100 protein-coding genes, 1 other RNA gene and 7 pseudogenes (2 of these 108 only partly in view) are annotated in these 112594 nt (G+C 72.6%); 60 read left to right on the top strand and 48 right to left on the bottom strand.

Going from position 1 to position 112594, the window contains the following annotated elements; all coding sequences use genetic code 11:
- Positions 1-219, top strand: partial view of a hypothetical protein gene (locus tag ACSU53_RS22760; protein WP_437030471.1) — the 3' end only. The gene continues 1152 nt to the left of window position 1, outside the view; the window shows 219 of its 1371 coding nt (coding positions 1153-1371); its start codon lies beyond the left edge, outside the window; it ends in the stop codon at positions 217-219.
- A 208-nt stretch (positions 220-427) separates the two neighbouring features.
- Here ACSU53_RS22760 and ACSU53_RS22755 read toward each other — a convergent pair whose 3' ends face one another.
- Entirely contained in the window at positions 428-742 is a 315-nt protein-coding gene (locus ACSU53_RS22755; protein ID WP_432058912.1) for a hypothetical protein, read from the bottom strand.
- 238 nt (positions 743-980) lie between these two features.
- On the opposite strand from ACSU53_RS22755, the gene ACSU53_RS22750 reads away from it, so the two are divergent.
- The 6 genes from ACSU53_RS22750 to ACSU53_RS22725 all read left to right on the top strand — a co-directional run bounded on the left by ACSU53_RS22750 (position 981) and on the right by ACSU53_RS22725 (position 6648).
- Positions 981-1340, top strand: a complete 360-nt coding sequence (locus ACSU53_RS22750) for an arsenate reductase family protein (RefSeq protein WP_437030469.1) — start codon at positions 981-983, stop codon at positions 1338-1340.
- A 130-nt stretch (positions 1341-1470) separates the two neighbouring features.
- Positions 1471-2145 carry a hypothetical protein gene (locus ACSU53_RS22745; protein WP_437030467.1) on the top strand — a complete coding sequence of 225 codons (675 nt, stop codon included), beginning with the start codon at positions 1471-1473 and terminating at the stop codon, positions 2143-2145.
- Between the two features lie 397 nt (positions 2146-2542).
- Entirely contained in the window at positions 2543-3571 is a 1029-nt protein-coding gene (gene glnII / locus ACSU53_RS22740; protein WP_437030466.1) for a glutamine synthetase, read from the top strand.
- Positions 3572-3728: 157 nt separating this feature from the next.
- A complete protein-coding gene (locus ACSU53_RS22735; RefSeq protein WP_275413330.1) occupies positions 3729-3851 on the top strand; it encodes a hypothetical protein in 123 nt (40 codons plus the stop codon).
- A 134-nt stretch (positions 3852-3985) separates the two neighbouring features.
- The gene (locus ACSU53_RS22730; RefSeq protein WP_437030463.1) at positions 3986-4624 is read left to right on the top strand and encodes a winged helix-turn-helix domain-containing protein; all 639 of its coding nucleotides are present in this window, start codon (positions 3986-3988) and stop codon (positions 4622-4624) included.
- A gap of 533 nt (positions 4625-5157) precedes the next feature.
- Complete coding sequence (locus ACSU53_RS22725; RefSeq protein WP_437030461.1) at positions 5158-6648, top strand: DUF1996 domain-containing protein; 1491 nt, start codon at positions 5158-5160, stop codon at positions 6646-6648.
- Between the two features lie 142 nt (positions 6649-6790).
- Here ACSU53_RS22725 and ACSU53_RS22720 read toward each other — a convergent pair whose 3' ends face one another.
- Positions 6791-7261: a hypothetical protein gene (locus tag ACSU53_RS22720; RefSeq protein ID WP_437030459.1), complete on the bottom strand. Its 471-nt coding sequence runs from the start codon at positions 7259-7261 to the stop codon at positions 6791-6793.
- A 241-nt stretch (positions 7262-7502) separates the two neighbouring features.
- Here ACSU53_RS22720 and ACSU53_RS22715 point away from each other — a divergent pair, with 241 nt between their 5' ends.
- From ACSU53_RS22715 to ACSU53_RS22705, 3 genes are all read left to right on the top strand, one after another.
- On the top strand, positions 7503-9467 hold the full coding sequence (locus ACSU53_RS22715; protein ID WP_437030457.1) for a hypothetical protein: 1965 nt from the start codon (positions 7503-7505) through the stop codon (positions 9465-9467).
- Positions 9468-9534: 67 nt separating this feature from the next.
- Complete coding sequence (locus ACSU53_RS22710) at positions 9535-10230, top strand: TetR/AcrR family transcriptional regulator (protein WP_437030455.1); 696 nt, start codon at positions 9535-9537, stop codon at positions 10228-10230.
- Entirely contained in the window at positions 10227-10694 is a 468-nt protein-coding gene (locus tag ACSU53_RS22705; RefSeq protein ID WP_437030452.1) for a hypothetical protein, read from the top strand. The genes ACSU53_RS22710 and ACSU53_RS22705 overlap by 4 nt, the downstream gene beginning before the upstream one ends.
- Positions 10695-10721: 27 nt before the next feature.
- On the opposite strand, the gene ACSU53_RS22700 is transcribed toward ACSU53_RS22705, so the two are convergent.
- The 7 genes from ACSU53_RS22700 to ACSU53_RS22670 form a co-directional block, all read right to left on the bottom strand.
- Entirely contained in the window at positions 10722-11081 is a 360-nt protein-coding gene (locus ACSU53_RS22700) for a 5-carboxymethyl-2-hydroxymuconate Delta-isomerase (RefSeq protein WP_164332908.1), read from the bottom strand.
- 62 nt (positions 11082-11143) lie between these two features.
- Positions 11144-16555, bottom strand: a complete 5412-nt coding sequence (pulA, locus tag ACSU53_RS22695; RefSeq protein WP_437030450.1) for a pullulanase-type alpha-1,6-glucosidase — start codon at positions 16553-16555, stop codon at positions 11144-11146.
- 220 nt (positions 16556-16775) lie between these two features.
- Complete coding sequence (locus ACSU53_RS22690) at positions 16776-18155, bottom strand: alpha-amylase (RefSeq protein WP_437030448.1); 1380 nt, start codon at positions 18153-18155, stop codon at positions 16776-16778.
- A gap of 185 nt (positions 18156-18340) precedes the next feature.
- Complete coding sequence (locus tag ACSU53_RS22685; protein ID WP_437030446.1) at positions 18341-20026, bottom strand: glycoside hydrolase family 13 protein; 1686 nt, start codon at positions 20024-20026, stop codon at positions 18341-18343.
- Positions 20027-20158: 132 nt separating this feature from the next.
- Positions 20159-21070: a sugar ABC transporter permease gene (locus ACSU53_RS22680; protein ID WP_437030444.1), complete on the bottom strand. Its 912-nt coding sequence runs from the start codon at positions 21068-21070 to the stop codon at positions 20159-20161.
- Between the two features lie 13 nt (positions 21071-21083).
- Positions 21084-22088 (bottom strand): carbohydrate ABC transporter permease, encoded by a 1005-nt coding sequence (locus ACSU53_RS22675; protein WP_437030442.1) that lies wholly within the window; start codon positions 22086-22088, stop codon positions 21084-21086.
- Between the two features lie 97 nt (positions 22089-22185).
- Complete coding sequence (locus ACSU53_RS22670; protein ID WP_437030440.1) at positions 22186-23457, bottom strand: extracellular solute-binding protein; 1272 nt, start codon at positions 23455-23457, stop codon at positions 22186-22188.
- 448 nt (positions 23458-23905) lie between these two features.
- On the opposite strand from ACSU53_RS22670, the gene ACSU53_RS22665 reads away from it, so the two are divergent.
- From ACSU53_RS22665 to ACSU53_RS22655, 3 genes and pseudogenes are all read left to right on the top strand, one after another.
- Positions 23906-24952 carry a LacI family DNA-binding transcriptional regulator gene (locus tag ACSU53_RS22665; protein ID WP_437030438.1) on the top strand — a complete coding sequence of 349 codons (1047 nt, stop codon included), beginning with the start codon at positions 23906-23908 and terminating at the stop codon, positions 24950-24952.
- Between the two features lie 190 nt (positions 24953-25142).
- Complete coding sequence (locus ACSU53_RS22660) at positions 25143-25433, top strand: hypothetical protein (RefSeq protein WP_437030436.1); 291 nt, start codon at positions 25143-25145, stop codon at positions 25431-25433.
- Positions 25434-25646: 213 nt separating this feature from the next.
- Positions 25647-26471: pseudogene (locus tag ACSU53_RS22655) on the top strand (phosphatase PAP2 family protein); the annotation flags it as partial.
- A gap of 648 nt (positions 26472-27119) precedes the next feature.
- On the opposite strand, the gene ACSU53_RS22650 reads toward ACSU53_RS22655, so the two are convergent.
- On the bottom strand, positions 27120-30122 hold the full coding sequence (locus ACSU53_RS22650; protein ID WP_437030434.1) for a bifunctional [glutamine synthetase] adenylyltransferase/[glutamine synthetase]-adenylyl-L-tyrosine phosphorylase: 3003 nt from the start codon (positions 30120-30122) through the stop codon (positions 27120-27122).
- A gap of 316 nt (positions 30123-30438) precedes the next feature.
- Between ACSU53_RS22650 and ACSU53_RS22645 the strand changes: the two are divergent.
- From ACSU53_RS22645 to ACSU53_RS22630, 4 genes and pseudogenes are all read left to right on the top strand, one after another.
- Positions 30439-30873 (top strand): annotated as a pseudogene (locus ACSU53_RS22645) (VOC family protein); the annotation flags it as partial.
- A gap of 569 nt (positions 30874-31442) precedes the next feature.
- Entirely contained in the window at positions 31443-32096 is a 654-nt protein-coding gene (locus ACSU53_RS22640) for a hypothetical protein (RefSeq protein WP_437030432.1), read from the top strand.
- 103 nt (positions 32097-32199) lie between these two features.
- Complete coding sequence (locus ACSU53_RS22635; RefSeq protein ID WP_437030431.1) at positions 32200-32565, top strand: phage holin family protein; 366 nt, start codon at positions 32200-32202, stop codon at positions 32563-32565.
- The gene (locus ACSU53_RS22630) at positions 32541-33239 is read left to right on the top strand and encodes a DUF3618 domain-containing protein (protein WP_437030429.1); all 699 of its coding nucleotides are present in this window, start codon (positions 32541-32543) and stop codon (positions 33237-33239) included. Before ACSU53_RS22635 ends, ACSU53_RS22630 begins: the two co-directional genes overlap by 25 nt.
- A gap of 131 nt (positions 33240-33370) precedes the next feature.
- Here ACSU53_RS22630 and ACSU53_RS22625 read toward each other — a convergent pair whose 3' ends face one another.
- The 4 genes and pseudogenes from ACSU53_RS22625 to ACSU53_RS22610 all read right to left on the bottom strand — a co-directional run bounded on the left by ACSU53_RS22625 (position 33371) and on the right by ACSU53_RS22610 (position 38071).
- Positions 33371-34933 carry a pectate lyase family protein gene (locus ACSU53_RS22625; protein WP_437030427.1) on the bottom strand — a complete coding sequence of 521 codons (1563 nt, stop codon included), beginning with the start codon at positions 34931-34933 and terminating at the stop codon, positions 33371-33373.
- 660 nt (positions 34934-35593) lie between these two features.
- Positions 35594-35977, bottom strand: a complete 384-nt coding sequence (locus tag ACSU53_RS22620; protein WP_437030425.1) for a hypothetical protein — start codon at positions 35975-35977, stop codon at positions 35594-35596.
- A gap of 52 nt (positions 35978-36029) precedes the next feature.
- Positions 36030-36116, bottom strand: a pseudogene (locus ACSU53_RS22615) (glutamine synthetase); the annotation flags it as partial.
- A 173-nt stretch (positions 36117-36289) separates the two neighbouring features.
- Positions 36290-38071: an ATP-dependent nuclease gene (locus ACSU53_RS22610; protein WP_437030423.1), complete on the bottom strand. Its 1782-nt coding sequence runs from the start codon at positions 38069-38071 to the stop codon at positions 36290-36292.
- Positions 38072-38331: 260 nt separating this feature from the next.
- Here ACSU53_RS22610 and ACSU53_RS22605 point away from each other — a divergent pair, with 260 nt between their 5' ends.
- Both ACSU53_RS22605 and ACSU53_RS22600 read left to right on the top strand, forming a co-directional pair.
- Positions 38332-39567, top strand: coding sequence for a helix-turn-helix domain-containing protein (locus tag ACSU53_RS22605; RefSeq protein ID WP_437030421.1), 1236 nt, complete (start codon positions 38332-38334; stop codon positions 39565-39567).
- Positions 39564-40127 (top strand): flavoprotein, encoded by a 564-nt coding sequence (locus ACSU53_RS22600; RefSeq protein ID WP_437030420.1) that lies wholly within the window; start codon positions 39564-39566, stop codon positions 40125-40127. The genes ACSU53_RS22605 and ACSU53_RS22600 overlap by 4 nt, the downstream gene beginning before the upstream one ends.
- 216 nt (positions 40128-40343) lie before the next feature.
- Here ACSU53_RS22600 and ACSU53_RS22595 read toward each other — a convergent pair whose 3' ends face one another.
- The gene (locus ACSU53_RS22595; RefSeq protein WP_437030418.1) at positions 40344-40739 is read right to left on the bottom strand and encodes a GntR family transcriptional regulator; all 396 of its coding nucleotides are present in this window, start codon (positions 40737-40739) and stop codon (positions 40344-40346) included.
- A 505-nt stretch (positions 40740-41244) separates the two neighbouring features.
- Here ACSU53_RS22595 and ACSU53_RS22590 point away from each other — a divergent pair.
- From ACSU53_RS22590 to ACSU53_RS22530, 13 genes are all read left to right on the top strand, one after another.
- Entirely contained in the window at positions 41245-41514 is a 270-nt protein-coding gene (locus ACSU53_RS22590; protein ID WP_437030416.1) for a DUF6284 family protein, read from the top strand.
- Entirely contained in the window at positions 41511-41966 is a 456-nt protein-coding gene (locus ACSU53_RS22585) for a Pycsar system effector family protein (RefSeq protein WP_437030414.1), read from the top strand. The genes ACSU53_RS22590 and ACSU53_RS22585 overlap by 4 nt, the downstream gene beginning before the upstream one ends.
- Positions 41967-41974: 8 nt before the next feature.
- On the top strand, positions 41975-42235 hold the full coding sequence (locus tag ACSU53_RS22580; RefSeq protein ID WP_437030413.1) for a DUF6303 family protein: 261 nt from the start codon (positions 41975-41977) through the stop codon (positions 42233-42235).
- A complete protein-coding gene (locus ACSU53_RS22575; protein ID WP_437030411.1) occupies positions 42232-43095 on the top strand; it encodes a protein spdB in 864 nt (287 codons plus the stop codon). The genes ACSU53_RS22580 and ACSU53_RS22575 overlap by 4 nt, the downstream gene beginning before the upstream one ends.
- Positions 43095-43448, top strand: coding sequence for an RRQRL motif-containing zinc-binding protein (locus ACSU53_RS22570; RefSeq protein ID WP_437033352.1), 354 nt, complete (start codon positions 43095-43097; stop codon positions 43446-43448). Before ACSU53_RS22575 ends, ACSU53_RS22570 begins: the two co-directional genes overlap by 1 nt.
- A complete protein-coding gene (locus tag ACSU53_RS22565) occupies positions 43445-43762 on the top strand; it encodes a hypothetical protein (RefSeq protein ID WP_437030409.1) in 318 nt (105 codons plus the stop codon). Before ACSU53_RS22570 ends, ACSU53_RS22565 begins: the two co-directional genes overlap by 4 nt.
- A 107-nt stretch (positions 43763-43869) precedes the next feature.
- Complete coding sequence (locus ACSU53_RS22560; RefSeq protein ID WP_437030408.1) at positions 43870-45996, top strand: FtsK/SpoIIIE domain-containing protein; 2127 nt, start codon at positions 43870-43872, stop codon at positions 45994-45996.
- A 207-nt stretch (positions 45997-46203) separates the two neighbouring features.
- Positions 46204-46656: a hypothetical protein gene (locus ACSU53_RS22555; RefSeq protein WP_437030406.1), complete on the top strand. Its 453-nt coding sequence runs from the start codon at positions 46204-46206 to the stop codon at positions 46654-46656.
- A gap of 90 nt (positions 46657-46746) precedes the next feature.
- Complete coding sequence (locus ACSU53_RS22550; RefSeq protein ID WP_437030405.1) at positions 46747-47478, top strand: DNA methylase; 732 nt, start codon at positions 46747-46749, stop codon at positions 47476-47478.
- Positions 47475-48314 (top strand): bifunctional DNA primase/polymerase, encoded by an 840-nt coding sequence (locus tag ACSU53_RS22545; protein WP_437030403.1) that lies wholly within the window; start codon positions 47475-47477, stop codon positions 48312-48314. Before ACSU53_RS22550 ends, ACSU53_RS22545 begins: the two co-directional genes overlap by 4 nt.
- A 2-nt stretch (positions 48315-48316) precedes the next feature.
- Entirely contained in the window at positions 48317-49795 is a 1479-nt protein-coding gene (locus ACSU53_RS22540) for an ATP-binding protein (protein ID WP_437033350.1), read from the top strand.
- Positions 49796-50233: 438 nt separating this feature from the next.
- The gene (locus tag ACSU53_RS22535; protein WP_437030401.1) at positions 50234-50473 is read left to right on the top strand and encodes a helix-turn-helix domain-containing protein; all 240 of its coding nucleotides are present in this window, start codon (positions 50234-50236) and stop codon (positions 50471-50473) included.
- 75 nt (positions 50474-50548) lie between these two features.
- Positions 50549-51817 (top strand): tyrosine-type recombinase/integrase, encoded by a 1269-nt coding sequence (locus ACSU53_RS22530; protein ID WP_437030399.1) that lies wholly within the window; start codon positions 50549-50551, stop codon positions 51815-51817.
- Positions 51818-51892: 75 nt separating this feature from the next.
- Here the strand turns inward: ACSU53_RS22530 and glnA are convergent, their stop codons facing one another.
- A complete protein-coding gene (glnA, locus tag ACSU53_RS22525) occupies positions 51893-53254 on the bottom strand; it encodes a type I glutamate--ammonia ligase (protein WP_437030397.1) in 1362 nt (453 codons plus the stop codon).
- A gap of 477 nt (positions 53255-53731) precedes the next feature.
- On the opposite strand from glnA, the gene ACSU53_RS22520 reads away from it, so the two are divergent.
- A complete protein-coding gene (locus tag ACSU53_RS22520; RefSeq protein WP_437030395.1) occupies positions 53732-54919 on the top strand; it encodes a globin domain-containing protein in 1188 nt (395 codons plus the stop codon).
- Between the two features lie 114 nt (positions 54920-55033).
- Here ACSU53_RS22520 and ACSU53_RS22515 read toward each other — a convergent pair whose 3' ends face one another.
- A complete protein-coding gene (locus ACSU53_RS22515) occupies positions 55034-55492 on the bottom strand; it encodes an RrF2 family transcriptional regulator (RefSeq protein WP_437030393.1) in 459 nt (152 codons plus the stop codon).
- A 364-nt stretch (positions 55493-55856) separates the two neighbouring features.
- Between ACSU53_RS22515 and ACSU53_RS22510 the strand changes: the two genes are divergently transcribed.
- The 3 genes from ACSU53_RS22510 (at position 55857) to ACSU53_RS22500 (ending at position 59084) form a co-directional block, all read left to right on the top strand.
- Positions 55857-56525: a DUF3105 domain-containing protein gene (locus ACSU53_RS22510; RefSeq protein ID WP_437030391.1), complete on the top strand. Its 669-nt coding sequence runs from the start codon at positions 55857-55859 to the stop codon at positions 56523-56525.
- A complete protein-coding gene (locus ACSU53_RS22505) occupies positions 56522-57142 on the top strand; it encodes a DUF305 domain-containing protein (RefSeq protein ID WP_437030390.1) in 621 nt (206 codons plus the stop codon). Before ACSU53_RS22510 ends, ACSU53_RS22505 begins: the two co-directional genes overlap by 4 nt.
- Positions 57143-57317: 175 nt before the next feature.
- Positions 57318-59084 (top strand): NAD+ synthase, encoded by a 1767-nt coding sequence (locus ACSU53_RS22500; RefSeq protein WP_437030388.1) that lies wholly within the window; start codon positions 57318-57320, stop codon positions 59082-59084.
- Between the two features lie 275 nt (positions 59085-59359).
- On the opposite strand, the gene ACSU53_RS22495 is transcribed toward ACSU53_RS22500, so the two are convergent.
- Positions 59360-60415, bottom strand: a complete 1056-nt coding sequence (locus tag ACSU53_RS22495; RefSeq protein WP_437030386.1) for an endonuclease/exonuclease/phosphatase family protein — start codon at positions 60413-60415, stop codon at positions 59360-59362.
- A gap of 544 nt (positions 60416-60959) precedes the next feature.
- Here ACSU53_RS22495 and panB point away from each other — a divergent pair.
- The 3 genes from panB (at position 60960) to ACSU53_RS22480 (ending at position 64151) form a co-directional block, all read left to right on the top strand.
- Positions 60960-61835, top strand: coding sequence for a 3-methyl-2-oxobutanoate hydroxymethyltransferase (gene panB / locus ACSU53_RS22490; protein WP_437030385.1), 876 nt, complete (start codon positions 60960-60962; stop codon positions 61833-61835).
- A gap of 448 nt (positions 61836-62283) precedes the next feature.
- Entirely contained in the window at positions 62284-63312 is a 1029-nt protein-coding gene (locus ACSU53_RS22485) for an ATP-binding cassette domain-containing protein (RefSeq protein WP_437030383.1), read from the top strand.
- On the top strand, positions 63309-64151 hold the full coding sequence (locus tag ACSU53_RS22480; RefSeq protein WP_437030381.1) for an ABC transporter permease: 843 nt from the start codon (positions 63309-63311) through the stop codon (positions 64149-64151). The genes ACSU53_RS22485 and ACSU53_RS22480 overlap by 4 nt, the downstream gene beginning before the upstream one ends.
- A gap of 110 nt (positions 64152-64261) precedes the next feature.
- On the opposite strand, the gene ACSU53_RS22475 is transcribed toward ACSU53_RS22480, so the two are convergent.
- Positions 64262-67726, bottom strand: coding sequence for an AfsR/SARP family transcriptional regulator (locus tag ACSU53_RS22475; protein WP_437030379.1), 3465 nt, complete (start codon positions 67724-67726; stop codon positions 64262-64264).
- Positions 67727-68030: 304 nt separating this feature from the next.
- Here ACSU53_RS22475 and ACSU53_RS22470 point away from each other — a divergent pair, with 304 nt between their 5' ends.
- Positions 68031-68831 (top strand): site-2 protease family protein, encoded by an 801-nt coding sequence (locus ACSU53_RS22470; RefSeq protein ID WP_437030377.1) that lies wholly within the window; start codon positions 68031-68033, stop codon positions 68829-68831.
- Here ACSU53_RS22470 and ACSU53_RS22465 read toward each other — a convergent pair.
- Entirely contained in the window at positions 68821-69012 is a 192-nt protein-coding gene (locus ACSU53_RS22465; protein WP_437030375.1) for a hypothetical protein, read from the bottom strand. The two genes, ACSU53_RS22470 and ACSU53_RS22465, sit on opposite strands and share 11 nt — an antisense overlap.
- Before the next feature lie 75 nt (positions 69013-69087).
- Complete coding sequence (gene npdG, locus ACSU53_RS22460; RefSeq protein ID WP_437030373.1) at positions 69088-69813, bottom strand: NADPH-dependent F420 reductase; 726 nt, start codon at positions 69811-69813, stop codon at positions 69088-69090.
- 151 nt (positions 69814-69964) lie between these two features.
- Between npdG and ACSU53_RS22455 the strand changes: the two genes are divergently transcribed.
- Positions 69965-70567 carry a hypothetical protein gene (locus ACSU53_RS22455; protein WP_437030371.1) on the top strand — a complete coding sequence of 201 codons (603 nt, stop codon included), beginning with the start codon at positions 69965-69967 and terminating at the stop codon, positions 70565-70567.
- 155 nt (positions 70568-70722) lie between these two features.
- On the opposite strand, the gene ACSU53_RS22450 is transcribed toward ACSU53_RS22455, so the two are convergent.
- Positions 70723-70953 (bottom strand): hypothetical protein, encoded by a 231-nt coding sequence (locus ACSU53_RS22450; protein WP_437030369.1) that lies wholly within the window; start codon positions 70951-70953, stop codon positions 70723-70725.
- Between the two features lie 60 nt (positions 70954-71013).
- Here ACSU53_RS22450 and map point away from each other — a divergent pair, with 60 nt between their 5' ends.
- Both map and ACSU53_RS22440 read left to right on the top strand, forming a co-directional pair.
- The gene (map, locus tag ACSU53_RS22445) at positions 71014-71871 is read left to right on the top strand and encodes a type I methionyl aminopeptidase (protein WP_437030367.1); all 858 of its coding nucleotides are present in this window, start codon (positions 71014-71016) and stop codon (positions 71869-71871) included.
- A 155-nt stretch (positions 71872-72026) separates the two neighbouring features.
- Positions 72027-72674 carry a heme oxygenase (biliverdin-producing) gene (locus ACSU53_RS22440; RefSeq protein ID WP_437030364.1) on the top strand — a complete coding sequence of 216 codons (648 nt, stop codon included), beginning with the start codon at positions 72027-72029 and terminating at the stop codon, positions 72672-72674.
- A 72-nt stretch (positions 72675-72746) separates the two neighbouring features.
- On the opposite strand, the gene ACSU53_RS22435 is transcribed toward ACSU53_RS22440, so the two are convergent.
- The gene (locus ACSU53_RS22435) at positions 72747-72938 is read right to left on the bottom strand and encodes a hypothetical protein (protein ID WP_362089198.1); all 192 of its coding nucleotides are present in this window, start codon (positions 72936-72938) and stop codon (positions 72747-72749) included.
- Between the two features lie 119 nt (positions 72939-73057).
- Entirely contained in the window at positions 73058-73789 is a 732-nt protein-coding gene (locus ACSU53_RS22430) for a PhzF family phenazine biosynthesis protein (RefSeq protein WP_437030362.1), read from the bottom strand.
- 303 nt (positions 73790-74092) lie between these two features.
- On the opposite strand from ACSU53_RS22430, the gene ACSU53_RS22425 reads away from it, so the two are divergent.
- A complete protein-coding gene (locus tag ACSU53_RS22425; RefSeq protein ID WP_437030359.1) occupies positions 74093-75259 on the top strand; it encodes a serine hydrolase domain-containing protein in 1167 nt (388 codons plus the stop codon).
- A 185-nt stretch (positions 75260-75444) separates the two neighbouring features.
- On the opposite strand, the gene ACSU53_RS22420 is transcribed toward ACSU53_RS22425, so the two are convergent.
- On the bottom strand, positions 75445-76998 hold the full coding sequence (locus ACSU53_RS22420) for an HtaA domain-containing protein (RefSeq protein ID WP_437030357.1): 1554 nt from the start codon (positions 76996-76998) through the stop codon (positions 75445-75447).
- 43 nt (positions 76999-77041) lie between these two features.
- A complete protein-coding gene (locus tag ACSU53_RS22415; RefSeq protein WP_437030355.1) occupies positions 77042-78466 on the bottom strand; it encodes an HtaA domain-containing protein in 1425 nt (474 codons plus the stop codon).
- Positions 78467-78591: 125 nt separating this feature from the next.
- Between ACSU53_RS22415 and ACSU53_RS22410 the strand changes: the two genes are divergently transcribed.
- The 5 genes and pseudogenes from ACSU53_RS22410 to ACSU53_RS22390 all read left to right on the top strand — a co-directional run bounded on the left by ACSU53_RS22410 (position 78592) and on the right by ACSU53_RS22390 (position 82751).
- On the top strand, positions 78592-79602 hold the full coding sequence (locus ACSU53_RS22410; protein WP_437030353.1) for a heme/hemin ABC transporter substrate-binding protein: 1011 nt from the start codon (positions 78592-78594) through the stop codon (positions 79600-79602).
- A gap of 83 nt (positions 79603-79685) precedes the next feature.
- Positions 79686-80696, top strand: coding sequence for a FecCD family ABC transporter permease (locus ACSU53_RS22405; protein WP_437033348.1), 1011 nt, complete (start codon positions 79686-79688; stop codon positions 80694-80696).
- Complete coding sequence (locus ACSU53_RS22400) at positions 80693-81514, top strand: heme ABC transporter ATP-binding protein (RefSeq protein WP_437030351.1); 822 nt, start codon at positions 80693-80695, stop codon at positions 81512-81514. The genes ACSU53_RS22405 and ACSU53_RS22400 overlap by 4 nt, the downstream gene beginning before the upstream one ends.
- Positions 81515-81652: 138 nt before the next feature.
- Positions 81653-81787, top strand: a pseudogene (locus ACSU53_RS22395) (iron transporter); the annotation flags it as partial.
- Positions 81750-82751, top strand: coding sequence for a hypothetical protein (locus tag ACSU53_RS22390; protein ID WP_437030350.1), 1002 nt, complete (start codon positions 81750-81752; stop codon positions 82749-82751). The pseudogene ACSU53_RS22395 and the gene ACSU53_RS22390, both read left to right, overlap by 38 nt.
- 281 nt (positions 82752-83032) lie before the next feature.
- On the opposite strand, the gene ACSU53_RS22385 is transcribed toward ACSU53_RS22390, so the two are convergent.
- Both ACSU53_RS22385 and ACSU53_RS22380 read right to left on the bottom strand, forming a co-directional pair.
- Positions 83033-83767, bottom strand: a complete 735-nt coding sequence (locus ACSU53_RS22385) for a bifunctional DNA primase/polymerase (RefSeq protein WP_432055840.1) — start codon at positions 83765-83767, stop codon at positions 83033-83035.
- A 422-nt stretch (positions 83768-84189) separates the two neighbouring features.
- A complete protein-coding gene (locus ACSU53_RS22380) occupies positions 84190-84825 on the bottom strand; it encodes a TetR/AcrR family transcriptional regulator (RefSeq protein WP_437030347.1) in 636 nt (211 codons plus the stop codon).
- Between the two features lie 332 nt (positions 84826-85157).
- On the opposite strand from ACSU53_RS22380, the gene ACSU53_RS22375 reads away from it, so the two are divergent.
- Entirely contained in the window at positions 85158-85430 is a 273-nt protein-coding gene (locus ACSU53_RS22375) for a DUF6243 family protein (protein ID WP_437030346.1), read from the top strand.
- Between the two features lie 109 nt (positions 85431-85539).
- Here ACSU53_RS22375 and ACSU53_RS22370 read toward each other — a convergent pair whose 3' ends face one another.
- From ACSU53_RS22370 to ACSU53_RS22360, 3 genes are all read right to left on the bottom strand, one after another.
- On the bottom strand, positions 85540-86544 hold the full coding sequence (locus ACSU53_RS22370; protein WP_437030344.1) for a small ribosomal subunit Rsm22 family protein: 1005 nt from the start codon (positions 86542-86544) through the stop codon (positions 85540-85542).
- Positions 86545-86644: 100 nt separating this feature from the next.
- Positions 86645-87709: a serine hydrolase domain-containing protein gene (locus ACSU53_RS22365; protein ID WP_437030342.1), complete on the bottom strand. Its 1065-nt coding sequence runs from the start codon at positions 87707-87709 to the stop codon at positions 86645-86647.
- Positions 87710-87774: 65 nt separating this feature from the next.
- Positions 87775-89124: a multidrug effflux MFS transporter gene (locus ACSU53_RS22360; RefSeq protein WP_437033346.1), complete on the bottom strand. Its 1350-nt coding sequence runs from the start codon at positions 89122-89124 to the stop codon at positions 87775-87777.
- A gap of 672 nt (positions 89125-89796) precedes the next feature.
- Between ACSU53_RS22360 and ACSU53_RS22355 the strand changes: the two genes are divergently transcribed.
- Entirely contained in the window at positions 89797-90798 is a 1002-nt protein-coding gene (locus ACSU53_RS22355) for a Gfo/Idh/MocA family protein (RefSeq protein WP_437030341.1), read from the top strand.
- Positions 90799-91621: 823 nt separating this feature from the next.
- Here the strand turns inward: ACSU53_RS22355 and ACSU53_RS22350 are convergent.
- On the bottom strand, positions 91622-91945 hold the full coding sequence (locus ACSU53_RS22350; protein WP_437030339.1) for a nuclear transport factor 2 family protein: 324 nt from the start codon (positions 91943-91945) through the stop codon (positions 91622-91624).
- Positions 91946-92088: 143 nt separating this feature from the next.
- Between ACSU53_RS22350 and ACSU53_RS22345 the strand changes: the two genes are divergently transcribed.
- Both ACSU53_RS22345 and ACSU53_RS22340 read left to right on the top strand, forming a co-directional pair.
- Positions 92089-92634: a DoxX family protein gene (locus ACSU53_RS22345; RefSeq protein WP_437030337.1), complete on the top strand. Its 546-nt coding sequence runs from the start codon at positions 92089-92091 to the stop codon at positions 92632-92634.
- A 284-nt stretch (positions 92635-92918) separates the two neighbouring features.
- Positions 92919-93255 (top strand): annotated as a pseudogene (locus tag ACSU53_RS22340) (MazG-like family protein).
- A gap of 136 nt (positions 93256-93391) precedes the next feature.
- Here ACSU53_RS22340 and ACSU53_RS22335 read toward each other — a convergent pair.
- A complete protein-coding gene (locus tag ACSU53_RS22335) occupies positions 93392-94348 on the bottom strand; it encodes an ABC transporter ATP-binding protein (RefSeq protein WP_437030335.1) in 957 nt (318 codons plus the stop codon).
- Between the two features lie 129 nt (positions 94349-94477).
- On the opposite strand from ACSU53_RS22335, the gene ACSU53_RS22330 reads away from it, so the two are divergent.
- Positions 94478-94690, top strand: coding sequence for a hypothetical protein (locus ACSU53_RS22330; RefSeq protein WP_437030333.1), 213 nt, complete (start codon positions 94478-94480; stop codon positions 94688-94690).
- A 71-nt stretch (positions 94691-94761) separates the two neighbouring features.
- Here the strand turns inward: ACSU53_RS22330 and ACSU53_RS22325 are convergent, their stop codons facing one another.
- From ACSU53_RS22325 to ACSU53_RS22300, 6 genes are all read right to left on the bottom strand, one after another.
- The gene (locus ACSU53_RS22325) at positions 94762-95538 is read right to left on the bottom strand and encodes an ABC transporter permease (protein ID WP_437033344.1); all 777 of its coding nucleotides are present in this window, start codon (positions 95536-95538) and stop codon (positions 94762-94764) included.
- Positions 95539-95693: 155 nt separating this feature from the next.
- Positions 95694-96500 carry an ABC transporter permease gene (locus ACSU53_RS22320; protein WP_437030331.1) on the bottom strand — a complete coding sequence of 269 codons (807 nt, stop codon included), beginning with the start codon at positions 96498-96500 and terminating at the stop codon, positions 95694-95696.
- An 11-nt stretch (positions 96501-96511) separates the two neighbouring features.
- Positions 96512-97501, bottom strand: a complete 990-nt coding sequence (locus ACSU53_RS22315; RefSeq protein ID WP_437030329.1) for an ABC transporter substrate-binding protein — start codon at positions 97499-97501, stop codon at positions 96512-96514.
- Between the two features lie 559 nt (positions 97502-98060).
- Positions 98061-98792, bottom strand: coding sequence for a DUF7873 family protein (locus ACSU53_RS22310; RefSeq protein WP_437030327.1), 732 nt, complete (start codon positions 98790-98792; stop codon positions 98061-98063).
- 115 nt (positions 98793-98907) lie between these two features.
- Positions 98908-99249, bottom strand: coding sequence for a hypothetical protein (locus ACSU53_RS22305; protein WP_437033342.1), 342 nt, complete (start codon positions 99247-99249; stop codon positions 98908-98910).
- A 38-nt stretch (positions 99250-99287) separates the two neighbouring features.
- Positions 99288-99545 carry a hypothetical protein gene (locus ACSU53_RS22300; protein ID WP_437030325.1) on the bottom strand — a complete coding sequence of 86 codons (258 nt, stop codon included), beginning with the start codon at positions 99543-99545 and terminating at the stop codon, positions 99288-99290.
- A gap of 72 nt (positions 99546-99617) precedes the next feature.
- On the opposite strand from ACSU53_RS22300, the gene ACSU53_RS22295 reads away from it, so the two are divergent.
- A complete protein-coding gene (locus tag ACSU53_RS22295; protein ID WP_437030323.1) occupies positions 99618-99830 on the top strand; it encodes a hypothetical protein in 213 nt (70 codons plus the stop codon).
- Positions 99831-99834: 4 nt separating this feature from the next.
- Here the strand turns inward: ACSU53_RS22295 and rnpB are convergent.
- The 4 genes and pseudogenes from rnpB to ACSU53_RS22275 all read right to left on the bottom strand — a co-directional run bounded on the left by rnpB (position 99835) and on the right by ACSU53_RS22275 (position 102684).
- Positions 99835-100242, bottom strand: an RNA gene (gene rnpB, locus ACSU53_RS22290) — RNase P RNA component class A.
- A 205-nt stretch (positions 100243-100447) separates the two neighbouring features.
- Positions 100448-101194: pseudogene (locus ACSU53_RS22285) on the bottom strand (DMT family transporter); the annotation flags it as partial.
- A gap of 52 nt (positions 101195-101246) precedes the next feature.
- Positions 101247-102089 carry an AraC family transcriptional regulator gene (locus ACSU53_RS22280; RefSeq protein ID WP_437030321.1) on the bottom strand — a complete coding sequence of 281 codons (843 nt, stop codon included), beginning with the start codon at positions 102087-102089 and terminating at the stop codon, positions 101247-101249.
- A gap of 22 nt (positions 102090-102111) precedes the next feature.
- On the bottom strand, positions 102112-102684 hold the full coding sequence (locus ACSU53_RS22275) for a Uma2 family endonuclease (RefSeq protein ID WP_437033340.1): 573 nt from the start codon (positions 102682-102684) through the stop codon (positions 102112-102114).
- Positions 102685-102855: 171 nt separating this feature from the next.
- On the opposite strand from ACSU53_RS22275, the gene ACSU53_RS22270 reads away from it, so the two are divergent.
- The 3 genes from ACSU53_RS22270 to eda all read left to right on the top strand — a co-directional run bounded on the left by ACSU53_RS22270 (position 102856) and on the right by eda (position 105593).
- Positions 102856-103617 (top strand): MerR family transcriptional regulator, encoded by a 762-nt coding sequence (locus ACSU53_RS22270; protein ID WP_437030320.1) that lies wholly within the window; start codon positions 102856-102858, stop codon positions 103615-103617.
- A gap of 368 nt (positions 103618-103985) precedes the next feature.
- A complete protein-coding gene (gene yaaA / locus ACSU53_RS22265) occupies positions 103986-104768 on the top strand; it encodes a peroxide stress protein YaaA (protein ID WP_437030318.1) in 783 nt (260 codons plus the stop codon).
- Positions 104769-104855: 87 nt separating this feature from the next.
- Positions 104856-105593, top strand: a complete 738-nt coding sequence (eda, locus tag ACSU53_RS22260) for a bifunctional 4-hydroxy-2-oxoglutarate aldolase/2-dehydro-3-deoxy-phosphogluconate aldolase (RefSeq protein ID WP_437030316.1) — start codon at positions 104856-104858, stop codon at positions 105591-105593.
- Here eda and ACSU53_RS22255 read toward each other — a convergent pair.
- The 3 genes from ACSU53_RS22255 to ACSU53_RS22245 are packed head-to-tail and all read right to left on the bottom strand — an operon-like array spanning position 105568 to position 108641.
- Positions 105568-106986 (bottom strand): bifunctional RNase H/acid phosphatase, encoded by a 1419-nt coding sequence (locus ACSU53_RS22255; RefSeq protein ID WP_437030314.1) that lies wholly within the window; start codon positions 106984-106986, stop codon positions 105568-105570. The genes eda and ACSU53_RS22255 overlap by 26 nt on opposite strands.
- A gap of 12 nt (positions 106987-106998) precedes the next feature.
- Entirely contained in the window at positions 106999-107742 is a 744-nt protein-coding gene (locus tag ACSU53_RS22250; protein ID WP_437033338.1) for a zinc ribbon domain-containing protein, read from the bottom strand.
- Positions 107739-108641: a Nif3-like dinuclear metal center hexameric protein gene (locus ACSU53_RS22245; protein WP_437030312.1), complete on the bottom strand. Its 903-nt coding sequence runs from the start codon at positions 108639-108641 to the stop codon at positions 107739-107741. The genes ACSU53_RS22250 and ACSU53_RS22245 overlap by 4 nt, the downstream gene beginning before the upstream one ends.
- A gap of 696 nt (positions 108642-109337) precedes the next feature.
- Between ACSU53_RS22245 and ACSU53_RS22240 the strand changes: the two genes are divergently transcribed.
- Together ACSU53_RS22240 and ACSU53_RS22235 are read left to right on the top strand one after the other, a co-directional pair.
- Complete coding sequence (locus tag ACSU53_RS22240) at positions 109338-110672, top strand: hypothetical protein (RefSeq protein WP_437030310.1); 1335 nt, start codon at positions 109338-109340, stop codon at positions 110670-110672.
- A 97-nt stretch (positions 110673-110769) separates the two neighbouring features.
- Complete coding sequence (locus ACSU53_RS22235) at positions 110770-110937, top strand: hypothetical protein (protein ID WP_437030308.1); 168 nt, start codon at positions 110770-110772, stop codon at positions 110935-110937.
- Between the two features lie 145 nt (positions 110938-111082).
- Here the strand turns inward: ACSU53_RS22235 and ACSU53_RS22230 are convergent, their stop codons facing one another.
- Both ACSU53_RS22230 and ACSU53_RS22225 read right to left on the bottom strand, forming a co-directional pair.
- Positions 111083-112048 (bottom strand): MaoC/PaaZ C-terminal domain-containing protein, encoded by a 966-nt coding sequence (locus ACSU53_RS22230; RefSeq protein ID WP_437030306.1) that lies wholly within the window; start codon positions 112046-112048, stop codon positions 111083-111085.
- 60 nt (positions 112049-112108) lie between these two features.
- Positions 112109-112594: pseudogene (locus tag ACSU53_RS22225) on the bottom strand (class I SAM-dependent methyltransferase) (it continues 323 nt past the right edge of the window).

Below are 112594 nucleotides of genomic sequence, written 5' to 3'. Positions count from 1 at the left end.
CTGGTCGCCCGAGGGGACGTGGCGGGGCTGCGGACGGCGGTGGGACTGCTGGGGGACACGGACGAGGGACTGCGGGAACGTGCGGAGCGGGCGGTACGGCGGTGGCAGCCCACGGAATCCGGGAACCCGGAGGTGGGCGTGCTGCTGGAGGCCGCCCGGCACCTCTTCGACGACGACGCCTACACCCGGCGCAGATGGATGGCGGGCCTGCCCCGGTGACCCGGTGACCCAGTGACGCGGAGGCCGGTGCTCGGTTCCCGGGGCTTGCCGGGATTCCCGGAAGTTGCCGGAAGTTGCCGGGAGAAGCCGGGAGCAGCCGGGAGTCCCCGGTGCCTCCGGTGCCCCGGCGAGCAGGGCACCGGGACCCGGGGCTCCGCCGGCCGAGGGTCCGGTGAGGAGCCCCGCCGGTGCGGGGCCCCTCACCGCTTCAGCGGTTGTAGCGCATGAAGGCGCGGACCATGTGGCACGTGGTGTCCGACGGCGGGTGCACGCCGATCATCTCGGCGGCGCTGCGGATCGTCTCGTTGCGGGCCTGGCCGGGCAGGTAGACGCCGGAGTCGAGCAGGGCTATGGCCAGGCGCATCGCCTTCAGCCGGCGGTTGTGCGTGACGTACCACTCGCGGGGGCGGCCGGGCGGCAGCGGGCGCTTCTCGACCGGAGCGCAGGGCAGTTCGAGCAGGACGGGGCGCTTGGCGGTGGACTGGGTGGGCAGGGGCTTCGGCTTCAGGGCGGCAGCGGGCACGGGCATCCTCCAGTCGCGGACGGGGCAGCTCCGAAGTCGACGGCGACCCCGGCGATTCCCTCGAACACTGCTTCCAGTGTACTGCCCGGCACTGACATTCCGGGGGCCTGTGGACAACCACAAAGGCCCAGTTCAGGACGTATTTTGAGGGCGCGTCACGGGAGATTCGAGGGAGGCGCGCGGGGCGCCTGAAATTCGAACAGAGCGGGTCCCGCGCGGGCGGGCGTACGGTGGGCCCATGGAGATCTGGATCAACCCCGCCTGTTCCAAGTGCCGCAGCGCGCTCAGCCTGCTCGACGCGGAGGGCGCCGAGTACACCGTCCGGCGCTACCTGGAGGACGTGCCCAGTGAGGACGAGATCCGCGAGGTGCTCGGACGGCTCGGCCTGGAGCCGTGGGACATCACGCGCACCCAGGAGGCCGCGGCCAAGGAGCTGGGGCTCAAGGAGTGGCCGCGGGACGCCGGTGCGCGGGACCGGTGGATCACGGCGCTCGCGGAGCACCCCAAGCTGATCCAGCGGCCCATCATCACCGCCGACGACGGCACGGCGGTGGTCGGCCGCAGCGAGGAGGCGGTGCGGGACGCGCTGTCCCGTTAGCAGCACCGTCCACCCCAACCGGGGTGTGACGCAGGTTACTTCGCGGACTTGGGCCGACCGCTGAGCAACTCCGTTCGGTATCTCGTACATAGCGGCGTACGCTCCCCCCCATCCTCTTCAGGAGGCGCGCATGTCGCGTAGGAGAACTCTCGGTCCGAAGAAGAAGCTGGCGCTCCTGCTGAGCGCGGCGACGGTGGCGGGAGGCGGCGCCTTCGTCATGGCGACGACGTCGAACGCCGCCCAGACGCCGTCCGTCAAGGCGGCGGGCGACTCGACCGTGTGTCAGGGCCTGGCCACCGCGCTCGGCAACAACCAGAAGTTCATCGAGGGCCAGCGGGCCGCCCCCGACGCCCAGTCGGAGGCCAGGATCGCCAACCGCGAGGCGGTCATCGAGGAGATCAAGCGCAAGCAGGAGGCGTCCGGGTGCACGGTGGGGGAGTCGGCTCAGGGCTCCCAGGCCGGTCAGCCGGCGGCGCCCTCCCAGCCCGCGCAGGGTGAGCAGGCGGGCGGCGGTGACGCCGCGCAGAACCCGGGCGGTGACGGCGCCGCGGCCGTGGGCGAGCAGGTGTGCAACGGCTCGACGGTCACCCTCTCCGGCGAGCCGGGCGCCCCGGCCGCGTCCAGCAACCAGTTCCCGGCCGGGACCCGGCTGAAGGTCACCAACTTGGACAACAACAAGTCCACGACGGTGGAGGTGACCTCCACCTCCGGGAGCTGTGTCCTGCTCAACGACGCCGCCTTCGAGCAGGTCCGGGAGCCCGGCAAGTTCCTGATCCGCCGGGCCGTGATCGAGAAGGTGGGGTGACGCCCGGGCCGTCAGGAATTCCCCGACGGCGGTCCTCACAGGGGGGCGAGGCGTGCTTTTCGGCCACGTCTCGGCTCAGGACCGCCGTCCCACGGGGGCCCGCCGCTCCGGCCAGGAGCGGCGGGCCCCCGCCCGTGCCCCCGACTGCCCGCGCCGGCCGCACGGCATACGACAGCCGCACGGCGGACGGCCTCCGGGCGGCGCCACCAGCAGGGGGCGTACGCCGGCCGGCGTACGGCGACGCGGGCACGGCGGAGTCGGTAACACGGCATTCACGTGCGGGCAATGGACGGGAAATCGCCTGTTGACAAGCTGCGGGACATCAGCGTGGCGCCCCGCCGGGCGCGGCGCGGCAGCACCCGCACCAGCGCCCCGACCACCCCGAAGGATGTGGACCGTGAGCTTCAAGGCCGAGTACATCTGGATCGACGGCACCGAGCCGACCGCCAAGCTGCGCTCCAAGACGAAGATCCTCGGTGACGGCGACAAGGGCGCCGGCCTGCCGGTCTGGGGCTTCGACGGGTCGTCCACCAACCAGGCCGAGGGGCACGCCTCCGACCGCGTCCTCAAGCCGGTCTTCGTGTGCCCGGACCCGATCCGCGGCGGCGACGACGTGCTGGTGCTGTGCGAGGTCCTGCACACCGACATGACGCCCCACGAGTCGAACACCCGGGCCGCCCTGGCCGAGGTGGCCGAGCGGTTCGCCGCCCAGGAGCCGGTCTTCGGCATCGAGCAGGAGTACACCTTCTTCCGGGACGGCCACCCGCTCGGCTTCCCCAAGGGCGGCTTCCCCGCCCCGCAGGGCGGCTACTACTGCGGTGTCGGCTCCGACGAGATCTTCGGCCGGGACGTCGTCGAGGCGCACCTGGACAACTGCCTGAAGGCGGGACTCGGCATCAGCGGCATCAACGCCGAGGTCATGCCCGGCCAGTGGGAGTTCCAGGTCGGCCCGCTGGCCCCGCTGGAGGTCGCCGACCAGCTGTGGGTGGCCCGCTGGCTGCTGTACCGCACCGCGGAGGACTTCGGCGTCGCCGCGACCCTCGACCCCAAGCCGGTCAAGGGCGACTGGAACGGCGCGGGCGCCCACACCAACTTCTCCACCAAGGCCATGCGCGAGGGCTACGACGCCATCATCACGGCCTGCGAGTCGCTGGGCGAGGGCTCCAAGCCGCTGGACCACGTCAAGAACTACGGTTCCGGCATCGACGACCGCCTCACCGGCCTGCACGAGACGGCCCCGTGGGACCAGTACTCCTACGGCGTCTCCGACCGCGGTGCCTCGGTGCGCATCCCGTGGCAGGTGGAGAAGGACGGCAAGGGCTACATCGAGGACCGCCGGCCCAACGCCAACGTCGACCCCTACGTGGTGACGCGCCTGCTCGTCGACACCTGCTGCACCGCGCTGGAGAAGGCCGGCCCGGTCTGAGCCGTCCCAAGTCCGTACCGAAAGCCGTCCGTGAGGGGGCGTCCGCCGTACCGGCGGGCGTCCCCTCACGACGTGCGGGCGGTACGGGCCCGGGGCGGGTGTCCGAGCGGTGGGAACGGACTCCTGCGGGCGGCCGGGGTCTGCTTCAATGGGGGGCATGGCCAGCCACCGGAAGTCCGTCGCGACGGGTCGCCACGACCTCGAGCCCTTCTGGCCCTCCCGGCAGCACCACGACTTCGACCGGGTGTGTTGTCGCGCGTCGCACGCGCCGGCCCGGTAGAGCACCGCACACCACCACCTCCCGGTCTCCCGGCGCGCACCGCGTACGTCCACGACGGTCCGCCCCGGTCCTCTCCTCGCGCGGCCGTCGTCCCTCCCGACGCACGTCCCTCCGCGCGAAAGAGCTGATCCGTCATGGCGACCCCCCGTTCCCTCCCCCGTCCCGTGTCCACCGCCGCTGCCCCCGTCCCCGCCGCCCACCCGGCGTCTCCCGCCGTCTCCCCCGCCGCGGCCACCGACCGTCCCCGGCACCGGCTGCGCGCCGTCGACCGGGACGACGTGGTCACCGTCGCGGACCTGCTGCCGCCGGGGGCCACCTGGCTGCCCGCGCCGCGGCACGCGCTGCCGGTGCTGCCCGGGCAGCCCCCGATGGTGGGCTACCTGGTGCTGGTCCCCGCCGACCGGCAGCCGCCGTTCCCGGTGGCCGCGCAGGACCCGGCGGACCGGGGCGGCGCGGACGCGCCCGCGCCCACCGGGGGCGACGACCTGGTCCGCGTCGACCGAGGCCGGCGCACCGCCTCCGTGGACGGCCGCGAACTCGACCTCACCTACCTGGAGTTCGAGCTGCTGGCCCATCTCGTCGGCCACCCCCACCGGGTGCACACCCGTGAGCAGCTGGTCGGCACGGTCTGGGGCTACGGCCACGTGGGCGACGGCCGGACCGTCGACGTCCACATCGCGCGGCTGCGCCGCAAGCTGGGGGCCGAGCACCGGAAGGCCATCCGCACGGTGCGCCGGGTCGGCTACCAGTACGTCCCGCCGACCGGACGCTGACCGCCGGGGGCCTGCCTCCCGGCCGCCCCGGCCCGCCGTCGAGGAACGGCCGGAGAGCAGCCGGAGAACGGCCGAAGAACGGTCGAAGCGCGGCACGGGGACCGGACGCCCGTGTCCGCCGTCGGGGGACGGGGACCGGACGTCCCCGTCCCCCGACGGCAGAGAGCCGTTCCCGGGGTCCGCCCGGCCGGGCGGAGTCACCGGCGGGCGAGGGCGCCCGCCGAGGTCCACGGCGTCGGCCTCGGCCGACCCGCCGGCTCCCCCGCCCGCCGGCTCCCCTGGCCGCCGTCGGCGGGCGCGGGTTCCGGCGGTGGCCGGGCCGCCGCCCCGGCTCCTCACCCGGGGTGGACGACGGGCAACTCCCCGTAGGACAGCGGCTGTTGAAACCCCTGGGGCGCAGGAAGTTCCCATCGATTTCCGGGACGGGTGAACACCCCGGAGGCGGCTCCCGTATTCAAGGGAGCCGCTTCACTCCTGTCGGGCGCCTCGATGCCCCGCAATGGGATGCCCCGCAAGGAAGTCAGAGGAGTTCCATGGGACGCAACACAAGAAAACGCCGTACGCCGCTGGCCACCAAGGCCATTGCCGCATCGGCGGCCCTAGCGCTCGGTGGGGGCGGGCTGATCTGGGCGAACTTCTACGCATCGGCGCACGAGAAGGCGCCGGACAACCGGACGAAACGGAACGTGTCGCAAGTCGTCACGATCTACTGTCCGGACGTGGGCCAGAAGCTCCGCAACGTGCCGGACCGGGCCCGTGGCGAGGTCGACGGTGAACTGGCCTCGATGGACCAGCAGATCACCGACGCCTACCAGCGCCTGGTCACCACGCGCCGCGCGCAGGCCGGCGACGCGAACTTCGTCCAGAACTCCATTCTGGGTCCGCTCAAGGACCGGCGGAAGGTGCTGATCGACCGCATCAAGCTGCAGATCAACCGGGCCGGGGGCAAGGCTCCCGGCAACCTGGACCGGCTGGCCGGATGCACCGGCCGCCCGGCCGGCGGTCAGAGCGGTGGCCAGAACGGCGGCGGCCAGAACGACGGTCAGAACGGCGGCGGTCAGAACGACGGTGGCCAGCCGGACGACAACGGCAACGGTGTCGCCGGGCCGGTGGCGGCCGACTTCATCGACATCAAGGACGTCCCGCCCAACTCCCGCAACCTGCCGAACGGTCTGCCCGCCAACGGCGACACCGGTTCCACCGGCACGTTCACCACGGAGTGCGGCACCAACGAGAACAACCTGTTCAACAGCGACAACCTGATCGCCGCCCCGGGCGTCGACAACGGCGCGCACCACGTGCACGACTACGTCGGCAACCAGGACAACGACGCGTTCTCCAGCGACGAGGACCTCGCCAACGCCGAGACCTCCTGCCAGAACCAGGGCGACAAGTCGACCTACTACTGGCCGGTGCTGCGCCTGCAGGACGGCACGGAGGAGTTCGACGCCAACGACCAGGGCGGCGGCGCCGAGGGCAACATCGGCCGGATCCTCAAGCCGGCGCAGGCGGAGCTGAAGTTCGTCGGCAACAAGCAGGGTGACGTCGTCGCGATGCCGAGGTTCCTGCGCATCATCACCGGTGACGCCAAGTCCTTCGTCAACGGCACCGCGAACGCCAACACCTCCTGGAGCTGCACCGGCTTCGAGGACCGGCAGTCGACGGACAAGTACCCGCTGTGCCCCGAGGGCAGCCAGGTGGTCCGGACGTCCAACTTCCAGAGCTGCTGGGACGGCCAGAACATCGACAGCGCCAACCACCGGGACCACATGGCCTTCGTCCAGGCCGACGGCAGCTGCCCGAACGGCTTCCAGGCCATTCCGCAGCTCCAGGTCAAGCTGGTGTACGACATCCCCACCCCGACCATCGAGAACGGTCAGGTGCAGAACCCGTACGCCGTGGACAGCTTCCCGGAGCAGCTGCACAAGCCGATCACCGACCACAACGACTTCATCAACGTCATGGACGAGGACCTGATGAACCAGGTGGTGCAGTGCATCAACAACGGTGAGGACTGCACGTAGTCCGCGGTTCCACCGGTCGCCGGCAGGCGAAAGGGCCGGTGGCGGGAGTGATCTCCCGCCACCGGCCCTTCGGTGTGTCCGGCGTCCGAGGTGCGGACCGCGGACGACGCGGACGACGGGGACGGCGGGCGTGACGGAGGGCTCAGCCGCCGTGCCCGGCGTGGCCGGCGTGCCCGCCCCCGGTCCCGCCGTCCTTCGAGCCGCCGCCGTCGCCGCCGTGGCCGCTGTGGTCGATGCCCTCCTCGACGTCACCGCCGAGCCGGCCCCGCAGGTCCTCCAGCACCTTCTCGTGGCCGACCACCACCCACTTGCGGCCCACCAGGTAGAGACCGCCGTAGTCCTTGGCGGTGTCGATCCACTCCCGCTGGCCGCGGTCGGTGGCGAAGGTGGCGAGGATGTACTTCTCCTTGCCCTTCTTGCAGATCGCCTGGCGGATCGTGTCGGCGTCGGTCTGCATGTCCGGGTCGCACTTCACCTCGGCCGCCAGGTGCTCCAGGCTGCCGGTGGCGGTGGGCGGCACGTCCCGCTCCCCGTCGTCGCCGGCCCCGCAGCCCGCCAGCGCCAGTGCCGCCACCACGCCGGTCAGCGCGAGCATCGGTCGGGTCAGCCTCATGATGTTCCTCCGGTCCTTCCGGCGACATGCCGCACGGAGCCCCGGCGGGGGCTCTCCGTCTCCGATACGGATCGAACGCCCGGGACGCTCAATCCCGGGCACATCCGGCCGCGGAACACCCGCCGGCGGGCCCCGGCCGGCGGGACCGGGACCGGCGCCCCCGCGCCCGTGCGGCCGGGAGCGGGCGGTGGTGACACGTGCCGTCCGGTGACCAACCACGGGTTCGCTCGTTCTGCGATACGTGCAGTCACAGGATGTCGCCCAGCGCCCCGCAGCCTCCTCGCCCGCCGGACCGGCCGTCGACGTCGAGCAGGCCGAGGCCGCCCTCGTCGAGCACTACCCGCGGCTCGTCCGGCTCGCCTATCTGGTGCTGCCGCCCGGTCCCGGCCGCAGCCGCCGGGTGCTGACCGCGCACGCGCTGACCCAGCGTGCGCTGCCCCGGAGCCGTACGGCGGCGCCCGTGATCCCTGCCCAGTCCACCGGCCGGGACGGCGACCCCGGGTACGCGCTGGTGCGGCTGAAGGTGCTGCGGGCGGCGCTGGAGGCGGGGCGGCCGCTCCGGCGTCGGGCGTGGCCGAAGCGGGCGCAGCTCCCGCCGCTGCTGCCCCAGGTGTGGGGCCTGCGGCTGTTCCCGCGGTCCGGCGGGGCCGAGGAACTCGCCCTGGACCAGCGGCTGGGCGAGCTGTCCGGGGCGGCGCGTGCCGCGTACGTGCTGCGCGGCCTGGAGCGGCTCCCGGACGCCGAGGTGCGCGAGGCGCTCGGCGCGGCCGGGGTCGCCGACCCGGACGCCGCGCTGCGGGAGGCGGACCGGGTGCCCGCGGAGCACCGGCTGCTCGGCTCCCCGGAGTTCGACCCGTGCGCGCTCCAGGCCCGCCCGACCGACCTGCTGCGCCGCCGCCAGCACCTGAAGGCCGCCCTGGTCGCCGGGGCCGCGCTGGTCGTGTGCGGCGCCCTGCTGGGGCTGCCCGGTGACGGCTGGGGCCCGGACGGGGCCGCGGCGCCGCCGTACGCACGCAACCCGGCCGCGCAGGCCGCCCTCGAACCCGGGCAGCTCACCCGGGTCGCCCCCAGCGCGTGGAAGACGTCCGCGCGCACCGACTTCTCCGTCTGGCCCGCCCGCGGTGACGGCGTGGACGACGACGCCCTGCTGCGCCGCGCCCTCGCGGTGTGGGCCCGGCCGGGCGAGCGGGTGCAGGTGTCGGCGACGCCGGGGACGCCCACCGGGGGTCCGGCCGGGCCGCCCCAGCTGCTGTACGCGGGCGTGGTGGACAACGCGCGGGTGGTGCTCCTGCACGACGGGCTGCGCATCGCCCGGTACGCGGAACCCAAGGACGGCACCGAGGGCGCCGCCCTGGACTTCGCCCGGGTCGACGGCGCCGGCCGGGCGGAGGCGAGCGCGCTGGTGCTGAGCCGGTCCGACGGCAACGTCCGCTACCTGACGGCACCGTGGGTGCGGTCGGCGGGCGAACGGGACCTGCGGGAGCCGCAGGCCGCCGCGATGGAGCTCACCCTGACCGACGGGGTGACCTCGCCGCTGGCGAGCCCGGCCGTGCAGCAGGGCGGGTGCTCGTCGTGGAACGTGCTGGAGCTGACCGACGGCACGGGCAGCCGGCTGGTCACCGACCTCGGCGAGGTGGTCCCGGCCCGCCTGACCGCCGGCCGGCCCTCCGCGCCGCGCGAGGCGTCCGGGGCCGAGGCGCTGCGCACCTGGGCGCCGTACGCCTGCTCGCTCACCGCGATGCGGTCGGCGGGGGTGCGGAGCGTGAACGTGTGGGCGTTCGCCGAGCAGCCGATGCCCGGTGCCCAGGCGGCCCCGGGCGGCGCCGTACTGCCCGGGGGCGCGGCCGGGACGGGGCAGTGGGTGTGCACCCGGGCCGAGACCTGGCGCGGCGAAGGGGCGCGGGTGCTGGCGCAGTTCCGCACGCCGGGCGGGTCGTCGGGCGCGGTCACGGCGAAGGCCGAGGACGTCCCGGCGTGCGGGGCCCGTTCCCCCCACGTGCTGGCCGGGGTGCTGTGGAAGGCGGAGGAGACGGGTACCTGGTACCTGTTGGCGGCCGGGAGCCGCGACGTGGCGTCGGTGACGGCGACGGGCGGCGTCCGGGGCACCGCGCAGGGCAACCTGCTGTCCGTCGAGGCCGAACAGGGCGCCCGCGCCGACCTGGAGGGCACCCTGAAGGACGGCGGGACGGTCCGGGGGCTCGGCTGACCGGTCGCTGAACACCCGCGCTCGGTCCGGACCGTTCGCGGCTGGAATCGATCGGTATGGTGTTCGCATGACTACCGGGGTACGCCGCAGAATGGGAGTCGAGGAGCGGCGGCAGCAGTTGATCGGCGTCGCCCTCGAACTGTTCAGCCGCCGCTCGCCCGACGAGGTGTCCATCGACGAGATAGCGTCGGCGGCGGGTATCTCGCGCCCCTTGGTGTACCACTACTTCCCCGGCAAACTCAGCCTGTACGAGGCCGCGTTGCAGCGGGCCGCGGACGATCTGGCGTCGCGGTTCGCGGAGCCCCACGAGGGGCCGCTGGGCGCTCGGCTGCGGCGCGTGATGGGCCGCTACTTCGACTTCGTCGACGAGCACGGCCCGGGCTTCTCCGCGCTGATGCGCGGCGGCCCGGCGGTCGGTTCCTCCACCACCAACGCGCTGATCGACGCCGTCCGGCAGGCCGCCTATGACCAGATGCTGTCGCACCTGGGCGTGGTGGGTCCGGTACCGGCGCGCCTGGAGCTGGTGGTCCGGTCCTGGATCTCGCTGGCCGAGTCCACCGCGCTGATCTGGCTGGACGGGCGGAGGATACCCCGCGCCGAGCTGGAGACGCAGCTGGTGCACGACTTCGCGGCACTGGCCGCGGTGGCCGCCGCCGCCGACGAGGAACTGGCCGCGCTGTTGCGGGGCCTGCTGAAGAACGAGCCGGGCGACGGCCCGTTCACCGATCTGGCCACCCGGCTGATCCACCTGGCCTCCGGGTGAGCGGGACGGCCACGTGGGGCCTGGTCGTGGAGACGACCGTGGGCACCGGGCAGCGCAAGCACACCGAGGCGCAGGTGGTGGCCCATGTCACCGGCTCTCGGGCGGAGGCGCTGGAGGAACTGGAGCGACGGGCCCGGACCTACCAGCCGTGGCACCCGACGAGCCCGAAGCGCCGTCGGCTGCTGCGGGTGGACGACGGCTTCCTGCTCGTCGTCGACGGGGCGTACCAGTCGTTCGGCACCCGGTTCACGGTGGCGGAGCTGCTGGCGGACTCGGACGCGTCCGCCGCCCCGGACCCCGGCCCCGAGGAGGCCCGGGAGCCCGCGCCGGCCGCCCCCGCGCTCGATCCCGCCCCGGCAGCACCGCAGGACCCGCCGCCCCCGGCTGAGCCGGACGCCGTCGGCGAGCTGGACGAGGACGGCGTCCCCGTCCGCCCGTCGTGGCTGGGCCGACCGGACCTCTGAGGGCACGGGCCCGCCGGGGCGCCCGGGTTACTCGCTCTCGTACTTCCGGTACGACGGGTCGAGCTCGCGCACCTCGGCGGAGGCGTGCACGGCCACTCCCCCGGCGGGCTTCACGAACTGCCGCAGCAGGTCCAGCACGGCCTCGGTGAGCCGGGCCTTGGTCTCCTCGGTGCGGCCCGCGAGCAGCCCGAGGCTGACGTGGACGACGGCGTGGCCCTCGGTGTCGGGGCCGACCACGGTGTCCTCGGTCCGGCGGAACTGCGTCTTGCAGGCCGGGGGCCTGGCGGCGGCGATGTCGACCACCGCGGTGTGCAGGGCCCGCGCGAAGCCGGGCCGGTCGAAGCCGTCCGCCAGGCTGTCGGAGTAGTCGACGGTGATCTGCGGCATGAGCCCTCCTGTGATCGTTCCAGGAGGGCTCACCCTACGTCGTGTCCGCCGGCCCGGCGGGGTCAGCCCGCCGCGGTGAACACGGCGACCGTGCGGGCCGGGACGGTGAACGTGCCGGTGCTCCGCTCGTAGGACGCCGCCTTCACCACCGGGTCCCCGCCCTTCGCCTGCACGGGGTGCAGCCGGTGGCCGGTACCGGCGAGGGCGGTGACGCGCTGGTCCTGCGCCTCGGGCGTGGCGTTGAAGACCACGACCAGGTCACCGAGGCGCATGGTGATCACCCCGGGGGTCTCGTCCTTCCCGGACAGCGGGAAGGAGAGCCGGGACTGCACCCGGTCCGCGGTGCCGAGCGAGAACGCCTTCTCCGACGTGCGGATCCTCAGCAGGTCCCGGTAGGCGGCCGAGGCGCCCTCGATCTGCGGGCAGCCGACCTTCACCGTGCCCAGCAGGGGCTTGGCGTAGGGCCACTTGTCCTCGTTGTCGGCGGCCGGCGGCAGCCCCCGGCCGAAGCCGTTGCCCGCCGCGCAGTTCCAGTGGATGGCGTTGAACCAGTCGCCGCTGTCGTAGGAGTTGCGGTCCAGGGACTTGGAGCGCAGCAGGTCGGTGCCCGCCTGGGAGAGGGCCGGGCCCTGCGAGAGGGTGGCCGTCGCCATGGCGAGGACCTGCATGCGGGCCCGGTCGCCGGCCGGGGTGTCCTTCGGCAGCTTGAAGGCGAGCGCGTCGAACAGGGACTCGTTGTCGTGGGCGTCCGCGTAGGCGAGGGCGTCGCCGGGGACGGCCGCGTATCCGGCGGGTGAGCCGTTGTAGTCGACCTGGGAGCCCTTGACCTCCTTGCCGCTGGTGTCGGTGAACGTGTAGTCGGCGAGGTTGCCGGAGAGGCCGACCTTGATGAGGTCCTGGTAGTGCAGCAGGCGGGCCTTCTGCTCGGCCTCGGTGCCGTTGGCCGTCGAGGTGTTGGGGTCGGTGTAGAGGCCGGAGGCGAAGCCCTGCACGCCGGGGTCCTCGTCGAAGGGGCCGCCGCCGCGCACGGCGTCACGGGCCCGGTCGGAGAAGGTGGCGATGCCGGTGCCGGCCATGTTCGCCTGCGTGGCCTGCTCGAAGCGGGCGTCGTCGGCGATCTCGCCGAAGTTCCACCCCTCGCCGTACAGGATGATCTTCTTGCCGTCGACGCCGTCCTTCCTGAGGGTGAGGGCGTCGAGGGCCTTGCGGACGGCGAGCATGTTCGCCTTCGGGTGGTGGCCCATGAGGTCGAAGCGGAAGCCGTCGACCTTGTACTCCTTGGCCCAGGTGACGACGGAGTCGACGACCAGCTTGCCCATCATGGCGTTCTCGGGCGCCGTGTTGGAGCAGCAGGTGCTGTCGGCGACGGAGCCGTCGGCGAGCAGCCGCTGGTAGTAGCCGGGCACGATCCGGTCCAGGACGGAGGTCTTCGCCTGGCCGTGGGCGGCGGTGTGGTTGTAGACCACGTCCAGGACGACGCCGAGGCCCTCCTCGTTGAGCGCCTTCACCATCCGGCGGAACTCGACGGTGCGGGCGGTGCCCTCCGGGTCGGTGGCGTAGGAGCCCTCGGGGACCGTGTAGTGGTACGGGTCGTAGCCCCAGTTGTAGGCGTCCTTGGCGGCGGTCCTCGCCACGCACTCCTGCTGCTTCGGGGAGTCGGCCGGGTAGGCGGCGAGGTCGCAGTCGACCCTCGCCCGGTCGGACTTCTTCTCGGGGATGGTGGCGATGTCGAAGGCGGGCAGCAGGTGCACGTGGGAGGTGCCGGACCGCGCCAGCTTCCGCAGGTGCCGGCTGCCGTCGCTGTCCTTGTCGGTGAACGCGAGATAGGTGCCCGGGTGCTTCGCCGTGCGGTCCTCGACGGAGAAGTCGCGGATGTGCAGTTCCTGGATCTGGGCGTCCTTGAGCGGCACCGGCTTCGGCTTGGTCAGCCCCGACCAGCCCTTGGGGGCGAGGTTCCGGTCGCCGAGGTCGACGACGAGGCTGCGCTCGGAGTCGGTGGTGAGGGCGACCGAGTAGGGGTCGGTGACCTTGTTGGTGACGATCTTCCGGGTGCTGGGCGCCCACACCGTGACGGCGTACCGGTACGGCTTGCCCTTCCAGGAGGCGGGGCCGGTGGCGGACCAGACGCCGGTGGCGTCGTCGCGGTGCATGCGGACGGTGCGGCCGTCGATCTCCAGGGCGACGTTCCGCGCGGTGGGCGCCCACACGGACAGCGTCGGCCGGCCGTGGCGGAACACCGGCCCGAGGTCCGCCTTGGTGGCGCGGGCGGCGTAGAGGTCGTCGAGCACCCCGGCGAGCTGCACACCGGTGGCGGCGAGCACGGCGCCGTTGGCGGCGTGCTGGGTGGCGACGACCTGGCCGCGCAGGGCCGCGCGCACCCGGTCCCGGTCGCGCGGGTCGACGGACCAGGCGGTGCCGTCCTTCAGGTGCGGGAAGCGGGCCTTCTGGGCGTCGGTGAGGGTGGTCCGCGCCAGACGCAGCCAGCGGGCGTCGCCGGTGCGGAGCGTGCCGTCCTCGACCGTGATGCCGCCGGTGGGCGAGGCGAGGAGCTGGGTGGAGGCGGCGGCGTCGGAGCCGTCCCAGACCAGGGTGTTCCGGTCGATCCAGACCGCCTTGGAGGTGGACAGGTCGAGGGCTGCCGCGGACCCGGCGGGCTGCGGCAGCAGATACCTCTCCTGGCCGCTCAACAGCCACACCTCGTGGCCGTTGGCCCTGAGGTCGAGCGACTGGTCGGACGGCAGGTCCTTCTCGTCGCCCTTGTGGACGATGTAGCTGAGGCTGGTGGCACCCTCGGCGAGCGGCACCTCGAAGACCGCGCCATAGGCATCAGTCTTCACCGGTTCCAGGGGCTTCGACCAGTCGGTGGGCTCGGCGGCACCGGTCCAGGTGTGCAGGCCCCAGCCGTCGTAGTCGCCGTCGGCGCGGTGGTAGTGCAGGACCGCCTTGGTGGTGTCCTGGGCGGGGTACTCGGGCCGTTCGGTGGTGACGGTCTCCTTGCCCTGCTCGATCCAGACCTCGCCGGTGCGGGTGAGGTCGATGGTGCGGTCGGTGTCGACGTCCTTGGTGCCGTTCTTGTCGACGACGACGAAGCCCAGGTCGGAGGCGCCCGGCTTCAGCTTGACGTACGCGAAGGCGCCGTAGGCGTCGCGGCCGGTGAAGGGGTGGCTGTCGGGCCACTCGGTGGCCTCGCCCTCGGCGAGGTCGCCCCAGGCGTACAGGCCCCAGTCGTCGTAGTCGCCGTCGGCCCGCTTGTAGTGGACGATCGCGTAGTCGCGGGAGGCGGCGGAGGGCGGCGTCTCCACCGGCGCGGTGCCGGTGGTGGAGGCGGCGAGGGCGCTCGCGGTGCGGCCGGCGGAGTCGGTCACGACGGCCTTGTAGCGCAGGGCGGTGCCGGCGGGGACGTCCTCGCCGATGGTGTGGGTGACCTTGTGCGGGGCGTGGTCGGAGGAGCCGAGGACGCGCCACTTCCCGTTGCCGGTCTGGGCGGCGAAGACGACCCGGTTGAGCTGTCCGCCCTCGACGTCGGCGGTCAGCTCGACGGTGCCGGTGGCGCCGGCCTCGGGGGCCTTCAGGGAGATCGTGGGCTTCGCGTCCGGCTTCGCGAGCGGGCGGGCGGCCTTGAGGACGATCGCCGAGTTCGCCGGGACGGTGACGGTGATGTTCCGGTCGGCGCCGCTGGTGACGGTGGCGTCGGTGCCGTGGATGCCCTTGAACGGCATCCGGGCGGATCCGGTGGCGAAGGTGGCCTTCTTCGCCTCGTCGGCGTTGTTGAAGGCGACCACGTACTCGGTGGTGTCCTTGCCGGTGGCCGTGCGGGAGAAGGCGTAGACGCCGGGGCCGTCGGCGGCGTGGCGCTCCTGCTGGATGCCGTCGGTGAGGGCGGGGTGTGCCTTGCGGAGCTTCGCGAGGGCGCTGATCTGCCGGTAGAACGGCGAGCGGGTGTCGTAGGTGTCCTCGGCGTGGGTGCGGCCGGTGCCGATCAGGTCGTCGTCGAGGTAGTCCGGGGTGCGGGAGGCGAAGAGGGTCTGGCGGGCGTCCTTGTCGCCGCCGGCGCCGGTGAAGCCCTGCTCGTCGCCGTAGTAGACGACCGGGTTGCCGCGGCTGAGGAACATCAGCTCGTTGGCGAGCCTGCCCTTCCTCAGCAGTTCCGCGTCGGACGCCTTCGGGTTGTCCTGCTTCAGGAAGGTCCCGATGCGGCCCATGTCGTGGTTGCCGAGGAAGGTGACCTGTTCGTAGGCGTTGGCCTTGTCGGTCGTGTACTTGTGGTCGGCGCCGAAGACGGCGGCCAGCTTCTTCGCGCTGCCGCCCTGGGAGGCGTACTGGCGGGCCGCCTCCTGGAAGGGGAAGTCGAGGGTGGCGTCGAGGCGGCCCTGGGTGACGTAGGGGGCGGTGACGTCCGGGTCGGCGGAGTAGACCTCGCCGAACATGAAGAAGTCCTTGCGGCCCTTCTTGGCCGCGTAGGCGTCCAGGGCGGTGGCCCACTGGGTCCAGAACTCCATGTTGACGTGCTTCACGGTGTCGATCCGGAAGCCGTCGATGTCGAAGTCCTTCACCCACCGCCGGTAGATCTTCTCCATGCCGCTGACGACCTCGGGACGCTCGGTCCACAGGTCGTCGAGTCCGGAGAAGTCGCCGTACTCGCTGGACTCCCCGGCGAAGGTGGAGTCGCCCCGGTTGTGGTACATCGCCGGGTCGTTGAGCCAGGACGGGACCTTCAGCCGCTTCTTCGCGGCGGGGACGACGGGGGTGCGGGGGAAGGAGCCGCTGTCGACGCGCGGGAAGCGGCGCGTGCCGTCGGCGTAGTCGGAGTCGTCGAAGGGCCGGCCGTCCTTCGTCAGGTACGGGAAGGCACCCTTGGACAGGTAGTCGTAGGACTTCTCCTCGTAGTCGATGACGTCGGCGGTGTGATTGGTGATGACGTCGAAGAAGACCTTCATGCCCTTGGCGTGGGCCTTGTCGATGAGCCGTTCGAGGTCCTTGTTGGTGCCGAAGTGCGGGTCGACCTGGGTGAAGTCGGTGATCCAGTAGCCGTGGTAGCCGGCCGAGGCGTCCTTGCCGGTGCCCTGGACGGGCTGGTTCTTGAAGATCGGGGCCATCCAGATGGCGGTGGTGCCCAGCCCCTTGATGTAGTCCAGCTTCTGCGTCAGGCCCTTGAGGTCGCCGCCCTGGTAGAACCCCTTGTCGGTGGGGTCGTACCCGTGGGTGAGGCGGGAGCCGGTCAGGCCGCCGCGGTCGTTCGTGCGGTCGCCGTTGGCGAAACGGTCCGGCAGGACGAAGTAGAACTGCTCGCGGGTCAGGTCGTGGCGGGCCGGGGACGTGGCGAGGGCCGTGTCCGAGGGCGGCGCCGGCGGGGCGTCCGCGCGGGCGGCGAGCGGCTGCACGAGCGCCGCGGCGAGGGCGGCGACGGTGACGGCGGCGATGCGCCGGCCCCGTGCGGTGCGGCGCCCCGGGGGCGCGGGCCATCTGGGTATCAAGGCGTGAACTCCTTGTGCGTACGGCTCGTTGGGTCCGACCCCACGCCGCGGCGACGGCCTGTTTCGGCCACATCGCCGGGGCACCGGCCGTGACCGTACCGCCGTTGAAAGGTTTACAGCAAGGGTTGTGAAAGAAGCGGCAAGCAATTTCATGCCCGGTTGGCGCCGGAGGGCCCGGCCGCCGCGCCGCCCGGTCAACGGCGGGGCGGCCGGGCGGTGTTCAGCAGCCGCGCCGGTCCGCGTGGACCGCGAGGGCGGTGTGGGCGCCCAGGGTGGCGGTCAGCTGTCCCGAACCGTCCACCGTCACCGGGGTGTTGTTCTGCACGTTGCAGTACGTGCCCGCGGGCAGGGAGGTCCGGTAGGTGCGGGTCAGGGAGCCGGACTCGTGGTTGATGGCCACGAAGCCCTTGCTGCCCCGGCCGAAGGCGATGGCGTCACCGCCGTTGTCCCACCAGTCGGTGACCGCCTGGCCGCGGACGGCGTTGCGGAAGCCGACCATGGCCTTGATCTCCGGCCAGTTGTGCTGGCACTTCCAGCCGTTCTGCCAGCAGGCGTTCACCTGGCCGCCATTGGGCGGTCCGGCGTCGTGGTCGGAGAACTCGTACCCGGAGTTGATGTCCGGGGCGCCGTAGGGCCAGGCCAGCATGAAGACGTTGGCCAGGGTGTAGGTGGCGTTGTCCTTGTAGGACAGGGTGCTGCCGTTGCGCTCGGTGTCGTGGTTGTCGACGAAGACGCCGGCGCTGGAGCTCTTGAGGTAGCCCCCGCCCTCACCGTAGTTCTTCAGGTAGGCGAGGTTCTCGTTGTTGAAGACCCGCTTGAGGTCGTAGGCGTAGCGGAACTCCTGGACGTCGCCGGTGCCGGTGTACTCGCCGGGCTGGACCGCCTCGCCCGCGCCGTAGATGACCTCCTGCTTCCAGTAGGCGGACGGGTTGGTCAGCCGGGACTTGATGTTCGCCAGGTCGGCGGCGGGCATGTGCTTGGCCGCGTCGATGCGGAAGCCGTCCACGCCGAGGGAGAGCAGGTCGTTCATGTACCCGGCGATGGTCCGGCGGACGTACTCCTCACCGGTGTCGAGGTCGGCGAGGCCGACGAGTTCGCAGTTCTGGACGTTCCACCGGTTGCGGTAGTCGGTGATCTGCGTGGTGCAGTCGTCGAAGTCGTACGACGAGTACAGGCCGGGGTAGTCGTACTTGGTGTACCGCGAACCGCCGGTGCCGGTGCCGTTGCCGGCGCCCGCGGACATGTGGTTGATGACGGTGTCGACGACGACCTTCACGCCGGCCGCGTGGCAGGTGTTCACCATGTTCCGGAACGCGGTGCGGTCGCCGAGGCGTCCGGCGATCTTGTAGCTCACCGGCTGGTAGGACGTCCACCACTGCGAGCCCTGTATGTGCTCGGCGGGCGGGGAGACCTGGACGTAGCCGTATCCGGCCGGCCCGAGGGTGGTGGTGCACTCGCGGGCGACGGAGGCGAAGTTCCACTCGAAGAGGACGGCCGTGACGTCCTTCGAACCGGGAGGGGAGGCCGACGCTTGCGTCGGGGTCATGACAAGGGCGGCCGCGGCGAGGGCGGCCACCCCGGAGAGGGTTCTGCGTGCCATGTGGGGTTCCTTCTTCGTCGAAGGCATGTGGGGAACCGCCCGGTTTCCGGGTGAAGGCGCTTGCAGAAACCTTCAGAAACCTTGCGGCAACGCAGATGTTAAGGGCCCGCCACCCGAAAGGGCAGCGGGCCGTACGAAGTTGAAGCAAAAAAGTTGCCGGACGGACCTCTTGGCGGAGCGGGACCTCAGGCCCGGGTCCACCACACGGTCGTGTCCGCCGGCACCTTGGCCTCGGACGCCGTCTCGGCGACCTCGGCGTTGCTGATGAGCACCCGACCGTAGGACGGCACGGTCACCGACTCGCCGGTGGTGTTCGCCACGCACACGAAGTCACCGCGCCGGAAGGCCAGCACGCCCTCGGGGGCCCGCAGCCACTCCACGGCCTCCCCCGCTCCCAGGTCGGGCTGCTCCCGGCGCAGGGCCAGCGCCGCCCGGTACATCTCCAGGGTGGAGCCCGGCACGCCGGTCTGCGCCTCGACACTCAGCCCGCCCCAGCTGTCCGGCTGCGGGAGCCAGCTGCCGCCGTCGCCGAAGCCGAACGACGACCCCTCGCGGGTCCACGGGATCGGCACCCGGCAGCCGTCGCGGAAGCCGTCCTGGCCCGCGCCGCGGAAGTACGCCGGGTCCTGGCGCACCTCGTCCGGCAGGTCGACGACGTCCGGCAGGCCCAGCTCCTCACCCTGGTAGATGTAGGCCGACCCCGGCAGGGCCAGCATCAGCAGGGTGGCCGCGCGGGCCCGGCGCAGGCCCAGCTCGCGGTCGCCGGGCTCCCGGAGCTGGGTGCCCAGGCCGGGCGGGTTGCCGAAGCGGGTGGCGTGCCGGGTGACGTCGTGGTTCGACAGCACCCAGGTGGCGGGGGCACCGACCGGGCGCATCGAGTCCAGCGTGCGGTCGATGACGGCGCGCAGCTCCTCGGCGTCCCAGGGGGTGGAGAGGTACTGGAAGTTGAACGCCTGGTGCAGCTCGTCGGGGCGCACGTAGTTCGCGGTGCGCTCCACCGTCGGCGTCCACGCCTCGGCGACGAAGATCCTCTCCCCCGCGTACTCGTCCAGCACCAGCCGCCACTCGCGGTAGATGTCGTGGACGCCGTCCTGGTCGAAGAACGGCATGACATCGTTGCCCAGCAGCTTCAGCTGCTCGTGCGATCCCAGGTCGGGCAGGCCCTCGGCCTTCACCATGCCGTGGGCGACGTCGATGCGGAAGCCGTCCACGCCCATGTCGAGCCAGAACCGCAGGATGGAGCGGAACTCGTCACCGACCGCCGGGTGCTCCCAGTTGAAGTCGGGCTGCTCCGGGGCGAACAGGTGCAGGTACCACTCGCCGGGGGTGCCGTCGGGCTCGGTGACCCGGGTCCAGGCCGGGCCGCCGAAGATCGACTCCCAGTCGTTGGGCGGCAGTTCGCCGTTCTCGCCCTTGCCGGGACGGAAGTAGTAGCGCTCCCGCAGCGGCGAACCCGGCCCTTCGGCGATCGCCCGCTTGAACCACTCGTGCTGGTCGGAGGAGTGGTTGGGCACGAGGTCGACGATGATCCGCAGGCCCAGGGCGTGGGCGTCGCGGATCAGGGCGTCGGCGTCGAGCAGGTTGCCGAACATCGGGTCGACGGCCCGGTAGTCGGAGACGTCGTAGCCCGCGTCGGCCTGCGGCGAGGCGTAGAACGGGCTCAGCCACACCGCGTCCACGCCGAGGTCGCGCAGGTACGGCAGGCGGGAGCGGACGCCTTCCAGGTCGCCCATGCCGTCGCCGTTGCTGTCGGCGAAGCTGCGCGGGTAGACCTGGTAGATCACCGCTTCCCGCCACCAGTCACGGCGCCCGTCGACGGTGGCGACGGCCGCGTCGGCCGAGGGGTCCGGGGTGGAGTGCTGCTGGCTCATGTCGTCCTTGTACTCAGAGGCTTGTGGGGAGGGCGGGGTGTGACGAGGCGGCCGCGGTGCCTGCGGGGTCGGAATCGACACCGCGGCCGCCACCCCGCGCGCCGGGCGCGCGGGAGTCGTCCGCGAAGGAGGTCAGCCCTTCGTTCCGCCGGCCGTGAGGCCGGTCACCAGGTTCTTCTGCACGAGGTAGAAGAACGCGGAGACGGGTATCGCGATCAGGACCGCGGTGGCGGCCATGAGGTTGCGCTGGGCGTCGTGCTCGCTGATGAAGCTCTGCAGACCGACGGCGAGTGTGTACTTCTGATCGTCCAGCATGAACGTCGTGGCGAACGCGACCTCGCCGAACGCCGTGATGAAGCTGTAGAAGGCGGCGACCGCCAGACCCGGCTTGGCGAGCGGCAGGATCAGCCGCACGAACGTGCCGAAGGGGTTCAGCCCGTCGACCCGTCCGGCCTCGTCGATCTCGAACGGGATGGTGTCGAAGTAGCCCTTCATCAGCCAGGCGCAGTAGGGCACCGCCGTCGAGCAGTAGACGAGGATGAGTCCGAGGTAGCTGTCGATGAGCTGGAACTCCGACAGGATCTGGTACATCGGGACCATCAGGACGGCCACCGGGAACATCTGGGTCACCAGGAGTACCCACATGAACTTCTTGTATCCCGGGAACCGCATCCGGGACACCGCGTACCCCGTGGTGGCGGCCACCATCACCCCGATGACGGTGGTGCCCAGGGAGACGATCAGCGAGCTCTTGAGCCAGTGGAAGAAGTTCGACTCCTGGAGCACGAAGACGTAGTTGTCGAGCGTCATCTTGCCCCAGATGCCGCCGGGGCGCAGGTAGTCGTCCTTGTCCGGGCCGAGGGACAGGTAGACCAGCCAGGCGACCGGGAACAGCGCGATGAGGCTCGCCACGATCAGGATGCCGTGCGAGGTGAGCCTGCCGAGCGGGCCGGTCTCCCCCCGCCGGCGCGCCTTCCCGGTGGGGGCCGGCGCTCCAGCGGACCGGTCCGCCGGGGCGGCCTTGGTGACGGTAGTGGTGCTCATGGGGGCTCCTGCCTCAGATCGCGAGCTGCTGGTCATTGCGGTTCAGCCAGCGGCGGTAGAAGGAGGTGAAGACGACGAGGACGGCCAGCAGCAGCATGCCGTAGGCGGCGGACTCGGCGAACTCGCGCGGCTGCTGCCCGAAGCCGAGCTGGTATGCCCAGGTCACGAGGATCTGGGCGTCCGGGGCGGTGTTGCCGAACAGCAGGAAGATGATCGCGAACTGGTTGAAGGTCCAGATGACGCCGAGCAGCACCACGGTGGAGCTGACCGAACGCAGTCCGGGCAGGGTGACGTGGCGGAAGCGCTGCCAGGCGTTGGCGCCGTCCATCTCGGCCGCCTCGTACAGGCTGGCGTCGATGGACTGCAGGCCGCCGAGCAGGGAGACCATCATGAACGGCACACCGCACCAGGTGTTGACCATGATGGCGGCGAACCGCTGCCAGAAGGTGTCCTCCAGCCACGCCGGGGTGGGCAGGCCGAGGAATTCCAGGCCGGAGTTGATGATGCCGGCGTCGGCGAGCATGAAGCGCCAGCCGAAGACGGTGACGAAGGTGGGCACGGCCCACGGCAGGATCAGGATCAGCCGGTAGAGGGTGCGGCCGCGCAGCTTCTGGTTCAGCAGCAGGGCGAGGCCCAGGCCGATGCCGTAGTGCAGGGCGACGCAGGCCGCGGTCCAGAAGATCGTCCAGCCGAACTTGGACCAGAAGCGCTCGTAGGCGGTCTCGCCCCACAGGATCTCGGCGTAGTTGTCCAGGCCGATGAACTTGTAGGTGGCCTCGATCTCGTTGGCCCCGATGGTGCGGGCCGAGTTGAGGCTGTCCGCGTCGGTGAGCGTGAGGTAGAAGCCGTAGGCCAGCGGATACAGCACGATGACGCCGAGCACGACGACCACCGGCAGGATCATGGCGTAGGCGTACCAGTGCCTCTGGTAGGCGTGCTTCAGCCTGCGGACCGGTCCGGGGCGGGGCGCGCGGTCACCGCGGCGCTTGCCGGTCGCGCGGTCGATGGTGACTGTCATGGTTCGGCACCTTCTGGATGGTCAAGGGGTAGGCACACAGGCCGGAGGCCGCCGGACCCTCCCCTCCTGGAAGCGGGGTCCGGCGGCCGACCGGGCGTTACTTGCTGAAGTCCGGCACCAGCTTCGCGATCGCGGTCTCCGCGTCGCTCAGCCCCTTGTCCAGCGACTTCTTGCCGCCGGCGATCTGCGGCAGCTCGTCGTCCAGCGGGCCCCACAGGGAGCTGTACTCGGGCAGCGCCGGGCGCGGCTGGGCGGCCTCGAGGACCGTCTGGTAGCCGGCGATGCCCGGGTCGGCCTTGACCTGGTCGGTGTAGGCGTCGTCCCGCGTGGGCAGCGTGCCGTTCTTCAGCGCGATGGTCTCCTGCGCCTTGGCCGAGGTCATGAAGTTGACGAACTTCAGCGCGGCCTTCTGCTTGGCCTCGGTGGAACCGGCGTAGACGGACAGGTTGTGGCCGCCGGTCGGGGCGCCCGCCTTGCCGGTGGAACCGGCCGGGACGGTGGCGATGCCGAGGTTGTTCTTGTCCTTGAACGCGGAGCCCTTGTAGAAGTTCGTGATCTCCCACGGGCCCTGGATGATCGAGGCGACCTTGCCGTTGACGAACGCGTCCTGGATGTGGGCGTAGGCGTCGGCGGTGACGTCGGCCTTGTGCAGGCCCTTGCCCTTGAACAGGCTCAGCCAGGTGCCGTACGCCTCGACGGCCTCGGGCGACTTGACGGTGATCTTCTTGCCGTCCGCGTCGACCGTGTCGGTGCCCTCGCCGTAGAGGAACGACTGGGCGTAGTAGGCCTGGGTGGAGCCCCAGTAGCCGTCGACGCCGGTCTTGTCCTTGATGGTGGCGGCGGCCTTCTTCAGGTCGTCCCAGGTCTTGGGGACCTCGACGCCGGCCTTCTCGAACAGTTCCTTGTTGTAGACGAAGGCCAGGGTGTCCGTGGTGAAGGGGACGCCGTAGGTCTTGCCCTCGTACGTGGCCTGCTCGATCAGGTTGGACTTGAACTTGTCCTGGTCGGCGAGGGCCTCGGTGCCGTCCAGCGGCAGGAAGAAGCCCTTCTTGGCGAAGGCGGGGGTCCAGCCGACCTCGGAGCGCAGCACGTCGGGGGCGCCCTTGGAACCGGCGGCGGTGTCGAACTTGTTCTGCGCCTGGTCGAAGGGGACGTTGACGAAGTTGACCTTGATGTCCTTGTTGGCGGCCTCGAACTCCTTGACCAGGGCCTTGTACGTCGGCGCCTCGTTGGTCGCGTTGGAGGTGTCCCACCAGGTGATGGTGACCGGGCCGTCGGCCTTGTCGCCGCTGTCGCTGTCTCCGCCGCAGGCCGTCGCCGCGAGGGCGAGGGACGCCACCAGCGCGGTGGCCGCTATGCCACGCCGCATGAGTTCTCCTTGAGGGTGAAAGCCGTGCACAGGAAGCGGCCCCGTCTGCCGTCCCGCCGGCTTGCCGGCTGCCGCCGCGGGCCCGCGTCCTCGGATGTGGCCGGGAATCGCGGTTCCGCCGGGCGACTGGAAAGTAACAGCGATGCAAGCGTTGCAAAAGGCCTTGCTGAAAAATTTTGCAAGAAGCACCGAAGGTTACCCCGTCGTGACCTCCCCTCGATCCCCGCGCAACCATGGTCAACGCCCGTAGGGCACGGGTTCGGACGCTTGTGCAAGACTCTGCAAGCACTTGCCATACGTTGCCGCCGCGGGAATCATCCGTTGCGAGGACGCCGACCACGAGGTGAGGACCGCGATGACCCAGCAGCCCGCAGCGAGCCGTTCCCCGGCACGGGCCAGGCGTCCCGCCGGTGTGCAGGGAGAGGTGCGGCCGATACAGTCCGGTGCTGTGACCACACGCCTTGCCGACATCGCTGCCCAGGCGGGGGTGAGCGAGGCCACCGTCAGCCGCGTCCTCAACGGCAAGCCGGGTGTCGCCGCCACCACGCGCCAGTCCGTCCTCGCCGCCCTCGACGTCCTCGGCTACGAACGGCCCGTCCGGCTGCGCCAGCGCAGCGAGGGCCTGGTGGGGCTGATCACCCCGGAGCTGGAGAACCCCATCTTCCCGGCCCTGGCCCAGGTCATCGGCCAGGCACTGACCCGGCAGGGCTACACCCCGGTGCTCGCCACCCAGACACCCGGCGGATCGACGGAGGACGAGCTCACCGAGATGCTCGTGGACCGCGGCGTGGCGGGCATCATCTATGTCTCCGGACTGCACGCGGACACCACCGCCGACACCCAGCGCTACGACCGCCTGCGGGCCCAGGGCGTGCCGTTCGTGCTGGTGGACGGTTTCTCGCCGAAGGTGCAGGCACCGTTCATCTCCCCCGACGACCGGGCGGCCATGGCCCTCGCCGTCACCCACCTCGTCTCCCTCGGCCACACCCGGATCGGTCTGGCCCTCGGGCCGAAGCGGTTCGTGCCCGTGCAGCGCAAGATCGAGGGGTTCGTGCACATCATGCAGGACCAACTCGGCCTCGCCGCCGAGACCGTGCGGACGGAACTGATCCAGCACTCGCTGTACACCCTGGAGGGCGGGCAGGCCGCGGCCGCCTCGCTCATGGACCGCGACTGCACGGCCGTGGTGTGCGCCAGCGACATGATGGCGCTGGGCGCGATACGGGCCGCCCGGCAGCGCGGCCTGGACGTGCCGAAGGACATCTCGGTGGTCGGCTTCGACGACTCCCCGCTGATCGCCTTCACCGACCCGCCGCTGACCACCGTCCGCAAGCCCGTCCCGGCCATGGGCCAGGCGGCGGTGCGCACCCTGCTGGAGGAGGTCGGCGGAACCCCGGCCCCGCACAGCGAGTTCGTGTTCATGCCGGAGCTGGTGGTCCGCGGCTCGACCGCCTCCGCCCCCGGGGACCGGAACCGGCCGCACGAGAAGCCCTGAAGGCCCTGAAGGCCCTGAAGGCCCTGGAGACCCCAGAGGCCCTGGTGGGTCTCCCGCGTCGTGCCGTGTCACGCGCCGGGGTCTGTGCCGTATTGCGCCGTGTCCTGCTGCGGCGCCCGCGCGGGAGCCGGAGCACCGGCATAGCCTGAGGGGGTACCGCGGCGTGCGTCGACCGGAGAAGGTGAGTGCGATGCGCGTGATGCTCAAGGCGACGCTGGACACGGAGAAGGCGAACGAGGTCATCCGCAGCGGGAAGATGCCCGAGCTGATGAAGGAGACCTTGGACCGGCTGCACCCCGAAGCCGCCTATTTCGGGCCGCTCGGCGGCCGGCGGACCTGTCTGCTCGTTCTCGACCTGGAGGACAGCTCGCAGGTCGCGCCCACCGGTGAGCCCTTCTTCGCGCAGCTCGGCGCCGAGGTCGAGATGACCCCGGTGATGAACGCGGAGGATCTGCGGAAGGGGCTCTCGGAACTCGGGTGACGCCCGGCGAAGACGATCAGCGCCCCCGAGGCGCACGGCGCGGTCACCGCGCGTCGCCGCCCGCGGCGAAACCGTCCTGGAGGAGGAGAGATCCGCTCACCGGACGGTCCGTCGGGAGGAGGCGGCGGGCCTCCGTCCGCAGGAGAACATGCGGGTACCGCCGGACCGAGGGATGATCTGTGGGCGAGGTCTTTTCTGGCAGACTCTGTGCCTATGGGTGACACGACCGTGACTGCGCCGAACGGCCGGACATCGGCCGCTCCCCGTCCCGTCGTTGACCGGACGGGGCGGGCGCTCCTGCGCCGGCTGCGCAGGCCACGGCGACCCCGGCTCTGGTTCGAAATCCTTCTGATCGCGGTGAGTTACTGGACGTACTCCCTCGTCCGCAACGCCGTGCCGGAGCAGAAGGCGCAGGCCCTGCGCAACGCCGACTGGATCTGGGAGCTCCAGCAGCACCTGGGGATCGCGGTCGAGCAGTCCGTCAACCACGCCGTCAATTCCGTGACATGGCTGGTCGTCGGCATGAACTACTACTACGCCACCCTGCACTTCGTGGTGACGCTGGGTGTGCTGGTGTGGCTCTACCGCGGCCACCCGGGACGGTACGCGGCCACCAGACTGGTGCTGTTCGCGACCACAGGCGTCGCTCTCGTCGGCTACTACCTGTTCCCGCTCGCCCCGCCCCGCCTGATGAACGGCGGCGGCTTCATCGACACCGTGATGGTGCACCAGACGTGGGGCTCCATGGCGTCCGGCGACCTGAAGAACATGTCCAACCAGTACGCCGCGATGCCGTCGATGCACATCGGCTGGTCGGTGTGGTGCGGCGTGACGATCTTCGCGCTGGCGCAGGTTCCGTGGGTGCGCGTGCTGGGGCTGCTGTACCCGGCGCTCACGCTGGTGGTCATCGTCGCCACGGCCAACCACTTCTGGCTGGACGCGGTGGGCGGCGTGCTCTGCCTCGCCTTCGGCTACGCGGTGGCCCGCCTCTGGTACGGCAGCGGCCCGTACGCGCTGCCCCGGCGGGTGCCGGACCGGCGGCCGGGACGCACGGGTGAGGGGGCCGGCGCCGGGGGCACCGCCGCGGCGGCTCCCGGTGTCGTGGCCCAGGTCGCCCGGACGGCCGACGACACGGTCCGGACGGCGGCCGGAGCGGCGGGGGCCGGCGGCCCGGTCGAGGACGCGGGCGCCGGCGCGGGCAGGGGTGCGGAGAGAGCGACAGGCAGAGGCGCGGACCGGGGCACGGCAGCGGCACCCGCACCGGCAGCGGCGGCGGACGGCGGGGAGGACGCGGACACCGGAGGCGGGGCCGACGGCCCCGGGGAGGCCGACGGGGCCGACGCGCTGTCCGGCACGGGACGGGGGGCGCCGTAGGCCGGGCCCGTCGGTCGGGCGGCCGGGGCACCGACGTGATCACGGAGCCGCCCACAACGCCCGGAAGGACCGGGGGACCGGGCGGGCCGTGGGGGCTTGGGCGGTCGGCCGCTTGGGGCTGGGTCCTGTCGTCACATTCCCGTCGTCCGCCCGCAGGGCGGCCGTGCGGCGTCAGGTGCGTGCTCTCGGCGTGCCGGGCCCTGAGCCTCGTACTGGATGTACTCGGGTCAGGGCCCGGTGCGGCGAGAGTGCGTGCCTGGCGGCGCACGGCAGACAGGAATGTGACGACAGGGCCTATGGCGGCTGGGCGGTTCAGTCCGCGCCGTAGAAGAGTTTCTCCATGACGCCGCGTGCCCGTCGGGCCGTGCGCCGGTACTCGTCGAGCATGTCGCCCGCGTGGCCGGGGCCGTGGCCGAGGTAGCGGCCGACGGCGGCCAGTTCCCGGGGGACGGTGGGGAAGGTGTCGCCCGCCCGCCCCCGGACCAGCATCACCGCGTTGCGCACCCGGGTGGCCAGGACCCACGCCTCGTCCAGGGTGGCGGCGTCCTCGGCGGACATCAGCCCCGCCTCCCGGGCCGCCGCCAGGGCCGGCCGGGTCCGCGTCGTCCGCAGGCCCGGCTCGCGGGCCGCGTGCCGCAGTTGCAGCAGCTGCACGGTCCACTCCACGTCCGACAGCCCGCCCGGGCCCAGTTTGGCGTGCAGCTTGGGGTCGGCGCCGCGCGGCAGCCGCTCGGACTCCATGCGGGCCTTCAGCCGCCGGATCTCCCGGACCGCGTCCTCGTCGAGCCCGCGGGACGGGTAGCGCAGCGGGTCGATCAGCTCGATGAAGCGGCGGCCGAGGTCCTCGTCCCCGGCGACGTGCTCGGCGCGCAGCAGGGCGTGCCGCTCCCACACCAGCGACCAGCGCCGGTAGTACGCCTCGTACGAGGTGAGGGTGCGCACGAGCGGTCCGTTCCTGCCCTCCGGGCGGAGGTCCGCGTCGACCAGCAGGGGCGGGTCGGAGCTGGGGATCTGGAGCAGGCGGCGCATCTCCGCGACGACCTTGGCGGCCGCCTTGGCGGCCTCGTGCTCGTCCACGCCCTCGCGGGGCTCGTGCACGAACAGCACGTCGGCGTCCGACCCGTAGCCCAGCTCGTGACCGCCGAAGCGGCCCATGCCGATGATCGCGAACCGGGTGGGGAGGTCGTCCCCCCAGCCCTCCCGGACGACGGCGCGGAGGGTGCCGGCGAGGGTGGCGGCCGTCAGGTCGGACACGGCGGCGCCGACCAGGTCGACCAGTGCGCCCTGGTCGGCCTCGGCGGGCTGCGACTCGGTGCCGTAGGAGCCGACGATGTCGGCGGCGGCCGTGCGGAACAGCTCCCGGCGGCGCACGCCACGGGCCGCGGTGACGCCCTGGGCCGCGTTGTCGGCGCGCCGGACGGCGGCGAGGACCTCCTGCTCCAGGTGGGTGCGGGAGCGCGGCCGGAGCCCTCCCCCATCGCCGTCCCCGAGCAGCGCCACCGCCTCGGGGGCACGCATCAGCAGGTCGGGGGCGAGCCGCCCGGCGGACAGCACCCGCGCGAGGTTCTCGGCCGCCGCGCCCTCGTCGCGCAGCAGCCTGAGGTACCAGGGGGTCTTGCCGAGGGCGTCGGAGACCTTGCGGAAGTTGAGCAGTCCCGCGTCCGGGTCGGCGGAGTCGGCGAACCAGCCGAGCAGGACGGGCAGCAGGGTGCGCTGGATGGCCGCCTTGCGGGTGACGCCGCTGGCCAGGGCCTCCAGGTGGCGCAGGGCGGCGGCGGGGTCGGCGTAACCGAGGGCGACCAGGCGTTCCCGGGCCGCCTCCGCGCTGAGCCGGGCCTCGCCGGGCGCGAGCTGGGCGACCGCGTCGAGCAGCGGCCGGTAGAACAGCTTCTCGTGCAGCCGCCGCACCGCGGAGGCGTGCCGCTTCCACTCCCGGGTCAGCGCGGCGACGGGATCGGTGCGCAGGCCGAGGGAGCGGCCGAGACGGCGCAGGTCGCCCTCGTCGTCCGGGACCAGGTGGGTCCGGCGCAGCCGGTGGAGCTGGATGCGGTGCTCCATGGAGCGCAGGAAGCGGTACGCCTCGTCGAGCCGGGCGGCGTCCGTGCGTCCGACGTACCCCCCGGCGGCGAGCGCCTTGAGGGCGTCCAGGGTGGTGCCGCTGCGCAGGGAGGCGTCGGTGCGTCCGTGCACCAGCTGGAGCAGCTGCACGGCGAACTCGACGTCCCGCAGACCGCCCGGGCCGAGCTTGAGCTGGCGGTCGACCTCGGCGACGGGGATGTTCTCCACCACCCGGCGGCGCATCTTCTGCACGTCGGCGACGAAGTTGTCCCGCTCGGCCGCCTGCCACACCAGGGGCTGCAGCGCGGCCACGTACGCCTCGCCCAGTTCCGCGTCGCCGGCCACCGGGCGGGCCTTGAGCAGCGCCTGGAACTCCCAGGTCTTGGCCCAGCGCTGGTAGTAGGCGAGGTGGGAGGCCAGGGTGCGCACCAGCGGGCCGTTGCGCCCCTCGGGCCGCAGGTTGGCGTCGACGGGCCAGATGGTGCCCTCGACGGTCGTCTCGGAGCACAGCCGCATCAGGTGCGAGGCGAGCCGGGTGGCGGCCCGCAGCGCCTTGTCCTCGTCGGCGCCGTCGACGGCCTCGCCGACGAAGACGACGTCGACGTCCGAGACGTAGTTCAGCTCGTGGCCGCCGCACTTGCCGAGCGCGATCACCGCGAGCCGGCACAGCGCGGCGTCCTCGGGCGCGGCCTCCCGGGCGAGCCGGAGGGCGGCGCGCAGGGTGGCGGTGGCCAGGTCGGCCAGCTCGGCGGCGGTCTCGGCGACGTCGATGGTGTCGCAGACGTCGCGGGCGGCGATGGAGAGAAGGCAGCGGCGGTAGGCGACCCGGAGCGTCACCGCGTCGGTGACGCCGGCCAGGCCGTCGACGAACTCCTCGACGCCCGGGTGCAGGTCCCGCGGCTCGTAGGTGACCAGGGCGCGCCAGTCCCCGGGATGCCGGGCCAGGTGGTCGGCGAGGGCCGCGGAGGCCCCGAGCACCCCGAGCAGCCGGTCCCGCAGCGGCTTGGCGGCGATGACCGTGTCCAGGAGTTCGCGGCGGGCGGTGGGGTCCGGCTGCGCCTCCAGCAGACGGACCAGGCCGAGCAGCGCGAGGTCGGGGTCGGCGGTGGCGCCGAGGGCGTCGAGCAGCACGGGGTCGTCGCGCAGGGGGGTGAGCTCGGGGCCGTCCAGCAGGCGCTCGGCGGCGGAGGGGTCCGTGAAGCCGTGCCGCAGCAGCCGCGTGAAGGTACTGCTCCTGCGCCCCGGCGCCGACGTCATCCCCGGTCTCCCTCGTGCCTCGGAAACGTGTCGTACGGCCATGAGCCTATCCGCAGGCGGGCCCCGCGGCGCTGGGCGGTTTCCGGCACCTCGGTCGGCGACTCCGTGCGGCGCCCGGCCCCGCCGTCGGCCGGCTGGGATGGCGTCCGGCTCCGCCGCCGGCCGCCCGGGGTGGCGTCCGGCGTCCGCATCCCCCGGTGTGCAGGCGACGTGTGGCGCGGTGCGGCGTTTCGGTGGCGGCGGGCCCCTTTTTCCGATTCGGTGAGGAGGAAGCGTCCGTCCCCCGCCGTTTCTCCACACGAAGGAGCCACGATCCATGGACTTCACCCTCGAAGTGATCCCGCTGCCGGTGAGCGACATCGACCGGGCCCGGGACTTCTACCGGGACAAGGTCGGCTTCCACGTCGACATCGACCAGGAGGTCATGCCCGGCATGCGCATCGTCCAGCTGACGCCGCCCGGCTCCGGCTGCTCGATCGCCCTGGGCGACACCCTCTGGGAGTCGACGCCCGGCCCCACCCCGGCCCCCGGTTCCTACCAGGGCCTGCAGCTCTGCGTCGCCGACATCAAGGCCGCCCACGCCGAACTGACCGCCCGGGGGCTGGAGGTCAGCGAGCCGCAGCAGTACGCCCCGGACGACGGCGCGACGTTCATGTACTTCAAGGACCCGGACGGCAACGGCTGGGCGGTGCAGGAGTACCGGCGCCGGGCGACCGAGCCGCTGCACAAGCTGCTGACGCAGCAGGCGCAGCAGGCGCAGGGTAGGCACCACACTCTCGGCGCCGGGCGCGCGGGTCCCGCCGGTCGCACCCGACCGCGCCCGCCGCGCCCGCCGCGCCCCCGCCGCGCCCCCGCCGCGCCCGCCCGCCGCGTCGGTCGCGGTACGTCGTGACCCGGGCGCTCCGGCGCGGCCCGCGGGGGCTGTCGCGGCTCGCGCGGTCGGGTGCGGTGGGCGGGATCCGGTGCGGCTCGCGCGGTCCGTGCGGTGCGTCGGGGCGGGTGCGGTGCGTCGGGGCCGGTGCGGCTCGGGCGCCGCGGCTGACCGCCGCCGCATCACGGACCGTCGGCCGTCCCGGCGCGGACCGTCCGTCACCCTCAGCGACCGCCCATGACGTGCCGCGAGCGGCGGTGGCGGGGTGAGGACGCTGCCGCGAAAACATTCGCGACATTCACCCTCAAAGAGTGTCGATCGGCCTCAACCGGCCACTCGTGCGGGGACGGACGGTCACGTGGGACTCCCGGTGCACGGCTTCCGGCACGGTGCCGGGTCGTCCGGGACACGGGACCTCACGCCGGACATCCGATGAGGGGAAGGCGCCGATGAGTGAGTCCGTAGACACCGGGACCCGGGACACCCGGGAGAAAGTCAGGGCGGAGGCCTCCGCGACGGCCGGTCAGGCCAAGGAAGCCGCCGGTCAGGTCGCGGGCACCGCGGCGGAGCAGGCCCGGAGCGTGGCCGGTGAGGCGCGCCGGCAGGCCGGTTCCGCCGTGCGGGACCTGCGCGGACGGGCCGTGGAGGAAGCGGACGGTCAGGCCCGGCGGGCCGCGGGCACCCTGCGGCAGTGGGCGGGCGACCTGTCCGACCTGGCCGACCACGCCCGTCACGATTCCGCCGCCCGCGGCCTCGCCGCCGAGGCGGCCGACCGCAGCCACCGGGCCGCCGACTACCTGGAGCGGCAGGGCGTCGAGGGACTCGTCGCCGACCTCCAGGGCTTCGCGCGGCGGCGCCCCGGCGCCTTCCTCGGCGGCGCCCTGCTGGCCGGGCTCGCCGTCGGGCGGCTGGCCAAGGCGTCCGGGAGCGCGTCCCGGGCGTCCGCGCAGGGCGGAGCGGAGCCCGGCCGGGACGTGTCGGGGGCGTCCGAGCCGCCCGCTCTGGCCGCGGGGCCCCCGCCGGCCGTGCCGCCGAGTGCCGGTTCGCTGCCGGCCGAGGCGCCGCCGAACGGTGCGCCGGGCCGTCCGCACCCGGGGGTGTGACATGACGTCACCGTCCCGAACGTACACACCGCCCCCCGCGTCCGGGGCGACCCGGGCACAGGCGCCGGCGCACGCGGAGCGGCCGGGGCACCAGGAGCCGTCCGTGGGCCAGTTGCTGTCGCAGGTGACCTCGGACCTCCAGACGCTCTTCCGCAAGGAGGTCGAACTCGCCAAGGCCGAGGTCAAGCAGGAGGCGAGCACCGCGGGCAAGGCCGCCGGCATGTACGGGGGCGCCGGGTTCGCCGGGTACATGGTGCTGCTGTTCCTGTCCCTGGCAGCCGTTCTGGGGCTGTCCAACGTCATGGACGGGGGCTGGGCCGCCCTGATCGTCACCGCGGTGTGGGCCGTGGTGGCGGGTGTGCTCTTCCTGATGGGGCGGGCGCGGATGCGCACCGTCTCCCCCACGCCCGAGCAGACCGTCGAGACCCTGAAGGAGAACGCGGCATGGGCACGTCACCCGACCAGGTGAGGGCCGAGATCGAGGCCACTCGCCACCAGCTGTCCACGGACGTGGAGCGGCTCGCCGACCGCACCAGCCCCAAACGTGTCGCGCGGCGCCGCAAGGCACGCGTGCGCAGCGCGGTGGGGGGCCTGCGGGACCGCGTGATGGGAACCGCCTCGCACACCGCCCACGGCGTCGCGGACACCGCGCACGGTGTGGCCGACTCCGCGCGGTCGGCGGCCGGTTCGGTGCAGGACGGCACCGGCCGCGTGGCTGATTCGGCGCGGGAAACGGCCGGCCAGGCCGGACAGGCGGTGCAGCAGGCCCCGGAGGTGGCCCGCGAGCAGGCCCGGGGCAACCCGCTGGCCGCCGGGCTGGTGGCCTTCGGCGTCGGCCTGCTGGTGTCCTCGCTGGTGCCCGCCTCCACGGCCGAGCGGGAGAAGGCCGCCGAGCTGATGGAGCGCGGCGGTGAGGCACTGGAGCCGGTGAAGCAGGCGGCCGCCGAGTCGGCGCAGCACCTCAAGGAAGGCGCCCGGGAGGTGACGCAGAACGCCGCCGCGGAGGTCAAGGACACCGCGGCGCAAGCGGCCCGGACCACCCAGGACGAGGCGCGCGACCGGACCTCCGAAGTGCAGGAGCAGGCACGGGAGTCGGGCGGACACCTCAAGGACGAGGCCCGCGACCGCTCGGGCCCCTCCTGAGAGAGAAGGGGTGTGCGCGAGCGGGAGCCGCGTGAGTCCCGCTCCGCCCCCGTGGGCCGGTGAGCCTGAGCCCTGCTCCGTCCCCGTGTGCCGGGCCGGAGCAGGGCTCTCCTGCGGAGTCGGACCCCGGCTCAGCTCGCGTAGGTCTCGAACTCGGCGACCCTGGGCGTGCCGTCGGCGGCCGTGATCTCGAAGGTGACCTTCCTCAGCGAGGTCCGCGGGATGTCGATGACGCCGGCTCCGCCGCTGCCGGAGGCCAGGACGGCGCCGGTGTCGGCGTTGACGACCCGCCAGGACCGGATGGTGCCCTGGGAGCCCGCCGCCTCACGGATGTGGAGCCTGGCGACGGTGGTGGCCGAACCCCACTTGACGGAGACGGACCCGGTGGTGCCGTTCGGCGACCAGTAGGTGGCCAGGTCGCCGTCCCGCACGTTGCCGTAGCTGGTCCCGCTCGCCTTGGACGAACCGTCGGCGCCCGCCCCGAGGCTGAGGTTGGTGCCGGTGGGCGGCGTCGGGTCGGTCGGCTCCGGGTCGGTGGGCTCGGGATCGGTGGGCTCCGGGTCCGTCGGGGTGGGGCCGGGCGACTGCGGCGAGCAGCTGCCGTCCGACACCAGCAGGCCCTTGCCGGCGCCGGCCGTCCGGTTCACCAGACTCGGCACGCAGTTCGCCCCGTCCAGGGTGTACGGGTACGGGATGCTCACGGTGGTCGTGGACTGCGGGTTCGGCCCGGCGGGCTGGTTGTCGCCGCTGCGGCTGGACCACGTCACGTTGTCGAAGACGTTGCCGCCGACCTGCCAGTAGCCGGCCTGGTCGGTGTAGAAGGTGCCGAGGACGTCCTTGGAGTCCTCGAAGTAGTTGTTGTCGACCCTGGCGCGGGCTCCGGCCCGGGAGTTGATGCCGGAGTCGTTCAGGTTCCGGTAGTGGTTGTTGTAGATGTGGGCGATGCCGCCGCGCAGCAGCGGGGCCCGGGAGTCGATGTTCTCGTACAGGTTGTGGTGGAACGTCACGTAGCCGTTGGACCGGTCGCTCTCGCTGGAGCCGATGAGCCCGCCCCGCCCGGAGTTGCGCAGGATGCTGTAGGACAGCGTCACGTACTGGGTGTTGTCCTTCATGTCGAAGAGCCCGTCGAAGCCCTCCGACTCCCCGCCGGACGCCTCCAGGGTGACGTGGTCGACCCAGACGTTGCGGACGTCGCTCTCCATACCGATGGCGTCGCCGCCGTTGGAGGTGGGCGAGCCCGACTTCTTGACGTTCCGGACGGTGACGTTCTGGATGACGATATTGCCGGCCTCACGGATGTGGATGCCCAGCTGGTCGAAGACGGCGCCGTTGCCGACCCCGACGATGGTGACGTTGCTGATCTGCTTGAGCTCGATCTTGTCGGCGGCGGTGTTGCAACTGCTGCCGGACACCTTGCTGGTGTTGCCGTGGTTGATGGTCCCCTCGACCTGGATGGTGATGGGGGTGTCGCTGGAGGCCCGGCTGCACAGGGCCTGATGGATCGCGGTCCCGGTGGTGGCCCGCACGGTCTGCCCGCCGGCGCCTCCGGTGGTCCCCCCGTTCTGGGTGGCGTACCCGGTGGGCCCGGAGGCCGCCGCGACCGCCGCCGGCGTCGACAGCGCCACCGTCCCGGCCGCCGCGAGGGCGCCCGTGGTCAGTAACGCGGAAACCCGCAGAGCGACTGCTCGTCTCATCTCGCCTTGCCTTTCGTCCTGTTGACGGGGTGTGCCTCGTACCTCGCGCGGCGCGCACCTCGCGCCACGCCTGTCGCGCGCCTTGCGTGTGCGTTCGCGTCTTGCGTGTGCGTTCGCGCCTTGCGTGTGCGTTCGCGCCTTGCGTGTGCGTTCGCGCCTTGCGTGTGCGTGCGCGCCGTGGTGCTTCCAGGGCTTGTCGCTGCCCTTCGCCCTCGCGGCTTCCGTTGCGCCCGCCGGAGGGGGTGGGTGCTCGACACACCCGCCCTGACTGTCGTGGGCATGACAGATCAGCGACCGGAGGAGGTGGCCGCGGACCCATACTTCTGAAGGCACCAGCGCGGGAAAGCGCTTTCTGTCGGGTGACAGTAGAGCGCCGCCGGAAGGCTGACAAGAGCCCGTACCGTTACGGAATATGCCTCTCCGCATGCTTCTTCGCCGGGGGCGAGGACGCGCCGGTCCGCTCGACGCCCTGACCGACCCGCCGGGTCCGCTCGACGCCCTGACCGACCCGCTGGGCCCGTCCTCGTCCTCGCCCCGGCAACCGGCCGCGCAAGGATTCCGAACCGGTGTCGAGCGAGGCCGGGGAAGAGCAGGCACCGACCGCCCGCCCGAAGAATCGACGCACGCGGTCACGGACGAAGCCTCATGGGCGTTGAGCGTTCACCCCCCGCTGGACACCCACCGCACCGCCGCCGCCAGACCCAGCACCGCAGCGGGCACCACCCACGGCCACCGCATCGCCCACCTCACCGAGGGTGCCAGCCACAGGGATCCCACCGCGCCCGCCATGACGATGGTCAAGCCCCAGGCCAGTTCCATCCCCCCGTACGCGGCCTGGTCCCCGTCACCGTCCGGACGGGTGTTGATCCCCAGCCAGAAGAAGAACGCCGCCGCCAGAGTCAACAGCACCACCGGAACGGCGAGGATCACGCGGAGCAGGGTGCGGTCGTCGTCGGGGTGGTGCGGCCGGTCGTCCGCCGGGTGGCGGGAGTGACCGGTCCCCCGACGGCCGCCGGCGGGCGAGGGTTTCGGAGACTGCGTCAAGGGATCACGTTCCTGCCCGGTCCAGGTGAGACTGACCCGCACTGACCCGCGCCTACAGCACGGGCAGGTTCTTCCGCAGCTCGAACGCGGTGACCTCCGAGCGGTACTCCTCCCACTCCTGCTTCTTGTTGCGCAGGAAGTGACGTCGGCCCCGAGCGACCTTGCTCGATCCAAGTTGGCGCAGCGCTGACCGATGATCAGACGGTCGTCTTTGGTCCTTGTTGGTCGCTGTGGGCCGCCCTTCGACGGCCCACAGACGGCCCGGAGATGGAGCACAGGGCAGCGGCACTGGCTCACAACGCAGATCAGACGTCACTCAGGGGACGCGCTGAGCACTGATAGGCAGCGCCTCATGTGCTCTCGCACACGGTCCCCTCGGTGCCACCCAGCCGCAAGGGCTGCGGTCAACCAGGCCGGCCCCTTGGCGACACCCAGCGCCGGAGCGAATTTCTCAAGCTCCCCGACCCTCACAAGCACAATCCCAATCTCTTCTAGACGGTCCAACAGCCGCTTTGCCGATACCGCAGCTTGACCTTCGAATGCCGACTCGCCGAATTTTTTCAGCAAACTCCACGGACTCTCTTGCACTCGAAGTTGGGCAAGCACCTCACGCTTCGCCTCATCGCTATATCTCTCCCCCTCTCTCCCCGAGAAGACAGATTGCACTGCCGCGATCACATCACCTAGAGTTGCCGGAGTTCGGGCAATGCGAAAGGGCTGAGTGGACACTCGGTAGTCAGGCTTCAGCAAATCCCAATCGGCACCATACGCTTCAACCAATCGCGAGATGTTTGCCTCATCGTTCAATATGTCAATGTCGGGCACCGCAACAACAGGAACAAAGATCGCCCGAAGTACCCTGACTAGCTTGTAGATCGCCGCCTTGCCGTACGACGGGATGAACAACACATCGCTTGGTGGAATCGGCACCTCCGACTGAGGTTCATATTCATTTAGAGCCGCCGCATAGAATCGGCAGTCTTGATCCGCCTCGGCGACGATCGTCAGTCGATGAAAGAGAGAATCCAAGGCGTTCGTGTACCTCAACAAAGGGTCTCCCCAGAGATCCCGGACATCTTCGACAGCGAGCTGATGAGCCTGCGAAGCTCCGTCCAATCCTCTATCCAAGCGAACAATGGATACCTCCGCATCAGAACTCAAAAGTCCCGTCAGGAGATTTTTGTCGTGCGTCGCTAGAATTACTTGAATTCCCTTTTTCTTGGCAAGTCCCCCCAAGATCCTACCGAGCGCACTGGCCTGCGGTGGATGCAGGAACGCTTCCGGCTCATCAATCAAGACGATAGGATGATTGGCTGTCACGAGAGGCAGGATGAGTGCGATCAAGCTCTTGATTCCGTCCCCCTGTTCAGTGAGCGGGGGAAGGCTCGCGACCTCTCTTCGATATTCCGGAGAAACTGCATCGACAGGCGGCGCTGGGATAGCAACCCTGCCAACGCGCAACTGAATCATCCGCGCGAGCGTATCGAGCGTCAAGTCGATGCGAAAAACCTCGCGACAAATTTTTCGCACTTCATTCAACATTTGCATCGACTCCTCCAGTCGATGCATCACGTTTCGCGGAGGGACTTCTACGTTTTCCCTCATCTCTTGCGGCTGAATGACGCTTACCCGTTGCCACGGATCTGCGAATAGCATGAAAGAATTCGCAAGCTGCGGCGTGAGTCTGTCGACACCGTCTTGCCTCTGATTGAAGAAGTTTCGCACTTGGTGCTCATGCACACTTGGCTGTTCGCGTGCGCCGAACCAAAGCAGTCCATTTTGCACATACACGCCCACGTGCGCATGCAGCCATGCAGAAAGATCCTTAAGATCTCCTGGAGCATTGAAGCGAATGTCCGTGACAAGCTGCCATCGAGAAACTTCGGCAGGAGTCCCAAAATCCCGTGCCGCGAGATTCATGACTTGCCTAAGCAGCGTCGATTTCCCGACATTGTTTCCGCCGACCACGACTGTCACACCAGTCGACGGCGGGTTAACCGTGAGTCCATTTTCGAGGGTGATTGACGAGATCGAAAGAGCGAACCGATCGGCTTCTCCGCCACTCAGGTCGGCGGGGATATTCACATTTTTCATTAACAGTCAGCCCCCTTCTTGCAGTGTGGTAGGCATCTTAGTGTCGAACTGGGAGTCAGAAAGCGACTTTTAGTGATCAGGTCCCCCACGGGGGACATGCGGCAAGCACTGCTTCATGGCCGGCTCGTGGCGGCGGGACCCGGACACTGTGTCCGGGTCCCGCCGCCACGAGCCGGCCACCCTTGTTCAGCCCTTATCTGCCCCATCAACGGCTCTGTACCGTGAGATGGGCCCCTACGACCAGCAGGAGGCAGCACGTAATGCGTGGTCTTGGAGATCACCTCAGCATCGGCGAACGCATCGCGTTCTACCGGAAGCGTCGCGGCTACACGCAAGAGGTGCTCGCCGGCCTGGTCGGGCGTAGCACTGACTGGTTGGCGAAGATCGAGACAGGGCGCCGGAAGCCTCCCCGAATTGACATGCTCGCGGAGCTGTCGCGCATCCTGCGCGTGCCTCTCGGAGACCTGCTCGGTCAAACCATGCTCATGGAGGACGAGAAGCAGCAGGACGACGTTCCGGCCGTGCGCGATGCGCTCATGAGCCCGCGCCGACTGTCGCGTCTGCTCTTCGGCCCCGAGGCTGAGGTGCAGCTCCCCACACCGGCGCCCGTGGCCGTGCGTGTAGAGCAAGCATGGAACGACTACCAGGGCGGGCGGCTCGGCAGAGTCATCGCCGCACTTCCCGCGCTCCTCCAGACTGCGCAAGAGCTGGAGGAGCGAGCCGCACGGCGCGGCGAGGACCGTAGTGACTGCTGGGCAGTGTCGGCCCGCACCCACCACCTCGCGGCGACGACCCTCGCGAAGATCGGCGAATCGGACATCTCCTGGCTCGCTGCCGAGCGTGCGATGCGTGCCGCTGACGAGTCTGACGACCCGCTCGTGTTGGCATCCGCCGCGCGCTCCGGCACACACGCCCTACTGGCCAACGGCCGGTACGACGACGCGTTGGAGCTGGGCAACACAGCCGCCGCATGGCTTTCGTCTCGGGTGACTGCCAACGACCCTGCGGCACTAAGTTTGCTGGGAATGATCCACCTGCGGGCCGCTGTCGCAGCGGCTCGCCACCAGGACCGGCCCACCGCAACCAGCTTGTTGGATCGAGCCGAGGAACTCGCGGATGACCTCGGTTCGGATGAGAACTACTGGCAGACCGGCTTCGGACCCACGAACGTCCTACTTCACCGCCTATCGGTTGAGCTGGATCTCGACAACGTGTCGTACGTGGTGGAGCACGGCCGGATCAATGTCGACCACATGCCGCAGGAACGCAGCGTGTCGCACCGCATCGACTTCGCACGCGCTCTCTCGCTCAGCGGACAGGGCGATGAGGCGTTCACGGAGCTGCGCACGGCTGAACGCACATCGCCACAGCTCGTGCGCAACAATCCCCGGGTGCGCGAGACGCTGCGGGACCTGATCAAGCAATCACCAGTCACCGGCGGCGCGCGATCGTCCGAGGTGTTCGCGATGGCTCAACGGTGCAGGGCGGTGCAGTGAGTTCAGGCAAGCGTGGGGTGCTCGGAGTCGTCGGGTCGGCGGCTGGAGGCGTAGAGACGCTGCGCACCGGTCTGGTTGAGCCCGCGATGGAGCGCGGCTGGCAGGTGGCTGTCACTCTGACGCCGACCGCAGGTCAGTGGCTACGGATGAGTGGCGAGGTCGAGCAGTTGGAGAAGCTGACCGGCCTACCCGTGCGCGATGAACCACGTTTGCCCGGCGAGGCACGACCACACCCGCCGGTTGACTGCTACGTGGTAGCCCCCGCGTCGGCCAACATGGTGGCCAAGCTTGCCACGGGCCTGATGGACAACCAGGCACTGACTCAGGTGGGCGAGGCTATCGGCACCATCGGGTTGCCTGTCGTCGTCTTCCCTCGGGTGAATGCGGCGCACGCCCGGCACCCTGCATGGCAGCACCACATCGACACCCTTCGGGCGGGGGGCGTGCGCATCATCGATGGCCCGGAGGTATGGCCGCTGTATGAGCCGCGTGAAGCGCCGGCGGGGCGTGAACTCCCGTGGGGAGCAGTGCTGGAAGCCGTGGACGAAGTCGCAAGGTGACGGGTCGTCAACCTTTTTGACCTGCAAGGAAAGAGGACCCGGACATTCTGTCCGGGTCCTCTGCCGTTCACGGCTACATGCTCATTGGCATGCCAGTGATCAATGAGCAAAGCGGCGACCTGAAATACATGACTCCGGCTGAACTCGATCTGATCAAAGCAAGTTTGAGCGATGCACGCCTCAAGGCCGAACGACTGCTGAGGCTCGCGGACGAACTCACGGCGACGGTGGAGTCTCGCTACCCACAAGCCGCTCAAGTCGGTCGAGCCGCTCCCCGAGCGAACGGAGAGCGTCATGGATCGTGCTGAGCTCTGCGGCCAGAGCCACGAAAGCGGGGCTGCTGCCCGGCTCGGTGCCAAGGGGCACCGCAGGATCACGGACGAACGTCCCACGTCCCTGCTGGGTAAGGACCAGCCCCTCGTCACGGAGTTGACCGTACGCGCTCTGGATGGTCATGAGCTGCACGCCAAGTTCCTTGGCGAGCGAGCGAGCAGCCGGGAGCCGGTCCCCGGGGCCGTACTCACGATCTGGGCCCGTGATCTTCTCGCGGAACTGCGCCGCAATCTCCTTGGCCGTCGGCGTGGGTTTGGGCGCTTCAGGGCTCTGATCCATACCCCCGAGAGTAACCGGACCTAGGTCAATCTCTTGCTCTCCTGCCGTACTGCCTTGACAGACAGATTGACCTAGGTCAATCTGAAGAGCGGCAGCAGGCCCAAATGGGCTTGGCCAGCCGTGTCAGTGCCCGGAAGCAAGGCCCGGATGCCGCACTGCGAAGAACTCAACAGGGTGCCGACCCAGCCGCATGAACACGTGCGGTCGATGGGTGCGGGTCACCACCCCGACCGCCCATGCCGGGCCGGGTGACCTGCCCGGATCCGCCCCGCTGGGGCGGTGACTGGCATTGCGTGATCTGACATCCGCAGAACCTTCGCGGCATCCGCCGCGCTTCAACCTCAACCCTTCCGCCGCGCTGGACGCGGCGGCCGGTTGCCTCCGCTGCACGTCTCATACGTGCAGCGCTGAGGGGAGCCGGAACCGACTCCAACGGCAAGCGGCTCCCGGGGTGCCACCCGGGAGCCGCATTCGGGCCGTTCCAGCCTGGAAGGAACCACGACCCATGAACCCCATCGTCACTGTTCAGGACGCTGTTACCGCGTTCGCCGACTTCATGGAGCCGACGGCCGCGGAGTTGGACGCGATCGAGCGGGAGATGCCCGTCATTCTGGCGGACGTCGACCTGCTGGACGCCTACATCGTCACGCTGGACCGCACGCCGACGGAGATGGACGCCCGGCGCATCCGCCGGGCCCGCCGCCGCGCACTCGCCGCCCGCGTCGCGCTGCTCAACTGCACCGCCCCTACGAGCCTGCCGGGTGGTGCCGCGTGAGTGCCACCGATCGGAACCTGCTCGCCGCGCACGCCGAGGTGAAGGCGGAGATCACGCGCACGGACAGCAAGACGGCGCTGCTGCTGGCATTCGTCGGCGCGGTGCTCGCCGGATCGTGGACGGTCGCCCGTGACCTGCCGCTGAACTGGCCCGCCATCGTCGCAGGAGCTCCCGGCATGATGCTGCTCATCGTGGCGGCCGGTCTTCTGCTGCGGTCGGTCCGCCCCAACCTGTCCGGCCGTCATGGCTTCCCGCTGTGGGCGACACTCACGGCGGAGGAGATCAGCCAGGCTATCTCGGTCGATCTGGCCGCCGACATCGCCGGACTGTCCCGGCTGGCGGTCGCCAAGTTCACCTGCCTACGCCGCGCGGTCGACCTGATCCGCGCCGGTGGGGCGCTGCTCATTGTCGCTGCCCTGCTCACCGCCGGGGGTGCGGCATGGGGACGCTGACCGCGCAAATGTCGAACACCGGCCGGGCGTGGCACCTGTACGTCGTGCTGTACGGCGAGACCGAGTGGCCCACCTTCCAGTGGGAGCGCACCGCTCGGGTCCCCACCGGGGCGGAGCGCCGGGCGGCGCTGGCCTCCCTCGGCTACGAGGTGGCGCCGGGCGCGGTGTGGTCCTGGACGGAGGACAGCCGAAACCACGGCGACGACTCCACCCCGGTCGTCCTCATCGCGGCCATCGCGGTGCGCGGTCAGGACGGAGGTGCGGCATGAGGGCCAAGACGGTTCTGCCGGCCGTCGCGATGACGGCCGTGTCCATGGTGCTAACCCTCGCCGTGGTGGTGATGTGGCTGGGCACGGCGGTGCCGTGGCCGGTCGCTCTGGTCGTCGGTCTCGGTATCGACGGGGGATGGCTGGCCACCCTCGCCTACGAACGCCGCCTCGCCGCACAAGGCGACCACAACCGGGCCGTGACCGCCGTCGGCTGGTCCTTCGGCATCCTCGCCGCCGGTGTCCTGGTCGCGCACGCCCTCACCGCTGAGGAGTCCGCTGGGGCGTGGCTGGCCGTCGCCTGGCTGCCGATCGCCGCGAAAGCCCTGTGGCTGGTACACGCGATGTGGGAGCGCACCGCGCTCACCCCCGTCGCGCTGGACGCGATCCGCGGGATCCAGCAGGAAGCGCGCGACGAGGCGGCCGTGGCCCGCGCCCGGCTGCGGGCTGAAGCCGCGACCGAGGAAACGCGGCTGACGGCCGTGACGGAGGCCGGGGCCCGCGTCGCACGCGTCCAGGCCAAGACCGCACAGACACTCTCGTCGGCGTGGTCGACGCTGGAGACGGCCCGCGCGGGCGAGGAGACCGGCAGGGCGCTGACCAGCGTGACGACCCGCGTCACACCCGGTGTCACGCCCCGCTGGGAACTGCCCGTGTGGGGCCCAAGCGAACCCCTCTCCGCCCGGTCGCTGGAGAGCGCGCCGGCGCTCACCGATGAGGCGTTGGACGTCATCGTCGACGAGATCCGCACCAGCGAGACGCCCGCCCTGTCCTACCGGGAGATGGCCGCCCGGTTCCGGGCCGCCGGGCATTCCGCGTCCGAGGTCCGCTTGCGGGCCGCGTGGAAGCGCGTGGCCGCGTGATGGGGGCGCTGCCGGTGTTCCGGTGGCGCCTCGCCCCGGACGGGCTGGCCACCCGCCGCCAACTCCGCGCCCGGGGCTTGCGGCCCGGCGGTCAGGACGTGGCCGCGCAACTCGAACGGCCCCGCCGCCGTGGTCGGCCGCCGCTGGTGGCCTACCTGTACCGCGTCGACCTCGCGGTGCCGGTGCGTCCGATGACCCCGGCACGGCGGGCGGCGCTGGCCAAGGCGAACGCCGCCCGCCGTCTCTGCCCTGTCTGCCGGCGTGATGCCGGATACGTCATCCCCACCTCGCTGGGCACGTGCGTGCCCTGCGCCGATGCCGACCCGCACGGGTCCGATGGGAGCACCCGATGAGCAACGCCGACCTGCGCCGCCTGGACCGCGAAATCCGGACGACCAGCAAGAAGCTGGAGGCCGTGCGGCGGGGTGAGTTGTGGCCGCTGAACGGCCGCGAGCGCCGCGCCATGCTCCGCGCCGCCGCCAGCGGCACCTACCGCACCGCGAAGGGCCGCAGCACCGGCCGCGCCGAGACGCAGATGGAGTCCACCTCATCGGCCGCCGAGATGCGGTTGACCGCCGAGCTGAACGCGCTGCACGGCGAGCGGCAGCGACTCATCACCGAGGCCGCCCGCGAGAAGGCGGCCAAGAAGTCGTCCGGCTGGTGGTGACCAGCCCCATCACGCGCCGGGGTGGCCGCCTCCCTGCACGGACCCGGCCACCCCGGCTCTCACCCATAACCGCCCCCGTGAAGGGGGCAGGTAGGAGCTGTTCCAGCATGTCTGAGAACGTCGTTCACCTCCACAAGCACACCAACCCGCCCGCCGAACCCACCACCGGCGACACGGCCCCGACGGTGCTCACTGTCGTGCCCGATGCGCCGGCCGCGCGGCCGGCGCCGCTGTGGGTGCGCTCCGGACGCGCGGTGAAGACCGCCGTCACGCACGAGCGCACCCGGTCGGCCGGCCGCGCCGTCGTCCGGCACGGCCTCTACACGTTCAACGGCGGCAGGATCGTCGCCCGTCGGGCGTGGGACGGCCGCACCGGCTCGCGGTATGAGCGAATGATCCGGGCGGCTGAGGCCGCGGGGAACCTGGAAGCGGCGGAGGAGTGGGAGGAACGGTTGCAGCGCTTCCGCGCCGCCCGCCACCACCGCCGCATGGACCTCCTGCACTCGCCCGTGGACGCCGCCAAGGGCGTCGCCGTGGGGGCCGGTATGAGCGTCGGTGTGCTGGTGGCCCTTGGCGTCGTCCTCGCCATCAGCACCGGCCAGGCCGCCGACGTGGTAACGCCGCTGACCGCGACCATCGACTTCATCGCCTTACTGATCCGCATCGTGCAAGTGGTGTGGGGCCCGGCCATCACCATCGGCCCGTTCCTCGCACTGCTCGCCCTGTGGTCGGTCGGCCGCAAGCAACACGCCGCACCCCAGTGGGCGCTCCCCGCGAACGTCCGCTCGGGTGAGGGGGAGCCGATCACGCCGTCCATCGTGGTCAAGGCCCTGCGCGACCTCGGAGTCCCCGCGCTCGCGCGGGCCATCAAGGAGATGGGCGACGCCGGCGCGTCCATGCTCGGGCCCATCACCATTGCCGGATGCGGCGTGGAAGTCGACGTCACCCTGCCTTCCGGGGTGTCGACCAACGAGGTGCAGAGCAAGCGGCGCAAGCTCGCGGAGAACCTGACCCGGCACGAACACGAGGTGTTCATCACCATCCCGCAGGCCGCCCGCACGGTGCGCCTGTGGATCGCCGACTCCGGCGCTCTGGATGAGCCGATCGGCCCGTCGCCGCTGGTCACCGACGAGACGATGACCGCCGACTACCCCAAGGGCAAGGCTCCGTGGGGTCAGGACCTGCGCGGCGACGCCGCCGCCCTCTCCCTCTACCAGCGGCACCTGCTCATCACCGGTCTGTCCAACCAGGGCAAGACCGTGGCCCTGCGCTCCCTCGCCCTGTGGCTGTCGCTGGACAAGTCGGTGCAGTTCCTCATGGGCGACCTCAAGGGCGTGGGCGACTGGGCCATGTTCGACGGGCTCGCCACCACCCTCATCCAGGGCCCGACCGATGAGCACGTGATCCAGGTGACCGAGATGGTCGAGAGCGCGGTGGACGAGATGAACCGCCGCATCCAGGCCCCGCCCGGCACCACCTTCCCGCCGCTCATCGTCCTGGTCGACGAGGCGCAGGTGGCGTTCATGTGCCCGGCCAAGGACGAGGACAAGCGGCCCTACGGCGGCTCCAAGGCCAACAGTCGGTACTTCATGGCCGTCCGCAAGATTCACAACCAGGGCCGCGCGGTGAACGTGCTCATGTGGCAGGGCACCCAGGACCCCACCAACGAGAACCTGCCCAAGCTCGTGCGTGAGGGCGCGCACACCCGCGCCTCCCTCGCCCTCGGCACCGAGTCGCAGGCGCGGATGGCGCTGGGGGACAAGGCCGTCGACGGCGGCGCCGCCCCCAACCTGCTGCGTCCCGGCCTGGACCGGGGCACGCTGGTCGTCGCCTCCGACGGGATCACGATTCCGGCGGGGCAGTCGTCCATCACGGTGCGCACGCACTACATCGACGACGACGCGGCCACCGCGATCACCGACCGGGCCAAGGCCATGCGCGACGGCGTCACCACCCTCCACGCCATCGACCGCGGCGAGGAACACGATCCGCTCGCCGACGTCGCCGCCGTCATCGGTGACGCGCCCCGCGTCCGCACCAAGGACGTCCTCGCCCGCCTCGCCACCCGCAACCCCAGCGCCTATGGCGAGTGGTCGTTCATCGACCTCAAGCGCGTCCTGGACGACGCCGGCGCCGAGCCCTACAAGTCCGACGGCGTCATGGTCGTCTCCCGCGACCGCGTCGCCCGCGCCCTCGCCAACCGCAACAGCGAGGGTTCCACTTCCGCCGAATAACGGCAGGGAGCCGAACCAGTGCGGGTCAGGGAGGCAGGGAGAACTCCCTGAACCCCTCCCTGACCCACCTCCCTGGCCCTGACCTGCACGAATGATCGTCCAGGGAGTCAGGGAGGCACGCAGGTCAGACCCCCTGACACCCCCTCCACACGGCACCCCGAAAGGGGTGCCTCAGCCTCCCTGGCCACGCGCCGGAAGGGATTCCGCATGTACCCCGAGCCCACGCCTCAGCGGGCCGTGGAAGTCCACCAGCCCACCCCGATACCGCCCCCAGTCGTCCACTCCGCGCCGGTCGTCCCGGTGCAGCCGGGCACCGTGCCCACGGTGGCGAGCATCGTCCTCCCGGACGGCCGCGTCGTCACCGGCTACGCAATCGACCACCCGCAGCCCGCGCCCGTCGCGGCCAAGCCGGCCGTCTCCCGGACGGCGGTGAACGTCGCCCTCGGAGGCGTCGGGTTCCTCGCGGTGTGCGGCGGACTGCTCCTGCTCACCTCGTTCATCGCCGCCCTGACCGCGTTCATCGGCCAGCTCATCATCCTCGCCGCCGTCATTTTCGGCGGCTGGATCGCCATCCAAGTGCTCAGCGGGAGCGGCCACAAGGGCGGCACGACCGTGAACATCCGCCGGGCCGTGATCAAGCGCAACCACTTCCACGGCTAGCTACGCCAAGGGCGGCCCCCACCTCACGCCAATGAACGCGGGGCCGCCCTTGCCAACCAGAACCCAACGAAGGAACTGGAGAGATTCAGCATGACCGAACTTAGCGACATCCGGCGAGTGCCGGGCACGTTCCGGCCCTTACGGGTGCTGGACGCCTACTGCTGCATCGGCGGCGCCACCGCCGGCTACCGGCGGCTCGGCTGGCACGTGACCGGCGTCGACATCCAGGCGCAGCCGGACTACTGCGGCGACGTCTTCCACCAGGGCGACGCCATCGAGTTCATCCGCGCCCACGGCCACGAGTTCGACTTCATCCACACCTCCCCGCCCTGCCAGGGCGAGGGCGCCCCGACCAAGGGAACCAACCGGGCCCGCAACGCCGCGATCGGCCGCACCTACCCCCGCCTCATCGCCCCGACCCGCGCCGCGCTGGAGGCGACCGGCCAGCCGTACGTGATCGAGAACGTGGCCGGCTCCGAGGTCCGCAAAGACCTGCGCCTGTGCGGCGAGATGTTCGGGCTCGGGGTGCTCATGCACCGCTACTTCGAGTTGGGCGGCTGGACCGCCGTCCAGCCGACCCACCCTCGGCATCGGGGCCGGGTGCGGGGCTGGCGGCACGGCGAGTACCACGAGGGCCCGTACGTGGCCGCGTACGGCAAAGGCGGCGGCAAGGCCACCACCGAGGAAATCCGCGCCGCCAAGGGCATCGACTGGTCCACCGACCACTTCCGACTCCGCGAGGCCCTGCCCCCGGCCTACACCGAGTGGATCGGCCGCGCCCACCTCGCCACCCTCACGCCCGCACTGGAGGTGGCCGCATGAGCGACCACCTGAAGACCGCGCTGAGCCTCGCGGCATCCGGGGTGCCGGTCCTGCCCCTGCGCCGGGGCAAGGTCCCGTTCGGCAACTGCACAACGTGCACGGACAACGCCTGCGGCGGCCGGCCCAACATGAAGACCCCCGGCCCCTGCTACTGCCCCAGTGTCTGCCACGCGTGGGCCGCCGCTACCACCGAGCCGGCTGTCGTCGTCTCGCCCGCGTGGGCGGCGGCGTGGCAGCGGGCGGTCTGCGTCGGCTACCACCCCGGCGGCGCCGGCCTGACCGTCGTCGACCTGGACGACGCGGACGCCATCGCCTGGGCCCGCACCACGCTGCCCGCCACGCGGACCGTGCCAACAACTCGCGGTGAGCACTGGATCTACCGAGGCGCCATGCGCTCCGTGAACGCGGTACGCCCCGGCGTCGACATCAAGTCCACGATGGCCTACGCCCGCTACCTCGGGCCCGGCACCGGCACCCTGGCCGACCTGCCGGACACCGTGCGAGCCCTGGCCGTCAAGGAGCCTCCTGCGGCCCGCCCGGCGGCGCATGCGGCCGTCGCCGTGCCCGCCGGCGTGGGCGGGGAGTGCCCGCACCGCACGCCCGCCTACCTCGCCCGTGGCATCGCCATGGCAGAGCAGCGCATCACCGAGGCGTCCAGCGCGGTCCACGCGACGGTGTATCGCACCTTCCTGGCCGTGCTGTCCCGGCACGGCCGGTGCGGCTGCCTCACCGACACCCACGTCGCCCGCTTGTTCACCGCCGCGCAGGCCAAGGGCGAGACGGCCCGGCACTGCGCGGACGCGTGGACCAACGCCCGCACCACGTTGGGACTGTGACCATGTCCGAGGACGAGAAGACTCCCGCCCGCGAGATCATCACCGACTACGCGCAATCCCACTTCCGGTACTTCCGCACCGCCGACGGCACCGTCTACGCCCAACGCAACGGCCACCCCGTGGCCCGCCCCATCCGCTCCCAAGGCACCACCGGAAGCCACCGGCAGGAACTCATGGTCGGACTGTTCAAGGACGGCATCGGCGTGTTCAACGGCACGGCCATGAAGGAGGCGCTGGACCTGATCGAAGCATTGGCGCTGACCGAGGAAGTACAGCCCGTGCACATCCGCGTCGCCCCCGGCTACGACGGGGCCACATGGCTGGACCTCGGACGGGCTGACGGGCAGTCGGTGCGCATCCACCCCACCGGCTGGGACATCCGCACCCCGGACCCGCAGGAAGTCTGCTGGCGGCGCACCCAGCTCACCGGAGAACTGCCCCTGCCGGTCAAGGACACCAACGGCAAGGGCATCGACCTGCTGATGCGGCTGTGCAACTTCGCCACCGCCGAGACCGAGTGCCTGGCCATCGCCTGGCTCATCGGCTGCCTCGCCCCGTCCGTGCCCGTCCCGGCCCCGTTCCTCACCGGCCCGCAGGGCGCCGGCAAGTCCACCGGCGGGCGGATGCTCGTGCGGATCATCGAGGGCATGACCGGGGACCTGCGCAGGGCCCCGAAGGACGAGGAGAACCTGATCACGGCGGTGGCGGCCGGATGGGTCACCGCCCTGGACAACCTCTCCCACATGACCCCGGATCTCTCCGACGCGATGTGCCGCATCGTCACCGGGGCCGAGGACGTCAAGCGCGCCCTGTTCACCGACGGGGACGTCTTCCGCATCGGCTACCGCCGCCCGTTGCTCCTCACCGGCATCGACGTCGGCGTCATCCGGCCCGACCTCGCCGAACGGCTCCTGCCCCTGCGGCTGGAACGCCCGCGGGTGCGGCGCACGGAGGCGGAACTGTGGTCCGACTTCGCCGAGGTGCTGCCCGTCATCCTCGGCTCGCTCCTGGACCTCACCGTGCAGGTGCGCGCGGCAGAGGCGGACATCCCGACCGACCTGCGCATGGCGGACTTCGCGCACCTGTGCGCACAGCTCGACGCGGCCACCGGTCTGGGAGCGCTCGCCGCCTACCGGGCCAGCCTGGACGACCTCAACGACGACGTCATCGAGGGCGACCTGTTGGCACAGACCGTCCTCAAGCACGCCGCCGGCATCGACCCAGGCACCGAGCAGCGCATGACGTCCGCCGAATGGCTGCACTGCCTCACCGGCCTCTACAGCGGCGAGGAGTGCCGTCCCCTGCCCAAAGGGTGGCCGACCACCGGCAAGGTGCTCTCAGACCGCCTCAAGCGCCTACAGCCCACCCTCGCCGCCAGAGGCGTCCTCATCGACTGGGGACGCACCAACACATCCCGCTACATCGAGATCGCCCGGCCGTCTGCCGCGCCACCCTCGCCGGAACAGGAAGCGGCCTTCTGACCGCCCGGCTCCCGCGACCGCACGCAAGCAAGAGGAGCACCCGTCGACGCGTGCTCCTCTTGCTGTTCGGCGGCAACGCCGCCCTGCCATGGACGCGCCGCGAAGCGGCTCCTTCTTCACGTCCTGAGCCGCGTACCACAACAGACACCACCCCCCTTTGTCCGAAGTAGAGAGACGCTGCGTCACCTGCGTCACCAGCACCCTGAAAACGGCCCCTGACCTGCCGAAAGAGAGGTGACGCAGACAGCCGATTTCTGCGTCACCCCGCGTCACCTGCGTCACCACGATGACGCAGGTCTGTGTCACCGGTGACGCATCCCCACCGCGCTGTGTCACCGCGAAACCGCAGGTCAGAGCGGCTAGTGACGCAGATGACGCAGATGACGCAGAAATCCCCACCTCGGACACATGCGGCCACGCCCTCCCCCTTGGAGTCTCATGCCAAAGCAGACAGACCCCGACCCCCGGGCCACTCTCCGGGGCGGCCTCCCGGACCGGTACCTCACCCCCGCCGACATCGCCGAGATGTTCGAGGTGCCCCTGGAGACCGTCTACCAGTGGCGCAAGAAGCGCACCGGCCCACCAGGCTTCCGCATCGGCAAGCACCTCCGTTACGACCCCACCGACGTACGGGCCTACGTCGACCAGCGGAAGCACGCCGACACCACCGCCGCCTAACCGAAAACTCACCACACAGCAGGGAGAGCCGCCTGTGCGGCTCTCCCTGCCTCATATCGAGAGGACCGCTGCCCTATGGCAGGCCACATCCAAGACCGGTGGTACAAAACCGAACCTGACTCCGCCGGCAAGCCCCGCCGCGTACGCACGGACCGCTACGGCACCGGGATGCGCTACCGCGCCCGCTACATCGGCCCGGACGGCACCGAGAAGAGCAAGTCGTTTCCGGACGGGCAGAAGCGACTGGCCGATCAGTGGCTCGCCCACATCGAGGCGGACATGTCCCGGGGGCAGTACGTGGACCCGGCCGCGAGCCGAGTGACGTTCCGGCAGTACGCCGAGAAGTGGCTGAGCACGCAGACCACCGACATGACCACACGAGAGTCGGTGGAGTCTGCGATTCGCGGGCACGCCATCCCCTACCTGGGGCCGCGCCCTCTCGGCTCGTTCAAGCCGGAACACATCCGGGATTGGCTCAGCGAACTGGAACGGGCCGTCCCTGCGTCGTCATACCGGCGCGTGATCTACAACAACGTGTCGACGGTCCTCAACGCGGCAGTGGACGACGGTCACCTGTCGAAGAACCCGTGCCACGCTCAATCGGTCCGTCCGCCGACCGCGGGAAATGGCCGTGTCGTGCCGTGGAGCGCAGAGCGCGTCTTCGCTGTACGTGCGGCGCTGCCGGAGCAGTACCGCCCGATGATCGACCTCGGAGGCGGTTGCGGACTCCGGCAAGGAGAGATCTTCGGGTTGCCCGTCGACGCCATCGGCTTCGACTCCGGATGGCTGCACATCGCGAACCAGGTGAAGGTGACGAAAGACGGTCTCGTCTTCGCCCCACCGAAGCGAGCCAAAATCCGCGACGTCCCCTTGCCGGACCGTGTGGCGCACGTCCTCAAGCAGCACATAGAGGCGTTCCCCCCGGTGGAGATCACCCTGCCATGGCTCCGGGTGGACGGTCCGCCCGTCACGAAACGGCTGTTGTTCACCCGCCTCGACGGCGCCGGCGCAGTTCGGCGTACCGACTTCAACGACCGCGCGTGGAAGCCTGCTCTCGTGGCTGCTGGGGTCATCCCCGCGCCGAAGCCCGGAGAGCGTCACCAAGCCGCCCGCGAACACGGCATGCACGCCCTCAGGCACTTCTACGCGTCCGTCCTGCTGGACGCCGGCGAGAACGTCAAGGCGTTGAGTGCCTACCTCGGCCACAACGACCCAGGATTCACGCTCCGGGTCTACACACACCTCATGCCGAGCAGCGACGCACGGGCCCGGAAGGCCGTCGACGGCCTGTACGAGGCCACCGATCCGGCGCCCGACGGCCCACAGACGGCCCAGGGCCGGTGAGACGCTACGGGGCCGACGGTCCACGACCGTCGGCCCCGTCCTCCGCAGCAGCCGTAAACCTGCTCTAACGAGCCCTTACAGCACCGGCAGCAGGTTCTTCAGCTCGAACGCCGTGACCTCGGACCGGTACGCCTCCCACTCCTGCTTCTTGTTGCGCAGGAAGAAGTCGAAGACGTGCTCCCCGAGGGTCTCGGCGACGAGGTCGCTGCGTTCCATCAGGGTGAGGGCCTCGCCGAGGTTCTGCGGGAGCGGTTCGATGCCGAGGGCGCGGCGCTCGGCGTCGGAGAGGGCCCAGACGTCGTCCTCGGCGCCGGGCGGGAGTTCGTAGCCCTCCTCGACGCCCTTGAGGCCGGCCGCCAGGAGGACGGCGTAGGTGAGGTAGGGGTTGGCGCCGGAGTCGATGGAGCGGACCTCCACGCGGGCGGAACCGGTCTTGCCGGGCTTGTACATCGGGACGCGGACCAGGGCCGAGCGGTTGTTGTGGCCCCAGCAGATGTAGGACGGGGCCTCGCCGCCCGCGCCCGCGGTGCGTTCCGAGCCGCCCCAGATGCGCTTGTAGGAGTTGACCCACTGGTTGGTGATCGCGGAGATCTCGGCGGCGTGCCGCAGCAGGCCCGCGATGAAGGAGCGGCCGACCTTGGAGAGCTGGTACTCGGCGCCGGACTCGTAGAACGCGTTGCGGTCGCCCTCGAAGAGGGAGAGGTGGGTGTGCATGCCGGAGCCGGGGTACTCCGAGAACGGCTTGGGCATGAACGTCGCCTGGACGCCCTGCTCCAGCGCCACCTGCTTCATGATCAGGCGGAACGTCATGATGTTGTCGGCGGTGGAGAGCGCGTCCGCGTAGCGCAGGTCGATCTCCTGCTGGCCGGGGGCGCCCTCGTGGTGCGAGAACTCCACCGAGATGCCCATCGACTCCAGCATGGTGATCGCCTGGCGGCGGAAGTCCATGCCCACGTTCTGCGGGGTGTGGTCGAAGTAGCCGGAGTTGTCCGCGGGGGTGGGGCGGCTGCCGTCGACCGGCTTGTCCTTCAGCAGGAAGAACTCGATCTCCGGGTGGGTGTAGAACGTGAAGCCCAGGTCGGAGGTGTGGGCCAGGGCCCGCTTGAGGACGTAGCGCGGGTCGGCGAAGGACGGGGAGCCGTCCGGCATCAGGATGTCGCAGAACATGCGCGCGGTGCCGGGGGCCTCGGCGCGCCAGGGCAGGACCTGGAAGGTCGCCGGGTCCGGCTTGGCGATCATGTCCGACTCGTACACCCGGGCGAAGCCCTCGATGGCGGAGCCGTCGAAGCCGATGCCCTCGTCGAAGGCCTGTTCCAGCTCGGCCGGGGCCACGGCGACGGACTTCAGGAAGCCCAGGACGTCCGTGAACCACAGGCGTACGAACCGGATGTCCCGCTCCTCCAGGGTCCGGAGCACGAACTCCTGCTGCTTGTCCATCTTCCGCTTCCCCATCCTTGCCGGTCCGGCCGCCCGCCCCGCCTCCGCGTACGGGAGACGGACGGGTACCCGAGCATCACACCACATCAGCGTTTCGCGCACGTTGCCGACCTGGATCACCCGGCGGCCCCGACCCGCCTCAGGGCCGTTGCCGACCCCGGTCACCCGGCGGCCCCGCGCCGCTTCGGGGCCGCGTACGCCCGTGGGGCCATCCTGCCCGCTCGCCCCGGTGCCCGTAACGGTCCAGTCCTTCCCCCCTCCCCCTGCTGCACCGGCTCGCCGGACCGCGCCCCCTCTCCAGCCCCGCACGGGCTCGGGCCCGGTCGTGGGCGCCGCCCGCCTCACGGAACCGCCGGTCAGGGGATCCAGCGGGTCCGCAGCCCACCGTCCGAGGGCCCGCAACCCACCCCCCGCGTAATTGGTATTTCCGATGCAAGTTTAATGGGACACGCAGACAGTCGATGCAGAGGAGACCTGATGCTGTCCGTGCAGTCCGCTGCCACCATCCGTGCCACGCTTCCCGCCGTGGGCGCCGCCCTGGGCGAGATCACCGAGCGGTTCTACGCCGGGATGTTCGCCGCCCGTCCGGAACTGCTGCGCGACCTGTTCAACCGCGGCAACCAGGCCGCCGGCACCCAGCGCCAGGCCCTCGCCGGGTCCATCGCGGCGTTCGCCACGCACCTGCTGGAGCGCCCCGACGAGCGGCCGGACGCCATGCTCGGGCGCATCGCGCACAAGCACGCCTCCCTCGGAGTCACCCCGGACCAGTACGAGATCGTCCACGAGCACCTGTTCGCGGCCATCGCCGACGTGCTGGGCGAGGCCGTCACACCGGAGGTCGCGGCCGCGTGGGACGAGGTCTACTGGCTGATGGCGAACGCCCTCATCGCCCTCGAGAAGCGGCTGTACGAGGAGCAGGGCGGGCCGGGGTGGCGGCCCTGGGAGGTCGTCGCGCGGGTCGCCGAGACCGCCGACGTGGTCACCTTCCGGCTGCGCCCGGCGGACGGCGGCCCGGTCCGTCCCTTCCGCCCCGGCCAGTACGTCTCCGTCCGGGTGCCCCTGCCCGACGGCGCGCGGCAGATACGCCAGTACAGCCTGTCCGGCGCGCCCGCCCCGGACGAGCGGCAGTTCAGCGTCAAGCGGGTCCGCGACGGCTCGGCGCCCGACGGCGAGGTCTCCGGGCACCTGTACGCGCACGTCCGGGCCGGTGACGTCGTCGAACTGTCCGAGGCCTACGGCGACCTGGTGCTCGACGCCGACGGCGACACGCCCCTGCTGCTCGCCTCCGCCGGGATCGGGGTCACGCCGATGACCGCGATGCTCGCCCACCTGGCCGAGACCGGCCACCGCGCCCCGGTCACCGTCGTGCACGGCGACCGCTCCCCCGCCGACCACGCGCTGCGCACCGACCACGAGGCGTACGCGGCGAAGCTGCCGGACGCGGCGGTGCACTTCTGGTACGAGCAGGACGCCCCGGCCGGGGCGGGCACCGGCTACGTCGACCTCAGCCGGGTGCCGGTCGCGTCGGGCACCCGCGCGTACCTGTGCGGGCCGCTGCCCTTCATGCGGACGGTGCGGGAGCAGCTGATCCGCAAGGGCGTCGCCCCGGCCGACATCCACTACGAGGTGTTCGGGCCGGACCTGTGGCTGGCGGCCGCTGCGTAGCACCGGCCGCTTCCGGGTGATCCCGGACGGCGCGGACGGCGTCCTCCGGGGGCGAACCGGGCCGGGGGAGCCGGGGGAGCGGCGGGGAACGGTGCGTGAGGCGGCCGGCCGGAGTCAGGCGGGTCCCTGGCGGGGCTTCGGGGTGAGGTCCAGCAGGAGGGGGCCCGTCGGGCCGGCGACGAGGTCCGCGACGGTGAGCGGGTCCAGGGTGGCGAAGAACGCCTCCTGGGCCCGGCGCAGCGCGCCGCGCAGTCCGCAGGCGGGGCTCAGCGGGCAGGGCGCGCCGGTCGCGACGCCCTCGCAGTCGACGACCTCGCCCTCCCCCTCGAAGGTGCGCACCAGGGCGCCGACCGAGGCCGTGCGGCCTCGCTCCGTGACGGTCAGCCCGCCGCCCCGGCCGCGGCGGGCGGTGAGCAGACCCATGTGCTGCAGTTCGGCGACGACCTTCGCGGCGTGCGTGTAGGGCACGTCCATGGCCTCCGCGACCTGACGCGTGGTGGGCGTGGTGGAACCGGCCACGGCGAGGCGCATGAGGACCCGCAGGGCCAGGTCGGTGGAGCGCAGCAGCCGCATGAGGTCGACCCTAGGTAATGTGCATCCGGCATTCAACTATTCGGACGGGACCGGAAGCCGAACGGGATCCGGGCAGCATGGGCGCGGCGCGGGGTGTGGGCGCGGCGTCCGGCTCTTGCCCGTCCCTGGCGTCCGGCTGGACTCCCTCCCGTTCATCCGGCTGGCGTCCCGCCCGGGCACCCGGCTGGCGCGCTCCTCCCCAGCGACCGGCCGGCGTCCCGCCCGGCACCGCCCGCGGCAGACGCGGCGGGCGGGCCGGGCCGGGCGGGCCGGGCGGGGCCGGTTCACGGCCCCTACGCCTCCCCCTCCCGCACCATTACGATCTGCTCACCCGTTTGTCCCACAGACCCCGAAGGGCACCCCCATGGGCTCCGCCGAGAAGAGCAACGCGGCACGCACGGCACGCATAGAGGAGATGCGCCGGGCGGAGCAGGCCCGCGCGCGCCGCAACCGCGTCCTCACGGTCGCGGCAAGTGCGGTGGTCGCCGCGGGGCTCGTCGTCGGCGGGGTGTTCGTGCTCCGGTCGCAGTCCGACGACGGCGGCGCCACCGCCGGGGGCGGCGACGGGAAGAACGCCGGCCGGTTCGTCACCGGAAAGGACGGCGTGCGGACCTGGGAGGGGACGCTGGGCCGCAACCACGTCACGCAGGCGGTCGACTACCCCGTCCGGCCCCCGGTCGGCGGTGACCACAACCCGGTCTGGATGAACTGCAACGGCGACGTGTACGACCAGGAGATCCGCGAGACCAACGCCGTGCACTCGCTGGAGCACGGCGCGGTCTGGGTCACCTACAGCTCCGCGGCCGACGACGCGGAGGTGAAGGCGCTGGCGGCCAAGGTGAGGAAGACCCCGTACACGCTGATGAGCCCCGTCGACGACCAGAAGGACCCGGTCATGCTGTCGGCGTGGGGGCACCAGCGCACCGTCACGGGGGCGGACGACCCCGCCCTCGACGCGTTCTTCGAGAAGTTCGTGCAGGGCCCGCAGACCCCGGAGCCGGGGGCCGCCTGCACGGGCGGGATCGGCCGGTGAGGACGTACGGCCTGATCGCGGCGGCCTCGGCGCTCGCGCTCGTCGGGACCGGGGCGCTGACGTACGCGGTCGCCGGCGACCAGGGGGCGGACCGGGTCCCGTCCGCCGGCTCCGCGGACGCCGGGTTCGCCCGGGACATGGCCGTGCACCACCAGCAGGCCGTCGAGATGTCGTACGTCGTCCGGGACCGGACGGACGACGAGGAGGTCCGCCGGCTCGCCTACGACATCGCCCAGACGCAGGCCAACCAGCGCGGGATGATGCTCGGCTGGCTGGACCTGTGGGAGCTGCCGAAGGTGTCCGCCGATCCGCCGATGACGTGGATGGGCATGGGCGACCGGGCGGCGGGCGGGGAGGACGGGGCGTTGATGCCCGGCATGGCCACCCGCGCGGAGATGGAACGGCTCGGGAGGCTGAACGGGAAGCAGGCCGAGGTCTTCTTCCTCCAGCTCATGACGGACCACCACGAGGGCGGGGTCCACATGGCCGAGGGCTGTGTCAGCAGGTGCGAGGTCGCCGTGGAGAAACGCCTGGCCAGGGGCATGGTGGAGGCGCAGCGGTCGGAGATCGAGCTGATGGCCGGGATGCTGCGGGAGCGGGGAGCGGCGCCCCGCTGACCCGGTGAGGGGGCGGGCGGCCCCACCCGTACGGTGGCCGGACGGGACGGCACCAGCAGGCCGGCGGCCCCGGCGGGACCACGGCCGGGCGGGGGCGGCGGCCGGGCGGTCGGCGGTGCGCGTTCCGCCGTTTCCCCTTCCACATCGCGTCGCTCTGACGATTACACTGGACGGCGTGCCTCAACTACGCCTCGCCATGAATCAGATCGACTCCCGTGTCGGTGACCTCACCGGCAACGCCGAAACGATCGTCCGCTGGACCCGGCACTCCGCCGAGCAGGGAGCGCACCTGGTGGCGTTCCCGGAGATGGCGCTGACCGGGTATCCCGTCGAGGATCTCGCCCTCCGGTCGTCCTTCGTCGAGGCCTCCCGCGCGGCCCTGCGCTCCCTCGCCGCGCGCCTCGCCGAGGAGGGCTTCGGCGAACTCCCGGTGGTCGTCGGCTACCTCGACCGCAGTGCCGTCGCCCAGCCCAAGTACGGGCAGCCGGCCGGAGCGCCGCAGAACGCCGCCGCGGTGCTGCACCGCGGGGAGGTCGTGCTGAGCTTCGCCAAGCACCACCTGCCCAACTACGGCGTGTTCGACGAGTTCCGCTACTTCGTGCCCGGTGACACGCTGCCCGTGCTGCGGCTGCACGGCGTGGACATCGCCCTCGCCATCTGCGAGGACCTGTGGCAGGACGGGGGCCGCGTGCCGGCCGCCCGCTCGGCGCGGGCCGGGCTGCTGCTCTCCGTCAACGCCTCGCCGTACGAGCGGAACAAGGACGACACGCGGCTGGAGCTGGTGCGCAAGCGCGCCCAGGAGGCCGGTTGCACCACCGCCTACCTGGCACTGACGGGCGGCCAGGACGACCTGGTCTTCGACGGGGACTCCATCGTCGTCGACCGTGACGGCGAGGTCCTGGCCCGTGCGCCGCAGTTCACCGAGAGCTGTGCCGTCATCGACCTGGACCTGCCCGCGGCCGACGCCGGGGCGCCCACCGGGATCGTCGACGACGGGCTGCGGATCGACCGGGTCGTCCTGTCCGAGGAGCCGCTGCCCGCCTACGAGCCGGAGCACACCGGCTCACAGGCGGCCCGGCTGGACGACGACGAGGAGGTGTACTCCGCGCTGGTGGTGGGGCTGCGGGCGTACGTCGTCAAGAACGGCTTCCGGTCCGTGGTGATCGGGCTGTCCGGCGGCATCGACTCGGCGCTGGTCGCGGCGATCGCCTGCGACGCGGTGGGCGCGGAGAACGTGTACGGCCTGTCGATGCCGTCGAAGTACTCCTCCGATCACTCCCGCGACGACGCCGCGGAACTGGCGCGGCGGACCGGGCTCAACTACCGCACCGTGGCCATCGAGCCGATGTTCGACGCGTACATGGGGTCGCTGGAGCTGACCGGGCTGGCCGAGGAGAACCTCCAGTCACGGCTGCGCGGCGTGGTGCTGATGGCGGTCTCCAACCAGGAGGGGCACATCGTGCTCGCGCCCGGCAACAAGTCGGAGCTGGCGGTGGGCTATTCGACGCTGTACGGCGACTCGGTGGGTGCCTACGGTCCCATCAAGGACGTGTACAAGACGTCGGTGTTCCGGCTGGCCGAATGGCGCAACCGGGCGGCCCTGGAGCGCGGCCAGACCCCGCCCATCCCGGAGAACTCCATCTCCAAGCCGCCCAGCGCGGAACTGCGGCCGGGGCAGGTCGACACCGACTCCCTGCCGGACTACCCGGTGCTGGACGCGATCCTGGAGCTGTACGTGGACCGCGACCGGGGCGCCGACGAGATCGTCGCGGCCGGTTACGACGCGGAGTTGGTGGCCAAGACGCTGCGGATGGTGGACCGCGCGGAGTACAAGCGCCGCCAGTACCCGCCGGGCACGAAGATCTCGCCGAAGGGCTTCGGCAAGGACCGCCGTCTTCCCCTGACCAGCGGCTGGCGGGAGCAGGCCCCCGAGGCGGGCTGACCGTCGGCGGACCGCTCCCGCCGCCCGCGGGCCCGGGGTCGCGGTCCGCGGTCGCGGGCCGCAGCGGGCCCGGCACGGGTTCCGTGTGCGGGCCCCGTCGGCCGCCTCGGCGCGGCCGGCCGTGTCCGTGTCCGTGACCGTGACCGTGACCACCGTGACCACGACCGAACGGTCCGTCCCTCACCGGGGCGGACCGTTCGCCGTTCACCGACGTCCGACGCCGTCCGGCTGTTCGGGCTGTCCGGCCGTCCGGCCGTCCGGCCGTTCCGCCGGCATCAGCCCCCGGAGGACGGTGCCAGCTTCACGCGGGCCGCGATCGGGAGGTGGTCGCTCGCCGTCCTGGGGAGGGTCCACGAGGTGGTCGGCTCGGCGCCCTTGACCATGATCTGGTCGATGCGGGCCATCGGGAAGGACGCCGGCCAGCTGAAGCCGAACCCGCTGCCCACGGCCCCCTGGGTGGAACGCATCTGCGAGGTCACGGCGTTGAGGGCGCGGTCGTTCATGGTGCCGTTCAGGTCGCCGAGCAGGACGACGTTCTCCAGGGGCTCGCGGGAGATGGCCTCGCCCAGCGCGTCGGCGCTCCGGTCGCGCTGGTGCGCGGTGAAGCCGGCCTCCATCTTGACCCGCACCGACGGCAGATGGGCGACGTAGACGGCGACCGGTCCGGCGGAGGAGTCCACGGTCGCGCGCATCGCGCGCTTCCAGCCCAGCCGGATGTCGACGGCCCGCACGTCGGTCAGCGGGTACTTGCTCCACAGCCCGACCGTGCCGACCACCTCGTGGTACTCGTACGTCGACGCCAGCGCCTTCTCGTAGACCGGCACCGCCGAGGCCTTCAGCTCCTCCAGCGCCAGGATGTCCGCGCCCGCGGCCGCCACGTCCCGGGCGGTGCCCTCCGGGTCCGGGTTCTGCGCGTTGACGTTGTGGGTGGCGACCGTGAGTTCGCCGCCCTTGGTGGTCTTGTCGGTGACGAGGCCGCCGAAGAGGTTCAGCCAGACGACCGCCGGCAGCAGCACCGCGACGAGCGCCGTCGCCGACCTGCGGATCAGGGCGAGCACCAGCAGCACGGGGATGAACAGGCCCACCCACGGCAGGAAGGTCTCCACCAGACTGCCGAAGTTGCCGATCCGGTTGGGGATCTGCGCGTGGGCCACCATGACCAGGGCCAGCAGCACCGCGCAGGCGGCGAGGACGAGGCCCCGGCGCCAGGTGCGGGGGTCCCCCCGCCAGCCTCTGCTCAGCCGGGCGAACAGGCGCTGAAGCCGGGTTGTCCGGCGCTCGGGCCCCGAGCCGCCGTGGTCCGTCTCCGTCATGTACGCCTGCTGCGCCATACCGTCGCCTCACAACCCGCTGTGCACACCGACTCCCCCGTGTCCGTACGAACCCTAGGGGATGATCGGTTCCTTTCCCGCCGTCCTGCGACGGCCGTACGGGGGCGAGGACGTACGCGGCCGCTCGGGGAGTTCCAGGACGGGCACTCCGGAGTGCGCTCTGTGACCGAACGCGCACATATGCCGCGGTCCGGTCTCCGTCTGGCGGGGACCGCGGGGCGGGGCCCAGTGTCCTTGCCATGTCCTCGCCACGCCCTCGCCGTGCACTTGCCGTGCCCTTGCCGTGCTCTTGCGACCGCCGGCACCTTGCGCACCGCGTCCCCCTCGCTCACCCCCCGGGGCCCCCGGGCAACCGCCGGTCACCGTCCGCCCCGACGGCCTCACGGGCCGTGCGCTCCACGGACCGTGCCCCGAAGGCCGGTCCGGCGGCCGGGGGAAACCCGCCGTGCCTCCCCTGGTGTCGCCCCGGTCGAAGTGCCACCATGGAAAACGATCCGGGGACGCCGTCAGGGCGCCTCGAGACGACGTGTTGGGAGACATCACCATGACGCAGCTCTCGGCTGCCCAGACGCCTGCGACGGGCTCCTCCGGCGGAAACAAAGCGCTGTACGGGGGCAAGGGCACCCGCCGCATCACCGTCCGCGACATCGCCCTCGCCAAGGAACGCGGCGAGAAGTGGCCCATGCTCACCGCCTACGACGCGATGACCGCCTCGGTCTTCGACGAGGCCGGCATCCCCGTCATGCTGGTCGGCGACTCGGCGGGCAACTGCCACCTGGGCTACGACACCACGGTGCCGGTCACGCTCGACCAGATGACCATGCTGTCCGCCGCCGTGGTGCGCGGCACGAGCCGTGCGCTGATCGTGGCCGACCTGCCCTTCGGCACGTACCAGGAGGGTCCGGTGCAGGCGCTGCGCTCGGCCACCCGGCTGGTGAAGGAGGCCGGGGTGGGCGCCGTGAAGCTGGAGGGCGGCGAGCGCTCGCACCGGCAGATCGAGCTGCTGGTCGAGTCGGGCATCCCGGTGATGGCCCACATCGGCCTGACCCCGCAGTCCGTGAACGCGATGGGCTACCGCGTGCAGGGCCGCGGCGAGGAGGCGGCGCAGCAGCTGCTGCGCGACGCCAAGGCCGTGCAGGACGCCGGTGCCTTCGCGGTGGTGCTGGAGCTGGTCCCGGCCGAGCTGGCCGCCGAGGTGACCCGGACGCTGCACATCCCGACCGTCGGGATCGGCGCGGGCCCTCAGACGGACGCACAGGTCCTGGTGTGGACGGACATGCTGGGACTGACCGGCGGCCGGGTGCCGAAGTTCGTGAAGCAGTACGCCGACCTGCGCGCGGTGATGACCGGCGCGGCGAAGGCGTTCGCCGAGGACGTGGTCGGCGGAACGTTCCCGCAGGAGGAGCACTCCGTCCACTGACCCGCCCACGGTCCCGGTGCCCGCTGCCGGGACCACCGACCCGGTCCCGGTGACCCCGCCGGGACCACCGGCCCGGCCCGGCGTCCGCTCCGACACCGGCCGTCGATCCGTCCGGCCCTCCGGCCGGACCCCAGGACCATCCCGGCACCACCGCGGCAGCCCGCCGATCCTCCCCCGTCGGCGGGCTGCCGCCTTTCCGCGCGCGGACGGAGCGGGATCGGGAGGACGGGGGCGGCGACGGGTGACAGCGGACGACAGCGGGCGCACGGCGAGCACAGGGCAGATGCACGGCGGGTGCCCGCGCGTGCACGGTGTGCGGTGCGGTCGGCGGGCGAGGGGCGGCCTGTCGGCGGCCTGTCGGCGGAGTGTCGGCGGCCGGCCGGCGGCGGGGGCCGGCTGTCGGCGGCCTGTCGGCGATATGTCGGCGGCGGCTGACAGCGTCGGGGGCATGAAGCGAATCGACAACGACCCGCGGGGCGCGGGCAGCGCCGTCACCGTACGGGGGCTGGTCAAGCACTACGGTGCCACGAAGGCGCTGGACGGCGTCGACCTGGACGTGCGCGAGGGCACCGTGATGGGGGTGCTCGGGCCGAACGGCGCGGGCAAGACCACCCTGGTCCGCATCCTCTCCACCCTGCTCGCCCCGACCTCCGGCCGCGCCTCGGTCGCCGGGATCGACGTGGTCCGGCAGCCGCGGCAGCTGCGCCGGATGATCGGGCTGACCGGCCAGTACGCCTCGGTGGACGAGAAGCTCTCCGGCCGGGAGAACCTGTACCTGATCGGCCGGCTGCTCGATCTGCCGCGCAAGGAGGCGCGGGGCCGGGCCGACGCGCTGCTGGAACGGTTCTCGCTGACGGAGGCGGCCCGCCGCCCGGCGGCCACCTACTCCGGCGGCATGCGGCGGCGCCTGGACCTGGCCGCCTCGATGATCGGCCGGCCGGCGGTGCTGTTCCTGGACGAGCCGACCACCGGGCTGGACCCGCGCACCCGCAACGAGGTGTGGGACGAGGTGCGGCGGCTGGTCACGGACGGGGTGACGGTGCTGCTCACCACCCAGTACATGGAGGAGGCCGAGCAGCTCGCCGACGAACTGACCGTGGTGGACCGGGGCAAGGTCATCGCGAGCGGCGGCATCGAGCGGCTGAAGGCCCGGGTGGGCGGACGAACGCTGCGCATCCGGCCGGCCGACCCGCTGCAGCTGCGTCCGCTGGCCGGCGCCCTGGACGAGCTGGGCATCACCGGCCTGGCCGGCACGGCCGTCGACGCCGAGGGCGGGGCGGTCCTCGTCCCCGTGCTCAGCGACGAGCAGCTGACCGCCGTGGTGGGAGCGGTCACCGCGCGCGGGATCACGCTCAGCTCCCTCACCACCGAACTGCCCAGCCTGGACGAGGTGTTCCTGTCCCTCACCGGCCACCGGGCCGGTGCCGGCGAGGACTCCGCGCCCGCCGAGACGCCCGAGGAGGCCGTCGCCGTATGAGTGCCGCCACCGTTGTCCCCTCCGCCGAGGCCACCCAGGCCGCCGACGCCGGAGGCGACGCGCGCATCCCGCTGCGGGCCCACCTGCGGCACACCGGTGCCCTGGTGCGCCGCAACCTGCTGTGGATCCGCCAGGACCCGGAGTCGATGTTCGACGCCGTGCTGTTCCCGATCGTCTTCACCCTGCTGTTCGTGTACGTCTTCGGCGGGTCGATCGGGCAGTCGCTGGGCGGTGGGCAGGACGCCTACGTGCAGTACATCGTGCCCGGACTCATGGCCATGATGGGCATGAACATGGCCCAGGGGGTGGGCACCGGCTTCAACCAGGACTTCAACACCGGGGTCATGGACCGCTTCCGCTCGCTGCCGATCGGCCGGGGGTCCGTGCTGTTCGCCAAGATCGCGGTCGAACTGGTGCGGATGCTGATCGCGACGACCATCCTCCTGGTGGTCGGGGTGCTCGTCGGGTTCGACATCACCCGCTGGGCGGGGCTGTTCGCCGCGGTGGGGCTGTCCGTGGTGTTCGGCTCGGCCCTGATGTGGATCTTCCTCACGCTGGGCGTGGTGATGAAGAACGCCCAGTCGGTGCAGGGCATGGGCTTCCTGGTGCTGATGCCGCTCCAGTTCGGTTCGTCGATCTTCGCACCCGTGGAGTCGATGCCCGGGTGGCTGCAGAACTTCACCGCCTACAACCCGTTGTCCTCGCTGGCCGACGCGGCCCGCGGGCTGATGGTGGGCGGCCCGGTGGCGCACGACCTGTGGCTGACGCTGGCCTGGTCGGTGGGCATCACGGCGGTGATGGCGCCGGTCGCGATCCACAAGTTCCGTACGAAGACCTGACGTTCGGCGCGCACAGGGCTCGGCGGCCACGTCCTCCCGGCGGGCCCCCGGGCCCTGGGGCCGCCGGGCCCGGGGCGTGGACGGCGGTCCGGCCGCGTGTCCGGAACCGGTCACCCGGGCCCCAGCAGGGCGGCGGCTTCGTCCAGCGTGAGGCCGCCGCCCTCCGCGTACGCCGCGGCGTACGCGTCGTCGTCGCCGAGGAGGGCCCGGATGCGCCGCTCCGCCCGCTCGCGCATCATGCGGTCCGCGCCGGAGGTCAGGTGACCGGACGGCAGCCCGGCGTCGGCGGCCCCGAGGCAGCGGGCGGCGTCCCGGGCCCGGCCGACGCCGTGGGCGCCCGCCAGCGCGGCGGCGCCCGTGGTCAGCTGGGCCGGCCGCAGATGCGGCGCCACCGCCGAGGAGAGCGGGTCACCGGCCCGCTCCAGGGCCCTGCGGGTCACGGTGAGGGCCTCCCGGTACCGGCCGTCGGCCTCCTCCAGCCAGGCCTCGGCGCCGAGGATGATCGCGTCGAACACCACGTAGTGCGCGATGCGGAACTCCTCGCGCATCGCGCGCAGGTGCTCCCGCGCCTCGCCCGTGCGGCCGGTCATGCCGAGCCAGGCGGCCAGGAACAGCCGCGCTGCGGGCATCGCCTCGTTGTGGCCGCAGTGCTGCCTGTCCGCGATGACCCCGCGCAGCAGCCGTTCACCGCGTTCGGCGTCACCCGCCTCCAGCAGGACGTGTCCCAGCCGGGCGGTCAGCACCGCCATCTGGGCGGGGGCGCCGAGGCGCTCGGCCCGCTCGATCGCCGCCTCGAAGTCCGCCGCGGCCTCCCGGAAGGCACCGGAGCCCTCGTACGCCTCGCCGCGCGCGGCGAGGGCCTCGGCCACGCCCCAGGTGTCGCCGAGGCGGCTGGTGATCGCCAGTGCCTCCTCCGCGTCGGCCCGTGCCTCGTCCGCCCGGTCCCGGCGGTTGGCGAGCAGGTTGGCCCGCATCTGGAGGTTGGCGGCCAGCTCCCACTCGAAGCCGGGCGTCGTCCGGCAGGTCTCCACCGCCGCGTCGACGACCTCGTGGAGGCGGTCCAGGTCACCGGTGAGCATCACCGCGAAGGACCAGAAGATACCGGGCAGGCGGCAGACCTGCGGCAGGCCGGGCCGGTAGGTCGCGGCGACGATCCGCAGCCTGCGCCGGGCCTGCGGACTCTGCCAGTCGTCCAGCTCGGTGTCCATGCAGGCGAGGTGCGCCAGGTGGACGCCGCGCCGGGCCTCGGCGAGGAGTTCGCCGCTCATCGGCGGGGGCGCGTCGGTGGGGCGCTCCCACACCGCCTCGGCCGGGCGCACCGGTTCGGTGAACGGGTCCGGGCCGAGAGCCATGACCTCGCGGCACCAGGTGCGGGCCTCGATGCGCAGGTCGCGCATCTGCCAGTACCAGACCAGCGACAGCAGCAGGCACAGGGCCTCCTGTTCGTCGCGCAGGGTGATGGCGTGGCGCAGGGCGGTGCGGACGTTCTCGTACTCGCGTTCCAGCCGTTCGACGGCGGTGAGTTGCTGCGGCCCGCGCAGCAACAGGTCGGTGGTGCGCGCGAGTTCGCGGTAGTACGTCAGGTGGGCGCGTTCGGCGTCGGCGCGCGCGCCGCTCTCGTCCAGGCGTTCGCGCGCGTACTCGGCGACGGTCTCCAGCAGCCGGTAGCGCATCTCGCCGTCGCCCGCCGGGGCGGCCACCACGAGGGACTTGTCGACGAGGGAGCCGAGCGCCTCCAGGGCGACCGGTCCGCACACCGCCTCGGCGGCGGTCAGGTCGCAGCCGCCCGCGAACACCGACAGCCGTCCCAGGACGTCCCGTTCGTCCGCGTCGAGCAGCTCCCAGGACCAGTCGACGACGGCCCGCAGGGTCTGCTGACGGGGACGCACGGTCCGGCTGCCGGAGGTGAGCAGGCGGAAGCGGTCGTCGAGCCGGTCGGCGATCTGGCGCGGGGTGAGCATCCGCAGCCGGGCGGCGGCGAGTTCGACGGCGAGCGGCATGCCGTCGAGCCGCCGGCAGATCTCGGCGCAGGCGTCGGGGTCGTCCGACACCCGGAATCCGGGGCGGGCCGCCGCGCCGCGGTCGGCGAGCAGCCGCAGTGCGACCGGTTCCGGGAGCGGCTCGACCGGGCGGATCAACTCCCCGGGCACGCCGAGGGGTTCGCGGCTGGTGGCGAGCACGGTGAGTCCGGGGCAGCGTTCCAGCAGCGTCTCGGCGAGCCGGGCCGCCGCCGCCACGACGTGCTCGCAGTTGTCCAGGATCAGCAGCATGCGGCGCCGGCCGCAGTGCTCGGCGAGACGCTCCACCGGGTCGTCGGGCCGGTCGGAGACCGCCCGCATGCCCTCCGCTCCGGCCCCGAACAGGACGGTCTCCCGGGCGCCGACGGCGGTGAGCACGGCCTCGGGGACCGCGTCGGGGTCGTCCACGGGGGCGAGTTCGGCCAGCCACACGCCGTCCGGGACGGTCGCGCGCACGGTTTCGGCGGCCTCCTGCGACAGGCGCGTCTTGCCCGATCCGCCCGGTCCGAGCAGGGTGACCAGCCGGGCGGCCCCCAGGTCGTGGCGGATGGCCTCGATGTCGGCCTCCCGGCCGACGAAGGAGGTGAGCCGGGCCCGCAGGTTGCCGCGGCGCGCCGTCCGGTCCACTGCGGCGGCCCCCTGCCGCGCCTCGCGGGCCCGGTCGGAGGCCGGACCCGGCCCGTTGAACGGTGCCGGTGACGGCGACGGCGACGGGGCAGGTGACAGGGCCGGGGCGCGGGTGGGACGGGAGGCCGGGGTACCGGAGGGATCACCGGAGGGAGCCGGCCCGGTCGGCCCCTTCGGGCCCCGGCCCGGCGCCCCGTCCTGTTCCGGGTTCAGCAACTGTGCGTGCAGGGACCGCAGTTCCGCTCCGGGGTCGGAGCCGAGCCGGTCGGCGAGCAGGCGTCGCACGTCCTCGTAGGCGGCCAGCGCCTCGGCGGTGCGGCCGGTGTCGCGCAGGGCGCGCAGCCGCAGGGCCTGGAGGGGCTCGTCCAGGGGATGGGCGCCGCAGAGGGCGATCAGCTCGGGCAGGGAGCGCTCGGCTTCGCCGACGGCCAGCGCGGCGGTGTGCCGGGCTCGCAGCGCGTCCAGGCGCCGGGTGTCGGCGCGGGCCGCCTGCGCCGTGCGGTCGGGCAGGTCGGCGAGGGCGGGGCCGTGCCACAGGGCGAGGGCGTCGTCGAGGACCGTCCCCGCCTTGGCCGGGTCGCCGTCGGCCAGCGCCCGCAGGCCCTCCGCGGCCAGCCGCTCGAACCGGTGCAGGTCGACGTCGTCGGGCGCGGCGGCGAGCCGGTAGCCACCGTCGGCGGAGGCCACCGTGTCGGCGCCGAGGACCCGGCGCAGCCGCCCGACCAGGGCCTGGAGCGCCCCGGTGGCGTCGGCGGGCGGATCGCCGTCCCAGACCCCGTCGACCAGCTCACCCACCGGGACGGTCCGCCCGGCGCGGAGGGCCAGCACGGTCAGCAGGGCGCGCAGGCGTGCCCCGCCGACCGGGACGACGGTGCCGTCGGCGCGAAGGGCCTGGGTGGTGCCGAGGATGCGGTAGCGCACGTGGTTCATTGTCTCCGGTCGTTCCGGCCGCGATGCGGCGCCCCGGCCCACCCTTCCCGGAACCGGCGGCCCGCGCGAGACGTTTTCCGGTGCGGCGGGTACGGTCGGCCCCCGGTGCGGCGCGCGGTACGGCGCGCGTGGCGCGTGAGCCGTCCGCCCCCGCGGCGCGGCCGCCCGGCCGTGCCGCCCCGCCCGGCCGTTCCCCCCGGCCCGTCCCGTCCGCTCAGTCCGTCCAGTCCAGTCCACTCCGTCCAGTCCGGTAGCGTCAGCCCGCCCGCCCGCGGCGACCGGTCCGGCCAGTCCAGGGAGCTCCATGACCGCCACCAGCATCCGCCCCCGCGACCGGCGGATCAGTCCCGTCTTCCTGGGCATCCTCGCCGTGACCGCGGTGGCGGGCTGGGCCACCTGGACGGGGTTCGCCGCGCGCCCCGGTGTCGCCGTCTTCCTGTTCGTCACGGCCGCCTGGGTCGTCTCGCTGTGCCTGCACGAGTACGCGCACGCCCGCACCGCCCTGCACAGCGGCGACATCTCGATCGCCGCGAAGGGCTACCTCACACTGAACCCGGTGAAGTACACCCACGCCCTGCTGAGCATCGTGCTCCCGGTGGCCTTCGTGATCATGGGCGGGATCGGTCTGCCCGGCGGGGCGGTCTTCATCGAGCGCGGGCGGATCCGGGGCCGCTGGCGGCACAGCCTGATCTCGGCGGTGGGGCCGCTGACGAACGTGCTGTTCGCGGTGGTGTGCACGGCGCCGTTCTGGCTGGACGCGCTGGACGGCGTCCCGGCCGACTTCCGGTTCGCCCTGGCCTTCCTCGCACTGCTGCAGGTCACGGCCGCGATCCTGAACTTCCTGCCGGTGCCGGGACTGGACGGCTACGGCGTCATCGAGCCGTGGCTGTCGCACGGCGTGCGCCGGCAGGTGGAGCCGTTCGCGCCGTTCGGTCTGTTGTTCGTGTTCGCGCTGCTGTGGCTGCCCGCACTGAACGGGGCGTTCTTCGACGCCGTCGACGGGATCCTGTCGGCGCTGGGCATCAGCGACCTGGAGACGTACTGCGGCCAGAACCTCTACCGGTTCTGGCAGGAGACCGACACCTTCTGTTCGGTCAGCCGGTGACGGGGCCGTCCTCCCGGGCGGCGCGGCCGCGCCGGAGGTAGTACCAGGCCATGTTGGACGACAGGCCCATGAGCAGCACCCACACGATGCCCACGAAGACGCCGCCGCGCACGAAGGAGACGACGGCCGCGACGGCGGCGAGCACACAGACGGCGAGGGCGTAGAGGGCGAGACGGGGCATGGGGCGGGCTCCTGTCGGGGGACACTGCGGTTGGTTCACAGGCACTGCCTGCACCGTCCAGTGTCCCCCATCGGGTCACACGTCGGTGACGCGGAGCCCCGCGTGCGCCTTGTAGCGCCGGTTGACGGAGATCAGGTTGGCGACCAGGGACTCGACCTGGTGGGCGTTGCGCAGCCGTCCCGCGTAGATGCCCCGCATGCCGGGGATCCGGCCGGCCAGCGCCTGGACGATCTCCACGTCGGCGCGGACCTCGCCGAGCACCATCACGTCGGTGTCGATGGCGTCGATCTCCGGGTCCTGCAGGAGCACGGCGGACAGGTGGTGGAAGGCGGCGGTGACGCGGGAGTCCGGGAGCAGCGCGGCGGCCTGCTCGGCGGCGCTGCCCTCCTCCGGCTTCAGCGCGTAGGCGCCCTTCTTGTCGAAGCCGAGCGGGTTGACGCAGTCGACGACCAGCTTGCCGGAGAGTTCCTCGCGCAGGGACTCCAGCGTCTTGCCGTGGCCGTCCCAGGGCACGGCGACGATCACGATGTCGCTGCGGCGGGCCGTCTCGGCGTTGTCGGCCCCCTCGACGCCGTGCCCGAGTTCCTCGGCGGCGGCCACGGCACGCTCGGCGGCGCGGGAGCCGATGATCACCTTCTGGCCCGCCTTGGCGAGGCGGAAGGCGAGGCCCTTGCCCTGCGGCCCGGTGCCGCCGAGCACGCCGACGACGAGCCCGGAGACGTCGGGCAGGTCCCAGGGGTCCTTGGCGGGGGCCTTCGCGGCGCCCCCGGTGGGCTGCTGTGCGCTGTCGGTAGTGGTCATGGCCCGACTCTACGTCCGGGGCGGGGCCGTACCGGACGCACGTGAGCGCCGTCACGGGAGGGGACGGACGGAACCGGCCCGGCCTGCCCGGTCGGGTGAACCCGCACCGAACACCGGGCGGCGGCGGCCGGGTTGGCGCAGGATGCGCCGCATGGATGCGGTACGGGTCGCGCTGCTGCGGGAAGTGCTCGCCGGGACCGAGTGGCTGGGCGCCACCCGGCGCTTCGCGGGGGTCCTGCGGGGGTCGGTGGTGTCCCACGGGGGCGGGCTGCTGCTGGTGGGGACGCGGACGTACGAGCCGTGGCACCTGGCGGCGCACCTGGTGGACGAGGCGGCCTGGTCGGGCACCCCGGAGCTGGCGCCGACGCTGGTGCGGCACGGTGCGCGGTCCACGGACCCGGCCCACCTGGCGGTGGGGCCGGGCCGGCTGTCGGCGGCCCGCCGGGGGGAGACGGTGCTGGTGGTGGCGCCCGGGGATCCGGGCGCTCCGCTGCTGGAGCGGGTGTCGGACGCCCGGCGGGCCGGGGCGACGGTGCTGGCGCTGGGCCCCGGCGGGGGTGAGCTGCCGGGGACCGCGCACGAGACGCTGGCCGTCCCGGAGGGGGCGGAGCTGGACCTGGACACCGTGCAGCACCTGGTCAGCGCCGCGGCCGGGGAGAACGCGCTGCCGGCCCCGCGCGGGCAGCGCCGCTTCCGCGACCGGCTGTCCCGGCTGGCGGACCTGCTGACCGCTCCCCCACCGCCCCGCTGGTGACGGCGGGACGGCACTCGGCTCCGCGGGCCCTTCCGGTGCGGGAGGCCGACTCCGGTCCGCCGTCCCTTCCGGTGCGGGAGGCGGGCACCGGTCCGCCGTCCCGGACCGTCCGCCGCGTCCGTCCCGGACCGTCCGCCGCGTCCGTCCCGCCCGTCTCACTCGTTGTCGCGCTCGCGCTCCTCGGCGTCGTGCCACCTCGGGTCGTTCTCCCACTCGAGGTTGCGCTCGCGGGCGGTCTCCATGGCCCGCTGTGCCTCGTCCGGACTGGCATACGGACCGAAGCGGTCCTTGCCGGGGCAGTCGGGGCCCTCCTCGACCTTCCCGTGCTCCAGGCAGTAGTACCACTCGCCCGGTTTTCCGGCGGTCCGCTTCTTGAACAGGGGCATGACCGGCTCCTTTCGCCTCGGAAGATGGTCCCCCGTCGGCGCTGAATTAGACTCGCCGGCATGTCTGGCCAGTCGCTGCTCGTCCCAGGGGAGCTGTCCCCCACCCGTTCCGTACCCGGAAACATCCGTCGTCCCGAGTACGTCGGCAAGCCCGCCCCGACGCCGTACACCGGGCCGGAGGTGCAGACGCCCGAGACCGTCGAGGCGATGCGGACCGCCGGGCGGATCGCCGCGCAGGCCATGGCGGAGGCGGCCCGGCACATCGCGCCCGGGGTGACCACGGACGAGCTGGACCGGGTGGCGCACGAGTTCCTGTGCGACCACGGCGCCTACCCGTCGACGCTGGGCTACCGCGGCTTCCCGAAGTCGCTGTGCACGTCGGTCAACGAGGTGATCTGCCACGGCATCCCGGACTCGACGGTGCTGCGCGACGGCGACATCGTCAACCTCGACGTGACGGCGTACATCGGCGGGGTGCACGGCGACAACAACGCCACGTACCTGGTGGGCGACGTCGACGAGGAGAGCCGGCTGCTGGTGGAGCGCACGCGGGAGGCGCTGAACCGGGCGATCAAGGCGGTCAAGCCGGGTCGGCAGATCAACATCATCGGCCGGGTGATCGAGTCCTACGCCAAGCGGTTCGGCTACGGGGTGGTGCGGGACTTCACCGGGCACGGCATCAACACCTCGTTCCACTCGGGGCTGATCGTCCCGCACTACGACAGTCCGCAGGCGACGACGGTCATGCAGCCGGGGATGACGTTCACCATCGAGCCGATGCTGACGCTGGGGACCCACGAGTACGACCTGTGGGACGACGGCTGGACGGTCGTGACCAAGGACCGTAAGCGCACCGCACAGTTCGAGCACACCCTGGTGGTGACCGGCACCGGCGCGGACATCCTGACGCTGCCGTAGCCGCCCGAGACCGCTGGGACATGGAAGCCCGCCCTCTTCGGAGGGCGGGCTTCTTTCGTGGCCGGGGTGGGTAGGAGGGTGGTCGGCGGCAGATGCCGACAACCTGTCGGCAACGTATTGACTTAGGTAAGCCTAACCATAGAAGATCGGGACTCATGGACTCCTTCTCGACCCTGATCCGCACCGCGTCGCACGAGCAGCACGTGGAGGCGGAGACCTCCACGTTCATGAGCGACCTGCTGGGCGGCCGCCTGGGCGTGGACGCGTACGCGCGCTACACCGAACAGCTCTGGTTCGTCTACGAGGCCCTGGAGTCCGGCGCCCCCGGTCTGGCGTCGGACCCGGTGGCCGGACCCTTCATCCGCCCCGAGCTGATGCGGCTGCCGTCGCTGGAGCGGGACCTGGCGCACCTGCGCGGCCCCGACTGGCGTTCCGGTCTCACCGCGCTGCCCGCCACCCGCGCGTACGCGGAGCGGGTCGCCACCTGCGTGCGGGACTGGCCGGCGGGCTACGTCGCCCACCACTACACCCGCTACCTGGGTGACCTCTCCGGCGGTCAGATCATCCGCGACAAGGCCGAGAAGACCTGGGGCTTCGCCAAGAAGGGCGACGGGGTCCGGTTCTACGTCTTCGAGGAGATCGGCAACCCCGCCGCCTTCAAGCGGTCCTACCGCGAGCTGCTGGACGCCGTGCCGGTGGACGACCTGGAGAAGCAGCGCATCGTCACCGAGTGCAAGCGCGCCTTCTCCCTGAACACGGACGTCTTCCGGGCCCTGGGCGAGGAGTTCCCGCTGTCGGCGTAGCCCGCGCGGGCGGCGGCGCCGGAACGCGAACGGGCCCCCGCGCACCGTGCGCGGGGGCCCGTCGGGAGCGGCTCAGAAGAAGCCGTGGCAGTTCGCGCCGCCCCACTCGAGCTCGGCGGTGTCCGTCTCGATCTCGCCGAAGTACGGGCTGCACGTGGCGTGGTCGTCGCCGGACCGGTGGTCGGACGCGTTCGCCGTGGCCACGCCACCGGTGGTCAGCGCGGCGGCCAGGACGGCCACGGCCAGGGCGGATCGGATGCGCATGGGGTTCCTCTCGGGAGGGTGAGTGATCACGCCCAGTGGTCCCCGTTCACCGCCGCCCACACACACCTTTCCACCCGGACGGACGCGCCGGTGTGCCCCGACCGGTGGCTCCCGGCGGGTCAGCGCTCCAGCAGGACCCGTCCGCCGACCTCCGTCCACCCGTGCGGCTGCGGCGCGGTCAGAAGCTGGGAGCCGGTCCCCTGGGTGATGTTCAGGGCCCGCCCCAACCGCTCCGTGAGCAGCATCGCCGCCGCGCCCGTCGCCTCCTCCTCCACGGCCGTCGGGGCGCCCCCGGTGTCCCCCGCGTCGGCGGCCCCTTCCGGGTCCCCGAGCCGGGCGGCCGGGTCGGGGCCCGGTCCCTCGTCGCGGTGGGTGAAGGCGCGGGCCCGGACCCGGCCGCCCGGCTCGTCCTCCCAGGCCCAGGCGTACAAAGGCGGCTCGTCCGCCCCGATCGACGGCACCGCCAGCCCGTCGACCTCGGCGGCGGACGCGTACTGGCGCAGGGTGTACCGGGGCGCCCACTCGGCCCGCGCCTCGATCCAGCAGAACTCCCCGTCCTGCCGCGCGCCCATCACGCCGGCGTCCGTGGTGAGTTCGGGTACGTCGAGCAGCCAGGCGGCGCCGACGCAGGGCGTGCCCGTGAAGGACGGGCGCCCGGCCGGTGTCCGGATGTCGATCACCCCGCGCTCGGGGTCGTCGACGAACACGGTCCGGCCGAAGCCGAGTTTCACGGCGAGCGCCTGCCTCTCACCGTCCTCGGGCAGCAACGATCCGTTGCGCACGACGCCGACCTCGTCGCCGTACTCGCCACGGGGCCCGCAGAAGACACGCAGCACGTCGTAGTCAGTCACGCGACGCATTCAAGCACCGGTCGCCTCCCGCCCTCTCCCCGGTCCGCCGCACCGCCCCGCCCTCGGGGCCGCGTGCCCGCGTCCCTCGGGGTCGCGTGCCCGCATCTCTCGGGGTCGCGTGCCGGGGATGACCCCGAGAAGGCGGGGCGGGGCTTCAGGGGGCCGTGGGGGTCGGCTCTCGTCACCGCGCAGGATCCCGCGGTCTGCGGTGATCACCAGGATGGTCCCTGTTCCGACCCCTTCCTCCTTCCTCCTTCCTTTCTTCCTTCCTTCCTTCCGACCGACCGACCCCAGGAGCCTCGTATGAGCCCCGTCCGCACCCGACGCGCCCGACACACCCGTCTCGCCGTCACGTCCGCGTTACTCGCCCCCGCGCTGCTCCTCGTCCCCCTCACCGGGACGGCCACCGCCCAGCCCGCCCCCGGGGCGTCCGCCGCCGTCCGGGGCACCGGGGACTTCGACGGCTCCGCCCTGGAGAAGGCGCTCACCGGGCTGCCCGACGGTGACATCTCCGCCGCCCTGGTCCGGGTCGGCGGCCAGGGCCGCTGGACCGGCACCGCCGGCGTGCGGGACCTGCGGACGGGCGCCCCGGCGCTGGCGCACGCCCGTTTCCGGGCCGGGTCGACGACCAAGGTGGTCACCGCGGCCATCGTGCTGCAACTGGTCGCCGAGGGGCGCGTCCACCTCGACGCCCCCGTGACGCGCTACCTGCCCGGCCTGCTGCCGCCGTCCTTCACCGAGCCGCCGACCGTGCGGCACCTGCTCACCTACACCAGCGGCCTGCGGCCGGGCGCCGACCTCGGGTCCACCACGGAGGAGATGTACCCGCACCGGTTCCGGACCCTCACTCCGGAGCGGGTGGTGGCCACAGCGGTCGCCAAGGGACCGGCCCATGAGCCGGGCGAGCGCCAGGAGTACCGGAACATCCACTACACGGTGCTCGGTCTGCTGATCGAGAAGGTGACCGGAGACCGCTACGAACACCAGGCCGCCGCACGGATCTTCCGTCCCCTGGGCATGCGGCACACCGGATTCCCCGGCGGGCCCGACCCGCGCATCCGCGGCCCCCACCACCGCGCCTACGCCGACATCGGCGGCCGGACCACCGACGTCACCGAGTGGAACATGTCCGACCGCTGGGCGGCCGGGGACATGATCTCCACGACCGCCGACCTCGAACGCCTCGTGGTCGGTCTGTTCCGGGGCGAGGTGGTGCCCCGGCGGTTGCTGGACCAGATGCTCACCGTGCCGCGGATCGACGGGGCGACCTACGGCATGGCGTTCGAGCGCTACGTGCACAACGGCCGGGAGATCTGGGGCAAGACGGGTTCCCGCCCGGGCTACCACACGGTGGTGGCCGCCACCCGGGACCTGTCCCGGACGGTGGTGTACTCGGTCAACGCCAAGAGCGCCCGCGAGGACGGCTTCCCCCTCGTCGCCCGCTTCGCCCTGCCGGCCTTCGACAGCTGAGGCCCCCTCCGCGGGCACTCGGGAGCCGGAAGGCAGGGACGCGGGGAGCACGGCAACGCGGCGACGCGACACCGTGGGGAGCACGGTGTCAGCGCGGGAGCACGGCGCCGGCGCGGACACCGGAACGAGACGGCGGAAGGGGTGCCCCGGGACCGTACCGGGGCACCCCTTCGCCAGGGGCGCGGCTACTCGGCCGCCGGGCGGCGCCTGCGCACCGCCACCACCACGCCCGCGCCCGCCGCGACGGCCACCGCGGCCGCCGTGCCCAGCGCGGCGGCCGGGATCTCGGAGCCGGTGCTGGCGAGGCCGCCGGTCAGGTCGCCCGTCGCGCCCAGGCCGCCGGTTGTGGAGCCGCTGGGGCCGGGGCCGCCCGCGGAGCCCGAGCCGGCGCCGGCACCGGAGCCTCCGGTGCCGCCGCCCGAACCGCTGCCGCCGGGCAGGACCGCGCCGGCCTTCAGCGCGACGGAGAGGTCGACCGGGTCGAGCGCGGTGCCGGCGGTGTAGAAGTCGCCGAAGGCGGTGGCACCGGCCTTGGTGAGGGTCGCCGCGATGTCGTTGACCGTGATGACGTCGCTCCGGGCGGTCAGCCGGGGCGACTTCGCCTTCAGCTCGGCCAGCACCACGTCCTGGGACGTCTTGCCGAGGCTGGTGACGTCGGCGGAGAGCGTGCCGGTGCCGCCCTTCAGGCTGGCCTTGAGGTCGGTCAGGGTGAGGTCCAGGGAGTGGCTGCCGCCGGACTCGTGGCCCTTGAAGTTCACGGCGCCCTTGAAGGCGGCCTGGAGGCTGCCCGCCTCGGTGTCGTACGTCCCGGAGGCGTCCGGGAAGGTGAAGGCGCCGTTGCCCGCGGCCTGCTTCGCGCCCGCCGAGACGGTGACCTTGCCCTTGGCCACCGGGCCCACCACGTAGGCGCGGAAGGAGTCCTTCACGCCCCAGCCGAGGGTGCCGTCGGCTATCTGGCCCCGGGTGGCGGGCGCGGCCGGCTCACCGGGGGTCGCGGGCTTGTCGGACGGCTTGTCCGACGGCTTGTCCGACTGCTCGTCGGAGGGCTTGTCGCTCGGCTTGTCCGAGGGCTTGTCGCTCGGCTTGTCGGACGGCTTGTCAGAAGGCTTGTCGCTCGGCTTGTCCGAGGGCTTGTCGCTCGGCTTGTCCGACGGCTCCGGGTCGGGCGCGGGGGCGGGTTCGGTCTTCTGCACCGTCAGCGGATCGCCCGCCGCGCCTTCGTAGCTCGCGCTGCCGAGGACCTCGCCGGCCTCCTTCGTCAGCTCGGTCGCCATGTCCTTCATGCCGCGGGTCACGGTGACCTTGGCAAGCGGGACGTCGTCGGTGGTCGTGCCGTCGCGGGTGACGTCCGCGGTGATCTCGGCGTCCCGGCTGTCGAACCTGATGTCGGACAGGGTGATGTCGAAGCGGTGCGCCGCGGAGGCGATCCGGAGGCTGCCCTGGAAGCCGAGGGAGACCGTGTGGTCGGTGGAGTCGTAGCCGCCGGTGCCGTCCACGAAGGTGAAGGCTCCGTTGCCGTCGGCCTGGACGGCGCCGCCGGAGGGCGTGAAGGAGCCCTTCGCCATGCCGGTGACGTAGGTGCGGTAGGTCTCCTTGATGCCCCAGGTCAACTCGTAGCCGGAAAGCGGTGTTTCGGCCGCGGAGGCGGCGGGTGCGCCGATCAGGGCGGTGGCGCCGAGGGCGGCGGCCGTCGCCACGGCGGCGGCGAGGGCGGTGGAACGGCGGCGTCTGGCGGGCATGGTCGGGTGTCTCCTCGGGAGTCGGGTGCAGCGAGTCGGGTGATCAGTCGGCCTGCGGGGTGTCCGCGGGGGCCGGGCGGGCGCGGCGCCTGCGGACGGTGACCGCGGCCACCGCGGCCAGCGCCAGCAGGGATCCCGCGGCGAGGGTGAGGGGAAGGACGGGGAGGCCGCCCGCGTCGTCCCGGGCCTCGGCGGCCACGGGCTCGGTGGAGGCACCGTCCGACGTGGACGGGGACGGGGACGGCGAGGGGGCGGTGCTGCCGAGGTCGGGCAGGGCGGGGAGTTCGGCGTCGTCGGTGAGGGCGACGGCCACGGACACCGGGTCCATCGCGGTGCCCTTCGGGTACATCCCGCCGAGGGCCTCGGCACCCTCGGCGGTGAGCTTCGCGGGTGCCTCGGTCACCGTGACCAGGCCCTTGCGGGGTTCCAGCCCCTTGGCGGCGAAGGTGACCAGCGGGACCTTCCTCCCGGTGAACTCCGGGCTCTTGACGTCGGCGTAGAGGGTGCCGCGGCCGTCCTCGACGGTGACGCGGACGCCGCTCAGCGCGAGGTCGAGGCCGTCGTCGCCGGTGAAGCGGACGGTGCCGTCGAAGGCGGCGGTCAGGTCGCCGTCGCGGAAGGTCCCGGAGCCGCCGGGGAAGCGGTAGAGGGCGCCGCCGTCGAGGGCGCCGGCGGACAGGGTCCACTTGCCGCGGGCGATGTCGCCGGTGACGTACTCGCGGAAGGTGCGGCGCACGCCCCAGTCGACGGCGCCGTCGGTCAGCTTCCCCTGGGCGTCCGGCTTCTTCTTCGCGTCCTTCTTCGGCCGGGGCGACTCTGAGTCCGGTGCGGTGGACGGCTGCTCGGCGGCGGGCCGGACGTCGGCCGCGAGGCTGACCGGGTCCAGGGCGGTCCCGGCGGTGTAGTACCCGGCGAAGGACCTGGCCCCCTGGGCGGTGAGGGTGGCGGGGAGGTTGTTCAGGACGACGGAGGTGCCGCCGCCGCGCATGTCGATGCCGCCCAGGGAGAGGGAGGCGAAGGGCACCTGACGGGACGTCGTGACCGTCCCGGTGCCCCTCGCCTTGCTGACGACGTCCACGTGGAGCGTGCCGGAGGACCCGGAGATGCTCACAGTGGGACGGCTGAGGGTGAGGTCGAGCTCGTGCGATCCGTCGTCCGAGCGGTGGCCGACGAAGCGCACCCCGCCGGAGAAGGCCGCGCGGAAGGTGCCGGTGTCGGCGTCGTAGGTGCCGGTCGCCGAGTGGAAGCGGAAGCCGCTGCCGCCGACGGTGGCCGCGCCGCCGGTGAGGGAGAAGCCGCCCTTGGCGACGGGCCCGGTGACGTAGCTCTGGAAGGACGACTTGATGCCCCAGTCCAGGCGTCCGCCCTGCACGGCGCGGTTCTCGGCGTGCGCGGTCGCGGCCGGCAGGAGCGCGCCGAGAACGGCCGCGCACAGCACGGTGACGAGAGCACGTAGACGGGTGGGCATGACGGGTCCTCCGGAGACGACGACCGGTAGCGAGCGAAGGTAAGGCTAACCTAAGCTACGACCGAACAACATCAACCGAACACCATCGGCAGTGGACGGAAGGAACGGACGGAACCGTGCGACGCTTGCGCACCCGACTGGCGGGAGCACTGCTGTCCGTGCTCGCCCTCACCCTCACCTCGACCGCCTGCGGCGGCCCTTCGGAGGCGTCCGCGCCCGAGCGGACCGGCGGCTCCGCGAGCCCGGCCGCCGACCGCGTCGAACCGCTCGCGGGGACCCCGGCACCCGACCTCCCGGTCACCGTCCGGTCCGCGGACGGGCGGAAGGTGACGGTCGACAAGGCGGAGCGGCTGGTGCCGCTCTCGGGCAGCCTCAGCGAAATCGTCTTCACCCTCGGCCTCGGCGACCGGGTCGTCGCCCGCGACGTCACCGCCACCTTCGCCCAGGCGGAGAAGCTGCCCGTGGTCACCCGGGGCCACGACGTGTCCGCCGAGAGCGTGCTGTCGCTGCGCCCCGACCTGGTGCTCGCCGAGGCCACCAGCGGCCCCGCCGAGGCCATGGACCAGATCCGCGCGGCCGGCATACCCGTCCTGGTGGTCGACCCGGCCGCCGGACTCGACGACGTGGGCCCGCGCATTGAGGCCGTCGCGAAGGCGCTCGGCGTCCCGGACGCCGGACGGGACCTCACCCGCCGCACCGAACAGCGCATCGCCGCCGTCACCGACACCGTCCCCGACGAACGGCCGCGCCCCCGCGTCGCGTTCCTCTACCTGCGCGGCTCCGCCTCCGTCTACCTCATCGGCGGCAAGGGCTCCGGCGCCACCTCGCTGATCGAGGCGGCCGGTGCGGTCGACGCGGGCGCCGCCTCGGGCCTGACCAAGGACTTCACCGCCATCACCAGCGAGGCCCTGGTCAAGGCGGCCCCCGACGCGATCCTCGTGATGGCGAAGGGTCTGGAATCCGTCGGCGGCGTGGACGGCCTGGTGAAGATCCCGGGCGTCGCTCAGACCCCGGCCGGGATGGACCGGCGCATCGTCTCCGTGGAGGACGGCATCCTGCTCAACTACGGGCCGCGCACCGACCAGGTGCTCACCTCGGTCGTGGAGCAGCTCTACGCCGGCGGCGGTGCCGCGTGAGCGTCCTGGAGAAGGCCGCGCCGAAGCCGGCCACCGGGCCCGGCCCCGCGACCCCGTCCCGGCAACACCGCACCACCGCCTGGCTGTTGACCGTCGGACTGGTCGCCGCCCTGCTCGTCCTGATACCGGTCACCGCCGGCACGGGCGCCTATCCGGTGCCCGTCGGCGACGTCCTCGCCTCGGTGCAGCACCGCATGGGGCTCGGCGGCGGCGAACTCGACCGGGTCGCCGAGTCCGTGCTGTGGAACGTCCGCTTCCCCCGCATCGTGCTCGCCCTGCTCGTCGGCGCCTCCCTGGGCTGCGCCGGCGCCCTGATGCAGGGCGTGTTCGGCAACCCGCTCGCCGAACCGGGCGTCATCGGGGTGTCCTCCGGTGCCGCCGTCGGCGCGGTCGGCGCCATCGCGCTGGGGCTCGACTTCCTGGGCAACTGGACGGTGTCGGTGCTCGCCTTCGTCGCCGGCCTGGTCACCGTCCTGCTGGTGTACGTGATGTCCCGCGCGAACGGCCGGACGGAGGTGGTGACCCTGATCCTCACCGGCATCGCCGTCAACGCCTTCGCGGGCGCGCTCATCGGCCTGTTCCTGTTCTTCGCGGACACCGCGGCCGTCAACCAGATCACCTTCTGGCAGCTCGGTTCGCTGTCCCAGGCGACCTGGCCGAAGGTGCTCGCCGTGCTGCCGTGCGCGGTCCTCGGCCTCGTCGCCGCCCCCCTCTACGCACGCCGCCTGGACCTGCTCTCGCTGGGTGAACGCCCCGCCCGGCACCTGGGCGTGGACGTGGAGCGGCTGCGCATCGTGCTGGTGCTGGTCATCGCGCTGCTGACGGCGGCGGCGGTCAGCGTCTCCGGCATCATCGGCTTCGTCGGCCTGGTCGTCCCGCACCTGCTGCGGATGGCGGCCGGACCGGGCCACCGGTTCCTGCTGCCCGGCAGCGCGCTGCTCGGCGCGCTCGTGCTGCTGGCCGCCGACCTGACGGCCCGTACCGTCGCCGAACCCGCCGAACTGCCGCTCGGGGTCCTCACCGCGCTGATCGGCAGCCCGTTCTTCTTCTGGCTGCTGCGCCGCACCCGCCGCAAGCAGGGAGGCTGGGCATGATCCGGCTGCGTCACCGTCCCGCCCCGCCGCCGGCCGCGGAGCCCGGCGACGTCCTCGTCGAGGCCGAGCGGGTCACCGTCCGGCTCGGCGGCCGGGACGTCCTCGCCGGCGTCGACGTCACCGCGCGGGCCGGCGAGGTCCTCGCCCTCGTCGGCCCCAACGGGGCGGGCAAATCCACCCTGTTGAGCGCTCTCGCCGCCGACCTGGCCCCGACGGCCGGGACGGTACGGATCCACGGCCGTCCCGCCGCCGCCTGGTCGGCGCCCGAACTCGCCCTGCGCCGGGCCGTTCTGCCCCAGTCCGCCTCGCTGTCCTTCCCGTTCACGGTCGAGGAGGTGGTGCGCATGGGCCGCGCCCCCTGGACCGGCTCCGCCCCCGGCGAGGACGAGGCGGCCGTGGCCGCCGCGATGGCCGCCACCGAGGTGACCCCCTTCGCCGCCCGCCCGTTCTCCGCCCTCAGCGGCGGCGAACGCGCCCGGGTCGCGCTGGCCCGGGTGCTCGCCCAGCACACCCCCGTGCTGCTGCTGGACGAGCCGACCGCCGCCCTCGACATCCGGCACCAGGAGCTGGTGCTGCGGCTGTGCCGGGAGCGGGCCCGGTCGGGCGACGCGGTGGTCGTCGTGCTGCACGACCTGGGACTGGCCGCGGCCTACGCCCACCGGGTGGCGGTGCTGCGCGGCGGCCGGGTCGCGGCGGACGGCCCGCCGTCGACGATCTTCTCCGAGCGGCTGCTGTCGGAGGTGTACGACCAGCCCGTCGAGGTCTTCCCGCACCCGCGCACCGGGGCGGTGCTGGTCCTCCCGGCCCGGGAGGGGTGAGCCCAGACCGGGGGCAGCCGCGGCAGCCGGGGACAGCGGACCGGGGACGGGGAGCAGAGGCCAGAGGGTGGGGTGCGGGTGGCGGGAGGACGGGCTGCACGGCCTGTCCCGCGCCTCCTCTCCACCCTCCGGGGGCGTGAAGTCACGGTGTGGCCGCTGTCCCCGGTCCCCGCACATGCGGCACCCGCCGCCCCGGTAGGGTTCGCCTCCGGGAAGGGGAAGGTGAAGGAACCGGATGAGCAGGGATCTCGGCCTTCGAAGGCTCCGCGGGCGGAACCGGAGCGTGCTGCTGGCGGCCTCGGTTACCGTGCTGTCGATGACGGCCGGCGGATGCGTCGTCGTGCACGGTGAACGGGAGGTGCGCCCGGCCACCACAGCGGACGAGGCCGCGAAGGCACTCCAGGATTTCACCACCGCCTACAACAGGGCGGACAAGGCGTACGACGGCTCCCTGGACGCCGAGTACACCACCGGCGCGCTGGCCGACATCGACGCCGCACGCCTGAAGGCGGGGCGCACCAACAACCCGCAGGGCAACCCCCGGCACACGCCGCTGGAACTGTCCGACGCCAGGTTCACCATCCCCAAGAAGGCGGGCTGGCCGCGCTGGTTCGTCGCCGACGCGGCCGGCAACAAGGGCGGACAGAACCGCTGGCTGCTGGTGTTCACCCGCGACGGCGTGGACGACACCTGGGAGGCCGCCTACCTCACCCTGGTCCCCCCGGACGCCGTACCGGAGTTCAAGACGGACGCCGACGGCTGGGCCGAGCCGGTGCCCGTCAACTCCACCGATCTGGCCGTGCCGCCCGGCGAGTTGGGCCGCACGTACGCCACCTACCTCAAGGACGGCGGCGACGCCTTCGAGGAGGGCCCGCACACCAGCGGGTGGCGCGCCGTGCGCTCGAAGCAGTCGGCGCGGCCGGGGCTGGCCACGCAGTACATCGACGAGTCCGTGACGAACGGCGACTACGCGCCGCTGGCGTTGCGCACCCGTGACGGCGGGGCACTGGTGTTCTTCACCACGCGGCACTTCGAGAAGCAGACGGCCGCGGCGGGGACGTCCGTACCGACCCCGAACAAGGACGTCCTGGCCCTGACCACCGGCGACATCGGGCAGTCCCTCACGATGGAGTTCCTCTCCAACGGGGCGGCCCTGACCCCGGCCTCCGGCGCGGCCTCGGACGCGGTGCGCATCCTCGGGCGGACCCAGGGGCTGACGTCGGCCAAGGGCGAGTAGTGGTCGGGCGTGGGCCCGGGGCGTGGTGACGCTCGGGGTGGCGCGGGCAGAGGGTCGTGAGCGAGGGCGAACGGCAAACCGCGACGGCAACGGCGATGGCAGCGGCAACGGCAACGGCAACGGGGGCAGAGTGCCTCGGCTGCCGACGGCGGTTCGGGAGACACGGCGCTGCGCGACGATGGGGGCGATGCGGCGCGGTGGACTGCGGGTGAGGTGCGGTGACGTGTCCCGGTGGTGCTACGCGGCCCGCCGCACGGTGGTGTGCCGGGGCGTGCTGAGGCTCAACGGCGCAGGGGCCAGGCGGAGTTCACCTGGTCGGGCTGCTCGCCGACATGGCGGGCGCAGGCGTCGGTGAGCGTCTCCAGCAGGCTCAGCGGCTCCGGCAGCGGATGCTCCGGACCGCGGACCCAGTGCACGGACCGGCCGTCGTCCCCGGGGAGCCGGGCTGGCGGTACCAGGACGTAGGAACCGCGGCAGTGCCAGCGCAGGCCGGGATGCTCGTCCATGGTCTCGGGGTGGCAGTCCAGCTCGCACGGCCACCACTCGTCCTCGTCCTCGGGGGTGCCGCGGGTGAGGGTGAAGAAGAGCATCCGCCCGTCGTCGCTCTCGGCGACCGGACCGACCTCGACGCCGGCGGCGAGCAACCGCTCCAACGCCTCGCGACCGGCATCCAGGGGCACGTCGAGGACGTCGTGCACCATGCCGGTCGCGGTGATGAAGTTGGCCTGCGGCTGATGGCGGGCCCAGCGTTCGATCTGGGCGCGGTCCGTCGTGGACTGCGTCTGCCAGGCGAAGGACACCGGGTGCCGGGCCGGGGTGGGACAGCCGACGCGGTCGCAGGAACAGCGGTATCCGGCCGGGTGGGCGGCGGGCGCGAGGGGCAGTCCCGCACCGGCTGCGGCGAGCAGCAGTGCCTCACGGCCGCCTTCGTCCGCGGCCGGTTTCGGGCGGCGTCCGCGCAGCCACTGGGAGAGTTTGCCCTGCCGGCCGGTCCGACCGCCGAACTCCGCGCTCATCTATCCCCTCGCCTCGCCGTCCTGTTTCCACAGCATGCCCTATGGTCGCACCTTCCGGCGCATCGGGGGGCCGGAGCCCACAATCTGCGCAGGTCGGACGAGGGGTCCCGTACCGGACCGGCACGCTCCGGAGTACGCCGGGAGCGTGCCCGTCCGTTCTCGGCCACGCCCGGCGGTCCGCACGCGCGGGCGCAACCCTGACGGGGCCCGTGCCGCCGGCGCGCGGACCGGGCGGACGGCGGGCGGGCGGCGGGCGTACGACGGCCGGGCGGTCGGGCGTACGCGGAGTCGGGCGTACGCGAAGTCGGGCGTACGCGGGGTCGGGCGTACGCGGGGTCGGGCGTACGCGGGGTCGGGCGTACGCGGGGTCGGGCGTACGCGGGGTCGCGAGCGCCGGGCCCGGGGCGGGGTGACGGCCTGGGTCAGCGCGGGGCGAGGCCGTGGAGGGCGTAGTCGACGAGGGTGTCGGTGTACTCGTGGCTGATCGGGCCGCTGTACTGGAGCCAGCGCTGGGCCAGCGGCGCGACGAAGAGTTCGAGCGCGATGCGCGGGTCGACGTCGGGCCGGACCTGCCCGGCCGCCTGGGCGGAACGCAGCCGCTCGACGTAGAGCTGGAGCTGTGGTTCGAGCAACTGGGCCACGAACCGGCGGCCCAGTTCCTCGTTCACCACCCCTTCGGCGGCCAGGGCCCGGGACGGGGCCTCGAAGGACGGGTCGCGCAGTTCGTCGACGGTGGCGCGCAGGACCATCTTGAGGTCGGCGGCGAGGTCCCCGGTGTCCGGGATGCCCTGCGGCTGCTGCCCCTCGGAGGCGGCGGCCTCGGCGGCTTGCTCGGCCAGGTCCAGGAAGGCTTCCAGGAGCACGTCCGCCTTCGACGGCCACCAGCGGTAGATCGTCTGCTTCCCGACGCCCGCGCGGGCGGCGATGCCCTCGATCGTGGTGCGGGGGTAGCCGACCTCGACGACCAGGGCGAGGGCGGCGTCGTAGATGGCCCGCCGGGAGCGCTGGCTGCGGCGGGTGGAGTCGGGGGCGGTGCGCGGTGTCTGGTTCGGGGACATGCAACCGAATTTAACAGGTTGACAAGACGCTCCGTCTCGCCGGACAGTGGACACCAGGCCATGCGAGACGAAACGTCTCGTTGTCGATGCGGGGTGCCGTGACGGCCGGGCGACCACACACTGCGGTGTGCGCGCGGCCCACGGGGTGCGGCCTACGGCCCGCGGGCCGTCGTTCGTCGGCTGCTGGAAGCCTGCTGCCGACTGCCGACTGCCGGTTGTCGACTGTCCGCTGCCGGTTGTCGGCTACCGGCTACCGGCTACCGGCTACCGGCTACCGGCCACGAACTACGCATGACGCGACTGAGCGACTGAGCGACTGAAGGGAGAACGCCGTGAGTCGAGGCGGAGGAAACATGCTGGGCGTCGGAGGAACCCGCCGCCACCTGGGCCGCAAGGCCCTGCGCGGCGCCGGGAACGGTGACCGCATCGGTGGCGGCCTGGACCCCCGGGCCCAGAAGCGGGAACTGCTGCGCAAGTTGCAGGAGAAGCGGCAGGGACAGCGAACGGCGCCGAACCGGCAGGACACCGTGAACGGCCAGAGCCCCCCGGAGAGCACCGCGAGTGACGCAGTGACCGGCGCGGAAGCTCCACGCCGGCGACGGTGACCGTGAGAGCGAGGTCACCACAAAGGCCCGATCAGAGCGAAACAAGGGTCCGATCAGGGCGAACGCCGGAACCAGGGGCGAACGCCGGGGTCAGGGGCGAACGCCGGAATCACGGCGAGGGCGGAGGGCCGGGCGGCCAGGGGTCACCCCAGTCGGTGTCCCGGGCCGCCCGGTACTGGTCGCCGTGGCGCTTGGTGACCGTGGCACGGCGCAGGGAGGGAGGCGTTTCGCACAGGTCGAGCAGGACCTGCCCCTTGCGGATCTGCGGCTTGCGGACGACCCGGGCAGTGGCCGGGGCGGCCGGCAGCCGGGTCGCGGCGACGTAGCTGAACTTCTCGTCCTCGTAGGCGAGGGAACCGCCCTTGACCTGGCGATGCAGCGAGGAGCGGCTCACCCTCGCCGAGAAGTGACACCAGTCCGTTCCCGGTGCGATGGGGCAGGTGTCGCTGTGCGGGCAGGGGGCGGCGACCCGGAAACCGGCGGAGACCAGACGGTCCCGTGCCTCGATCACCCGGGCGTAGCCGTCGGGGGTGCCGGGCTCGACGATCACCACGGTGCGGGCGGCTCCGGCGGCGGCGTCCACGAGGGCCGTGCGGTCGGCCTCGGTCAGTTCGTTGAGGACGTAGGACACCGTGACGAGATCAGTGCTCTCCAATGTGAGCGCCGATCCGATACGCGAGCGCTGCCACCGGATGTCCCGGAGCGCGGCATGCGTCCCGGCGAGCTCCCGTCCGACGGCGAGAGCGGGCTCGGCCCAGTCCAGAACGGTCACCGGCCGCCGGCCGCCCCAGGTGGCCTGCACCGCCCAGGCCGCCGCGCCGGTGCCGCCGCCGACGTCCACGTGGTCGTCCGGTTCCCAGTCGGGCACGGTATCCGCGAACGCCGCCAGCGCCGACCGCACGGCCTCGAACGTCGCGGGCATCCGGTACGCGGCGTAGGCCGCCACATCGGCCCGGTCCCGCAGGATGGGGGCGCCGGTGGGGGTCGCGCCCCGGTAGGTGGCGATCAGCCGCTCGACGGCCTGCGCGGCCTGCCGGGGAGGCAGCCCTTCGAGCAGCCCGGCGAGGGCGGAGCGCAGGGTGTCGGCGGGGGTCACGGGGGCGGGGGCGTTCACCCGGCGAGTCTATGCGGCGGTGCGGCCCGGAGGCCGAGGGCTGCGCACGCCACCGTCCGAGCGGTCCCGCCGCCCGCCCGGCGCCGCCTCGCACCCCCGGCTATCGCCCCCGCACCGCCCGTGCCAGGCGGGTGGCCGCACGGGCCCGGGGGCCGTTGTCCGGGGTGGGGCGGCGGCGTGGGTGGACGGTGTTGGCGAGCAGCACCAGGAAGGTGTCCGTCGCGCGGTCCAGCACCAGGGACGTACCGGTGAAGCCGGTGTGGCCCGCCGCGCCCCGGCCCGCCAGGTCGCCCATGAACCACCGCTGGTCCAGGGCGAATCCCAGGCCCGGCGGGGTGAACAGCAGGTCCACGAAGTCGGGGCCGAGGATGCGGGCGGGACCGTGGGAGCCGCCGGCCAGCAGGGTCCGGCAGAACACGGCCAGGTCGTGGCCGGTGGAGAACAGCCCGGCGTGCCCCGCGACCCCGCCGAGTGCCCAGGCGTTCTCGTCGTGCACCTCGCCCCGCACGAGCCCCCGGTCCGCCTTCCCCCACGGCCGCCGCTGGTCCTCGGTGGCCGCCGCGCCGGGGCAGGGGCCGAAGTCCGTGGCCGTCATGCCCAGGGGCCGGGTGATGCCGTCGTGGACGAGGACGTCGAGCGTGCGGCCGGTGAGGCGTTCCAGCAGGTGCTGGAGCAGCAGCATGTTCAGGTCGGAGTAGCAGTACGTGCCGGGCACGCCCAGGGGTTCCTCCGCCCGCAGGAGCGCCAGCCGTTCCGCGTCGTTCGCGCAGTCGTACAGCGGGAGTTCGGGACGCAGCCCGGAGGTGTGGGTGAGCAGCTGCCGGACGGTGATGCCGTGCCGGGCGGCGCCGGTGAAGTCCGGGAGGTAGGCGCCGACGCGGGCGTCGATGCCCAGGGTGCCGCGCTCGATCTGCTGCACGGCGGCCACGGAGGTGAACAGCTTGGTGAGGGACGCGAGGTCGAACGGGGTGTCCACGGTCATCGGGACGCGTTCGGCCGGGGGCAGTTCGACGCCGGTGTCCGTCTCCTCGTCGTAGGCCGCGAAGCGCACCGCCCAGCCCGCCGCCTCCCGCACGACGAGCACCGGACCGCGGCCGGCGAACGCGACGGCGCCCGCCGCCCAGGGACGCTCACCGGTGGTCGCGTCGTGGATCTCCCGGACCATGTGCCGGAGTTGCCCGGGATCCAGCCCGGCACGCTCCGCCGTGCCGTGGCGCAGTCTCGGTGCGCTCAGTGCTCCTCCCCCACCCTCTGTTCCTGCCTCGCCCGGCGCTCGGGCCCGTGCCCGTCGCCCGTCCGGAGGGTACCCGTCCCGTCCGTGCCGCCCACCCCGTCCGGGCTGCCGGTTCCGTCGGCGGGCGCGTCCGCGCGACCGCGTCCCCGTCCCGGGCGGCACAGTGTCAGGAAGCAGGCCAGCGCCACCAGGGCGGCGCCCAGTTGGACGACCGCCATGGGGACGGCGGTGTCCTCACCGGCGATCCCGACCAGCGGCGAGGCGACCGCGCCGACGAGGAAGGAGGCCGTCCCGAGGAGCGCGGAGGCGGACCCGGCGGCGTACCGGGTGCGCATCAGGGCGAGCGCCTGGGTGTTGGGCAGGGTGATGCCCATCGCGGACATCAGCACGAACAGCGCCACGGCCACCGGCCCGAGGCCGACCTCGCCGAACACGCCGAGCGACATCAGCAGCAGTGCGGTGGCCGCGAGGATGACGACGGCGAGTCCGAGGCCCAGCACCTTGTCGAGGCTCACCCGGCCGACGAGCACCTTGCCGTTGATCTGTCCGACGATCACCAGTCCCAGCGAGTTGATCCCGAACAGCAGGCTGAACGTCTGCGGGGAAGCGCCGTAGATCTCCTGCACGACGAACGGGGAGGCCGAGATGTAGGCGAACAGGGCCGCGAACGCGAAGCCTCCGGCGAGGAGGTAGCCGGTGAAGGGCCGGTCGGCGAGCAGCCGGCGCATCGCACCGAACGTCTCCCGGACGCCGCCGGTGTGCCGTTGCGCGGGTGCCAGGGTCTCCGGCAGCTTCGCCCAGACCACCGCCGTCAGCACGGCGCCCACGACGGCGAGGACGACGAACACGCCGCGCCAGTCCGTCACCCGCAGCACCTGCCCGCCGATCAGCGGGGCGACGACCGGCGCGACCCCGGAGATCAGCATCAGGGTGGAGAAGAAGCGGGCCACGGCCACGCCGTCGAACAGATCGCGGACCACCGCCCGCGCGATCACGATGCCGGCCGCGCCCGCGAGTCCCTGGACCAGCCGGAAGGCGATGAGGAGTTCCACCGTCGGCGCGAACGCGCACACCGCGGTGGCCACGACGTAGGCCACCAGGCCCACCAGCAGCGGGCGCCGGCGTCCCAGCCGGTCGCTCAACGGCCCGACGAGCAACTGCCCCAGCGCCATGCCCGCCAGGCAGGCGGTGAGGGTGAGCTGCACGGTCGAGGCGGGGGCGCCCAGGGACCGGGTGACCTCGGGCAGCGCGGGGAGGTACATGTCCATCGCCAGCGGGGCGGTGGCGGTCAGGCTGCCCAGGATGAACGTCACCAGCAGCCTGGCCCGGCCCGCGGGCCCGACCAGCGCGGCGGCGACACGGGGGTCGGGGGCGCGGGTGACGGCGGCCGGAGCGGGGACGGCCTTCGTGACCGTCACGGCGTCCGTCGGCGGGGGCGTCGCGGTGTCCGCGGTGGGTGCGGTGTCCGCTGTGGCCGCGGTGGGTGGGGTGGGCGCGGTGGGCGGCGCGGTGTCCGCTGTGGGCGCGGTGGGCGGCGCGGTGTCCGTCGCGTCGCCCGATGCGGCATCGGGTGCCGTCACCTCGCGCGAGGCCGCATCCGCTGCCGTCGCCTCGTCCGCAGCCGTCGCCGTCCTGCCCGCTGCCGTGCCTGCCGTGCCGGCCGCGCCTGCTGCGTCGGCCGCGCCTGCCGTCGTCTCGTCCACCGGCGTCGGCGCCCTGTCCGGCACCGCTCCACGCCCCGCCTCAGTCGCCTCGTCCGCGGCCGCCCGGTCGGCAGCCGCCGTGTCGGTCACGGAGTTCCCCCCGGTGTCCGGCACGCCGGCCGTCGTGCCGGGTATGTCCCCGGCCGCGGTCTCCCCTGTCGAGTTCGCTGCGGACGCCCCACCCTCGGGCATGCGACCCCCTCCCTTTTCGCGTCATCCGCTCCCTATGCTCTCAGCTCATACGGAGTGCTCGGCGTCGACGGCGACGCTGTGGGAGCGCTTCCACGCCGAGGCAGTGCGAACGAGGGTGGACGGATGACAGGGCAGAACGTGCGGTGGGGCATCCTGGCGACGGGCGGGATGGCCGCGACGTTCACGGCGGATCTGGTCGATCTGCCGGACGCTGAGGTCGTGGCGGTGGCGTCGCGGTCGCAGGAGTCGGCGAAGGCGTTCGCCGAGCGGTTCGGGATCCCCCGGGCGTACGGCGACTGGGAGTCGCTGGCCCGGGACGAGGACGTGGACGTCGTCTACGTGGCCACCCCGCACGTCGCCCACCGGGCGGCGGCCGGGCTGTGCCTGGAGGCCGGGCGGAACGTGCTCTGCGAGAAGCCGTTCACGCTGAACACCCGGGAGGCCGAGGAGCTGGTCGCGCTCGCGCGGCAGCAGGGACGCTTCCTGATGGAGGCGATGTGGATGTACTGCCACCCCGTGGTGCGTCGCCTGAAGGCACTGGTCGACGACGGAGCGATCGGCGAGGTCCGCAGCGTGCACGCGGACTTCGGGCTCGCCGGGCCCTTCCCGCCCTCGCACCGGCTGCGGGACCCGGCGCTGGGCGGGGGCGCCCTGCTGGATCTCGGCGTGTACCCGGTGTCGTTCGCGCACCTGCTGCTCGGGGAGCCGTCGGAGATCACGGCGAGAGCAGCGCTCTCGGATGAGGGCGTCGATCTCCAGACAGGTGCGCTGTTCTCATGGGAGAGCGGTGCTCTCGCTTCGGTGCACTGCTCCATCGTGGGCGGCACGGCCACCTCCGCCTCGGTCACCGGCTCGGAGGGCCGCATCGACATCCCGAACGGCTTCTTCTCCCCGGAGCGGTTCGTGCTGCACCGCACCGGGCGGGACCCGGAGGAGTTCGCGGGGGACCCGGCGGACGGACCGCGCGACAGCCTCCAGCACGAGGCCACCGAGGTGATGCGCGCCCTGCGGGCCGGCGAGAAGGAGTCCCCGCTCGTACCGCTCGACGGCACGCTCGCCGTGATGCGCACGCTCGACACCATCCGGGACGGCATCGGGGTGCACTACCCGGGGGAAGCCCGCTGACCCCGCACACGAGCAAGCAGAACGGCAGCCGGCACGGCGGCGGGCGCAACGGCACGCCGCCGGCCGCGCCGACAGACGAGGCTAGGCGCGGCGAGGCGAGACGAGGCGAGGCGAGGCGAGGCGACCAACGGCACAACCGCCGCGCCGGCCCCGCCGACACCGGAACCGCCACGGCAACGGCGTTGCCCCGGCGTCAGCACGACGGCACCCCGGCGTCAGCCCGAGGTCAGCCCGACGTCGGGGCTACGCCGGACCGGCACCGTGGCAGCCACGGACCGGCACATGCCGACACCGGGGCGACACCGGACCGGCACCGTGGCAGCGATGGACCGGCACACGCCAACGCGGGGGCGCTGGCGGGGTCGTTGGCGGGTCCGGCACAGGCTCGGCGCCGAGTCACTGCCGGGTCGGCACAGGCTCGCTGCCGGGTCGGCACAGGCTCGGTACCGGGGCAATGCCGAGGCGCAGTCGAGGCGATGCCGCGTCGGCGCATCAGCACCCCCGCTCCCCACCCCCCACCCCCACCCCTGCGCCCACCCTTACAAACGGACTGATTGAGTCCGCCCCATTGCGGCGGAACGCGGATCTATGCTCAACTCTCCTACACAAATGCTTCACATGTGGAGCAGGAGGCTTCCGCTGGGGCCTCCACAGGGGTCTTCCGCAGGCCATTTCCTGGGGGGAGACGGCAGCCGCTCCACGTCACCGGGTGGGGGGATCCGCGCGGGACCGCGGATGCGCACCGGTGCGTGGAACGGCTGCCGTCCTGCGCGGTGGTCGCACTCGCCGACGGGCCGGCGGGTCGGCGGGTCGGTGGACCGAGTCAGGCCTGCCCGGTCTCGAAACGGGAGATGCGGCCGTCGTCGACGGTGAAGCTCCAGCGGGTGCGCATCTCGCCCCACGTGTCGTTGCGGTAGCTGACGACGAGGCTGCGCCCGCCGTTGACCTCCTTCTCGACGTCCATGTGACCGTTGGAGGAGAAGATCTCCCGGTCGGTCCAGTCGGCGAGGTCCCGCTCGGAACCGTCGTCGGCCATCGTCGCGCCCGGCGCGAGCACCGCCGAGAAGGCCTCGCGGTCGTGGTTGTTGACGGCCGTCACGAAGGCACGGACGGCCGGGTCGCTGAGTCGCGTGGTCTGAATCGCCATGCAAGTCAGCGTGGTCCCGAACCGGGCACCCCGCCACCCGCACCACCCGAACGGCGCCCGCCGCGAGCCGTGCCGTCCGGGCGGGTGGGACGGTGGACCGGGCGGGGGCCGAACCACTGCCGCGGGAAACGACGGGAGACGACGTGACCTGTTACGACCGACGCGATCTGGGGCTGTTGCTGCTCCGCCTGGGCACCGGCGGCGTGCTGGCGGCGCACGGCGCGCAGAAACTCTTTGGCTGGTTCGGCGGTGGCGGGATCGAGGGCACCGGCCAGTTCATGGAGAGCATCGGCTACGTGCCCGGGAAGGTCAGCGCGACGGCCGCCGGCGTCGCCGAGACCGGCGGCGGCACCCTGCTGGCCCTCGGCCTGGCGACCCCGGCCGCGGGCGCGGCGGCGGCCGGGGCGATGGCGGGCGCGGCGGCCGTGCACACGCCCAGCGGCTTCTTCAACCAGGCGGGCGGCTACGAGTACGCGGCGACCCTGGGCCTGATGGCCGCCGGCCTCGCGGTGACCGGTCCCGGCCGCCTCTCCCTGGACCAGGCGCTCGGCCACACGGTCAACCGGGGCTGGATGCTCCCGGCCGCGTTCGCGGTGACCACGGCGGCCACCGTGGCGGTCATCGGGGCCCGGGGCCGCCGCCTGCGCAAGGCCAAGGAGGGCGAACAGGAAGCACTGTTCGACGACTGAAGCATTGTTCGAGGACTGAAGCATTGCTCGAGGACGGCCGGGCCAGCGTCCACCGACACCACCGGACCGGGTCATCGCTCACGCCCGCCTCCCGGAACTGCCCCAAGTCGGTGACGGCTCCGGGACCTCCGGGTCGGCCAGCCCTTCCGGCGCCGCGCCCCCGTCAGTCCCTCCTTGCCAGAGCCCGGAGTCACGGCTCGCTGTTCGTACCGCGGCCTCAGGGCTCGCTGTCGGAACCCGGCGTCAGGGGTCGCTGTCAGTGCCCTGTGTCAGGCTCCCCCCCCATGAGCGACAGCGATCACCCGTCCTCTCCCCCGCCCGCACCGGCCGGCCTGTGGGAGTCCGTCGACGACCTGTGCGCCTGGCTGGACGCCGAACGCCCGGTCGGAGGAGGTGGGCGAAGTGGCCCAGGCGGTGGTCGGCGCCACCGGCCAGAACCCGCGCAAGGGCACCACGCACACCTGGGACGACGTCCGGTCCGAGGTGTGCGACGTCGCCGTCACGGCCCTGATCGCGCTGCGGACGCTGGCCCCGGACGCCCCCGAGGTGTTCGCCCGGCACCTGGAACAGGTCAGACACCGCTCCCTCGGGGCCCGACGGCCCGACGCGTCCGAGGCCTGACCGGACCCGTCCGAGGCCTGGCAGGCAAGGAGCCGTCGGCAGGCCTCCGTCACCCCGCTGCCCTCCTGTCCTGCTGCCTCCCTTGTCCCGATGCCTCCCGTGTCCCGCTGCCCCCGTGGCTGTTGGGGACGCCCCCTCAGACCTTCTCGCCGTGGTCGGGCCGTTCCTGCCCTGCCCCCGCGCGCGGACCGCGATCCTTGTCCAGCACCGGAGCCGGCGGCGACCCGGCCTCCACATCCGCGTCTGGGTCCCCGCCCATGTTCCCGTCCGTGTTCCCGGGCATGTTTCCGTCCGGGTCGCCCTCCCGCGCCGGCACGACGCCCGGTGCCCGCTTCGCCGCCTGGATCTGCTCGTAGACCCGCGTGCGGAGCTCGGTGAACCGCGGATCCGCCCGCGTGTGGAGCTGGTCGCGCCGGGCGGGGAGGTCGATGGTCAGCTGTTCCTGGACCACGGTCGGGGACGACGACAGGACGACGACCCGTTCCCCCAGGTAGACGGCCTCGTCGATGTCGTGGGTGACGAACAGGACGGTCACGCCGAGTTCCTGCCAGAGGCGCCTGATCAGGTCTTCGAGGTCGGCGCGGGTCTGGGCGTCGACGGCGGCGAACGGCTCGTCCATCAGCAGCACTTCGGGCTCGTAGGCGACGGCCCGTGCGATGGCGACGCGCTGCTGCATGCCGCCGGACAGCTGCCAGGGGTAGGCGCCGGCGACATCGCCGAGGCCGACGGAGTGCAGGGCGTGGTCGACCAGTTCGCGGCGCCGGGCCTTCGTCAGGTGCTTCTTCTGGCGCAGCGGCAGTTCGACGTTGCCGCGCACCCGCAGCCAGGGGAAGAGACTGCGCCCGTACTCCTGGAAGACCACGGCCATGCCGGGCGGCGGCCCGGTGATCCGGTCGCCCTTGAGCAGGACGTCGCCGGAGGTGGGGGCGAGCAGTCCGGCGACGCACTTCAGGAGCGTCGTCTTGCCGCATCCGGACGGACCCACGACGCAGACCAGTTCGCCGGCGTCCAGGGAGAAGGTGAGGTCGCGCACCGCCTCGACGTACCGGCCGTGTCCCTCGTAGACCTTCCGCAGTCCCCTGACGTCGAGCATGTGCTGTCCCGCCCCGCCCTCTGTGCCGGCGCCCGCCCCTGTCCTTGCCCTCGCGACTGTCCTAGCCTTCGCGACCGTCCTCACCTCCGCAGCTGGCCCTGCCTCTGCGCCTACCCGTCCCCGGGGTTGTTGCCGGCTCTGTTCCTGTTCCTGTTCCAGCGCCTGTTCCAGCGCCTGTTCCTGTTCCTGTCCCTGTTCCTGTCCCAGTTCCTGTTCAGGTCTCTGTCCCTGGCCCGCTTCCGGTCCCCTCCCCTGCCCCTCACCTGCCTCCTCGGCCGGCTGCCCGCCCCCCGGGTGCGCGGCCCACACGGCCCACACGGCTCCCGCGGTCCGCCCGGCTAGGCGACTGGGGCGACTGGGGCGGCTCAGGCGACCGGCGCGGCTGTTCCCGCGGCGGTCGCGGCTCTCCTCGCTCATGACGTCCTCCGGGACCGGCGCAGGCCGTGGTACCAGGACAGGGCGCGGCGTTCGACGGCCCGGAACACCACGGCGAGCAGTACGCCGAGCAGACCGAGCAGCAGAATGCCGCTCCACATCTCGGGGATGGCGAACCCGCGTTGGAACTGCACGACGGCGAAGCCCAGGCCGTTGCTGGCCGCGAACATCTCGCTGATGACCATCAGGATGACGCCGATGGACAGCGCCTGCCGCAGACCGGCGAAGATCTGTGGGCTGGCCGACCGCAGGACCAGGTGCCCGAGGCGCGACGGACCCGCGATGCCGTACGAGCGGGCCGTCTCGGCCAGCACCGCGTCGACGGCCCGTACCCCCTCGACGGTGTTGAGCAGCACCGGCCAGACGCAGCCGGAGGCGATGACGACGACCTTCATGGTGTCGCCGATGCCGGCGAAGAGCATGATGACGGGCACCAGGACGGGCGGGGGCACGGCTCGCAGGAACTCCAGCACCGGTTCCGTGATGGCCCGCACCCGGGGGAAGGACCCGATGACGACACCGAGGGTCACGCCGATGACGGCCGCGACGGCGTAGCCGAGGAGGAGCCGGGTGAGGCTGGGCACCACGTCGGTCGCGATCCGCTCGGCCGTCCACACCTCGCGGCCGGTCTCCAGGATGGTGCTCAGCGGCGGCCAGTAGACGTCGGTGCTGTCGGCGGAGGCGAACCACCAGACGGTGACGAGGAGGACGGGCAGGGCCACCGCGAGCAGCAGCCGCAGCACCGCAGCGCGCAGACGCCGGGCCGCGGAGCGCAACGGCGGGCCGGCGACGGCGGACGCCGTACGGCCGCCGGTGACGGGCGGCGGGAGGGGAGGACCCGGGTGCGGATGCGAATGCAGGGACGGGTGCAGAGGCGGGTGCGGGGGCGGGGGCGGTGAGTCCGGGCGTTTCACGGGGCCACCTCGCCGCGGACGGACTGGTGCCAGGCCAGCGAGCGGCGCTCGACGGCCCGGGCCCCTACGTTGATCAGGACGCCGATCAGACCGGTGACGGCGACCAGCGCGTACATGTCGGGCACGGCGTGGGAGGTCTGCGCGACGGCGATCCGTGAGCCGAGGCCGGGCGTGCCGATGACGAGTTCGGCGGTGATCGCGAGCACGAGGGCGACGGCCGCGGCGAGCCGCACGCCGGTCATGACGTAGGGCAGGGCGGTCGGCCACAGCACGTGGCGGATGCGGGCCCAGGTGCCGAGGCCGTAGGAGCGGGCGGTCTCCTCCGCCACGGGGTCGATGTCCTGGACTCCGTACAGGACCTGCACCAGCACCTGCCAGAAGGAGGCGTACACCACCAGCAGCAGGGTGGAGCGGAGATCGGTGCCGAACAGCAGCACCGCGAGGGGGATCAGGGCCACCGAGGGGATGGGCCGCAGGAACTCGACCGTGCCGGCCGTCGCCTCGCGCAGGTACGGGACGACGCTGATGAGGACGCCCGCGGCGATGCCGGCGGTGGTGGCGATGAGCAGGCCGAGGGCCCAGCCGGTCAGGGTGTCGCCGAGCGCGGTCCAGAACGCGGTGTCGGACACCTCGTCCACCAGCGCGGCGGCGATCGTGCTGGTGGGCGGCAGGTGGTCGGCGGAGACCAGGCCGAGCCGGGGCACCGCCTCGATCACGGCGAGGAAGCCGCCGAGCCCGGCGAGGCCGAGGAGGGCGTGGGCCGGTCGTCCCCGCCGGTGGGCACCCGGCGGGCCGGTCCTCACGGGCGCCCGGGTCACGGCAGCAGCGCGTCCAGGTCGGGCGCCTTCTCGAACAGCCCGTCCTGGCGGCCCAGTTCGCCCAGCCGCTCCAGTGAGGCGCGGTCCGGCTCGTCGGGCCACTCGGGGAGGGTCATGGCCGCCAGCGTCTTCTCGGGGATCTTGGTGTAGGTGGCGAGGATGTCGCGGACCTCGTCCGGGTGGCTGTTGGCGTAGGCGAGGGACTCGCGGGTCGCCTCGGCGAACTTCTTCACCAGCTCCGGGTCCTGCCGGGCCAGCTTGTCGGAGGTGAAGTAGAGGGCGATGGTGAGGTCGGGCGAGACGTCGACGAAGTTGGAGGCGACGACCCGGCCGCCCTGTTCCTTGACGACCGCGAGCGAGGGTTCGACGACCCAGGCCGCGTCGACCTGGCCGGCGTCGAGGGCGGCGGGCATCTGGTCGAAGGCGAGTTCCACGAACTCGACCTTCGTGGGGTCGCCGCCCGCCTTGCGCACGGATTCCCGTACCGAGGTGTCGCCGATGTTCTGCAGGGTGTTGACCGCGACCTTCCGGCCGGCCAGGTCCTTCGGCGACTTGACAGGGCTGTCGCCCTTGACGACGACGCCGCCGAAGTCCGCCCCGTCCTTCCCGGTCGACGCGACGCCGTTGGCGACGGCCCGCACGGGCACGTTCCGGCTCTGGGCGATCATGAGCGAGGTGGTGTTGCTGAACCCGAACTGGAACTGGCCGCTGACCACGCCCGGCACGATCGCCGCTCCGCCCTGGCCGGTCTCCAGGGTGAGGTCGAGGCCGCGTTTGCGGTAGAAGCCCTGCTTCTCCCCCAGGTAGACGGGGGCGACGTCGACGATGGGGATCACGCCGACCTTCACGGTGGTCAGGCCGCCCGAGGACGTACCGGAGGCAGCGGAGTCGGCGTCGGAGTCGGAGTCGGACGAGGAGGAACCGCAGGCCGTCGCGGTGAGCGCGAGCAACGCGAGGGCAACGAACCCGGCTGGCAGACGACGCACAGGGCCTCCTGGATGAGTCGCGGTGAATGTGCGCAGGCCGTACGGACGTTGATGCGGGGAACCTAGGGGCAGCCCTCCGGCCGGTCAACCCATCAGTAGGACGGTCTTCAACAACAGCTCGACTGCCCGCCGTCGAGCGGGAGTTCGCGCGAAGCGCGTCCGGACGTGGCGGAGCCCGGGAGTCGTATCCAGCTCCCGGGCCCCTGGGGATGCCACCCACGTGCGCACGCCGGCGCGTTGAAGAGGACGGATCAGTCGTCAAGCCGTCGTGTTCTTCCTTTGAACTACCGCGCCGTGGAAGAGGCGCAGACGAGATTCGAACTCGCATCCGATGGCGTTGTCCGTCCCCGGTCGGTCCGGCGATCGGCGGCAATGCTGAGACTGGAGCGAGAGTCTGAGATTGACCGCGGCCGCCGTTTCGGCGAGCCGCGCCTTCAGGCTGAACTTCAGTGTCAGCTTGCGCTCCTGACACGAACCGGTCCTCAGTCCGGCCCGCGCCCCGTAGCGCACCCCCGCGCTCGCACGCGGGGGCGATCATGGTGCCGACGCGTGGTCCGCGTCAGCCGAAAAGGTACCCGAACACCGCGTCCCCCACCCGCCGGTCGGTGACCTCGGCGCCGTTGGCCTCCTCGCGGGCGAACTTCACCGCCTGCTGCAGCTTCTCCACCCGCTCGGCCAGCTCGTTCACCCGCCGCGCGGGCAGCGCCCCGGAGAACTTCACGGTCGTCCAGTACCCGATGGGCACGTCCTCGTAGTACACCTCGACCTGCGCCGGGTGCTTCTCGGTCGCCTCCGCCTTCACGTGGTTGCGCGGCACCTTCTTCGTGCGGATGGTGCGCACCGGGTCCGTCTTCCACCAGTCCGTCGACGGGTCCTGGGACCAGGACTCGGCGGCGTCGAGGGTCGGCAGCTTCTTGACGAAGGTGTGCAGGTCGGCGAGCTGCTTCTCCAGGAAGAGCAGGTAAGCGACGGGCACGTCGGCGACGATCGTCCGCCCGTCCACCGTGACGTCCGCACGGGCCGTGCAGTTCGCCCAGTCCTTGGTCGCCGTCACGTCGAACAGCCGCGTCAGCGACGCCCCCATCTCCCGCAGCACGTCCTCGGCCTGCACCTGCACCCGCGTCGACTCGGGCGGCAGCTGCTCACCCTCCTCGTCCTTCGGCTGGTACGTCCGCGAGATACCGGCCAGCAGCGCGGGCTTCTGCACCTTGGCGTGGGCGGCGTTGATGTCCTGGAGCGCCTTGTTCTTGACGCCCTTCTCGACGGCGATGATCTGGTTGAGCTTGGTCACGGCGTTGTTCCCCCTCTTCGAACAGGGAGAACGTACCGACGGTGTACGCGCGTTGTCGCCCCATTTTCCGCCGAGCGACAGGGTCACGAGGCGGCCGCCCCCTCGGACCGGGCCGTCAAGGGCCCAGGTCGATGATGCGTACGGGCTGCCCCTTCCACGCCTCGGGTGCAGTGGTGGCGATCACCGCGCCGTCCGGCCGGTCGGCCGTCGGTGCGGCGGCGTAGCGGGTGTGGGCAAGCGCCCATGTGGTCTCGCGGGCGACGGCAAGCGTGGCGGGAAAATCCAACTCCAGGACGGTGATGCCGGGGAGGGCGGCAAGGTGCTCCGCCGTGCCCGGCCGCACGCGGTCGGCCGAGACCAGCGCGCAGGCCGGGGCGTAGAGGAACCAGCCCGCCTCGGCGTGGGCGCGGTGAATCAGCCGGGAGGCGAGCGCATTGCCTTTCCCGGCAGCAACCATCGCGGTGTCGTCCAGGACGATGTGCAGCGCTTCGGGCGTCACCGGGCGCCCGCCTCACTCAACCGCCGGTCGAGCTCGGCGTCCAGAGCCGCCTGTTCGCTCGCGCTCGGGTCGTAACCGTTCCACTCCCGCAGGGCTGCCTTCGCCCGCTCGGCCCGTTCCGCACGCTCCTCGGGAGTGAGCAGCGTCTCCGCCAGGTGGGAAAGGTAGCCCCGCAGGGACATGCCCTCGGAGGACGCTATCCGGGCGAGCCTGTCGCGGGCCTCGGCGGGGATGCGGACGTTGGCGTCGGACATGGTGCCTCCTTCGTTCCCGACCGACAGGGTACGGGTACGGGTACGTACCCGTCCAGCGCATGCCACCCTCACATGACGGCCTCGCCGCACAGTCTTCTGCGGCTGACCCACGGAACGCTGCTCAATCCTCCGTCCAGCGCGGACAGCACCGACTGGGCCGACTGGGCCGACTGGGCCGACTGGGCCGATCGTTGGGCCGAGCACCGCATCCGCTCGCGCGGGAGCCACCTGGCCTCTCTGGCTCTGCGCATCTGGCCGTCCGCGGACGACCTGATCACGAGCTGAGCGGCAGACGAGTCGGGCTGTACGCCGGGTTCTGTTCCGGCGGGTCCTCGCGGTCCCGCCGGCGACGGCCATCCATCTAGGGCCGGTGTTGCCACCGGCCTCGTGCGGTCTACCCGCGGACTCGGGCGGGCAGCCCTCGAACGTCCGCGCAGAGACGCTTCCGAAGAGGCGTCTCCTCTTGACCTTGCTCCGGGTGGGGTTTACCTAGCCGCCTGAGTCACCTCAGGCGCTGGTGGTCTCTTACACCACCGTTTCACCCTTACCGGGGACCGAGGTCCCCGGCGGTCTGCTTTCTGTGGCACTGTCCCGCGGGTCACCCCGGGTGGCCGTTAGCCACCACCCTGCCCTGTGGAGCCCGGACGTTCCTCGGGGAGTCCCGTGAGGGAATCCACGCGGCCGTCCGCCCGGCTCGTCTGCCGTGTGGACCATGGTACCGGGCGCCGGCGGGGTCCCGGTGCCGCCGGCCGCGGGGGCGAGGGCTGCGCGGGCGTGGCCGCCGGGGCCGCGGCTTCCGGCGGCGTGGGCTTCGAGGTCGTCGTCCTCGGGGAGGCGGCCGTCGCCAGGACCGAGCCGGTGAGGATGAGGGCGAAGGCGGCCAGGACGGTGGCGGTGAGGGCCTCGTCCAGGAAGACGGTGCCGGCGGCGACCGCGATCGCCGGGTGGAGGTAGGTGATCACCGAGGCGCGGATCGGGCCGGCCTCCTTGATCAGTTCCAGGAAGGCGACGAAGGCCACCGCCGTGCAGACCACCCCGAGGGCGGCGAGAGCGGCCAGGGTCTCGGCCGAGGGCAGGGCGGCCGGGCGGGTGAGGTACGCGGCGGGGGCGTACACCAGGGCGGCCAGGGCCAGGCAGGGGGTGATGAGGTGCAGGGTGGGGACGTCCTTGAGGTGGCGGTTGGCGATGAGGGGGGCCGTGGCGTAGCCGACGACGGTGACCAGGACCTCCGCCAGGGACAGGGCGTCGCCGCCGGTGAGGTGGGGCGCGGTGAGGACGGCGACGCCGCCGATGCCGAGACCGAGGCCGGTGAGGCGGCGGGCGCCCAGCGTCTCGGCGGCGCCGAAGAAGCGGGACAGCAGGACGCCGACGATCGGCACGCCCGCGATCAGCAGGCCGGCCGTGGAGCTGGACAGGTGCCGTTCGGCGTCGGTGAGGGTGTACCAGGGGGCGATGATCTCGATGACGGCGAAGGCCAGCATAGGTTTCCAGTGCGCCCGCACGTTCCTGGTCAGGCCCGGCTGGCGCAGGGCGAAGGGCAGCAGGAGGGCGGCGCCGAGGGCGCAGCGGGCGGAGACGACCGTGGACGGGGACACCTCGTCCACGGCCACCTTGATCAGCAGGTAGGGGATCCCCCAGACCAGGCCCATCAGGGAGAACAGGAGCCAGCCGCGTGCAGTCATGCGGTGAGTGTCGCGGCGGTCAGCGTGTGGCGTCTTGAACGCTGTTGCGGTACGCGGCCGGGGTCACCCCGAGGACGCGGCGGAACCAGCGGGTGAGGTGGGCCTGGTCGGCGAAGCCGACGAGGGCGGCGGCCTCGGCCGGGCGCAGTCCGGCGTCGAGGAGGGCGCGGGCCCGGGTCACCCGGTACTGGGCGAGCCACGCGTACGGGGGCACCCCCATCGTCGTGCGGAAGGCGCGCAGGAGCTGGTAGCGGGACAGGCCGAGGCCGGCGGCCAGTTCGGCGAGGGAAGGCGGAGCGAGCAGTTCGTCGGCGAGGCGGTCCCGGACGGCGCGGGCGACGGGGCCGGCGTCGGGGAGGGTGTCGTCGCCCGGGCGGGCCGTGGAGTGGCGGCGGGCGAGGGCGGTGAGCAGCCAGGGCAGCCGGGACTCGGCCTCCAGGGGGTCGGGGTGGGCGCTGAGGTCGGTGTGGGTGCGGCGCAGGGCGGCGGCGAGTTCGGGGTCGTCGAGGACGGGTTCGCGGAAGTGCGGCAGGCCGGTGCCGAGGGTGCCGTCGGTGAGGAGGGCGGGGGTGGCGTAGAGGGCGCGGTAGGCGTAGCCGTCGGGGGCGGCGGGGCCGCCGGTGTGCATCTCGCCGGGTTCGAGGACGACGATCGATCCGGGGCCGGAGACGATGCGTCCGCCGCGGTAGGCGATGACCTCCAGGCCGCCGACGGTCACGCCGACCGTGTACTCGTCGTGCGCGTGCGGGGCGTACTCGTGCCGGTCGAAGCGGGCGGTGAGCAGGTCGAGTGGCGGCCCGCACCGGCCGAGCCGCGCCCTGGTCCAGCGTGCCTGTTCCCGTACGTTCTCCGTGTTCCCCACCGCGCACCCCCGGATCAGGGGATCAGACGAAGTCGGCGGTGTCCAGGTCGAAGGCGAAGGGTTCGGGCAGGGCAATCGGTTTGCCGAAGGGGCGGGTGCATTGCTCCCGGTACTCGTCCTTCTCCGGGTCGCTGAACAGCGTGACCGAGGAGATGCCGCGGTCGACGAGCAGGTAGAGGGGGATGGCTCCGCGGGCGTAGCAGTGGCGCTTGGCTTCGCGGTCCGTACGGGGTTTGCCGGAGGTCACCACCTCCATGACCAGCGCGACGCCGTCGCACGGCATCCAGGAGTCCGCTCCCCGGTACAGGCGCGACGCCGCGGGCGCGAAGACGCCGTCCGGGATGACGTGGTTCTTCGGGCACGCCCCGCCGCTGCTCAGCCTCAGGCCCTTGTTCCCGGAGAACTGCATGGCGGTCCGGGATTCCCTGATCACCTGCGTCACGATCAGCCCGATGTAGTCCTCGTGGTCCCCGTCCGGCGGCGGCGTCACAACGATCTCCCCCTCGATCAGCTCCGCCCGAAAACCCTCCGGGGTGTCCAGGGCGAGGAAGCCCTCGAGCAGGACATCCGCCTGCGAGAGCGGCTCATGGGCCATGGCAGTCACGTCACGCCCCTCCCTCGGTCGCTCGCCAGAGTGGGGCATCGGGGGATCACCTGGTCGTGGATCGGGAGTCGTTCCCTCGATCGTGGCACACGGAGCGGCCCCGCGGGCGGTGCGACGGTGGCCGGTTGACCCTGCCGCTGCGTCAACGTTTCTACTGGGGGCATGCGGATCGGAGAACTCGCCGCGGCCGTCGGTGTGACCACGCGGGCCGTGCGGCACTACCACCACCTCGGGCTGTTGCCGGAGCCGGAGCGGCTGAGCAACGGCTACCGGAACTACACGCTGCGGCACGCGGTCGTGCTGGCGCGGATCCGGCGGCTGACGGAGCTGGGGCTGGGGCTGGCCGAGGTGCGGGACGTGCTCGCGGACGACGCCGGGAAGGACCTGATGGAGGTGCTGACGGAGCTGGACGAGGACCTGGCCCGGCAGGAGGCGGCGCTCCGGGAGCGGCGGGCTCGGTTGCGGGCGCTGCTGGAGACGGAGGGCGGGCTGACCGCCGACGGGCCGGTGTCCCCGGAGCTGGCCGGCCTGTTCCAGGAGCTGGCCGGCCTCGCCGACTCACCCTCGGCGGTCAAGGACCGGGAGGTGCTCGCGCTGATCGAGACGACGGCGGCGCCCGAGGAGCGGGAAGCGTTCATCGCCATGTTCGGCAGCGCGCTGTCCGCGCCGGGCGGGGTGGAGCGGGCGCAGCGTGCGTACGCCCTGCTCGACGCGCTCGCCGACGCCGGTACGGACGATCCGCGCATCGACGAGGCCGTCGGCCTCTTCGTCGCCTGCCTGCCCGAGGGGCTGGTGCCGCCGGGGGCGGGCTCCGTCGACCAGGAGCACAGTTTCCTGCGCGCCCTGTACGCCGATTTCGCTCCGGCCCAGGCGGAGGTGATCCGGCGGCTGCTGCGGAGGCTCGGGGAGGAGCGGGGCGCGTGAGCGGGCGGCGGCGTGGGGGTGTCCCCGGCGGGTGAGCCGGGGCCCGTGAGCGGTGGGGCCGCGGGGTTTCCCGGCAGGTGGCGGCGGGGCGCGTGAGCGGGCGGCGGCGTGGGGGCGTCCCGGCAGGTGGCGGCGGGGCGCGTGAGCGGGCGGCGGCGTGGGGGCGTCCCGGCAGGCGGGGGCAGGGCGCCTGAGCGGGTGGGTCGCGGGTGTCCCGGCGGGTGGGGCCGGGGAGCGGGCGCCGTACGCTTGCGGCGGGGTGCCGCCGGCCGGGTCGCCGAGGCCCGCGCGCCGGGGACGACCGGGGCTGCCCGGGAGCCTCGGGCCCGCGGACCCCCGATGCCTGAGCCGAAGTCGAAGGAGTACGTGTGCTTGTCCTGCTGCCGCCGTCCGAGGGCAAGGCCGCTTCCGGCCGCGGGGCCCCGCTGCGCACGGAGTCGCTGTCGCTGCCGGGGCTGACCGATGCCCGGGAGGCCGTGCTCGCCGAGCTGGTCGACCTGTGCGCCGGGGACGAGGACAAGGCGCGCGAGGTGCTGGGGCTGAGCGAGGGGCTGCGGGGCGAGGTCGCCAAGAACGCGGAGCTGCGCACGGCCGGGACCCGGCCCGCCGGGGAGATCTACACCGGGGTGCTGTACGACGCGCTGGGCCTGGCCACGCTCGACGCGGCGGCGAAGCGGCGGGCGGCGCGCTCGCTGCTGGTGTTCTCGGGGCTGTGGGGGGCGGTCCGGGTCATCGACCGGATCCCGTCCTACCGGTGTTCGATGGGCGTGAAGCTGCCGGGCCTCGGGGCGCTGGGCGCGCACTGGCGGTCGGCCATGGCGGAGGTGCTGCCGGAGGCGGCGGGGAACGGGCTGGTCCTGGACCTGCGCTCGGCGGCGTACGCGACGGCCTGGAAGCCGAAGGGCGAGATCGCGGGGCGAACGGCGACCGTGCGGGTGCTGCACGCGCCGACCCGGAAGGTGGTCAGCCACTTCAACAAGGCGACCAAGGGCCGGATCGTCCGGAGCCTGCTGTCGGCGGGGTCGGCGCCGGGGAACCCGGCCGAGCTGGTCGACGCGCTGCGGGAGCTCGGGTACGAGGTGGAGTGCGAGGCGCCCGCCAGGGCGGGGACGGCGTGGGCGCTGGACGTGCTGGTGGCGGACGTGCACTGAGGCCCGAGGGCGCGCGGCACAGGCATTCCGTTGCGCACTGTGCAATGCGCTTTGCGCAGGGTGCTCTCGCGCGGCAGCATGACCGGCATGAGTTCACCCCTGCCCTCTTCCGACCCGTCCTCCGACCCGTCTTCCGACCCGTCTTCGGGCCCCTCCCCCGCCGCTGACTCCCACCCGGGTGCCGGTGCCCCCGCCGCCTCCCTGCTGGATCTGGCTCCCGTCGTACCCGTGGTGGTGGTCGAGGACGCCGCCGACGCCGTGCCGCTGGCGCGTGCGCTGGTGGCCGGGGGGCTGCCGGCGGTCGAGGTGACCCTGCGGACGCCCGCCGCGCTCGACGCGATCCGGGCGGTCGCCGCCGAGGTGCCCGGGGCCGTGGTCGGGGCGGGCACGGTGCTCACGCCGGGGCAGGTGGACGACGCGGTGGGCGCCGGTGCCCGCTTCCTGGTCAGCCCCGGCTGGACGGAGCGGCTGCTGGAGGCGATGCGGGCGTCGGGGGTGCCGTTCCTGGCCGGGGTGTCCACGGCCTCGGAGGTGGTCGCGCTGCTGGAGCGCGGGGTGCGGGAGATGAAGTTCTTCCCGGCGGAGCCCTCGGGCGGCACGGCGTATCTCCGGGCGCTCGCCGGGCCGTTGCCGCAGGCGCGCTTCTGCCCGACGGGCGGGGTCGGGCCGGACAACGCGCCGGACTACCTGGCGCTGCCCAACGTCGGCTGTGTCGGCGGTAGTTGGATGGTCCCGGCGGACGCCGTGGCCGCCGGGGACTGGGCACGGATCGAGCGGCTGGCCCGGGCCGCGGCCGGGCTCAGCGCAGGTGCGACGTCTCGTTGAACAGGCGGACGCTGGCGTTGCCGTCGCCGTAGTAGGCGATCGCCGACAGGGAGGCCGCCGACAGTTCCATGCGGAACAGGGCTTCGGGCGGGGCGCCCAGGGCGAGCCGGACGAGCGTCTTGATGGGCGTGACGTGGGTGACGAGCAGGACCGTGCGGCCCGCGTGGGCGGCGATCAGCTTGTCCCGCGCCGCGGCGACCCGGGCGGCGGTGGCCGCGAAACTCTCGCCGCCGCCGGTGGGTTCGGCATCGGGCGCGGCCAGCCAGGCGTTCAGGTCCTCCGGGTGGCGTTCGCGGACTTCGCCGAAGGTGAGGCCCTCCCAGGCGCCGAAGTCCGTCTCGCGCAGCCCCTCCTCGACCTGCACGTCCAGGCCGAGCCGGGCGGCCACGATCCGTGCGGTCTCCAGGGTCCGGGCGAGCGGGGACGCGACGACCGCCTGCACGGTGCCGCGCCGGGCCAGGGCCGCGGCGACCCTCCCTGCCTGCTCCCGGCCGATGTCGGAGAGGGACGGATCGCTGCCGCCGCTGCCTGAGAAACGCTTCTGCGGGGTCAGTGGCGTCTCACCGTGCCGGAGCAGGACGAAGGTGGCCGGCGGGCCCATGTCGGCGGGCGCCCAGCCCGAGCGGGGGGTGGCGACGACCCCGGCGGCGCGGACGTCGGCGTCGGCCTTCCCTGCGGCCTCGGAGGCCGGCCCGGTCCCGGAGTCGGTGTCTGCGGCGCCGGCGGCGGGCGGGACGTCGTCGTCAGAGGCCGCCGGGGACGGTGCCGCTGCCGGGCGCGGTGCGGTCGTCGGCGCCTCCGGCTCCTGGCCGGCCGCTCCCGTCCGGTTGCGGGCCGCGCCCTCGGCGAGGGCGGCGCGGGCCCGGGCCGCTCCGGCCGCGGCGTCCCCGGGCGGGCCGTCCGGTTCGGGGACCGCCGGGCGTGCGGGGCGGGCCGGAGGGGTGTCCAGGTCGGCGGTGGAGGCCGCCGCGGACCACTGCTCCCCGCGTGCGCCCGCGTCCATCGCCTCGTTGGCCAGCCGGTCGGCGTGCTTGTTGCGCTCGCGCGGGATCCACTCGTAGGTCACCCGCTCGCGCGGGAAGATCCGCGCCGCCTCGGCCGCCAGCGGCTTCATGTCGGGGTGCTTGATCTTCCAGCGGCCGGACATCTGCTCGACGACCAGCTTGGAGTCCATCCGCACGCGGACCACGGCCTCCGGGTCCAGGTCGCGGGCGGCCCGCAGGCCGGCCAGCAGGCCCCGGTACTCGGCGACGTTGTTGGTGGCGACGCCGAGGTACTCGGCGGCCTCCGCCAGGGTCTCCCCCGTCGCCGCGTCGCTCACCACGGCCCCGTACCCGGCGGGCCCGGGGTTGCCCCGCGACCCGCCGTCCGCCTCGACGATGAACTCCCGCACCGGCAGGGCTCCCTACAGGCCCGACTCGGAGGTGCGCACCAGGATGCGGCGGCAGTTCTCGCAGCGCACCACCGTGTCGGGGGCCGCCTGGCGGATCTCGTTCAGCTCGGTGATGGCGAGCTCCTGACGGCAGCCCTGGCAGGAGCGGGCGTACAGCTTCGCCGCGCCGATGCCGCCCTGCTGCTCGCGCAGCTTGTCGTACAGCTTGAGCAGGTCGGCGGGGACGGACCCGGCGATGACCTCGCGCTCCTTGGTGGCGGCGGCGACCTCCGCGTCGATCTCCTCGAACGCCGCGTCCCGGCGGGCGGTCGCGTCGTCGATCTTCGCCTGGACGGAGGCGACCCGCTCGGTCAGCTCCCCGGCCCGCTCCTGAGCGGACTCGCGGCGCTCCATGACCTCCAGGACGACGTCCTCCAGGTCGCCCTGCCGCTTGGCGAGGGAGGCGATCTCGCGCTGGAGGTTCTCCAGGTCCTTGGGCGAGGAGACGGCACCGGAGTCGAGGCGCTGCTGGTCGCGGGCGGCGCGCTGGCGCACCTGGTCCACGTCCTGCTCGGCCTTCGTCTGCTCGCGGGCGCAGTCGCTCTCCTCGGTCTGCGCGGCCACCAGCAGGTCGCGCAGCTGGGTGAGGTCCTTGGTCAGCGACTCGATCTCGGCGTGCTCGGGGAGCGACTTCCGCTTGTGCGCCAGCTGCTGGAGGCGGACGTCGAGGTCCTGGACGTCGAGGAGTCGGATCTGGTCGGCGGGCGCGGCGTTCAGTTGGGGGCTCCAGAGGTATCGGAATCGGAGGCGGCGCGCGAAGCGGTCCTCCGAGGGGTGGTGGGCGACGGTTCGGCGGACGCCGCGTGGGCGGTCCAGGGGTCCGTGACCGTCCGGGACACGTGGACCCTCAGGCCCCAGCCGTGGCGGTCGGAGATCTCGTCGAGCTGGGCCGCCGCCAGCTCGCACCAGGGCCACTCGGTGGCCCAGTGGGCCGCGTCGAGCAGCGCGAGGGGGTGCTGGGCGCGGGCCTCGGACACCGGGTGGTGGCGCAGGTCCGCGGTGAGGAAGGCGTCCACACCGGCGGCCCGGACGTCGTCGAAGAGGCTGTCGCCGGATCCGCCGCTGACGGCGACCCTGCGCACCGGGGCGTCGGGGTCCCCGGCGACCCGGATGCCCTGGGCGGTGGCGGGGAGCCGGGCCGCCGCGCGGTCGGCGAGTTCGCGGACGGTGACCGGCCGGTCGAGTTCGCAGACGCGTCCCAGGCCGCGGCGGCCGTCGGGGTCGGTGGGATCCGGGACGAGCGGGCCCACGACGCGCAGGTCCAGGGCACCGGCCAGCGCGTCGCTCACACCCGGGTCGGCCTTGTCGGCGTTGGTGTGGGCGACGTGCAGCGCGATGTCGTTCTTGATCAGCGTGTGCACCACACGGCCCTTGAAGGTGGAGGCCGCGACCGTGGTCGTCCCGCGGAGGTAGAGGGGGTGGTGGGTGACGAGCAGGTCGGCGCCCAGCGTCACCGCCTCGTCGACGATCTCCTGGACGGGGTCGACGGCGAACAGGACCCGGGAGACCTCCTGGCCGGGGTCGCCCACGACGGTGCCGACCGCGTCCCAGGACTCGGCCCGTTCGGCGGGCCACAGGTTCTCCAGCGCGGTGATGACTTCAGACAGACGGGGCACGCAGCACAGGCTACCTGGCTGTTCGGCGCCGCCGTAACGGGATGTTCGACGGCAGTGCGGCGGATGTTCGGGGCGCCGGGACGGACAGGCGTGCGGTGCGCGGGATCCGGGTCGGCGGGGCCCGTCAAGGGGGACCGGTCGTCCGGGTCATGCCGACCCGACCGGGTCACGGCGGCCCGTCCGGATGACGCCGGCCCGGCCGGATCACGTCGGCCCGGCCGGATCACGTCGGCCCGACCGGATCACGTCGGCCCGACCGGATCACGTCGGCCCGACCGGATCACGCCGGTCATACGGGACGCACCGGTCGTCCGGAACGCGCAGACCGTACGGAACGCGCCGGGTCCGGGGGCGGACGGACGGCAGCCCTGTCCAGGACGGTGCGGAGAGCGCACCGGGGGCCGCCCCTCGGCGCAGGGCCGCCCGGCTCGTCCCGCCGCCCGGTGCGGTGCGGTGCTGCACGGTGCGGCGCGGCACGGCGCGGCGCGGCGCGGCGCGGCACGGCACGGCACGGCACGGCGCGGCGCGGCGCGGCACGGCGCGGCACGGCACGGCACGGCGCGGCGCGGTGAGCACACGCGTTCCCGCTTCCTCAGGCGAATCGATTCTGGGACACCCGTATGTGTGAAGCGGAGTGCCGCCGCTCCCCCGCCCGTGCGTGCGAAAACTACGTTCGTCGCCGGAGGTGACCGAACCATGACGGCCTGTGCGATCGAACCTGCGACCGGTCACGACGACGGGACCGGGCCCCGGACCGGGCCGACGGGCTGCGTGATCACGGCGGACCGTTCCTACGCCGCGCGTCTCACGTCCGCCGACGGCTCCCCGGTGCCGGAGCGGTGGACCCTCGACGGTCCCGAGCCCTACGCGGTCCCCCTGCCCGGCAGCCGGCCCGAGGAGCCGGGCACCGAGGTCCAGCCCCTGAGCGACGGACGGGTGCTGATCCACCGGCCGGTGGCCGGACGGCACGTCTTCTTCCTGCTCTACCCGACCGGCCCCGGCACCGGCGAACTGCCGCTGGGCGCGGTCGAGTGCCCGGACGCCGGGACACGGCTGCGGCTGCTGCCGCCCGCGCCGGACGGGGAACGGGCGTACGCGCTGGCCGTGGGACCACGGTCGACGACCGTGTGGATGGTGGCGGGCGGCGCGTTCGGGCCGGAACGGGTGGCCGACCTGCCGGGGCGCTGCTCGGGCGGGGTGTGGCTGGACCACGCGGGCCGGATGCTGGCGCTGGACCGGGAGACCGGCGGGCGCACCAAGGCGGTCGTGGTGGACCTGGAGCGCGACGGCGAGGTGTCGCCGCTGCTGCAGATCGCGGCCGAGAGCGACGACCGGGTGCTGCTCGCCGACCCGGACAGCGGGCTGCTGCTCATCAGCTCGGACGCGCCCTCGCCGGGCAGCCCCCGCGTGGGCTGGGGCGTGCTGGGCAGCACGCTGCCGGTGCGGTTCCCGGAGTGTCTGCGGGTGCCGGACTGCGCGGTCACGCCGTTCGCGATCCAGCCGGGACAGGTGCTCACGCCGGAGGGCTGTGCGGTGGCGCTGCGCCTCGACGGCCCGTTCGGCAGCTGGGTGGGGCTGTGGCGGCCGGCCGAGCGGCAGGTCCGTCATCTCCCGGCGCCGGACGGGTGGCTGACCGGCACCGGCTGGTGGACGGAGGACGGGGTGCTGGGCCTGCCGTACGCCACCCGGGACGTGCCGTGCGGGGTGGCGCGGGTGCGGGCGCCGGCGTCCCCAGCGGGCCGGGACGGGACGGACGGCGGGGACGGCGGGAACGGCAAGCACTGTGGGGGCGGCGGGGGCGGCGGGGACGGCGGGGACCCTTCGGACACCGGGGCGGCCGGGGTGCCCTCCGGGGCGTCGTCCGGAGGCGTCGAAGGAGCGTCCGGAGAGGGATCCGGGACGTCGTCCGGAGCCTTCGCAGGAGCGTCCGGAGAGGGATCCTCGGCGTCCGCTTCTCCTCCCGCCGCCCCCGCCGCGCCGCGGCCCGTTCCGCTCCAACAGGCGCCCCTGGCACGGCTTGTAACGAAGTAGTGGCGGTCGGTGCGTTCGCCTGGATCCGGGGGGTCGGGTGCCGGTTAGACTCGCCCGGCTGTAGGAAAGATCAGTATGACGGGGTGAATTCTTCTCGATGAACGACGCCATGACGCAGCAGGCGCCGACCGCCGACGGCGGGCAGGTCGCCCCCGGCCACGGCAAGCACCGCGGGCCGGTCTCCACCCAGGACGGCGGGGCCGCTCCGCGCGGACGGCACCGCAGGCCGGTGGAGGAGCAGGAGCGCACCGAATCGGCCGCCTGACACAGCGCACCGTGGGAAACAACACGGTCCGGCCCCGCCCGTCGTACGACGGGCGGGGCCGGACCCGTTCCGGGCGGAGTCGTGGTGCGCCGCCCGGAACGCCGGTCGGCCTACGGCGCCCCTGACCCGGTCGGCCTGGCGGCGTTCAGAGGGGGACGACGGTGGTGCCGACGAGGACGGGCGCGTCGTCCCGCTCCACCACGCCGACGGCCACGCGCACCCGACCCGCCCCTGCCCGGGGCGCCTCCCCGGCCGCCTCCCCGGCCGCTTTTCCGGCCGCCGCCCCGGCCCGTCTGCCGGACGGGTCCGGACCGGCGCCCCGCCCGCCGGCGTCCGTGGCCCGCCGGATACGGATCCGCAGGGTCTCGCCCGGGTAGACCACTCCGGTGAACCGGGCCGTGAACTCCCGGACCCGGGTGACGTCGCCGCCGAGGACGGAGTCGACGACGGCCTTGAGGGTCATGCCGTAGGTGCACAGGCCATGCAGGACGGGCCGTGGGAAACCGGCCCGCGCGGCGAACTCCGGGTCGGCGTGCAGGGGGTTCCGGTCGCCGGTGAGGCGGTAGAGCAGGGCCTGGTCCTCCCGCACGGGGCGTTCCACGACCAGGTCGGGTTCCCCGGCGGGCGGTTCCCGGCGCAGGGACGGGCCCCGCTCACCGCCCCAACCGCCCTCCCCGCGCACGTGGATCCACGCCTCGTCGGTCCACAACGGCCCGTCGGCGTCCGCCACTTCGGTGCGCATCACCAGGACGGCCGCCGTACCCTTGTCGTACACCGCGACGATCCGGCGGGTGGCGGTGGCCCTGCCCTCGGCCGGCAGCGGTCGGTGCAGCGTCAGCGCCTGGCCGCCGTGCAGCACGCGGGCGAGGTCCACGTCCACCCCCGGCAGGGACAGCGCGCCGATCACGCCCGGCGGCCCGCCGCCCGCGACGGTGGCGAAGCCGGGCAGCACGCGCAGCCCGCGCTCGAAGGCGTAGCGCAGTTCTCCCGGGTCGGTGGCGGGAACCCCGGCCCCGATCGCGAGGTGGTAGAGCAGGACGTCCTGGACGCCCCAGGTGATCTCACCGGTACGGGGCGGGGCGGTGAGCGCCTCGGTTGCGTCGACGGGCATGGGACCAATCCTCCTCCGCACGGCGGCACTCCGGCACAGCAACGGGCCTTTGGGGCGGCTTCATCCGTTCCGGGGGCCGGGGGTGCTGGTGCCCCGCTGCTCGGGGCGCCGGAAGAGCCCGGCCCACAAAAAGTCCCTGCCGAAGACCGGTGCCTCCTCGGGCTCCTCGCGCATCCGGCCCAGTTCGACCTCCCTCAGACCGGAGAAGATCCGGCGCAGGGACACGTCCGTGTAGGCGAGCCCGCCCCGGAGACCGCCCCCCGTGTAGAACGCGGCGTCCGGGAGTTCCGAGCCCATGCCGCCGGCCGCGAAGCAGGCGAGGGCGAAGTGACCGCCCGGTGCGAGGACCCGGTCCAGGAGGGCCAGGTAGGTGATCCGGCGGTGCGGGGGCAGGTGGTGGAAGCAGCCGGAGTCGTACACGAGGTCGTAGGGGCCGGTCAGCGGGGCCGTGTCCTCGTCCCGGTTGCTGCCGGGGGCGGTCGCGCGTACCCCGGTCAGGGTGAAGGCGTCCCCGCGGTGGAAGCGGACGTCCGCCCCGCTTCCGCC

It is taken from the genome of Streptomyces sp. enrichment culture, assembly GCF_964273255.1.
Lineage (GTDB): Bacteria > Actinomycetota > Actinomycetes > Streptomycetales > Streptomycetaceae > Streptomyces.
This window is presented reverse-complemented; position numbering and strand designations above follow the sequence as displayed.

Excerpts from the sequence above, each read along its gene's own strand:
- ACSU53_RS22750 (WP_437030469.1), top strand. The coding sequence starts at position 981 with ATGGAGATCTGGATCAACCCCGCCTGTTCCAAGTGCCGCAGCGCGCTC.
- ACSU53_RS22745 (WP_437030467.1), top strand. The coding sequence starts at position 1,471 with ATGTCGCGTAGGAGAACTCTCGGTCCGAAGAAGAAGCTGGCGCTCCTG.
- ACSU53_RS22735 (WP_275413330.1), top strand. The coding sequence starts at position 3,729 with ATGGCCAGCCACCGGAAGTCCGTCGCGACGGGTCGCCACGACCTCGAG.
- ACSU53_RS22730 (WP_437030463.1), top strand. The coding sequence starts at position 3,986 with ATGGCGACCCCCCGTTCCCTCCCCCGTCCCGTGTCCACCGCCGCTGCC.
- ACSU53_RS22725 (WP_437030461.1), top strand. The coding sequence starts at position 5,158 with ATGGGACGCAACACAAGAAAACGCCGTACGCCGCTGGCCACCAAGGCC.
- ACSU53_RS22720 (WP_437030459.1), bottom strand. The coding sequence starts at position 7,261 with ATGAGGCTGACCCGACCGATGCTCGCGCTGACCGGCGTGGTGGCGGCA.
- ACSU53_RS22710 (WP_437030455.1), top strand. The coding sequence starts at position 9,535 with ATGACTACCGGGGTACGCCGCAGAATGGGAGTCGAGGAGCGGCGGCAG.
- ACSU53_RS22700 (WP_164332908.1), bottom strand. The coding sequence starts at position 11,081 with ATGCCGCAGATCACCGTCGACTACTCCGACAGCCTGGCGGACGGCTTC.
- ACSU53_RS22690 (WP_437030448.1), bottom strand. The coding sequence starts at position 18,155 with ATGGCACGCAGAACCCTCTCCGGGGTGGCCGCCCTCGCCGCGGCCGCC.
- ACSU53_RS22685 (WP_437030446.1), bottom strand. The coding sequence starts at position 20,026 with ATGAGCCAGCAGCACTCCACCCCGGACCCCTCGGCCGACGCGGCCGTC.
- ACSU53_RS22680 (WP_437030444.1), bottom strand. The coding sequence starts at position 21,070 with ATGAGCACCACTACCGTCACCAAGGCCGCCCCGGCGGACCGGTCCGCT.
- ACSU53_RS22675 (WP_437030442.1), bottom strand. The coding sequence starts at position 22,088 with ATGACAGTCACCATCGACCGCGCGACCGGCAAGCGCCGCGGTGACCGC.
- ACSU53_RS22670 (WP_437030440.1), bottom strand. The coding sequence starts at position 23,457 with ATGCGGCGTGGCATAGCGGCCACCGCGCTGGTGGCGTCCCTCGCCCTC.
- ACSU53_RS22660 (WP_437030436.1), top strand. The coding sequence starts at position 25,143 with ATGCGCGTGATGCTCAAGGCGACGCTGGACACGGAGAAGGCGAACGAG.
- ACSU53_RS22650 (WP_437030434.1), bottom strand. The coding sequence starts at position 30,122 with ATGACGTCGGCGCCGGGGCGCAGGAGCAGTACCTTCACGCGGCTGCTG.
- ACSU53_RS22640 (WP_437030432.1), top strand. The coding sequence starts at position 31,443 with ATGAGTGAGTCCGTAGACACCGGGACCCGGGACACCCGGGAGAAAGTC.
- ACSU53_RS22630 (WP_437030429.1), top strand. The coding sequence starts at position 32,541 with ATGGGCACGTCACCCGACCAGGTGAGGGCCGAGATCGAGGCCACTCGC.
- ACSU53_RS22625 (WP_437030427.1), bottom strand. The coding sequence starts at position 34,933 with ATGAGACGAGCAGTCGCTCTGCGGGTTTCCGCGTTACTGACCACGGGC.
- ACSU53_RS22610 (WP_437030423.1), bottom strand. The coding sequence starts at position 38,071 with ATGAAAAATGTGAATATCCCCGCCGACCTGAGTGGCGGAGAAGCCGAT.
- ACSU53_RS22605 (WP_437030421.1), top strand. The coding sequence starts at position 38,332 with ATGCGTGGTCTTGGAGATCACCTCAGCATCGGCGAACGCATCGCGTTC.
- ACSU53_RS22595 (WP_437030418.1), bottom strand. The coding sequence starts at position 40,739 with ATGGATCAGAGCCCTGAAGCGCCCAAACCCACGCCGACGGCCAAGGAG.
- ACSU53_RS22590 (WP_437030416.1), top strand. The coding sequence starts at position 41,245 with ATGAACCCCATCGTCACTGTTCAGGACGCTGTTACCGCGTTCGCCGAC.
- ACSU53_RS22580 (WP_437030413.1), top strand. The coding sequence starts at position 41,975 with ATGTCGAACACCGGCCGGGCGTGGCACCTGTACGTCGTGCTGTACGGC.
- ACSU53_RS22575 (WP_437030411.1), top strand. The coding sequence starts at position 42,232 with ATGAGGGCCAAGACGGTTCTGCCGGCCGTCGCGATGACGGCCGTGTCC.
- ACSU53_RS22570 (WP_437033352.1), top strand. The coding sequence starts at position 43,095 with ATGGGGGCGCTGCCGGTGTTCCGGTGGCGCCTCGCCCCGGACGGGCTG.
- ACSU53_RS22565 (WP_437030409.1), top strand. The coding sequence starts at position 43,445 with ATGAGCAACGCCGACCTGCGCCGCCTGGACCGCGAAATCCGGACGACC.
- ACSU53_RS22560 (WP_437030408.1), top strand. The coding sequence starts at position 43,870 with ATGTCTGAGAACGTCGTTCACCTCCACAAGCACACCAACCCGCCCGCC.
- ACSU53_RS22555 (WP_437030406.1), top strand. The coding sequence starts at position 46,204 with ATGTACCCCGAGCCCACGCCTCAGCGGGCCGTGGAAGTCCACCAGCCC.
- ACSU53_RS22550 (WP_437030405.1), top strand. The coding sequence starts at position 46,747 with ATGACCGAACTTAGCGACATCCGGCGAGTGCCGGGCACGTTCCGGCCC.
- ACSU53_RS22545 (WP_437030403.1), top strand. The coding sequence starts at position 47,475 with ATGAGCGACCACCTGAAGACCGCGCTGAGCCTCGCGGCATCCGGGGTG.
- ACSU53_RS22540 (WP_437033350.1), top strand. The coding sequence starts at position 48,317 with ATGTCCGAGGACGAGAAGACTCCCGCCCGCGAGATCATCACCGACTAC.
- ACSU53_RS22535 (WP_437030401.1), top strand. The coding sequence starts at position 50,234 with ATGCCAAAGCAGACAGACCCCGACCCCCGGGCCACTCTCCGGGGCGGC.
- ACSU53_RS22530 (WP_437030399.1), top strand. The coding sequence starts at position 50,549 with ATGGCAGGCCACATCCAAGACCGGTGGTACAAAACCGAACCTGACTCC.
- glnA (WP_437030397.1), bottom strand. The coding sequence starts at position 53,254 with ATGGACAAGCAGCAGGAGTTCGTGCTCCGGACCCTGGAGGAGCGGGAC.
- ACSU53_RS22520 (WP_437030395.1), top strand. The coding sequence starts at position 53,732 with ATGCTGTCCGTGCAGTCCGCTGCCACCATCCGTGCCACGCTTCCCGCC.
- ACSU53_RS22515 (WP_437030393.1), bottom strand. The coding sequence starts at position 55,492 with ATGCGGCTGCTGCGCTCCACCGACCTGGCCCTGCGGGTCCTCATGCGC.
- ACSU53_RS22510 (WP_437030391.1), top strand. The coding sequence starts at position 55,857 with ATGGGCTCCGCCGAGAAGAGCAACGCGGCACGCACGGCACGCATAGAG.
- ACSU53_RS22495 (WP_437030386.1), bottom strand. The coding sequence starts at position 60,415 with ATGGCGCAGCAGGCGTACATGACGGAGACGGACCACGGCGGCTCGGGG.
- panB (WP_437030385.1), top strand. The coding sequence starts at position 60,960 with ATGACGCAGCTCTCGGCTGCCCAGACGCCTGCGACGGGCTCCTCCGGC.
- ACSU53_RS22485 (WP_437030383.1), top strand. The coding sequence starts at position 62,284 with ATGAAGCGAATCGACAACGACCCGCGGGGCGCGGGCAGCGCCGTCACC.
- ACSU53_RS22480 (WP_437030381.1), top strand. The coding sequence starts at position 63,309 with ATGAGTGCCGCCACCGTTGTCCCCTCCGCCGAGGCCACCCAGGCCGCC.
- ACSU53_RS22475 (WP_437030379.1), bottom strand. The coding sequence starts at position 67,726 with ATGAACCACGTGCGCTACCGCATCCTCGGCACCACCCAGGCCCTTCGC.
- ACSU53_RS22470 (WP_437030377.1), top strand. The coding sequence starts at position 68,031 with ATGACCGCCACCAGCATCCGCCCCCGCGACCGGCGGATCAGTCCCGTC.
- ACSU53_RS22465 (WP_437030375.1), bottom strand. The coding sequence starts at position 69,012 with ATGCCCCGTCTCGCCCTCTACGCCCTCGCCGTCTGTGTGCTCGCCGCC.
- npdG (WP_437030373.1), bottom strand. The coding sequence starts at position 69,813 with ATGACCACTACCGACAGCGCACAGCAGCCCACCGGGGGCGCCGCGAAG.
- ACSU53_RS22455 (WP_437030371.1), top strand. The coding sequence starts at position 69,965 with ATGGATGCGGTACGGGTCGCGCTGCTGCGGGAAGTGCTCGCCGGGACC.
- ACSU53_RS22450 (WP_437030369.1), bottom strand. The coding sequence starts at position 70,953 with ATGCCCCTGTTCAAGAAGCGGACCGCCGGAAAACCGGGCGAGTGGTAC.
- map (WP_437030367.1), top strand. The coding sequence starts at position 71,014 with ATGTCTGGCCAGTCGCTGCTCGTCCCAGGGGAGCTGTCCCCCACCCGT.
- ACSU53_RS22440 (WP_437030364.1), top strand. The coding sequence starts at position 72,027 with ATGGACTCCTTCTCGACCCTGATCCGCACCGCGTCGCACGAGCAGCAC.
- ACSU53_RS22435 (WP_362089198.1), bottom strand. The coding sequence starts at position 72,938 with ATGCGCATCCGATCCGCCCTGGCCGTGGCCGTCCTGGCCGCCGCGCTG.
- ACSU53_RS22425 (WP_437030359.1), top strand. The coding sequence starts at position 74,093 with ATGAGCCCCGTCCGCACCCGACGCGCCCGACACACCCGTCTCGCCGTC.
- ACSU53_RS22420 (WP_437030357.1), bottom strand. The coding sequence starts at position 76,998 with ATGCCCGCCAGACGCCGCCGTTCCACCGCCCTCGCCGCCGCCGTGGCG.
- ACSU53_RS22415 (WP_437030355.1), bottom strand. The coding sequence starts at position 78,466 with ATGCCCACCCGTCTACGTGCTCTCGTCACCGTGCTGTGCGCGGCCGTT.
- ACSU53_RS22400 (WP_437030351.1), top strand. The coding sequence starts at position 80,693 with ATGATCCGGCTGCGTCACCGTCCCGCCCCGCCGCCGGCCGCGGAGCCC.
- ACSU53_RS22390 (WP_437030350.1), top strand. The coding sequence starts at position 81,750 with ATGAGCAGGGATCTCGGCCTTCGAAGGCTCCGCGGGCGGAACCGGAGC.
- ACSU53_RS22385 (WP_432055840.1), bottom strand. The coding sequence starts at position 83,767 with ATGAGCGCGGAGTTCGGCGGTCGGACCGGCCGGCAGGGCAAACTCTCC.
- ACSU53_RS22380 (WP_437030347.1), bottom strand. The coding sequence starts at position 84,825 with ATGTCCCCGAACCAGACACCGCGCACCGCCCCCGACTCCACCCGCCGC.
- ACSU53_RS22365 (WP_437030342.1), bottom strand. The coding sequence starts at position 87,709 with ATGGTCCGGGAGATCCACGACGCGACCACCGGTGAGCGTCCCTGGGCG.
- ACSU53_RS22355 (WP_437030341.1), top strand. The coding sequence starts at position 89,797 with ATGACAGGGCAGAACGTGCGGTGGGGCATCCTGGCGACGGGCGGGATG.
- ACSU53_RS22350 (WP_437030339.1), bottom strand. The coding sequence starts at position 91,945 with ATGGCGATTCAGACCACGCGACTCAGCGACCCGGCCGTCCGTGCCTTC.
- ACSU53_RS22335 (WP_437030335.1), bottom strand. The coding sequence starts at position 94,348 with ATGCTCGACGTCAGGGGACTGCGGAAGGTCTACGAGGGACACGGCCGG.
- ACSU53_RS22305 (WP_437033342.1), bottom strand. The coding sequence starts at position 99,249 with ATGGTTGCTGCCGGGAAAGGCAATGCGCTCGCCTCCCGGCTGATTCAC.
- ACSU53_RS22300 (WP_437030325.1), bottom strand. The coding sequence starts at position 99,545 with ATGTCCGACGCCAACGTCCGCATCCCCGCCGAGGCCCGCGACAGGCTC.
- ACSU53_RS22295 (WP_437030323.1), top strand. The coding sequence starts at position 99,618 with ATGACGGCCTCGCCGCACAGTCTTCTGCGGCTGACCCACGGAACGCTG.
- ACSU53_RS22275 (WP_437033340.1), bottom strand. The coding sequence starts at position 102,684 with ATGGCCCATGAGCCGCTCTCGCAGGCGGATGTCCTGCTCGAGGGCTTC.
- ACSU53_RS22270 (WP_437030320.1), top strand. The coding sequence starts at position 102,856 with ATGCGGATCGGAGAACTCGCCGCGGCCGTCGGTGTGACCACGCGGGCC.
- eda (WP_437030316.1), top strand. The coding sequence starts at position 104,856 with ATGAGTTCACCCCTGCCCTCTTCCGACCCGTCCTCCGACCCGTCTTCC.
- ACSU53_RS22240 (WP_437030310.1), top strand. The coding sequence starts at position 109,338 with ATGACGGCCTGTGCGATCGAACCTGCGACCGGTCACGACGACGGGACC.
- ACSU53_RS22235 (WP_437030308.1), top strand. The coding sequence starts at position 110,770 with ATGAACGACGCCATGACGCAGCAGGCGCCGACCGCCGACGGCGGGCAG.
- ACSU53_RS22230 (WP_437030306.1), bottom strand. The coding sequence starts at position 112,048 with ATGCCCGTCGACGCAACCGAGGCGCTCACCGCCCCGCCCCGTACCGGT.